The organism is Mesoflavibacter zeaxanthinifaciens subsp. sabulilitoris (assembly GCF_014191595.1).
GTDB classification, from domain to species: domain Bacteria; phylum Bacteroidota; class Bacteroidia; order Flavobacteriales; family Flavobacteriaceae; genus Mesoflavibacter; species Mesoflavibacter zeaxanthinifaciens.
Genome location: NZ_JACHWV010000002.1, coordinates 1 through 115343 on the forward strand (window position 1 = coordinate 1; position 115343 = coordinate 115343).

The window sequence follows — 115343 nt, forward strand, 5'->3', positions numbered from 1 at the left end:
GACGAAAAAACTGGAGACGTATTAGCAGGAGCTACAACAAGCTTAGCCGATGCTAATGGAAACATTTTAGCTACAAAAACAACTAATGCAGAAGGTGTTGTAGAATACATTGTAGAATGTGAAACAGATACAGAGTTACAAGTAACTATGGAAGGTTACGAAAGTAACAAAGTAAGTGTAGATGGTACTAACGAAGAAGAAGTAGCAGTAAGCGTAGCATTAACACCAATAGAAGAGATTGTGACGCCTGTAGAAGTGATATTAAACCCAATTTACTTTGAGTTTGACAAATCAAACATTACTGCAAAAGCAGCGTTTGAATTAGACAATTTAGTACAAGTGATGAATAAATACCCAGATATGGTTATAGAAGCGACGTCTCATACAGACTTTAGAGGTTCTGATAGCTACAACCAAGGTTTATCAGAAAGACGTGCGCAAACTACAAGACAGTACATTATCTCTAAAGGTATTGATGCTAGCAGAATATCTGCATCTGGTAAAGGTGAAACTGAGCCTGCTGTAGATTGTAACCCTTGTAGTAAAGACCAACACCAACTTAACAGAAGAAGTCAGTTCTTAATTGTGAAGCAGTAATCTAAATTTTATGCTGAGATAATCAGTTTAAGTAATACTAAAAAAGCGGTAATTTGAACCAATCAAATTACCGCTTTTTTGCGTTAAGGATGGTAGTGACATCCTTTTTTTTCTTCAATATAAGGCAAAAAAAGATATAACGAACAGCCTGTTAAAACGCCCAAATCTTTACAATAAAAAAAGCCTCACTAATTAATTAGCAAGGCTTTGGGTTATCGTAATTTAAAACCTTTTGCTGCCCACCATGGATGAATTTCGACCTGAAGTCTACCTGCTTTAACCATAGGGTCTGAATTAGCTAAACTGTCTGCTAACTGTTGGTTAGGTACATTGTAAATTGTGATGCCTCTAATATCTCCATCATCACCAAATGGGCCAGATATGTCTGCAAAACCCATTTCGTACATTTTTCCTAAATGAGCTAAATGCTGATCTTGGAGTTGTTTAGCTTCTTCTTCGTTTTGACTTCTTATAGGTCCTGCTTTTAAAAAAGCTATGTAATATTCTTGCATTAAAAAGGTGTCTTTAGTTTTTTCTTCTACATAATAGAAAGTTTTAAATCCTTTTGCTTTTAATAAAGAATCTTGCTCTTTAATAGATAGTTTATTGGACTCTTTTACTACCTGCTTGTCTTGTATATCTACATTCTTATTTTCTGTTTTACATGCTAAAACTGATAAAGAAGCTAAAATTAAAAGTCGTTTCATTATTTCCATGTTTTAAAAGGTTGATTACTTAACTGAGAGTTATAATATTTAATATCTCCTGTTACTTCTTCTCCTAACCAATTAGGTTTTTCAAATATTTCGTTTTCATTATTAAGCTCTACTTCTGCTAAAACTAAACCCTTATTGTCTCCAAAAAATTCATCAATTTCAAAAATATGATTTCCAAGTTTTACTTCGTAACGCATCTTATCAATAATTCCTTTTTTACATAGCTTAAAAAGCTGTTCTGCATCTTCTTTTTTAATTTCTTTTTCCCACTCAAACCTTGATAATCCATCATTTGAAGAAGCTCCTTTTATTGTTAAAAAACCCTTATTTCCTTTAAGCCTAACTCTAACGGTTCTTTCTTTATCTGTACTTAAAAACCCTTGTTTGATATGTGTTTTATTAAAAGCTTGGTGTTTAAATACCTGAGATTTAACTAAAAATTTTCTTTCTATTTCTATTGTAGATGACATATTATTTATTGATTGGTATATATAATGCGGACAGTGCTATAAAACATATTGCAGCCCAATAAGTAGATAATATAATTATTTCTGAAAAAGAAAACTTAATAACAAACATATTATAAGCTAAAACGGCATCAGAAATTAAAAATAAAATAGCTCCTACGGCAATTAGTCTATAAACTTTATTTTTGTTTAAAAAATATAAATTTAATGCTTGCCAAGCCATAATAACAATACAAATTATATACAAAATAACTGGTATTAATAATTGCCCTAAATTATCTTTTAATACAAAAAACATTGCTATTGCAAAGAGTATTAAAAACACTAATGGTTTAAAATTATATAAAAATCCATTTACAGTTGTAAAGGCATAAGTAAACAATATATGACCTAATAAAAATGAAGCTAAACCGTATATAAATAAATGCTCAAACATTAATAAAACATCGCCTATTAAACAGAAACACAAACCAAGAATTATTATTAAAGCGTATTTACTTAATTTAACTTTAATGAAAATTACAGGTAAAAGTAAAATCAAAACCGTTGTCAAAGGTTTTAAAATATAAAACCAATTAATAAACTTAAAAAATGAGGTGAAAATAGCGGTTAATGCAACAATAAAAGTTATTAAAAGGTAGGTGGATTTTTTCATAATTATACATTGTAATTTATAAATTTACATCATGTCAAGTGATTTACCAATAAGAAAAATTATTCATGTAGATATGGATGCATTTTACGCATCTGTAGCACAAATGGATAATCCAGATCTAAAAGGTAAACCAATTGCTGTTGGTGGTGGCGGCACACGCGGTGTTATAAGCGCTGCCAGTTATGAAGCTAGAAAATTTGGTGTTAAAAGTGCTATGTCTGGCCAATTAGCAAAAAAGCTATGTCCTGAACTAATTTTTGTAAAGTCAGATTTTGGACGTTATAAAGAAATCTCTAATAAAATTAGAGCTATTTTTTTTGATTATACCGACTTAGTTGAACCTTTATCTCTAGATGAAGCCTACTTAGATGTAACACAAAACAAAAAAGGAAATCCTAGCGCATCTTTAATTGCTGAAGAAATTAGAAATCGAATTTACAATGAGGTTGGCTTAACAGCATCTGCAGGAATTAGTATTAATAAATTTGTTGCTAAAGTTGCTAGCGATTACAACAAACCTAACGGACAAAAAACAGTTAATCCTGAAGAGGTTTTAGGTTTTTTAGAAGCTTTAGATATAAGGAAGTTTTATGGTATCGGTAAAGTTACTGCCGAAAAAATGTACCAAAAAGGCATCTTTACTGGTAAAGATTTAAAGTCAAAAACTATTGAATACCTAGAGCAACATTTTGGTAAATCTGGCGCCTATTATTATCATATTGTAAGAGGTGTACATAACAGTCAAGTTAAACCAAATAGAATTAGAAAAAGCCTTGCTGCAGAGCGTACATTTAGTAAAAATTTATCTTCTGAAATATTTATGCTGGAAAAATTAGAGCATATTGCCGAAGAAGTATCTAAAAGGTTAGGAAAAAACAGTGTTGCAGGAAAAACAGTAACATTAAAAATTAAATACAGCGATTTTACTTTGCAAACTAGAAGTAAGACTCTAGCCTATTTTTTTGCAGATAAGTCTGTAATTTTAGAAACTGCTAAAGATTTATTATATCAAGAAAAATTAAATAATTCTGTACGATTATTGGGTATTTCTTTATCAAACTTAAATACAGAACAAAACACTAAAAAGACAGAAGAAAAGAAAAGCGTTAGCGTACAATTAAAATTTAAATTTTAATAAAAAACCAGCTTCTTAGTAAGAAACTGGTTTTTAATATTTATACTATTGTTAGCTGCTCTTTAATAGCAACTACAAAAAGCGTGATTTGATAGGGTAATGCCCTAAAACTTAAAAATTACAACTTTCTATTTCTGTTACTCTTAATGTATTTACCATTCCTTTATCTTGTATTGGCATGGCAGCAAGACTTATTAACATGTCTCCTTCTTCTAAAAAGCCTTTTTTACAAGCTATTGCATTAACATCTTCAATAGTCTCATCTGTACTTACATATTTATCATAATAAAATGCAGTTACGCCCCAAAGTAAACTTAATTGAGTTAAGATACGACGGTTAGATGTAAATACTAAGATATGTGCGCTTGGTCGCCAAGCTGAAATTTGAAACGCTGTGTAACCACTATTAGTTAATGTTGAAATTGCTTTTGCATCGATCTCATTAGCCATATTTGCAGCATGATAACATATAGATTTTGTTATGTATCGTTTAGTACGGATATGTGGTGGCGATTGTGGTACTTTAATTAAGTCTGAATCTTCAACACTTTTAATAATGTTAGACATTTGACGAATTACCTGAATAGGATATTGTCCTACACTAGTTTCTCCTGATAACATTACTGCATCTGCACCATCCATTACCGAGTTACCTACGTCATTTACTTCTGCACGAGTTGGCGTTAAACTATTAATCATAGTTTCCATCATTTGTGTGGCTATGATTACTGGTATTCTAGCTTTTTTAGCACGTAATACTAATTGCTTTTGTACTAATGGTACTTCTTCTGCAGGAATTTCTACACCTAAATCTCCACGCGCTACCATTAAACCATCACAGTAAGCAACAATTTTATCTATGTTTGCTACACCTTCTGGTTTTTCTATTTTAGCAATAATTGGTATTTTATGGTCACTATTTTTCTTAATCAACTCTTCTAGCTCCATTAAATCTTCTGCATGTCTAACAAAAGAAAGTGCTATCCAATCTACACCAAGCTTACATGCAAAAATTGCGTCTTCTACGTCTTTTTCTGTTAAAGCTGGTTGAGATATATTAGTATTAGGTAAGTTAACTCCTTTTTTAGATTTTAATGGTCCGCCTTGTATTACTTTAGCAATAACTTCTTTTTTCTTGTCTGTAGAAACAACTTCAAAAATTAATTTTCCATCATCTAATAGAATACGTTCTCCTGGTTTTGTATCTTGAGGAAAATTATCATAAGTCATGTAGACACGTTCTTTTGTACCTTCAAATCTTTCTCCTGTTGCAAAAATAATTTCGTCACCTGGATTTACAATAACTTCTTCTTTCATTACACCAACGCGTAATTTTGGTCCTTGTAAATCTGCTAAAATAGAAGCATTGTAACCATACTCTTCATTTAGTTCTCTAATCATTTTAACTCGCTCTTCTACATCTTTATAATCTGCATGAGAGAAGTTAATTCTAAATACGTTAGCGCCTTCGTCTAACATTCCTTTTAATACCTCTTTACTACTTGTTGCTGGTCCTAAAGTTGCAACTATTTTGGTTTTTTTTCTTTTTGGCATTAGTCGAATATTAAGTTGTTTTTAGTTTTTAAAGTATCTACATCTATACTATAAGCTGTAACTACTTGTGGTATTTTTAACAGTTTATTTAGTATCTGTTTTTCTTTGTTAATAGTAATGTCTGTTTCTATCTTAAGCAGATAATTAACCTTTTTATATTCTGGAAGCAAGTAATGTGTGGTCGAACCAAAATTTTCGTTTCCAAAAAGTGAGTTAAGTGACTGGTTTTGTTCTTGTTTTACTTTACAAATATTAGAGACTAGATGATAAGTTACATGTTGCTGTTTTTCATCAAAATCAAATAGTGCAAATCTTGAATTGTCTTTTGTAAAACAAACGTCATCTTTATTTCTTTTTAGTTGTAAATCTAAAACTTGATTAATTAAATAGGCTAATCTAAAATCTTCTATGGTACAATGTATACCTATCAGGCTAAACTGTTCTTCTTCAAAAAAATCGTCTAACAATAATTTTTTTACAGCCATTTTATTTACTTAACTAAATGTAAATATAATGTTTAAACGCTTATTTTAAGCATGTTTTACGTATTCTTAACATGAAAAAATACGAAAACGTTGTAGTGTTGTGTTCCTTTTTTAAGATGAAATATTTACAAAATAGCAGCTTTTGTTATCTGTTTTTGAAATGCAAAAAAGGCTCTTTTGGATGCTTTTTCTTCTGCCTTTTTTTTGGAAGTTGCTCTAGCTTTTGATACAATTTTATGATCAATAGATAATTTTACAGCAAAATGTTTTACACTACTATTGCCTGTGTCTTCATAAACATTATAATCAAAATGTTTTTTTTCTTTTTGACACCATTCTATCAACAAACTTTTATAGCTAATTACCTTACCTTCAAGCTTTTCTATATCTACATAAGGTTCGATAATTCTATCTTCTATAAATTTTTCGCAAGCTTTATAACCTTTATCTAAATAAATGGCTCCTACTAATGCTTCAAAAAGATTACCATGAATGTTATCTCCAAATTGTCCTTTAGGTATTTTACTTTCAACAAGTTTAATTAAACCTAAGTCTTTCCCTAACTCATTTAAATGTTCTCTACTTACAACTTTAGATCGCATTTTTGTTAGATAGCCTTCATCGCCACTAGGCACTTCTGTATACAAGTAGTGTGCTATTACAGCACTTAGCATAGCATCTCCTAAAAACTCTAAACGCTCATAGTTTACTATGTGCCCTTTACTATCTCTAATGTTCATAGAGCGATGCGTAAAGGCTGTTTTATAGTATTTAAGATTTTTAGGTTTAAAGTTTACAATCTTAGATATTGACATAAAAAATTCCCCTTTGTCCTTAGACTGGGAATTAAATATGTTTTTAATACGTTTCATGTAAATCTATGAACTAATCTATTTTCTTAAACAATACGCAAGCGTTATGTCCTCCAAAGCCAAAAGTATTGCTCATAGCTACTTTAATATCTCTTTTTTGAGGTTTGTTTAATGTTAAGTTTAGTTCTGGATCAATATTTTCGTCTACAGTTGTATGGTTAATTGTAGGAGGAACAGTACCGTTTTCCATAGCCAAAATAGATGCAATCGCTTCTATAGCTCCTGCTGCACCTAACAAATGACCAGTCATAGATTTTGTTGAGTTGATATTAATGTTTTTAGCATGATCACCAAAAACTGCTTTAATAGCTTTTAATTCAGCAACATCACCTAATGGTGTAGATGTTCCGTGTGTATTAATATGATCTACTTCTTCAGGTTTTAAACCTGCATTTTCTAGACAGTTTTTCATAACAGCTATTACTCCTATTCCATCTGGATGTGGTGCTGTCATGTGATATGCATCAGAAGATAATCCTCCACCAACAACTTCGGCGTAAATTTTTGCACCTCTAGCTTTAGCGTGTTCATATTCTTCTAATATTAATGCACCAGCTCCTTCACCTAAAACAAATCCATCTCGTGTAGCATCAAACGGTCTTGATGCTGTTTCTGGACTTTCGTTTCTTGTAGACAAAGCATGCATAGAATTAAATCCGCCCATTCCTGCTATAGTCACTGCTGCTTCACTACCACCAGTAACGATAACATCACAGTGTCCTAAACGTATATAGTTTAAGGCATCAATTAATGCATTTGCTGAAGATGCACATGCAGATACAGTTGTGTAGTTAGGACCCATAAATCCATTTTTAATAGATATGTTTCCTGGTGCGATATCTGCAATCATTTTTGGGATAAAGAAAGGATTAAATCTTGGTGTACCGTCTCCTGCTGCGTAGTTTAAAACTTCGTTCTGAAACGTTTCTAGTCCACCAATTCCTGCTCCCCAAACAACGCCAACTCTAAGTTTGTTGACCTTGTCTAAATCAAGGTTTGAGTCCGCAATAGCCTCGTCTGACGCGACCATTGCGTACTGTGTAAACCTATCCATTTTTCGGGCTTCTTTTCTATCAAGAAAATCTGTTGCCACGAAGTTTTTTAACTCGCAAGCAAAGTTAGTTTTGAATTTTTCGGTATCAAAATATGTTATAGGCGCTGCACCACTTTTTCCATTAACAAGCCCATTCCAGTACTCGTCTTTAGTGTTTCCTATTGGTGTTAGCGCACCTAAACCTGTAACTACTACTCGCTTAAGTTCCATAAATATTGTGCTTATTTTGCAGCTTCAATATAAGATACAGCTTGACCTACTGTTGCAATATTTTCTGCTTGGTCATCTGGAATTTGAATATCAAATTCTTTTTCGAATTCCATAATTAATTCTACAGTGTCTAAAGAATCTGCTCCTAAATCGTTTGTGAAGCTTGCTTCGTTTACTACTTCGTTCTCATCAACACCTAATTTGTCTACGATAATCGCTTTTACTCTTGATGCAATGTCTGACATAATTTTAATTTTTTAGTTTTAATTAAGTGGCAAAAATAAAAAACTTTAATTTAAAACACACTTTTAGTTGAAAAATGTGCTACTAAATTAAATAATTAAATCGGTTTTGCCCGTAATTGTTAATAATTATTACTTTTTTTGTTTGAAGAATTTAACACTGAAACTATATAAATGAAACGTGTAGTAATTTTTGCGTCCGGTAGCGGAAGTAATGCTGAAAATTTAATAAAGTTTTTTCACAATAGTGACAATGCTTCTGTTGTTCAGGTATTGACTAACAATCCTCATGCCAAAGTCTTAGATAGATGTAAAAGATTAAAAGTTAGCGCTTTATCATTTAACAGAATTGCTTTTACACAAACAGAAGATGTACTTAATATTTTAAAATCTTCTAATCCAGATTTAATTGTATTAGCTGGTTTTTTATGGAAGTTTCCAGAAAATATCTTAAAAAATTTCCCAAATAAAGTGATAAATATTCATCCTGCGTTATTACCAAAATTTGGTGGTAAAGGTATGTATGGTATGAATGTGCACAAAGCTGTAGTTGAAAATAAAGAAACAGAAACTGGTATTACAATACATTATGTAAACGAAAATTACGATGAAGGCGCTATCATATTTCAAGCAAAATGTAAGGTTGAATCTTCAGACAGCGCTGAAGATGTTGCAACAAAAATTCATAAATTAGAAATGGAACATTTTCCTAAAGTGGTTGATGATCTTTTGAAAAATTAATTGTCATTCAGAGCAAAGCGATGAATCTTTATTAATTTTGTATATAAAGATTCTTAAGTCGTTTCTCCTTATGAATGACAAAATTTGATAAAATAGTGTCAAAAAAAAAGAAAAAATATTATACCGTTTGGAAAGGTCATAAAACTGGAGTTTTTGAAAAGTGGGACGATTGTAAGGCTCAAATTAAAGATTTTGAAGGCGCGCAATACAAATCTTTCACAACATTTGATGCTGCAAAAAAAGCTTTAAAAGGAAACTATTATGACTACGTTGGAAAAAATAAAACGTTTAAAAGCGATCTTACAGAAGAACAGCTAAAAAAAATAGGTCAACCTAATTACAATTCTATTTCGGTTGATGCTGCATCTTCTGGTAATCCAGGTAAAATGGAATATCGTGGAGTAGACACCAAAACCAAAAAACAATTATTTATTCAAGGTCCTTTTGAAGAAGGCACAAACAATATTGGTGAATTTTTAGCTATTGTCCACGGATTAGCATTTTTAAAACAACATAATAGTAACCGTATTATTTATACCGACTCTAAAACCGCAATAAGTTGGGTTAAAAAGAAAAACTGCAACAGTAAATTAAAACGCAACGATAAAAACAAACCTGTTTTTGATTTGGTAGATCGCGCTGTAAAATGGCTAAAAGAAAATACATATACTACTACTATTGTTAAGTGGGAAACTAAAGCTTGGGGCGAAATTCCTGCAGATTTTGGTAGAAAATAAGTTAAATCTTCTTTCATTTAAATACTCAGTAAAAATCGTATATTTGCGCCTTAATTTAAATCGCCCTTATGAGCAAATTAGTAATAGTAGGTACTGTAGCTTTTGATGCTATTGAAACACCTTTTGGAAAAACAGACAAAATACTTGGCGGAGCAGCAACTTACATAGGTTTATCTGCTTCAAATTTTCAGTTAGATGCAGCTGCAGTTTCTGTAGTTGGTGGAGATTTTCCTCAAGAATATCTAGACCTTTTAAAAGATAGAAATATTAATATTGAAGGAATAGAAATAGTTAAAGAAGGTAAAACCTTTTTCTGGAGCGGTATATACCATAACGACATGAACTCTCGTGATACTTTAGCAACAGAGCTGAACGTATTAGCAGATTTTAATCCTATCGTACCAGACAATTACAAAGATTCTGATGTTGTAATGCTAGGTAACTTACATCCTATCGTACAAATTGGTGTTTTAAACCAAATGACTAAAAAACCAAAACTAGTAGTTTTAGATACTATGAATTTTTGGATGGATACAGCTTTAGACCAATTACATGAAGTTATTAAACGTGTAGACGTCATTACAATTAATGATGAAGAAGCAAGACAATTAACCGGAGAATACAGCTTGGTTGTTGCAGCAAGAAAAATACATGAAATGGGTCCAAAATACGTAGTGATTAAAAAAGGAGAACATGGTGCGTTACTATTTCATGATGACAATGTATTTTATGCACCAGCATTACCTTTAGAAGAAGTTTTTGACCCAACAGGAGCAGGAGATACTTTTGCTGGCGGATTTGCAGGTTATTTAGCAAGTACAGGCGATGTATCTTTCGAGAATATGAAAAACGCAGTCATTTACGGTTCTACTTTAGCCTCATTTTGTGTAGAAAAATTTGGAACCGAGCGTATGCTTACACTAACACAAGACGAAGTAAACAAACGACTGCAACAGTTTAAAAACTTAACACAATTTGAAATCGAATTATAAAACCTATGCGCTCTAATTTTTTTGAGCGCATTTTTTATTAACTTGTTTTAAATTAAGGACATAAAAATTTATCATTCTTAAAAAACAACACACAACACAACTAAGATGAGTGATGCTTTAAAACACGAATGCGGAATAGCGCATATTAGATTATTAAAACCATTAGAATACTATAAAGAAAAATACGGTAGTGCCTTTTATGGTGTTAATAAAATGTATTTAATGATGGAAAAACAGCACAATCGCGGTCAAGATGGTGCTGGATTTGCGAGTATAAAATTAGATACAAATCCTGGAGAGCGATACATAAGTCGTGTAAGATCAATACAACAACAACCTATTCAAGATATTTTTGGTCAAATTAATAGTCGTATTAATCAAGTACTAACAGAACATCCAGAATATCAAGATGATGTTGCTCTACAAAAAAAACACGTCCCTTACATTGGCGAAGTACTTTTAGGACATGTACGTTACGGTACATTTGGTAAAAACAGTGTAGAAAGTGTACATCCATTTTTAAGACAAAATAATTGGATGCACCGTAACCTGATTCTTGCAGGAAACTTTAACATGACCAATGTTAAAGAGTTATTTCAAAACCTAGTAGATTTAGGACAACATCCAAAAGAATATACAGACACCATTACTATAATGGAAAAAATAGGTCATTTTTTAGATGATGCAGTAAGCAAAGTCTATAAAGACCTAAAAAAAGAAGGATACAGCAAACATGAGTGTTCACCATTAATTGCAGAACGTTTAAAAGTACACAAAATATTAAAACGCGCTGCTAAAAATTGGGATGGAGGATATGCTATGGCTGGACTTTTAGGTCATGGAGATTCTTTTGTATTACGTGATCCTGCTGGTATTAGACCAGCTTTTTATTATAAGGATGACGAAGTTGTTGTTGTAGCATCAGAGCGACCTGTAATACAAACCGTTTTTAACGTAGAATTTGATGATGTAAAAGAACTAGAGCCAGGTCACGCTATAATTACAAAAACTTCTGGAGATGTATCTATAAAACAAATTTTACAACCTTTAGAGCGTAAATCTTGTAGTTTTGAACGCATCTATTTTTCTAGAGGAAGTGATGCCGAAATCTACCAAGAACGTAAAACATTAGGTAAATTATTGATGCCTCAGGTACTAAAAGCAATAGATAACGACACAAAAAACACTGTTTTTTCTTACATACCTAATACAGCAGAAACATCTTTTTACGGATTAATTGATACTGTAGAAGAACATCTAAACGAAAGAAAAACACAAGACATTTTAAAAGGTAATGGTAATTTATCTAAAGAGCAAGTTATATCTATCTTAGAAGAAACACCTCGTATAGAAAAAATAGCCATTAAAGACGTTAAACTAAGAACGTTTATTACCGAAGACAGTAGTCGTGACGATTTAGTGGCACACGTTTACGATGTAACTTACGGCGTTATAAAACCAACCGATAACTTAGTAATCATTGACGATAGTATTGTACGTGGTACAACTTTAAAGAAAAGTATTATTAAAATGATGGATAGATTACATCCTAAAAAAATAATTGTTGTTTCTTCTGCACCACAAATACGCTATCCTGATTGCTATGGTATAGACATGGCTAACTTAGAATCTTTAGTTGCTTTTAATGCTGCTTTAGAGCTATTAAAAGAAAATAACAATTATAATTTAGTTGAAGAGGTTTACAAAAAATGTAAAGCACAAGTAGATCTTGCAGATAAAGACGTACAAAATTTTGTAAAAGAAATTTATGATCAATTTACTCCAGAACAAATTTCTGCTAAAATATCAGAGTTATTAACAGACAGTTCTGTTAATGCTGATGTAGAAATTATTTTTCAATCTGTAGACAATTTACACCAAGCTTGTCCTGAACATTTAGGCGACTGGTATTTTACAGGTAATTACCCAACAGCTGGAGGTAATCGTGTGGTTAACAGAGCTTTTATTAATTTTTATGAAGGCAACAAAGAAAGAGCTTATTAACTAATTTGAAGGGTTTTCTTACCTAAAAGTCAGTTAAGCGATTTTTTTTACGTTTTGACTATTAATTACAATTATTGAAATTAATCTTCGTTATATTTGAGCTTACCATAACATAAGTAGGTTAAGTTCATGGTAGATTTGGGGCAAAAAAGCTGGACTCTCGTCCGGCTTTTTTATTGAAACAAACAAATGATTATCAATGTTTTAAAAAATAAAAAGGCAGACTAATTAGTCTGCCTTTTTATTTATATTTCTATAGATAACTACTTAGCTTCAGCGTATCTTCTTTCTACTTCATTCCAGTTAATTACATTAAAAAACGCTTCAATATAATCTGGACGTCTATTTTGATAGTTTAAATAATAAGCGTGCTCCCAAACATCTAATCCTAAGATTGGAGTACCTTCACAAGAAACACCTGGCATTAAAGGATTATCTTGGTTTGGTGTAGAACAAACTTCTACTTTACCACCTTTGTGCACACAAAGCCAAGCCCAACCAGATCCAAACTGTGTTGCTGCTGCTTTACTAAATGCATCTTTAAAATCTTCAAAAGAACCAAATTCTGCTTCGATAGCATCTTTTAATTCTCCAGACAAACGTCCTTTTCCTTCAGGATTCATTACCGTCCAAAATAAAGAGTGATTATAAAATCCACCTCCATTATTTCTAACAGCACTATTAGACATATCTAGATTAGTTAAAATGTCTTCAATAGATTTTCCTTCTAAGTCAGTACCTTCAATAGCACCATTTAATTTTGTTGTGTATCCGTTGTGATGTTTACTATGGTGTATTTCCATAGTTCTTGCATCTATATGTGGTTCTAATGCATCATATGCATAACCTAATTCTGGTAATTCAAAAGCCATAATATATTTTTTTGTGGTTATTAATTTTTGTTTGTATCAAACTTAAAAATAATTTAGCTTTTTTCTCCAATAATGCTAATAATTTATAACTATTTTAAGATTGATTGTCCTTATCTTGTAACAAATTAGTTTTTTGATGAATAATATTGCTCCTTTTAAAGTATTTAACGCTTCTGCTGGAAGCGGAAAAACCTTTAACCTTGTAAAATCTTACTTAAAATTACTTTTTGAAACCGAAAATATTTTTGGGTTTAGAAACATTTTAGCAATGACATTTACCAACAAAGCTGTTGGTGAAATGAAAGAGCGTATTCTTAAAAAATTAAAAGATTTTTCTGAAGAAACCGTTTTAGATGGTAATGACGCTATGTTTAATGCTCTTTGTTTAGAACTAAATTTACAACCAGAATACGTTAACAAAAAAGCAAAAACATTATTAAGTACCATAATGCATAATTATGCTGCTTTTGATATTAGTACGATAGATGGTTTTAATCATAGATTAATCAGAACATTTGCTTATGATTTAAAATTACCCATCAATTTTGAAGTCGAGTTAGATACCGAAGCCCTATTAAATGAAGCTGTAGATAGCCTTATAGCAAAAGCAGGAACCGATAAAAAACTTACTAAAATTTTAATTGATTTTGCTATTGAAAAAGCTGACGACGATAAAAGCTGGGACATCTCCAACGACTTAAATAAAATTGCAAAAAAACTTACCAACGAAAACGACATACCACATTTAAAAGAAGCTTTAAAGGACAAAACTTTGGACGATTTTGAAAGCTTAAAATCTAGCTTAAAATCTAAAATTTCAAAAATAGAAAAAGAGTCAAAAAGGATAGCTCAAGAGGCTTTTGCTTTAATTGAGGAAAATAATATTCCTAAAAATCATTTTTCCTACACCGATTTACCTAATCATTTTCAAAAACTATTAACTCTCAACATAAAAGATTTAAAATTTGAAGGAAGGTTAGCTAATAATCTAGAGGAAGAAAAATATTTTGGTTCCAAAGCTACATCAGAAACAAAAAATTCAATACTATCAATTATCGAGTCTCTTAAATATCTTTTTTTTAAGTCCCAAAAAGTAACTGAAGAATATTTATTTTTCAAAGCCATATATAAAAACGTTACGCCGCTTTCTGTATTAAATGCTATTAATACCGAACTTCAACTTATAAAAGACAATGAGAATAAACTATTAATTTCAGAATTTAATACACTAATTTCAAATCAATTAAAAGACCAACCAACACCTTTTATTTACGAGCGTATTGGCGAAAAATTTAGACACTATTTTATTGATGAATTTCAGGATACTTCCGAAATGCAATGGAATAATTTAATCCCATTAATAGAAAACTCGCTTACCGCAGAAAATTTAAAAGGCGAAAAAGGAAGTACTATGATTGTTGGTGATGCTAAACAAGCCATTTACCGTTGGCGCGGCGGAAAGGCTGAACAATTTATTGACTTAACCGAAGATAAAAACCCTTTTCCTGTAAACAAAAAGATAATTGAGCTTGAAGAAAATTACCGTAGTCACAAAAATATTGTCAACTTTAATAATTCGTTTTTTAAATACATTTCAAACACAAGTTTTAGAAATGAGCATTATGCTAATTTGTATAAAAAAGCTAATCAAAATCCTACTATAAAAGAAGAAGGTTATGTAAGCTTTCAATTTTTAGATTTAAAGGAAAGCGAAGACGACAAAGAAACCCTTTACGCTAAAGAAACATACAATACCTTAAAAAAATGCTTAGATAATGGTTATGAATTAAAAGATATCTGTGTTTTAGTACGCAAGAAAAAAGAAGGAATTGCTGTAGCAAATTATTTAAGTGAAAACAATATTAAAATAATGTCTTCTGAAACAATGCTGATCGATAATTCCGAATCCGTACAGCTAATCAATAACATCTTAAGATTATTAGTCAATCCAAATAATTTTGAAGTTAGAATTAATGTACTTCATTATTTAGCAAGTACTTTCAACGTTGAAGATAAACACACATTTTTTAATCAAAATCTAAAATTAAATATTGATACTTTTTTTGGAAGTTTTAAACAATTTGGCATCGATTTTAATACTACAGAAATTGCACAACTTTCGCTATACGATAGTGTAGAAGATATTGCAAGACAATTTAATTTACTACAAACTTCAGATGCATTTGTACAGTTTTATTTAGACTTAGTTTTAGAGTTTTCTCAAAAACATATAACTGGTATTTCTGGGTTTTTAGAATACTACGACAATAAAAAAGACAGTTTAAGTATTGTGTCTCCTAACAACCAAAATGCGGTACAAATAATGACCATACATAAATCAAAAGGATTAGAGTTTCCTGTGGTTATTTTTCCTTTTGCCGATTTAGATATTTATCGAGAGATAGACCCTCAAGAATGGTTTCCTATAGATAAAACCCTTTTTAACGGTTTTTCAAAAACACTTATAAACTTTAACAGTGATGTCGAAAATTTTGGAGAAATTGGTCAAGACATTTACACCAAACATAAAGCAGAACAAGAACTAGACAATATAAATTTACTTTATGTTGCCTTAACAAGACCTGTAGAGCAATTACATGTTATTAGTAAAATAGATAATAATTTAAATGAATTAAATAGCTACTCTAAACTATACCAATCTTATTTACAAACAGAAGAATTATGGAGTGACAATCAAACCTTTTACGAATTTGGTAATTCACAAAGAGAAATTATTCCAGTAGAAAAATCTTTAGAAACTTCATCTAACAAAAACATTATAAGTGTTAACAAAAAGGAACACAACATTAAAATAATTACTAAGTCTGGATATTTATGGGACACTAATCAACAGGATGCTATAGAAAAAGGAAACATTATACACGATATAATGTCAAAAATCTATACAAAAGACGATGTCGATTTTGCAATAAATTTAGCTTTAGACAATGGATTTATCAATGATAACCAAGTAGAAGGCATCACAAAAAACATAAATGATATTGTAAGTCAAAAAGACCTTAAAGAGTTTTTTACAGATCAATATACAATTTACAACGAGCGTGATATTTTAACCAGCACAGGACAAATGATTAGACCTGACCGTTTAGTTATAAGGGACAATCAAGCTACAATTATTGATTACAAAACAGGATTACCAAATCCAAAACACGAACAGCAATTAGAAATCTATGCTACGCATTTAAAAGAAATGGGATATCAAATTTCAAATAAAATTTTAGTTTTTATCAACGAGAACATTCAAACTAAAAATTACAATTAAGGCGTTACCCTTTTTCGTATAGACTACAAAGGGTCGTGCTATCCACTATATCTTTTTTGTTTTTAAAACAAAAAAGGATGTCGTTTCTATCACTAACGCAAAAACATTGCTAAATTTGTAAAAAAACAACCCTTAAATTATGTACACTAAAATTAAAGATCATTTAAATAAAGAATTACAAGACATAAAAGACAGTGGACTTTTTAAAGAAGAGCGTATAATAACTTCTGCTCAAGGTGCAGAGATTACATTAAATACAGGAGAAAAGGTTTTAAACTTTTGTGCAAATAATTACCTAGGTTTATCATCTCACCCAGAAGTTATCCAAGCGGCAAAAGACACAATGGATACTCATGGTTTTGGAATGTCTTCTGTTAGATTTATTTGTGGTACACAAGACATACACAAAACCTTAGAACAAAAAATAGCAAACTTTTATGGCACAGAAGACACCATACTATATGCGGCAGCATTTGATGCAAACGGAGGTGTTTTTGAGCCATTATTAGGTCCAGAAGACGCAATTATATCAGACTCATTAAATCATGCATCAATTATAGATGGTGTTAGATTATGTAAAGCAGCAAGATATAGATACCAAAATAATAACATGGAAGATTTAGAAAAACAACTTATAGCAGCTAACGAAGCTGGAAGTCGTTTTAAAATTATTGTTACAGATGGTGTCTTTTCTATGGATGGTTTAGTAGCTCCATTAGATAAAATTTGTGACTTAGCAGATAAATATGATGCTTTAGTTATGATAGATGAGTGTCATGCTACTGGCTTTATTGGCGAAACCGGTCGTGGTACTTTAGAAGAAAAAGGCGTAATGGACAGAATAGATATCATTACAGGAACCTTAGGAAAAGCATTAGGCGGAGCAATGGGTGGATACACCACAGGAAAAAAAGAAATCATAGAAATGCTACGTCAAAGATCAAGACCATATTTGTTTTCTAACTCTCTAGCACCAGCAATTGTAGGAGCATCAATAAAAGTCTTTGATATGCTAGCTAATGACCACTCTTTAAGAGATCAACTAGAAGAAAACACAAAGTATTTCAAAAAAGAAATGAAGGCAGCAGGATTTGATATAGTAGATGGTGATTCTGCAATAGTTCCGGTTATGCTATATGATGCTAAGCTATCTCAAATAATGGCAAATAGATTGTTAGAAGAAGGTATATATGTAATAGGGTTTTTCTATCCTGTTGTTCCAAAAGAAAAAGCAAGAATAAGAGTTCAGCTTTCAGCTGCGCATACAAAAGAGCATTTAGACAAAGCTATTAACGCCTTTAAAAAGGTTGGCAAAACTTTAGAAATCATTTAATAAACAACTGTTTAAACCTTAATAAAAACCTTAAATAATCAATATTTTTATATATTTGTCTTTGTTAATAATATTTAACAGCTTATTTTTGCTTCTAATTAACACTTAAAAATTAAATTTTTGAATATGAAAAATCTTAGCAGATTAATGTTCACAATGTTACTTGTAACTACTATGGGTAATGTTATGGCACAAGACCAAAACAATCCTTGGGCTATCAACTTCGGTGTTAACGCAGTTGATGTGTTTCCTGTAGGTGAAGACGCTCCACAAGGAGGTTATTTTGACGAATTTTTTAATGTTGGTGACCACTGGAGTATTTTACCATCATTATCAACAATCTCTGTATCTAAATATGTAGGAGATAACTTCTCTGTTCAAGTTGGAGGTTCTGTAAACCAAATTAAAAAGTGGGGATCAGATGCTACTTCTCCTAGTTTAGAAGTAGACGATTTAGCATACTATGCTGTAGATGGTAACGTAAGATATCACTTTGCTAATTTAATTAATTCAAAGAAAATTGACCCAGCAATTGGTATTGGTGGTGGTTACACTTGGATTGAAGAAGGTCCATACAACACTTTCTCTACAGCTGCTGGTACTAACAATACAGTAGGTGCTGGTACAGTTAATGCTTCTTTAGGCTTAACTTACTGGTTCTCAGAAAACATCGGTTTATTTGTAGAGTCTAAATACAAGCACTCATTTGAAGACTATTTAACTAAGCACTTCCAACACTCTGCTGGTGTTGCTGTAAGATTTGGTGGAACTGATACTGATGGTGACGGTGTATACGACAAAGATGATGCTTGTCCAGAAGTATTTGGCTTAGAAGCATTCAATGGTTGTCCAGATGCTGATGGTGACGGAATCGAAGATTCTAAAGACGCGTGTCCTAACGAAGCTGGTTTAGCTGAGTTTAATGGATGTCCTGATACTGACGGTGATGGTATTGCTGACAATAAAGATAACTGTCCAGAAGTAGCAGGTTTAAAATCTTTAGCTGGTTGTCCAGATGCAGATGGTGACGGTGTAACAGATGCAGATGATAAATGTCCTAATGAAGCTGGTCCTAAAGCTAACAACGGATGTCCTTGGCCTGATACTGACGGTGACGGTGTAACAGATAACGTAGACAAATGTCCTAACGAAGCTGGTACTGTTGCTAACGATGGTTGTCCAGAAATAGTTGAGCCAACTCAAGAAGTTATGGAGCAATTAAACAGCTACGCTAAAACTATCTTATTTGATACTGGTAAGTCTAGTTTCAAAAAACAATCTTACTCTGTGTTACAGTCTATTACTGCTATTTTAAAAGAGTACCCAGAGTCTAACTTTACAATTGAAGGTCATACTGATAGTGTTGGTAGCAAAACTTTAAACCAAAAGTTATCTGATGCTAGAGCTAACGCTGTAATGGCTTACTTAATTGAAAACGGAATTGATTCTGAAAGATTAAGAGCTTTTGGATTTGGTGAAGATTACCCAATCGACACTAACGCAACTGCTGCTGGTAGAAGAAACAACAGACGTGTTGAAGTAAAACTTAAAAAAGACTAAGTTTTAATCAACAAATAATATAATTTATTAGAAAACGCTTCGGATAACCGAAGCGTTTTTTATTTTTATGTTATGATAAGTTTTATAACCAAAGTACTACTTGATTTACAAAAACAAAACGTAAATTTTAGTGATATAACATTTGTCCTTCCTAGTAGGAGAGCAGGTGTTTTTTTGAGGAAAGAATTAAGTAATATTATTAATAAAACATCTTTCTCTCCAACCATAATTAGTATAGAGTCTTTTGTTGAAGAGCTATCTCAACTTAAAGCCTTAACAAATACAGAACTTCTATTTCAGCTTTATAATAGCTATATAGAATTAACACCAAAAGAAGAGCAAGAACCTTTTGATGTCTTTTCAAAATGGGGACAAATCTTACTTCAAGATTTTAATGAAATAGATAGACATCTAATACCTCAAAAAAATATATTTGAGTATTTATCTGCTATAAAAGATTTAGATCATTGGTCTTTAAATCCAAACCCTACAGATGTAGTAAACAACTATATAAAATTTTGGAATAAACTCTATCCGTTTTACAAACACTTTAGTAAAAGCTTAATAAATCAAAAAAAAGGATATCAAGGTTTGATTTATAGAGAAGCAGTAGAAAACCTTGAAACTTATATTCAAAGCTGTTCTAAAAGACATGTTTTTGCTGGTTTTAATGCACTAAACACAGCAGAGGAAACCATTATCCAAGAATTATTACAAAATGATCTAGCTGCTATATATTGGGATATAGATAAAATATTTATGGATAGCTCATATCATGATGCAGGTTTATTTACAAGAAAACATAAAGAAAACTGGAAGTATTTTCAGAAAAACTCGTTTAACTGGAAAGAGAGTAATTATTCAACTTTAAAAAATATAAACATTTTTGGTGTACCTAAAGCAATAGGTCAAGCTAAAACTATAGGAAATATACTAAATAGTTTATCAGAAAAAGACATAAAAAATACAGCTGTTGTTTTAGGTGACGAAAACTTATTATTACCAACGTTAAATTCTATACCAAAACATATTAATGCAATAAATGTAACAATGGGATTTCCTTTAAACTCAATCCCATTAGCAGCATTATTTGAGAAAGTTTTTAGCGTACAAATAAATAATACAAATAACTATTACCATAAAGATGTTATTGACATACTAAAAGATCAATACTTAAGCACTGTTTTTAATAACAATTACACTCAAAAGATAGTTGATATTATAAACACAAATAATATAATATATCTAAGCAAAGAAAAACTGCTATCCTTATCACTTAATAGTGAACAGAATGACATTATTAATATCATTTTTAGTAATTGGAATAATAATCCAACACTAGCTATTCAAAATAGTTTTAAGATAATCCAGCTGATAAAAAATAAACTTATTGAAGACAGAAAATCTAACCAACTTAGTTTAGAGTATTTATATAGATTTAATGTGCTTTTTAATGAGATTGATAGACTAAATAAAAAGTATAACACACTAACAAACATTAGAAGCCTGTATAATATTTACAAAGAACTATTAAGTAGTGAGACTTTAGATTTTCAAGGAGAACCATTACAAGGCTTACAAATAATGGGAATGTTAGAATCTAGGGTTTTAGATTTTGAAACCGTAATAATAACAAACGTTAATGAAGGCGTTTTACCATCAGGAAAAACAAATAACTCTTTTATCCCTTTTGATGTAAAAGTTGAAAAAAACCTACCGACATATAAAGAAAAAGACGCAGTCTATACCTATCATTTTTACCATTTACTACAACGTGCAAAAAATGTATACATACTTTATAATACAGAAATAGACACGCTTTTAGGTGGAGAAAAAAGTAGGTTTATTAGCCAATTAGAGCTAGAAGGTATTCATCAAATTAATCATCAAATTATTTCACCAGAAGTACCAAATTATCAACCTCAACTATTAGAAGTTAAAAAATCCGAAGCATTGGTAAATCAGATAAAAAGGTTAGCAAATAGCGGCTTTTCACCTTCATCTTTAACCAGCTACATTCGTAATCCGATAGATTTTTATAACCAAAAAATACTAGGCGTAAAAGATGTTGAAGAAGCCGAAGAAAATGTTGCTGCAAACACATTAGGGACAGTTGTTCACAATACATTAGAAGCTTTGTATTTACCATTAATGGGAAGAATATTAACAGTAGATGATATTAAAAATCTTATCCCAAAAATTGAAAAATACATCACTAAATTTTTTAAAGACGAATACAAAGAAGGCGATATAACCAAAGGAAAAAACCTAATTGTTTTTGAAATTGCTAAACGATACGTTTTAAACTTTTTAAACTTTGAAATTGATGCTATAAAATCTGGTAACGAGATAAAAATCATAGCTTTAGAAGAAAAAATTGAAGGCATAAAAATCAACATAGAAGGTTTAAATTTTGACATAGACTTAAAAGGAACAGTTGATAGAATTGACACCTGCAATGGTATGACAAGAATCATAGACTATAAGACGGGAAAAGTAGAGCAAACCAACGTAACAGTTGTAAATTGGGAAGATTTGCCAACAGACTACAAAAAATACAGCAAGTCATTTCAAGTATTGATGTATGCATATATGCTGTCTAAAAAAACAGCTCTTAAATTTCCTGTGGAAGCTGGAATTATTTCATTTAAAAATTTAAGTGAAGGGTTTATAAAATTTGCAAAAAAAGAAAAACCAGGTAACAGTAAAAAGGACACCAATATTACCGAAGACACTTTATCTGATTTTGAAGTCGAGCTAAAAAAATTAATCACAGAAATCTGCAATCCAAACATACCGTTTACCGAAAAAGAAGTCTAAAAATGATCAATAAAAATCTAGTTCTAAAAAGAGAAAATAACAAACCAATTGTTTGGGATGCCTTTTTTAACAATAATGACAACAAAAAACCACTAGTTATTTTTTGTCATGGATACAAAGGTTTTAAAGATTGGGGCGCATGGGATTTGGTTGCAGAAGCCTTCATGAAAGCCAATTTATTTTTTGTAAAGTTTAATTTTTCACATAACGGAGGAACGGTTGAACAACCTATAGATTTTCCGGATTTAGAAGCATTTGCAGAAAATAACTACTCTAAAGAACTTGACGATTTGGATGATATAATTACGTTTTTAACTTCTGAAGAAAATGAATTTTTAGATCAAATTGATATTAATAATATTTCTGTTATTGGACATTCTCGTGGTGGCGGAATTTCGATTTTAAAAACAAATGAAGACCAACGTATTAAAAAGCTAATTACTTGGGCTAGTGTAAGCAGCTTTGGCAAACGCACATCTACTACAGGTAATTTAGAACAATGGAAAAAGGATGGAGTTAAATACGTTTTAAACGGAAGAACAAACCAAAAAATGCCTCATAATTTTCAATTTTATCTGGATTTTAAAGCTAATGAGCAACGCTTTAATATTGAAAATGCTGTAAAAAATATTACTGTGCCTCACTTAATCATTCATGCAAAAGATGATGCCTCGGTTTTATACCAAGAAGCAATAAACTTAAACAATTGGAATCCAAAAAGTGAACTGTTTACAATAGATAACAGTAATCATGTTTTTGATGCAAAACATCCTTGGAAAGAAAAGGATATGCCTAATAATTTAGAAAAAGTAATTAATAAAACAATAGCTTTTATTAAGCGTTAAGCTATCTTAAGTTTTGGCTTTATACTAAATTGGTTTATTTTATCAAACAACTCGTTTTTGTCAATTGGTTTAGTCATATAATCATTCATCCCAATTTCTAACACACGGTCTTTAGTTTTAGGCATAGCATCTGCAGTTACTGCAATTATTGCAATATCTTTATTTAATGTACTTATTTTTCCTTCTCTAATGGCTTTTGTGGCTTCATAACCATCCATAATTGGCATTTGTAAATCCATTAAAACTAGATCATATGTATTATTATTTAATTCGTCTAAAGCTTCTTTACCGTTTTCAACAATAGTAAAATTAAAACTTAGGTTAGCGCTTAATAGCTTTTTCATTACCATTTGGTTTAGTCGGTTATCTTCTACAACTAAGATTTGTATACTTTTTTCTTGACTAGGCTGTTGTTCTTTTTGTACTTGTGCTTCTTCTTGAACAACTTGTAACGGTATATCTATATAAACATTTGTACCCTTATTTAACTTACTTTCTATAGAAATAGTACCTTCAAACAAGTTTACTAGATTTTCTACTATATTTAAACCTAAACCAATACCTCCAAATTGACGTTTATGATTATTGCGCATTTGGTTAAAACTGTTAAACACATTGTTTTTAACTTCTTCTGTCATACCAATTCCTGTGTCAGAAATCTGTATAGAAAATCGGTTAAAACCATTGGGTTGGCTTGAACATTTTAATTTAAAAACTATGGTGCCTTCTAAAGTAAATTTTACTGCATTACTTAATACATTATTTATAATTTGAATAAATCGCTCTGCATCTCCTTCTACAGTTTCTGGTATTTCAGAATCAATTTCAAATATATAGTTTAGTCCTTTTTTATTTGCTTCTACTTTCCAGTTATCACTTATATCTGTAATTAACTGTTTTGGTTTAAACTTATTAGTGTTTAATCTAAGTTGGTTAGACTCTATCTTCTCAAAATCTAAAATATCGTTTACATTGCTTAAAAGACTTAAGGATGCGTTTTTAATAGTTTGATATTGTTCTTTTACTTCTGGATCATTAGTGTCTAAATTTGATTGTACAATACCTAAAATAGCATTAATTGGTGTCCTAAGCTCATGACTCATATTAGACATAAAATAGGACTTTAACTCACTTATTTCTTTTGTTCTTATAAGCGCTAACTCTTGAGAAGATTCGTTTTCTAATCTTAATTTTTTAATCAAATTTGTCATAGAAAGCGATAAGAAAATAACCTCTAATCCTGATCCAAACTTTGCGCTATTTAAAGTATAAAAATTATTAGGCAGCAAGCTTAAGTTATTCATTACAAAACCTAAAAGACCTATTACTAAAAAGAATATCCCTACTGAAAAGAAAGGATCAATTTTTACCTTTTTAACTTTTAAAATAGTTAAAGATGTTAATATTAACAATAAACTTATTAGGCCATTTAAATTACTTAAAGGATAAACAGCTTCCATAGTTATAGGCGAAATTACTGTCATTATAAAAAGTACAGCAATAGCAATATAAATACCATTAAAAATGTTTTTTAGAACTTTTAAACGTTTATCAATTTTTAAAAAATGTTCGCAATACTTTAAAAGAAAAAAGTTAGATAGTAATGCTGAAACTAAAACTGCCTTGCTGTTAAAAAAACCTGCATTAGTAAAGATATATTGATAAATAAATCCATCTAAAGCTCCTTGCATAAGTGCAATAGATAATACATAGCAACTATAATATAAGAAGGTTTTGTTAGATAAACTGCTATAAAAAAACAAATAAACAATACCTGCTAAAAACAAAATACCGTAAAACAAACCTAAAAACAATTGCTGTTTGTAATTTGCTATTAAAAATTCGCTTTCGGTATAAAGGTTTAAAGGTACATTTATAGTTTCGCCATCACTACTTAATTCTAAATAAAAATCTTTTACAGTATTTGGCTCTAATTGAAGTTTAAAAACTGTTGATCTATGTGCTACTTGACGCTTATTAAACGGAATTTGATCTCCGCTTTGATATTTTGTAACACTACCTTTATTTAGTATGTACAAATTAGCTAAATCTGTTACTGGTCTTGCTGTTTCTAAATAATAGGTGTTTTTACTAGATGATGTGTTTTCTAAACTAAATGATACCCAATAATTTGAAGACGTAAAACCTAAACTTAGATTGTCTGATGGTATAGGTTTAAAACCAAGATTTTTAGAAGCAACAACATCTTCAATTGACAACGTGTTATCTTCTACATTTACAAAACTAGCGTATTGGTAAAGTTTTCCTTTAGAGGTTTTTGGGTTGAATACAATTTTATCTTGCGCAAAAGTTACCGCACAAAACAAAGCTAATAACAGCCAGGTTAGTTTTTTCATATTAGGTTAAGTTTAGGTTACTTACGAAAATGGGGCTTTGTAAGTTTTATAAATAAACCTATAAAACGTTTAACTGTTTAAAAAAATAGTTTAAGACTAAATATATTCGTTAAAAAGCAAAAGTCGAGCAACTTAGCTCGACCTTTTAAATAAAAATTTTATATAAAATTTTAAATTATTTTATTCCGCTTAATACTAAAACAGGTAATGTTGAAGAGTGAAAATCTTTCTTTAAAATCGAATTTTTCTCCCACAGTTTAGCAAAAAAACCACGCTTACGTCTAACCACACATAACAAATCAGGATCATTATCCTTATAATGCTCTAGCACACCTTGAAACGTTGTGGCATTTTCAGATTTTGTAGTTTTTGTAATCATGTTACTCAGTTCTTCATTTACATCAAAATCTCCTTCGTTATAAAAAGGTGTTTTTACTAAAAGTAGATTTACAATAGATTTATATTGTGCTTTAATATCTTGTAATGGTTTTAAAACGCCTTCTTTTTTGATAGTAGCAGATTTTAAAGCCATTAAAATATAAATGATTGGTCTGTATTTATAACCTTCAGGTACAATTAAAGCTGGTATATTGGTTTGCTTGATTATTTTTCCAGAGGTTTTCCCTAAGTAAACTTCATCTTTAATAGAATTGGTTCTTGGCTCTAATAAAATTAAATCGATATCTAAAGACTTACAAACTAACTCTAATGTATCAATTAGTTTTCCTTTAAACGTTTTAATAACAACTTCAACGTTTTTTGTATTCACTTTAGATACATGATTTTCTAAAAACTCCATGCTTTCTCTTTCTAAAATATGATCTACTTTAATCATTGTACCTGATTTTGTGTAGACATTATAAATTTGTACTACATATAATTTTGCACCAAAAGCTTGTGCAAAATCTACCGCATATTGTAAATGACTTTGTGCATTTTTTGAAGAACCAACAGGTACTAAAATAGATTTCATAAATAAATGGTTTAGGTTACAAAAGTACAGATTTTTTATTCACTTAAATTTAAATAAAGTTTTACGACCTTTGGCATTAACTTTTATCAAAGTGAAAACTAAAATTAGCTTAAAGCATATCAACAAATTAGCAATTCCTGCATTAATTGCTGGCATATCAGAGCCTATATTATCACTTACAGACGCAGCTGTAGTTGGTAATGTAGACCTAAATGCTACCGAATCTTTAGCTGCTATTGGTATTGTTACAACGTTTATCTCTATGCTTATTTGGGTTTTAGGACAAACACGTAGTGCTATATCCTCAATAATTTCTCAACATCTTGGTGCAAATGCTTTAGACCAAGTAAGACAATTACCTGCTCAAGCAATTTTTTTGATTACATCTTTAAGTATATTTATTATTGCCATAACCTATCCTCTAGCTGCACCAATTTTTAAACTATATAATGCCGAAAACTTAATTTTAGATTACAGTGTAGAGTATTATAGAATACGCGTATTAGGATTTCCGTTTACACTTTTTGTTATTGCTGTTTTTGGAACATTTAGAGGATTACAAAATACGTACTACCCAATGGTTATAGCTATTTCTGGAGCTGCATTAAACGTAATTTTAGATTTCATTTTAGTATATGGAATAGATGGTGTAATTACTGGTCAACACATTAAAGGTGCTGCTTATGCAAGTTTAATTGCTCAAGTTTTTATGGCTTTATTTTCGGCATATTTACTGCTTACAAAAACAAGTATTCCTTTGCGATTTAGCTTTCCTTTAAATCCGCAGATTAAAAATTTTGCACTTATGATTTTAAATCTGTTTATACGCACATTAGCACTAAACATTACGCTTTACCTTGCTACAAAATATGCTACAGGATATGGCAAAAACTATATTGCCGCTTATACTATAGCAATTAATTTATGGTTTTTAGGTGCTTTTATTATTGACGGTTATGCTAGCGCTGGTAATATTTTATCAGGAAAATTATTTGGTCAAAAAAATTACAATCAACTAATCAAACTAAGTAACAAATTAATTAAGTATGGTATTTATCTTGGAATAACTGTTGCCATAATTTGTAGTATCTTATACTATCCTATTGGAAGAATTTTTACAGACGAAAGTAATGTTTTAAACCAGTTTTACAGCGTATTTTGGATTGTTCTAGCAATGCAACCTTTATGTGCTTTAGCATTTATTTTTGATGGAATATTTAAAGGTTTAGGTAAGATGAAGGTTTTACGTAATGTATTACTTCTGTCAACATTTTTAGTCTTTATTCCTATACTTTTTATTGTAGATTATTTTGACTTAAAATTGCACGGTATCTTTATTGCGTTTACCTTTTGGATTATTGCTCGTGGTTTACCATTAATAATAATTTTCAGAAAACAATTTTTACCGCTAACACAAAACAACTAACTTTACAACACAATTAGTTTTAGATTATGCTTATAGGTTTATTACAACAAGTTGATATTGAAGAAAAAATTAAAAATGCTCCAAATAACAGTTATGAAATTGGTGTCTTTATTGGTTCTTTCTTACCGCTAATTGTTTTAGTATTATTAGCATACTTTCTTTACAGATACAACAAAAACAGAAACAACAATTAGTTATGAATAGAATATTTTTACTACTAGCTATCGTACTTATAATCGTTTATTTTTACAATAAACGCAGACGCTACTAACGGGTCTTAAGCCAACCTGTAATACTTAAACGTTTTGTGTTTACAGGTTTAACTTCGTGCTCTATAATTTGGCTTTCAAAAATAACAACTCGTCCTGGTAAAGGGTAAATTATTTTATCATTTTCAGGATTGTTTTCATCTAGATATAACACCAATTCGCCACCATTTTCTGGTTGACAATCTTCGTGATTTAGATAACAGACAAAAGATAACTTACGCCTATCGTCGTTTTTAAAAGTATCTAAATGACGCTTATAAAACGTACCTGTTGGATAAATAGCGTAATGAAATTCTTTATGCAAAATACCCATAAAACAAGTCTTATTTAAATAATTAACCAAGTGATTAATCTTATTAAAAAATAAGCTTTCAGAAGGATTAGCTCTTGCTTCGTCCATCCATAAAATTACATCACCTCTAATAGATTTAGCAATTACCTCATCAAACTTATTTCCAATAGCAGCTTTTTTAAACGCATCTTCTTGGTATTTTTCTAATAAAGATGTTCTTAAAATATCTACTTCAGTGTCATCAAAAAAATGGTCAATTACACAATATTTTTGATGTGCAATATCGTCTATAATCCTTTCATATAAAGGAACTTCGACAAAATCGATAGCTTCAAAAAGCTGACTCATTAGCCAATTATTTTAAAAAAAGTGCGCAAATGTAAACTAAAAACTAATTGGTTTTACAAAATCAATATCTTTGTAGCATAAAATTAATGTATGTCAAACATCAGAATAACAAAACAATTCTCTTTTGAAACTGGTCATGCGCTTTATGGCTACGACGGTAAATGCAAAAATGTTCATGGTCACAGCTACAAACTAGACGTAACCGTGATAGGACAACCTATTACAGATACTAAAAATGTAAAGTTTGGTATGGTCATAGATTTTGGTGACCTTAAAAAAATTGTAAAAGAAGAAATTGTAGACGTTTTTGACCATGCGACTGTATTTAATAAAAATACACCTCATGTAGAATTAGCAAAAGAACTTCAAGATAGAGGTCATGATGTTTTACTAGTAGATTATCAACCAACAAGCGAAATGATGGTTATTGATTTTGCTAAAAAAATTAAAGACAGACTACCAAATACTATCAAATTACATTCTTTAAAACTTTCTGAAACTGCAACCAGTTACGCACAATGGTATGCAAGTGATAATGAATAAGCCTATTAACATACACGTTCCTAAGGGAAAGAAAATATACTTTGCATCAGACAATCATCTTGGTGCGCCAACCAAAGCAGCATCTTTACCTAGAGAGAAAAAATTTGTGGCTTGGTTAGATGAAGTAAAACAAGATGCAGCTGCTATTTTTTTATTAGGCGATTTGTTTGATTTTTGGATGGAATATCGCAATGTCGTCCCAAAAGGCTTTACAAGAACATTGGGCAAATTAGCCGAGATTACAGATTCTGGAATACCTGTTTATTTTTTTGTTGGTAATCATGATTTATGGATGAATGGTTATTTTGAAGAAGAATTAAATATACCTGTTTACCATAAACCACAAGAATTTACCTTTAATAACACATCTTTTTTTATAGGTCATGGCGACGGATTAGGACCTGGTGATAAAGGGTATAAGCGCATGAAGAAGTTGTTTACCAATCCTATTTCTAAATGGATGTTTAAAAGATTGTTACATCCGGATTTTGCAATGCGTTTAGGTAATTATTTATCAGTAAAAAACAAGCTTATTTCTGGTGATGATGACGCTAAGTTTTTAGGCGAAGACAATGAATGGCTGGTACAATATTGCAAAAGAAAACTGGAAGACAAACACCGCGATTATTTTGTGTTTGGTCACAGACATTTACCTTTAAATATTGACCTGACCCAAAACTCTAAATACATCAATCTTGGCGATTGGATACAATATTATACTTATGGTGTTTTTGATGGTGAAAAAATGGAGCTTAAAACGTTTAAGTCATAATAAAATTAAAAAACAGAGCTAAAAGGAATATTATAGCTATAAAAACAAAAGCTATAATTAAGTATAGTTTTACCATCTTACTTTGATCATTGAAATCTGAAACCAAATTTGATTCTACAGTGGCAACAATTTCATTGTTTATGATAATATTATCAACTTTTTTATGATCAGAATCAAGAAATACAAATCTTACTTTATCACCAAAATAATCATTTTCAACATAATAGTTTATTTCTTTTTTATCTAATTCAGATTCAAATAATATCTTATCCTTAAAAGAAATCATTAACTTATAATGATTTTCAATATTATCTTCTGTCTTCATCTTAAACTAAAAAACTAATCCAATAATGCGTCTAAAGTCAATACATCTAGATTACCATCTGGAAAAAGATTGCGTTTCTTTTCAAATTCTATTATGGCATTTCTGGTAATTGTATGATAAACACCATCTAATTCTAAATCAAATCCTTTTTTAACTAACAGCTTTTGCACTTCGTAAATAAAAGCACTTTTTTCGCCTAATCTAACTTTAGGATTTGCTGCATACATGCTTTTTATTTTAGATTTAAAAATAGCGTTACTATCAGGTTTTGTGTTATTTCCTTCAAGTTTTAACTTAATTAAATCGTTAGTTAATCCTTCATCTTTTAATTGTTTAGAGGCTTCTAACTTAGCTTCGTAATACTTGACTTTTGCTAACTTTTTTCGATATTCGTTAACTACAAATGTTGTAGATTCATCGTCATCTTCTGGAGATTTTACGTTAATTTCATTTACATTCCATTGCATGTTAGCAAAACCATTTAAAGCTTGTACTGCTTCAAAATAACTATAAACTACATCTTGATTATAATACTCTAAATCAATATTTTCACTTGATTTATAGTTAAAGTTATCTGGATGAAAACGTTGATATTCTTTGTACTGATTATAAGCAAAAATTAATACGATAATGGCAATTAAAGCGATGATTAGTTTTTTCATAAGTCAAAAAGATTAGCTTGCGAATTTCAAATATAAAAGAAATTTAAATTGAATTACACGTTGTGATCTTCAATATCTTCAGTAAGATCTAATTCTCTTAGCGTTTTATTTTTAGCTCCAATAGCAACAACAGTAACTAATGTCATTATTCCGCCAAAAATAACAGCGACAGAAGGACCTAAAATTTTTGCAGCCAAACCGCTTTCAAAAGCACCAAGCTCGTTAGACGATCCAACAAACATACTATTTACAGACGCAACACGACCACGCATATGATCTGGCGTTTTTAACTGCAAAATGGTTTGTCTAATTACCATAGAAACGCCATCTGTTACTCCAGAAAAGAATAGTGCTAACACACTTAACCAAAATAATTTTGAAGCTCCAAATACGATAATACAAATACCAAAACCAAAAATTGAAATTAATAATTTTTTACCTGCATCTTTATTAACTGGTAAATAGGTAGTAATAAACATAGTTAAAATACTTCCGATAGAAATAGAAGCATTAAGCACACCAAATCCTTTAGAACCAACTTCTAAAATATCTTGCGCAAACACCGATAAAAGTGCTACTGTACCTCCAAATAAAACGGCAATCATGTCTAATGTTAGTGCGCCTAAAATGGCTTTATTACTAAACACAAATTGTAAACCAACTTTTAAACTTTTCCCTACAGACTCGCCAATATTTGGGTTTAAAATAGGTTTCTTTTTAATCTTGAACGTAATTAGCAATGCAAAGGTAACTAGAGCAAAAACAATACAAAGTGTTTTATCAACACCTATCCAATCTATTGAAAATCCTGCAAATAATGCTCCGGTTACGGTAGCTGCTTTCCATGTACTACTACTCCAAGTTGCTGCATTTGGGTAGATTTTTTTGGGAACAATAAGCGCAATTAATGAAAAGATAGTTGGTCCAAAAAACGAGCGTAAAAATCCGCCAAAAAACACCAAAGCATAAATACAGTATAAAATGTTTTGTGTTTCCCAATCGCCAACCACTTTATCCCAAGTCAATAAAAACAAGCCTAAACTAATTAATGAAAATGCAGCAATACAAATAGCTAGCAAGTTTCGTTTTTCTTTTTGGTCTACAATATGTCCTGCAAATAATGCCATAGTAAAGGCTGGAATAATCTCCATAAACCCTATTAAACCTAAGTATAACGGGTCTTTAGTTAAAGAATACACTTCCCATTCTATCACAATAAATTGCATAGACCAACCAAAAACTAAGGCAAATCTTAACAATAAAAAGATGTTGAATTCTTTAATACGAAGTGCTGCGTACGGATCGTTTTTTTGCATGCTATCCTTTTATATCTCTAATTTTAAGTTGAAGCGATACGTTACCTTGCCAATGGTTTTCGTCTACAGAATATACAGCACTAAACAGTTGCTTGTTTTTTATAAGATGTAACTTTTCACCTAAATTAAAACCAATACATACAAATTGTTTACCCGATTGCGTTGCTGTAAATCTTAAGTGCGTTTTATCTTCGCCAACACATTTCCCATAACCTGTATCTTTTAGGTTATCGGTCATAAAAATTGGTGTCATATTTCCTGGTCCAAATGGTGCAAACTGGCGGATAATCCGCATTAGTTTATCATCTATTTGGTTTAAATTTATTGCTAAATCTACTTTTATTTCTGGCGTTAGTAGGTTTTTATCTATGGTTTTAGAAACCTCATCTTCAAAAGCTTGTTTAAACGCTTCGTAGTTTTCTTCTTTAAGGGTTAATCCTGCTGCGTATTTATGTCCGCCAAATTGCTCGATATGTTCGGCGCAACCTTGTAACGCATTATACACATCAAATCCAGAAACCGATCTAGCAGAAGCAGCTAACTTATCGCCACTTTTTGTAAATACTAAGGTTGGTCTGTAATAGGTTTCGATTAACCGAGATGCCACAATACCAATCACACCTTTGTGCCAATGTTCTTGATACACTACGGTTGTTAAACGGTTTTCTTCATTTTCAGACTTTATTAACTCTAATGCTTCTTGGGTTATGCTTTGGTCGGCTTCTCTCCTATCGGTATTAAATGCTTCTATTTCTTCAGCATATTGTATGGCTGTTTGTAAATTATTTTCGGTTAAAAGATCTACAGCGTATTGCCCATGTTTCATCCTTCCGGCAGCATTAATACGTGGCGCGATGATAAAAACAACGTCGGTAATGGTTAGCTCATCTTTTTTTATCTGATTAATTATGGCTTTAAAACCTGCACGAGGTTGCGCATTTATAACCTGTAAACCAAAGTAAGCTAACACTCTGTTTTCGCCTGTAATTGGGACAATATCTGCACCAATTGCTGTGGCAACTAAATCTAAATATGGGATTAAATCGTTTAAAGTTTCGTCAAATTTGTTAGCTATAGCTTGTATTAATTTAAAACCTACGCCACAACCACAAAGTTCTTTGTAAGGATATGTACAATCTTCTTGTTTTGGGTCTAAAACCGCTACAGCATTTGGTACTTGATTACCTGGTCTATGGTGATCGCAAATAATAAAATCGATACCTTTTTCTTTAGCATAGTCTATTTTATCTAGTGCTTTAATACCGCAGTCTAATGCGACGATTAAACTGAAATCATTATCGTCTGCAAAATCAATTCCTTTGTAAGAGACGCCATAACCTTCATCATACCTATCCGGAATATAAGTTGCGACATTTGCAGTTTTGGTCTTTAAATAGGAAGACATTAACGCTACTGATGTTGTTCCGTCAACATCATAATCGCCATATACCAATATGTTTTCGCCGTCTTTAATTGCTTGCAAAATTCTAATCACTGCTTTGTCCATATCTTTCATTAAATATGGGTCGTGAAGATGCTCTAAACTAGGTCTAAAAAAGTGCTTGGCGTCTTCAAACGTTTCTATACCGCGTTGTACTAAAAGCGTTGCAATTGCTTCATCTACATTTAAAGATTGTTGCAGTTGTTTGACAATTTCTGGGTTTGGTTTTGGCTTTAATGTCCAGCGCATAGTGGAAGTGAAAAGTGTCTTAAATATTTAAAGTGACTAAAGTGGAAAATGATTATTTGTTATGAAATTTAATGTCTGTTTTTACGTCGGCAAATTGTCTAAACATTTCCATAACGCCGCAATATTTTTCGACAGATAATTGTACTGCTCTGTTAATTCTTTCTTCGTTTAAATCGCTTCCTGTAAAGTGATAGGTTACCCAAACAGTTTTATAGTATTTTGGATGTTCTTCGGTAAGCTCGCCTTCAACTTCCATTTTAAAATCGTCAACCTCAACTTTCATTTTTTCTAAAATAGAAACAACATCTAAGCCTGAACAACCTGCTAAAGAAGAAAGCATCATTGCTTTTGGTGATAGACCTTGACGCTTCTGTCCTTCTACATCGGTATCCATTAAAACATGATGATTACTTGGGTTATCAGAATCGAATAGCATTCCGCCTTTCCAACTAGTTGTGATTTTATGTGTCATTTTTAAGAATTTTTTCGTTTATTGAATGTATCAAAAATACATCATAAAATTTAGAAAACCCATGCCTTTAGTAAACCCTTTACACGCAGATCACGATTTAGAAACCAAAGCACTTGCAGACTTTTTTAATGAGACACTTGGCTTTTGCCCAAACTCGGTTTTAACCATGCAACACAGACCTGCAATAAGTAAAGCGTTTATTAATTTGAACAAAGCAGTTATGGCTAATGAAGGTAAAGTGACTTCTGCTTTAAAACGAATGATTGCTTGGGTTAGCAGTAACGCAACAGGTTGTAGATATTGTCAAGCTCATGCCATTAGAGCTGCAGAACGTTATGGTGCAGAACAAGAACAATTAGATAATATTTGGGATTATAAAACGCATCCTGCGTTTAGTGCTGCCGAACGTGCTGCGTTAGATTTTAGTTTAGCCGCAAGTCAAATACCAAATGCGGTTGATGAGACTATTAAAACAGAATTATACAAATATTGGAATGAAGGTGAAATTGTAGAAATGCTTGGAGTAATTAGCCTTTTTGGTTATTTAAACCGTTGGAATGACAGCATGGCAACAACCTTAGAGCATGATGCTATTGATAGCGGAAAACAACATTTAGGTAAACATGGTTTTGAGGTTGGGAAGCATGTTTAACTAGTTGACAGTTTTCAGTAGTAGTAAGTATAATTAATAAGGTTTTACTTTTTCCCTCCAACACAAATTACAATTTCTCCTTTTGGTGGCTTATTGGTGTAGTATTCTAAAACTTCTTTGGCTGAACCGCGTATGGTTTCTTCATACAATTTGGTAAGTTCTCTAGAAACTGAAACTGGTCTGTCTTCTCCAAAATACTCGCAAAAATTGGTTAATGTTTTTATTAATTTATGCGGACTTTCATAAAATATGATGGTTCTGGTTTCTTCAGCTAAAAATAAAAGTCGGGTTTGTCTTCCTTTTTTTACTGGTAAAAACCCTTCAAAAACAAACTTGTCGTTTGGTAAACCACTATTAACTAATGCTGGGACAAATGCTGTTGCGCCTGGTAAACATTCTACTTCAATATTATTTTCAATACACGCTCTAGTTAGTAAAAATCCTGGGTCTGAAATTGCTGGTGTACCTGCATCACTAATCAATGCAATGGTTGTTCCTGCTTTTAATTTTTGCACCAAACTTTCAACCGTTTTATGCTCGTTATGCATATGGTGACTTTGCATTGGTGTACTAATTTCAAAATGCTTTAATAATTTACCTGATGTACGAGTATCTTCAGCTAAAATTATATCAACTTCTTTTAAAACTTCAATCGCTCTAAAAGTGATGTCTTTTAAATTTCCTATTGGTGTTGGTACAATGTAGAGTTTACCCATTTTATTTTGAAATATTATTCAAATTTACAATCTTTTAATATATTATGAAGCAACCTTTTGCTATTTTAGTCATCTATTAATAAACCAACCTTTAATGAAAAAATCACTATTTATCTTCTTATTTTCTGTTGTGTCTTACATTTTAAATGCTCAAACAACAGACTTATCTATTGTTGTTGAAGCTCAAGATTTATCAGGAAATCCTATTTCTCAAATAGGAATTAATCAAGAATTTAAATACATAGTTACCATTTTAAATGGAGGAAATGCTGTAAATAATGCTTCGTTTTCTCAAACTTTAAATACTAATTTAATCATTTTAAGCGCTCAAAGTCAAAACCAAACTGGTGGCGCTAGCAGTATAGACCCAATAAATATAACCGGTAGTATTATAACTGGTACTATTGCTAATATGCCGTCAAATGCAAGTGTAGCGTTAGAGGTATTAGTAAAAGCGCCTTTAAGCCTTGGTGGTATTGCTAGTAGTGCAACTGTATCTGCTCCGGATACGGTCACAGATACTAATACATCCAATAATCAATCTGTAATATCAATTGATGTTTTTGATATCCCAATAGATTTTACAGTAGATTATACCCAAACAAACCCTAGTTTAGGGACAGGTATAAGTGCTTGGAATGAGGTCGTGACTTATCAAGTTACAATAACTAATAATAGTACTATCGAGTTTCCGCTTGAAAGCTTTTCTCAAAAATTTGATCTTGAGTCTGGTATATTAAATGGTAGACCAAGAATTGAGTTAGAATCTATAAATTGTATTGGTGGTACAAACGGTATAAATTGTCCTAGCTCTTTAAATGTACAAGATAATAGTATTCAAACTATATCCTCTATATCTACAATTTTAACCGTTGATCAAACTATTAATTTTCCTGCTGGCGCTTCTTTAACTTTTGAAATTAATATAAGATTTTTGGATCCATTATGTGGTATAGACATACAGCAAATGTCTGTGTCTAGCTTCGCACAAATCCTTATTGAACATACAAATGAATCTTCTGATAACTCTAATAATGTTATTACGCCATTATTACTTGCAGAAGCATGTCCAGAAGCAGATTTATGCGTACAAACCACTCAAATAAATCCTGATGCTTCCCAAGATGTTGCTTGGGGAGAACAAGTTACCTTTCAAACCACCGTTTGTAATAGTGGTCCTGATGCTACTCTAATGCGTTTCTTTTTACAGAATTTAACAGTAGGTGTAGACTGGGATATTATTTCTATAACTTGCGATTTTACGACAGGTCCAGTAGATTGTAGCGACTTTACACTTACAGATTTAGATCAATATTGGCAAAGTAATAATTTTGTACTACAACCTAATACAACTATCCAAGTAACTACTGTTGTTGTCTTTTTAGAATCTGACGATTGTGCTGCCGAACAAGAAGATAACACGCTTGGACATGTAAGAAGTGGTGTAAACAACTTAGACTCTTTTATTTTAGATCCTAACATTAATAATAATGCAGAAAGTGATTTTGTTTTATTACCACCTTTACCTGTTTGTGAGCCAGAAGACTATGTAGACGTAAGTGTTACAAAAACACAAATTGATCCAGTATTACCAACAGGAAACTCTCCTACTAACACTACAACTTGGGGAGCAGTAACCTATGAAATTGTTATATCTAATAATAGTGATCAAGATGCTACTGTAGCTGTACAAGACTATATGCCTTTAGGAGAAAACACTAATACAGATGCAAGCTTAATATCTGTAAACTGTGTTGGTACAACAGGAACAGCAACGTGCTTTGATGTTACAAATCAAAATGTAGGCATTGTCTACGATGGTTTACCACAAGATGGACAACCAGATGTTTTATGGGAAATTTTACCAGAAGACAACTTAATACTTCCAGCTCAAAGCTCTATAACTTATGAGGTTATTGTAGATTGGTTTCCTGGTTGTGATGCTAATTTTGTTAGAGCTACAAATAATGTCTCTATCGAAAATTTAGATGGTGTTTTAGATAATAACGAAAGTAACAATACAGCATCTTCTATTATTTATTTTGCTCCTTGTGTAGATTTAGTTGTACAAACTTATCCAGAATTTACCTCTGTAGGTGTAAATAATAACTTCAATTGGATTGTAGATATTACCAATAGTAATACTAGCTCAAATGCTATAAATATTGATTTTACAGACACGTTAGGTGCTCAGTTTACAATAAACGGGACACCAACTTGTAATGTTGTTTCAGGAAATGCCACTTGTATTTCAAGTTTCAATGTAAACGGTAATACTATTACAGGAAATATATCAAATATGGATCCTGCTGCAAATATTCAAATTATAATACCCGTTACAGCACCTAGCTATGGCGGTGCATTTACAAATACAGCAGAAGCCATACCTAACGGAGAGGGCAATGAAGAGTTAACTCCAGAAACAAATATATCAATTAGCAACGCTCAAGTTATTGCTCCTTTAGTAGAAAAAGTCTTTTCTCCAGATCAAATTATGCAAGGTCAAACTAGTACGTTACTATTTACACTTCAAAATTTATCAGGAAATCCTGCTCAAAACAACATATCATTTACAGACAATTTACCAACGGGTTTAACAATAGCTGGTCCAATTGTTTGGGAAGATGCTAATAACTGTACAGCCACATTTTCTGGTGAAATAGGAGATACAGCAATTTCGGTTACTGATTTAACCTTTCCTGAAGGTGTAGGTACTTGTAGCTTTTCTGTAATAGTAACTTCAAATACACCAGGCGAATATGTTAACAACAGCTCTAATTTTAGCAATTTAAATAATATAGATAGTTCTCAGGCAAGTGCAACATTATTAGTTACAGAAGACACAACTAATGTCGACATTGAAGTTTTAAAAACAGTAAACCCTGAAGAAACAGCAATTGGTACCGAAGTTGTTTTTACAATAACCGCAACTAATATTGGAACAACTGAAGCAACTAATATTAAAATTATAGAAAATTTACCAGAAGGATATTTATTTATAAATGCCTTAACTAGTTTTGGAACTTATGATGAAAGTTCTTTTACATGGAATATGCCTAACCTTACTCCTAACCAATCAGAGAATCTGTTATTAACTGTTCAGGTAATTTCAGCACAAAATTTATTAAATGTTGCTACCTTAAGTAACGTAAACGAAGTTGATAGAGATTTGACTAATAACGAAGATTTTGCTGAAGTATTAGTAAATAACTGTTTACAAATACCTGAAGGTTTTTCGCCAAATGAAGATACTTTAAATGATACTTTCGTAATTCCTTGCGTAGAAGATTATCCAATTAACAGTTTAGATATTTATAACCGTTATGGTACCTTAATTTATCATAAAGATAATTACATAAACCAATGGGACGGAAAACCTAACACAGGACCACTTAACCAAAATAAAGTGTTACCTGTTGGCACGTATTTTTACACTTTTAAGATAGAAGGAATATCTAAAATTTTTACTGGTTACGTATATTTAAATTATTAATTAAATCTAGCTTCAATAATTTGCATAAATCTAGTTTCATAGTCTTCTTTCCCTTCCCAATTATTGTAGTCTGGTTTTACAACATTGCGTATTAGATGTGTAGCTTCTGTAAGGTCTGAAGTAGTATTTAATTGAGAAAGCACACGGTTATAATCTTCTGCACTACCATCAAAAAGATGTTTTATAAAAGCCAGCTTGTCGTTTAAACCAATGTTTAAACTAGATTTAAATCTATCGTTAAGGCTTTTCTTTTCTGGGTTAGTTTGGTTAGTTACAGGTTCAAAAACTGGCATTTCTTCAAAACCAGCAGTAATATCTTCAAAATCATTTTTATGGTAGTTCTTCTTTGGGATAACCTCTTCTAATAACTCATCAACTTTTTGAGTTTCTTCAGGCATTTGCGCTACCATGTCTTTAATTTTTTCCATTAAAGGCTCTGTGATTTCTTCATTTTCAGTATCATCTAAATTGATATATGTTTTATTATCAACTTCAATATTATCACTTATTCTATTGTTAAATGCGGTATCTAGCATCCCAAAAAAAGAAGAATCATCACCTATAGTAGGTTTATCGTCCTCAAAATTTTCATTAGCAAATTTTAAAACTGTTAACTTCTCATAAAGCGCAGCAACTTCTGCATGCATTTTATTAACATCTTCTTTACCACCTAACTTTAGAATCCTGTGCGCAATGCTTATTAATTCTGACTCTAATTTCTTCTTCATGATTTGTCTTTTTTATAATTTTTAAAATTTAATACAAGATAGCCTTTTGTTTTTTAATAAATTTGGGCCACCTTTATAGAAAACAAGTACCATTCTTATTCTAGTGTTAAAATTACAAAATGTTTCTTGAAAATACAGTAAATCAAAAAGAACAATTTGGATGGATTGAAGTCATCTGTGGATCAATGTTTTCCGGTAAAACCGAAGAGCTAATAAGAAGACTAAAACGCGCCCAATTTGCAAAGCAAAAAGTCGAAATTTTTAAACCGGCTATAGACATAAGATATGACGAAGAAGAAGTTGTATCTCACGACTCAAACTCTATTCGATCAACTCCTGTACCGGCTGCTGCAAATATTCCTATTTTAGCAGATAATTGTGATGTTGTAGGTATTGACGAAGCTCAATTTTTTGATGACGAAATTGTAAAAGTATGTAATGACCTAGCAAATAAAGGTATTAGAGTTATTGTTGCTGGTTTAGATATGGACTTTAAAGGTAATCCTTTTGGACCAATGCCTTTTTTAATGGCAACTGCAGAGTATGTTACTAAAGTACACGCTGTATGCACAAGAACAGGTAACCTAGCACAATACAGTTACCGTAAATCTCAAAACGACAACTTAGTACTTTTAGGAGAAACTGAAGAGTATGAACCTTTAAGTCGCGCAGCATATTACAAGGCAACCATGCGAGAAAAAATTAAAAACATAAAAGTAACCGACGCTAAACCATTAGATACTAATCCAGAAGCAAAAAATGGATAAGGCACAAGAAACTATTCTTGAAATTGATTTAAAAACACTAAAACAAAATTTTACGTTTTTAAAATCAAAAACCACTGCAAACACCAAATTTTTAGCAGTAGTAAAAGCATTTGCATATGGTAGTGATGCTGTAGAAATTGCCAAATATTTACAAGACTTAGATGTAGATTACTTTGCTGTTGCGTATAGCTACGAAGGTGTTGCATTACGCGATGCTGGTGTTACAAAACCCATATTGGTACTGCATCCTCAACCGGTAAATTTTGATACTATAATCAAACGCTGTTTAGAACCCAGCATGTACTCTAAACGAATTCTAGAAACATTTATCGCTTGCGCGGAAAAACATAAACAAACCAATTATCCTGTTCATATAAAATTTAATACAGGATTAAACCGAATTGGCTTTTCAGAACATGATATTCAAACTGTTTTAAGTTGTTTAAAAACAACTAAAAGTATCAAAGTGCGATCTCTATTTTCACACTTAGCTGCAAGCGAAGATTTAAATGAAAGAGAATTTACTTTAAATCAAATTGAAAGTTTTAAAAACATTGCAAAAACTTTTAATACCGGTTTAGGTTACAAAACTTTCTTACATATGTGCAATACATCAGGAATATTAAATTATCCCGAAGCACATTTTGATATGGTAAGAAGTGGTATAGGATTATATGGCTTTGGTAACGATGCTAAATACAAAAAAGATTTAAAGCCAATAGCTAATTTAAAAAGTATTATCTCTCAAATTCATCATCTTAAAAAAGGAGACAGTTTAGGTTACAACAGAGGATATATTGCTAAACAAGATACAACAACCGCAACAATTCCTATTGGACATGCAGATGGTATAAAAAGACAGTATGGTAAAGGCAAAGGTTTTATAACAATACACAACCAAAAAGCACCAATTTTAGGTAATGTTTGTATGGATATGATTATGGTAGACGTTACTAATATAAACTGTAAAGAAGGAGACGAAGTCATAATTTTTAATGCGCATAACACTGCAGAAGATTTAGCAGAAACTGTGCAATCTATTTCTTACGAATTAATCACAGCTATCTCTCAACGTATAAAACGTGTCTTTAATCGATAAAAACTCTTTTTTTATGCTACTTAAAATCGGTTTGTGTTAAAATTTTAAGTAATTTGAATCTCATATTAAAAATTAACTAACGTAAAATTTTAAGATTATGCTTAAAGAATTTAAGAATTTTATCATGACAGGAAATGTCATAGATTTAGCAGTAGCTGTAATTCTTGCTGGTGCAGTAGGAATGGTTGTAAATGGATTTGTATCTGACATTATGATGCCAATTGTTGGTCATTTTGCTGGTGGAATGAACTTTGAAGACCTTAAAGTAGTATTATCTCCAGCTGTAGTAGATGCAGAAGGAACCGTAACAACACCAGAAAATGCAATTTTATATGGTAAATGGATTAATGCAATCATTAATTTAGTTACTGTAGGATTTGTATTATTTATAATTGTAAAAGCATACAACAAAACTAAAAAGCCAAAAGAAGAAGCTCCAGCAGCTCCTGCAGGACCATCAGAGATTGACTTATTAAAAGAAATTAGAGACGCTTTAAAAAAGTAATCTAGATAACATATTTTATACTAAATCAGGAATTATTAATAGTTCCTGATTTTTTTTGGTCTTTTTTTAAGAAATTATTAGCGTTCTAATACTATAAATACTCTAATTTTACGTGCAAATTTTTTAAATCAAAAAAGATGAAATTAGCAATTGTTGGTGCCACAGGAATGGTTGGCGAAGTCATGTTAAAAGTATTAGCAGAACGTAATTTTCCAATAACAGAATTAATACCTGTAGCTTCAGAAAGATCTGTTGGAAAAACAATAACTTACAACAATAAAGACTATAAAGTTGTAGGTTTAGAGACAGCAGTTTCTATGCGTCCAGACATTGCTTTATTTTCTGCTGGAGGAAGCACTTCTTTAGAATGGGCTCCAAAATTTGCAGATGCTGGCACAACAGTAGTAGATAACTCTTCTGCTTGGCGTATGGATGAGACTAAAAAGTTAGTAGTGCCAGAAATTAACGCATCACAATTAACTAAAGAAGATAAAATTATAGCCAACCCAAACTGCTCTACAATACAGTTGGTAATGTGCTTGGCACCACTTCATCAAAAATATAAAATGAAACGTGTTGTTGTTTCTACCTATCAATCTGTTTCTGGTACTGGTGTAAAAGCAGTTAGACAATTAGAAAATGAAATTGCTGGTATTGAAGGCGAAATGGCTTACCCATATCCAATAGGCAAAAACGCATTACCACATTGTGACGTTTTTGAAGCTAACGGTTACACTAAAGAAGAAATGAAATTAGCACGCGAACCTCAAAAAATTCTTGACGATCGTACATTCTCTGTTTCTGCAACAGCGGTAAGAATACCAACTGCAGGTGGACATAGCGAGTCTGTAAATGTAGAGTTTGAAAACGACTTTAACCTTGACGAGGTTAGGTCTTTATTAAGTCAAACACCTGGTGTTACTGTGCAAGACAATACAGATACAAACACTTATCCAATGCCAATTTATGCGCATGATAAAGACGATGTTTTTGTTGGACGCATAAGACGTGACGAGACTCAACCAAACACATTAAATATGTGGATTGTTGCAGACAATTTACGTAAAGGAGCAGCAACAAATACTGTTCAAATTGCAGAATACCTAATAGAAAACAAACTTATATAAGTTTTTTATCTATTTAAAAAAATCTTAAAAAAGCGTTTGTAACAAGTTTACAAACGCTTTTTTGCGTATTTTTAAAGCTATAAAATACAAATTCACTTAAAAATGAAAAAACTAGCTATTGGTCTATTTTCCCTAATCACCATAATGTCTTGTAAAGAAGAAATGAAGCAAAAAGAAACAATCAAACTTACCTACCCAGAAACAAAACAAGTAGATACTGTAGACACTTATTTTGGTGAAACAGTAAAAGACCCTTACAGATGGTTAGAAGATGATAGAAGTGAAGAAACTGAAGCTTGGGTTAAAGCAGAAAATAAAGTAACACAAGGTTACTTAGCAAACATACCTTACAGAGAGCAATTAAAAGAACGTCTATCTAAATTATGGAATTACGAAAAAATAGGATCTCCTTTTAAAGAAGGTGACTATACTTATTTCTATAAAAATGATGGTCTACAAAACCAATACGTTATTTACCGTTACAAAACAGGTGAAGACCCAAAAACAGCCGAAGTTTTTTTAGATCCAAATACATTTAAAGAAGACGGAACAATATCTCTTGGAGGAACTAGTTTTTCTAAAAACGGAAAGATTTTAGCCTATGCCATTTCTGAAGGAGGAAGCGATTGGCGTAAAATTTTAATTATGGATGTAGAAACTAAAGAAATTATAGAAGATACTTTAGTCGATATTAAATTTAGTGGGATGTCTTGGTACAAAAACGAAGGTTTTTATTACTCAAGCTATGATAAACCTAAAGGAAGCGAGTTATCTGCAAAAACAGACCAACACAAAGTCTACTATCATAAATTAGGAACACCACAAAGCGAAGACCTGTTAATTTATGGTGGTACAGAAGCCGAAAAACACCGTTATATCTATGGAAATGTTACTAGAGACTATAGATTTTTAATTCTTTCTCCTCGTGTATCAACCTCAGGTAATAAATTATTAATTAAAGATTTAACAAAACCAAACAGTGATTTTGTAACCATTTTAGATCACACAGATAGTGATACATACATTTTAGAAAATGAAGGCGATCAGCTATTTATAGTAACCAATCTTAATGCGCCTAACCAGAGATTAGTAACTGTTAATGCCTCAAATCCAGCTCCAGAAAACTGGAAAGATATCATTCCTGAAACTAAAAATGTACTAAGCGCGTCAAAAGCTGGTGGATACTTTTTTGCAGAATATATGGTAGATGCTGTATCAAAAGTATTACAATATGATTATTCTGGTAAACTAGTGCGCGAGGTAGAATTACCTGGTGTTGGAAGTGCTGGCGGATTTGGTGCTAAAAAAGAAGAAAAAGAGCTTTACTACTCGTTTACAAACTATGTAACACCAGGAAGCATCTATAAGTACGATATCGAAAACGGAACTTCAGAATTATACCGTAAACCAGATATCGATTTTAATCCTGAAAATTACGAAAGTAAACAAGTATTTTATACCTCAAAAGACGGTACAAAAGTACCTATGATAATTACACATAAAAAAGGTATCGAACTTAACGGAAAAAACCCAACAATACTTTACGGATATGGTGGTTTCAATATTAGTTTAACACCAAGTTTTAGTATAGCAAATGCTGTTTGGATGGAGCAAGGAGGTATTTATGCTGTACCAAATTTACGTGGTGGCGGAGAATACGGAAAAGCTTGGCATGATGCCGGAACACAACTAAAAAAACAAAATGTTTTTGACGATTTTATTGCTGCTGCAGAATATCTTATAGAGAACAAATATACCTCGTCAGATTACTTAGCAATTAGAGGTGGATCAAACGGAGGATTATTAGTTGGCGCAACCATGACACAACGACCAGATTTAATGAAGGTTGCTTTACCTGCTGTTGGTGTTTTAGATATGTTACGCTACCATACATTTACTGCTGGTGCTGGTTGGGCATACGATTACGGTACGGCTGAAGATAACAAGGAAATGTTTGAATACTTAAAAGGATACTCGCCTGTACACAATGTAAAAGAAGGTGTACAATATCCTGCAACAATGGTTACCACTGGTGATCATGATGATAGAGTTGTACCTGCACATAGCTTTAAATTTGCGGCAGAACTACAAGCAAAACAAAAAGGAGATAATCCTGTTTTAATTAGAATTGAAACCGATGCAGGTCACGGTGCTGGTACACCGGTAAGTAAAACCATAGAACAATATGCAGATATTTACGGGTTTACATTATTCAATATGGGTTTTGATGTACTACCAGAAAAAATTGAAGATTTTAAAAATTAAGAATAAAGATAAAAATACATCAAACCGCTTAAAAATTATTTTGAGCGGTTTTTTTTACACTATTTTTGCAACTATGCTAAACGTACAAAACCTAACATTTTCATATAAAAATACACCTGTTTTAAAAGATATTTCTTTTAAAGTTGAAACTGGTGAAAACCTTGCTATTATTGGCGAAAGTGGCTCAGGAAAAAGTACGTTATTAAATCTTATTTATGGCGAATTTGATTTAAATCAAGGACACATTTTTTGGAAAGACACCGAAATTTTAGGTCCAAAATACAACTTAGTGATTGGCTATGAGTTTATGAAATATGTGCATCAAGAATTCGATTTAATGCCATACATAACCGTTGCCGAAAATATTGCAAAACATCTGTCAAGATTTTATCCAGAAGAACGAGAAGAGCGTACCGGAGAACTACTAAACGTTGTAGAACTTAAAGCATTTGCTAATGTAAAAGTAAAAACACTATCTGGCGGGCAAAAACAACGTGTGGCACTAGCAAGAGCTTTAGCAAAGCAACCAGAAATTATCTTGTTGGATGAACCTTTTAGCCACATTGATAATTTTAAAAAACAAAGTTTAAGACGTAATGTGTTTAAGTATTTAAAAGATAAAAATATTACTTGTATTGTAGCAACACATGACAAAGAAGATGTATTAGGGTTTGCCGATAATATGATTGTTTTGGAGGATAAAAAAATCTTAGAACAGGGTAAACCAGAACAATTATATAACAATCCTAAAACACCATTAATTGCTTCTTTTTTTGGCGAATTTAATGTGATTGATGACAGAATTATTTACGCAAATGAGTTAAAAGTCGTTGAAAAATCTAACTTAAAAGTAACTGTTATTACCAGTTATTTTAAAGGCAGTCACTACTTAATTGAAGCTAATTTAAATGGTGATAAAGTGTTTTTTGAACATAATACTTTGATAGAAAAAAACTCTAATCTTTATTTATCAATTACAAAACCTTAGTGATTTTAAACTCTAGATTTCTAAAATTAATAACATCATCAACCGATTTTCCAAGAAGTAATTGACCTATTGGTGTGTTTGCAGAAATAGCGTAAAACATATCATCTTCAACTATAAGTTCACCAGCGCTTATACTAATAAAATAATTGGATGTTGTAGTATAAACGACACTGCCTAAACCAATTTTTTTATAGGTTGATTCGGTATTAATTTTAGACAGAATTTGTTTCGTTTTTTCAATTTCAGCTAATTGGTGTCCTGCTTTTTCGCGTTCTAATTGCAACATGGCGCGTCCTGTTTCGTGCTTATCGCCTGCACTACTTTTGGTTTCGCTTTGCAAACTTTGTTTTATATCTTCAATAACCGCCAAAACACTTTGTAAACGTGTCTCTAAACTTTGGTTACAAAGCTGTAATAATTGGGTTTTAATGTTTTGAGTTTTCATCGTCTTTCTTAGGAAATTTTAATGGTCCGTAAAAACCCATTTGTTTTATAATCCATTGTTTTCTTGCCGAAATATAACTGGTTGCAGGTTGTGCTTTATAACGTCTTGGGTTTGGCAAAATTGCAGCTATTGCAGCCGATTGATTAATGTTTAATCCTTTTGCCGAAGTCCCAAACCAATGTTGTGACGCTGCTTCTGCGCCGTAAACACCATTACCCATTTCGATGCTGTTAAGATACACTTCCAAAATGCGCTCTTTAGACCACAATTTTTCGATTAAAAAGGTAAAATAAGTTTCTAAACCTTTGCGTAACCAACTTCTGTTTGGCCATAAAAATACATTTTTTGCAGTTTGTTGGCTTATGGTACTTGCGCCTTTAATACGTTTTGATTTTTTATTGTTTTCGTAAGCTTTTTCAATCGCTTCTATATCAAAACCATTATGGTTTATAAATTTTTGATCTTCACTACAAATTACGGCTTTTTGTAGGTGAATTGAAATATCTTCAATATCGACCCAATTATGTTTAAATGTTGAAGATTTCTCTGTGTTTTCAAAAGAACGAATAGCCATTAACGGTGTATAATATATTGGTATATAACGATAAATCACAACCCATAATACAGTTAAAATTACAAACCAAACACAACATTTTAGTAAAAACCGAAAAATTCTTTTCATTGCTTAATTTTGGGTTAAATCTGCTAATTCTTTACCAATTAAACTACCAATTGCTACGCCCATTCCGCCAAGTCTAACACCACAAAACACATTGTTAGACAGTTGTTTTGCTATAGCTTTTTTTTGTTTACCAACACCCATAATTCCTGACCAACGGTGATCAATATTAAAGTTAGTTTCGGGTAAAATTGTTGTTTTTAAAAGTGTTTCTAATTTATTTTGAATAAGCTTGGTTTGAGCAAACTCGGTAGTTTCTTCGGTTTTAAAATCTAGGTTACGTCCACCTCCAAAAAGGATGCGATTATTAATATTTCTAAAGTAATAATAGCCTTGATCTAAATGAAACGTACCTTTTATATGTAAATCTTTTATCGGTTTTGTAATTAATACTTGCGCTCGTGCTGGTTTTACATTTTGAATGTTTAATTGTGAAGCAAAACCGTTGGTAGCTATCAATAATTTTGAGGTTAAAAACTCGAATTGATTTGTCTTTACTTTAACTGATTCTTGATTTTCTGAAAAGCTTTGAACTGTTATATTATTTAAAATTTTTATGCCTTTAGATTGTACTTTTTGAAGAAGTGCTTCCATCATTTTCCCGGTGTCTATTTGACCTTCAAAAGCATTAAATATGTATTGCTTTTTTATGTTCTTAAAATTGAATATATTGTCTTTTAAGCTAAACACTTCTGCTTTAAACATTGGCTTTAGCAGCTTATTGATATAATCTTTTTTTGATAGGCAATTTTCAAATAGATTGTCATTTTCTGTAAACAGCTCGTAACCACCAAAAGCTTGATAATTTATGGTATGGTCTCCTAAGGTTTGTCGTAATAGTTTTAAGCCTTTTATGCGTTTGTTTATTAATCTTAGAACTTCTGCTTCAGTATGTGTATTTAAATCGTCTAAAATTTCGCTTAAGCTACCAAAGCATGCAAATCCTGCATTTTTAGTACTAGCACCATTTGGTAATACTCCTTTTTCAAGGATTAAAATATTTGCTTTAGGATATGTTTTTTTTAATTGTAATGCACAATTTAAACCTACAATACCACTGCCAATAATAGTAAAGTCTATGTTTGTTAACCATGATTTTATTTCCCAATAGCTAAAGTTCACAAAAAAATAAGTAAAAGATTAAGTGATGTAAATGTACTTAATTTTTAGTACTGTTGTTGGCTTTGTGTTAAGGATAGTAGTGGCATCCTTTTTTGAAGTATGAAAAAAAGATATAACGAATAGCCTGACCGTTTGTTGACTTAACAACAAAGGGTAACACCATAAAAAAACTCCGAAATTACTTTCGGAGTTTTATTTTTTTAATCTTCTTTTGGTTTTTCCATTTTGAAATCTTCCATAAATTTAGTGGTATAGTTACCTGATAGGTAATCTGGATGGTCCATTAATTGTCTATGGAATGGAATTGTGGTTTTGATACCTTCTATTACAAACTCGTCTAATGCACGTTTCATTTTATTAATTGCCTCTTCACGTGTTTGTGCAGTGGTAATTAATTTTGCAATCATAGAATCGTAGTTTGGAGGTATACTATAACCTGCATAAACGTGTGTATCTAAACGCACACCATGTCCTCCTGGCGCATGAAGTGTTGTGATTTTTCCTGGTGAAGGTCTAAAATCATTGTATGGATCTTCTGCGTTTATACGACACTCTATTGAGTGTAAATTAGGCGTATAGTTTTTACCTGAAATTGGTACTCCTGCAGCAACTAATATTTGCTCTCGGATTAAATCAAAATCTATTACTTGTTCTGTTATTGGATGCTCTACTTGTATACGCGTATTCATCTCCATAAAGTAGAAGTTTCTGTGCTTGTCTACAAGAAACTCTACAGTTCCTGCACCTTCGTAGCTAATGTATTCTGCAGCTTTTACGGCTGCTTTACCCATTTTATCTCTTAACTCGTCGGTCATGAATGGCGAAGGTACTTCTTCTGTTAACTTTTGGTGACGACGTTGTACAGAACAGTCTCTTTCTGATAAGTGACATGCTTTACCTGTACTATCTCCTACTACTTGGATTTCGATATGTCTTGGTTCTTCGATAAGTTTTTCCATATACATATCGTCGTTTCCAAATGCAGCTTTAGATTCTTGTCTAGCCGAATCCCAAGCGTCTTTTAGGTCTTCTTCTTTCCAAACGGCACGCATACCTTTTCCTCCTCCACCTGCAGAAGCTTTAAGCATAACAGGATAACCTGTTTCTTTTGCTATTTTTTTACAGTCTTCAAAAGTTTCGATAACACCATCACTACCTGGTACACAAGGTACTCCTGCTGCTTTCATTGTTGCTTTTGCAGAAGCTTTGTCTCCCATTTTATTAATCATCTCTTCTGAAGCACCGATAAATTTAATATCGTGTTCTTCACAGATTTTAGAGAATTTTGCGTTTTCTGAAAGGAAACCGTATCCTGGATGTATAGCGTCTGCGTTTGTAATTTCTGCAGCTGCAATAATGTTTGACATTTTTAGATAAGACTCGCTACTTGGTGCTGGACCAATACAAACAGCCTCATCAGCAAATTTTACATGTAAACTGTCTTCGTCTGCTTTAGAGTATACAGCTACTGTTTTTATGCCCATTTCTTTACAGGTTCTAATAACACGCAGTGCTATTTCACCTCTATTGGCAACTAATATTTTTTTAAACATCTTTATTGAATTAGATAATTAGACAATAGGATTATTGATAGTTCAAATTTTTAAGATGAAATTTGAACGGATCTAATAATCTAAATTAAGATGGGTCTACTAAGAAAAGTGGTTGATCAAACTCTACAGGAGAAGCATCATCTACTAATATTTTAACGATTTTACCTGACACTTCAGATTCTATTTCGTTAAATAACTTCATAGCTTCGATAATACATAATACATCTCCTTCTGCTATAGATTGACCTACTTCTACAAATAATGGTTTATCTGGAGATGGTTTTCTATAGAATGTACCTATTATTGGAGATTTTATAGTTATATATTTAGAGTCTTCTGCTGGTGCAGCTGGTGCTTCTGTAGCAACCGGTGCAGGTGCTGCAGCTGGTGCTGGTTGCATTGGCTGTACAGGCATTTGTGCTTGCATTGGCACTTGTTGTACAATTGTAGTTTCTGTATCTGATCCAGTTTTGATAGTTATTTTAACATCATCTGTTTCTAATTTAACCTCACTTGCGCCAGATTTTGCTACAAATTTAATTAAGTTTTGAATGTCTTTTAAATCCATAATTATTAAGTTATTAATTTAAGTTTTAGTTAGTTTAAGAGTTATAAGCCCATTTTAAATAAATTGAGCCCCATGTAAATCCGCCTCCAAAAGCAGCAAAAATTAAGTTATCTCCTTTTTTTAACTTTTTTTCAAAGTCGTATAGTAATAATGGTAATGTTGCTGATGTAGTGTTACCGTATCTGTAGATATTTTTTAGCACTTTGCTTTCATCAAGATTCATTCTATTTGCTGTTGCATCAATAATTCTTAAATTAGCTTGATGTGGTACTAACCATGAAACATCTTCATGAGATAGATTATTACGCTGCATTATTTTTTCGCAAACGTCTGCCATATTTGCTACAGCAAATTTAAATACTGTACGTCCTTCTTGGTGTACAAAATGTTGTTTGTTATCTACTGTTTCTTGAGAGGTAGGTAATATAGATCCTCCTGCTTCAATTTTCAAGAATTCTCTACCTGTACCATCACTTCTTAGGTATTCATCTTGAAATCCTAGACCTTCTTCGTTTGGTTCTAATAGAACAGCTCCTGCTCCATCTCCAAAAATGATACATGTAGCACGATCTGTATAATCTATTATAGAAGACATTTTATCTGCTCCTATTAATAATACTTTTTTATATCGTCCTGACTCTATGTAACTTGTTGCTGTAGATAAACCATAAAGAAAACTAGAGCATGCTGCTTGCAAATCGTATGCAAAAGCATTTGTTGCGCCTATCTGTGTGGCAGTATATACTGCTGTAGATGCAACTGGCATATCTGGCGTAGCTGTTGCTACGATAACTAAGTCTATTTCTTTTGGGTCTAGGTTTCTTTTTTCTAGTAAGTCTTGTGCAGCTTTTATTGCAAGGTAAGAGGTACCTTTGCCTTCTTTTTTAAGAATTCTACGTTCTTTAATTCCTGTTCTTGTGGTAATCCATTCGTCGTTTGTATCCACCATAGTCTCTAAGACTTTATTTGATAATACAAACTCTGGTACATAAGCACCAACAGCAGTTATTGCAGCAGTAATCTTGCTCATATTTTTATATAATTTGGTCATTAAAAGACCCAAAACGGGACAAAAATGACATAAATTAAGCTAAATTAGTCATTTTTGAACTAATTTTACGCAAAGTAAAACGTTTTTAACGTAAAGAAAAGCGTTTCATAAAAAAAACGCTCACAAGTGAGCGTTTCTTATATGCGTGCATAATAAATTATGCTACGTTTTCTTCTACTGAGTTGTCTATTAATACTTGACCTCTGTAATATAATTTTCCTTCACTCCAGTGAGCTCTGTGATATAAGTGAGCTTCACCTGTTGTTGGGCAAGTTGCAATTTGTGGCGCAGTTGCTTTGTAATGCGTTCTTCTCTTATCTCTTCTAGTTTTCGAGATTTTTCTCTTAGGATGTGCCATTTTATATTATTATTTATCCGTTAATAGTTTTTTTAATGTATTCCAACGAGGATCAATCTCGTCTTCTTTTTCTTTTTTATCTTTTAATTTTGGACTTAATTCTTCTAACTTTTTGAGTATTTCTGAGTCTAATGTTCCATCTTCTACTCCTGGATGTACTAGTTTACTTGGTATTGCTAGCACAATAGTTTCATAAATGTATTGTTGTATGTTTACTTCATACTCACCGTGTGGCACTATTAATATATCAATGTTTTCATCGTTATATTCTTCTCCAAATTTTACAACTAAATCAAAGGTGTTTGATATTTGTTGGTCATAAGGTTCGTTAGTTACATCACAGTTAACGTTTACATCTCCTGAAACTTCAAAATGAAATTCTAATAAAGTAGATTTTTTATTTAAAGTAACATCTACATTTATATTACTAGAGTTAAACTCTTCATAGTCAAAATGATCAAAGAACGTTTGGTCTATTTTATAATCAAAATGATGTTTTCCTTCTTTTAAACCTACAAACTGTATTGTAAATTCTTTTAATTGCTTCATTCTCACATCTATTTTGAGCCTGCAAATATACAAAAATCTTCTTATTTATAAAGACTTATAAACATTTTTTTGTTTATATCTTTTTTTTAGAGAAAAGTAGAGGATTTTTACTTATTTCTGCGTACTCATTTCTGTTATTAAAAATTTTTATTGCCGTAAAAATAGCTTCTTTAAAAGACCCTATATCTGCTTGTCCTTTTCCTGCTATTTCAAAAGCAGTTCCATGATCTGGAGATGTCCTTACCTTGTTTAATCCTGCTGTGTAATTAACACCTTGACCAAACGAGAGTGTTTTAAATGGTATCAAACCTTGATCATGATATGATGCTATTATTGCATCAAAATTTTGGTAATTATTGGAACCAAAAAAGCTATCTGCAGCATATGGTCCAAAGACTAATTTACCTTTTTCTTTAATTTTCTTTAATGCTGGTCGTAAAATTTTATCATCTTCATTACCTATAACTCCATTATCTCCTGTATGTGGATTAATACCTAATACGGCAATTTTTGGTTTATTAATTTTAAAATCCTTAATTAAAGAATCGTGTACTGTATTTATTTTATCTTCAATTAGTTTTGTTGTTATATGTTTAGATACATCTTTAACAGGTACATGATCTGTTAACAATCCTACTCTTAATCCTCCATTGACCATAAACATTAGGCTGTTACCTTCTAACTCTTGATTAAGATAGTCTGTGTGTCCAGGAAATTTAAAAGTATCTGATTGTATACTACTTTTATTTATTGGTGCTGTTACAAGCACATCTATTTCGTCACTTTTTAAAGCTTTAGTAGCTTTTTGTAAAGATTTTATAGCATATTCTCCTATAGTTTTATCTTCTTTTCCAAATGATATGTTAACATTTTCTTTCCAACAATTAAGCACATTAACTTTACCTATCACTGCTTGATTAATATGATTAATGCCATTAAGATTGATATCTATTTTGTAATGTTTTTTTACAAAACTCATTGTTTTAATTGAAGCAAAAATTACTGGAGTACAAAAATCTAACATTCTTGCGTCTTCAAAAATCTTTAGAACAATTTCTGAGCCGATCCCGTTTAAATCTCCAATTGAAATTCCTACTTTAATATTTTCTTCTTTCTTCATTAATAAAACTAACTATTGTTTGTAATTTTACCTGCAACAAATTTAACCAAATAATAACGATTACGTTTATGTTTACAGGAATTATTGAAACACTTGGTAAAGTAACCAATCTTGTTACTGAAAAAGATAATTTACATATTACTATTGAAAGCGAAATTACTCATGAGCTAAAAATAGATCAAAGTGTTGCCCATAATGGCGTTTGCTTGACTGTAGTTGCAATTGATAATAACCAGTATACTGTAACAGCCATAAAAGAAACACTTGATAAAACAAATATCGGTAATTTAATTATTGATAGTACCGTAAACCTTGAGCGCGCAATGAAATTAGGTGAAAGACTTGATGGACATATCGTGCAAGGTCATGTAGACCAAACAGCAACTTGTATTGATGTAAAGGAAACTGAAGGCAGTTGGTTATTTACTTTTGAATATGACCCAAAATTAAATAATGTAACTATTGAAAAAGGGTCTATAACTGTAAATGGTGTAAGTCTAACAGTTGTAAACTCTCAAAAAAACAGCTTTAGTGTAGCAATTATACCTTACACTTTTGAACATACAAATTTTAAAACTTTTAAAGTTGGAACTGTAGTAAACTTAGAATTTGATGTTATAGGAAAATATGTAAAACGTTTAACCGAACTAAGCGCTTAAGCTTTGTTTGTGTTTTATAACCTTATATATCCCGTAAAAAAGAGCAGCAGCAATTAAAAACACAATACCACTATCTATGGGTAAACCAGGTGGTGGTGTTGGTGGTGGTGGCGGTGGCGGAACATTACCTCCATCTACTATATTAATTAGGTTAAAAAACATAAATAACATTTGGGCTATTATTTTTTTATTGAACTTGAGAGAAATTCGGTTGTAAATGTATGAAAAAAAGACTGCTAACAAAATTTTTTGAACAATTTTTACTTAAATTATATCTTTTAAGCGCAAATTTTATCGTTGAAATACATATTTAACGATATGATAACGTCCCTTTTATTTAAATACTTTTATCAAAAACGTTTAAAATGAAAATAAAAAAAGCTTCACAAAACTGTGAAGCTTTTCAATTTCTAGAAGTGGTCCCACCTGGGCTCGAACCAGGGACTTTCTGATTATGAGTCAGATACTCTAACCAACTGAGTTATAGGACCCGAAATTGGAGTGCAATATTACTACTATTTTTAAAATACTGCAAACCTTTTTTAAATTACTTGATATCTTGACAAAGTTCTATCAAAACTCCATTAGTTGTTTTTGGGTGTAAAAATGCTACTAACTTATTGTCTGCGCCTTTTTTAGGTGTTTCGTTTAAAACCGTAAAACCTTCTTCTTTTAAACGCTTAATTTCATTTTCAATATCATTAACCGCAAAAGCAATATGATGTATTCCTTCACCTTTTTTTTCTATAAACTTTGCAATTGGGCTATCTGGTTTTGTTGCTTCTAAAAGTTCTATTTTGTTTGGTCCAACTTCAAAAAAAGATGTGCTAACGCCTTCACTTTCTACAGCTTCAACTTTATAATGTGGTTTACCAAATAGTTTAGCAAAAAGTTTGTTAGAATCCTCTAAACTCTTAACTGCTATACCAATATGTTCAATTTTTTCCATTTTTTAACGTATTTTAGATCTAATATTTGCTTAAATATGTCTTAAAAGTAATATATTCTTGTAATAACAACTATTTTTGTAGCATGGAAGAAAGTCAAAGACAAAAAAAAATAGCTTCGGTACTTCAACGAGATTTGGTAGATGTACTACAAGGTGCTGCTACTAAAGGCGGGTTAAGAGGTGTAATTATATCGGTATCTAAAGTAAAAGTAACTGCAGATTTAACAGATGCTAAGGTATATTTAAGCATTTTCCCTAACGATAAAGGTAAAGAGTTGCTTGAAGGTATTAAAGCAAACACACCTTTTATAAGACACGAAATTGCGCAACGTACTAAAAATCAATTACGTCGTATGCCTCAATTAATGTTTTATATAGACGACTCTTTAGAATATATTGACAAAATTGAAAAGTCTTTAAAAGGAGAGGATAATCCTATTGAAAACCCAGATTTATTAGGCAAACGAAAAAAATCTTAGTTGAATTTTCCACTGTACATAGTTAAACGTTATTTACGTTCTAAAAGCAGTAATAATGCTATAAACTTTATAACCATTATTGCAATGGTTGGTATCGTATTAGGATCTGCTTCTTTATTTATTGTACTTTCTGGTTTTGCTGGTTTACGCGAATTTACTTTAGAATTTACTTCTATAATCGATCCAGATTTAAAAGCAGAAACAACTATTGGTAAATCGTTTACATTGTCTCAACAACAAGCTGAAGATTTAAAGAATATTGAAGGTGTTACTAGTTTTTCAAAAATTATTGAAGAACGTGTTATCGCTACTTTTGATGGCAATAATCATCCTGCTTACATAAAAGGTGTTGATCAAAATTTTAGTGAAGTTACTAAAATAGAATCGGTAATTCCTATTGGTGGTTGGATTTATCCAGAAACACCACAATCTGTTGTTGGTTGGACCATTTCTACACATTTAAATGTTGGCGCTAACGACTACGGAAAAAGTATGACGCTTTCTGTACCAAAACCAGGAAAAGGTCAAATCACATCTCAAAATCAAGCTATAAACCAAGTAAAAGTAGTTAATGTTGGTATTTATGATATTAATGAAGAAATAAATAATAAATACATTTTTACATCTTTAGAAACAGCAAAGCAGTTATTAAACTACAACGATAACCAAATTACAAGCATTGAGTTTAAACTGAACGAAAATGCAGATGAAGACACTGTAAAAAATAAAATAGCTTCTGTTTTAGGACCAACTATATTGGTGAAAAATAAAGATCAATTAAACGATGCTATTTATAAGATGTTAAATACCGAAAATCTGGCGGTTTACCTTATATTCACTTTAGTTTTAATTATTGCGCTTTTCAATATTATTGGCACTATTATAATGGCTATTTTAGATAAGAAAAAGACGCTAAATACATTATATAACTTAGGTGCAAGCGTAAAAGATATTAGAAAAATATTTTTATATCAAGGTATTTTAATGACATTAATAGGCGGTATTATTGGACTAATTATTGGTTACACATTAGTGCAATTACAATTATCCTTTAAGCTAATTATGATAACACCTGTTTTACCTTATCCTGTTGCATTACAATTTAAAAACTTTGTAATTGTAATGCTAACATTAATGGTTTTAGGCGTCATAGCTTCTAAGATTGCTGCATCTAGAATAAATAGAAATTTAGTAAAAACAGCTTAGTTTTACTCTGTAAACACATAATCACTAAACTGTTCTTCTACTTCATCAAAAGCTGCAAAAACATCAACAGAATGATCACTAGTTACCATTTTTGTTCTGTATTCTTTAAAGTGCGGAATACCTTTAAAGTAATTGGTGTAATGACGTCTGGTTTCTAAAACACCTAAAGTTTCGCCTTTCCAATCTATAGCCATTTGCAAGTGTCTTCTTGCCGCATCAACACGCTCTTGCATAGTTATTGGTCGGTAATGCTCTCCTGTTTCAAAAAAGTGTTTTACTTGTTTAAAAAACCACGGATTACCAATTGTAGCACGACCAATCATACAACCGTCTAAACCGTATTGGTCACGCATTTCCATTGCGCGTTCTGGTGTGTTTACATCTCCATTTCCAAAAACAGGAATATGCATACGTGGATTATTTTTTACCTCAGCAATTGGTTTCCAATCTGCGTTACCTTTATACATTTGCGCACGTGTACGACCATGTATCGCTATTGCTTTACAACCAACGTCTTGTAAGCGTTCTGCAACTTCAACAATCCTAATAGAATCATGATCCCAACCTAATCTTGTTTTTACGGTAATAGGTATATTGGTACGCTTAACCATTTCAGCAGTTAATTGTTCCATTAAACAAATATCTTTTAAGATACCTGCGCCAGCACCTTTACTAACCACCTTTTTTACTGGACAACCAAAGTTAATATCGATGATATCTGGTTTAGACTCAGAAACAATATCTATGGTTTGTAACATACTATCCATATTAGCTCCAAAAATTTGAATACCAACAGGACGTTCTTTTTCGTAAATATCTAACTTAATAACGCTTTTTGCAGCGTTACGTATTAAACCTTCGCTAGACACAAACTCTGTATACACCACATCTGCACCTTGCTCTTTACATAATTTTCTAAAAGGCGGATCGCTTACGTCTTCCATTGGAGCTAACAACAACGGAAATTCTGGAAGTTCTATATTACCTATTTTTACCACGTTACAATTTTTTGGCAAAATTACATCTTTTTAAATAATTGCAATACAAAGTGGTTTAAACTATATTTATACAAATTAGTTTCTAAATGAAAAAACTCATCATTATTTTTTGCATTGTCTTTTTTAGCTGTGGCACACAGAATAGCCAGATAAAATTAAATACTATAAGACACAGTCATTTTAAGATACAATATCCTAATACGTGGGTTAGGTTTGGAGGTGTTGGTCACATTTATTTGACTCCAAAAAAATTAAAAGATTTAAATCCCGAAGATGAATTAAATAATATCTCTGTAAATAAAAACCCTTTCTATATTGAAAAATTTAATGGTGTAGAAAACACTTTAAACGAACATGGCAGAACGTTAAGACGAGGAGAAATTAATAAAGAATATGTACTAACTAAATTACCTGAAGGTTCTAAATATATTTATAAAATTGAATCGACTATTGAGCGACAATCTTTTAAAGAAAAATTTAAACGATTAGAGTTTTTTTATGTTAGAGACTCTAAATTAGACTATATCGAATTTCATATGGAAGAAAAATTATTTGATAAATATTTTGATGATGCCATGTTAATTATAAACTCTTTTGAGCCTAAATAAAAAAGACCATATAACTTTATGTTACACGGTCTTTTTATGTTAAAAACGTTTTATTAGTTAATAAGATTGTTTTCTTACTCTAATCGGTCTCTTTCTTTCTTATCTTTGGTACGTTCGTTAGTTTGTAAACTTGTATTACCAAATTTATAACTAAAACCTAACTTAACATATCTGTTATCTTGGTTATGGAAGTTATAATTGTCTTGTCTACCATATTTAGTGCGTACAGTAAAATCTTGCTTATTAAATAAATCTGCAAAAGCTAAAGACAATGTTGCTTTATCCTTAAATAGCTTTTTACTAATAGACAAATCTGATATTAAACGTCCATCTACCGTTTGAAACCCTTGTAAATTTTTACTTGTGTAAATAACTGTAAAATTAGCAGATAGGCTTTTGTCTTTTAAAAATGAAAAATCATTACTAAGCACAGAGTAGTTGCTCCATTGATCTTGTTTAACTATTTGATTGTCTAAAAAAGCTTCTTCTTGTATGTTATAAAAAGATGTTACAAAATAAACAGACCAGCTATTTGAAACATCAAAATATGTTATAAAATCTAAACCAAAATCTGTTGCTTTACCAATATTGGTTGGTTGATAGATTAAAATGTTGTTAGTATTGTCTTGAATTGGAATTTCATGTATTTGATCTGATATGTCTTTGTAGTAAAATTCAAAAGTATATCTGCTTTTTATAGATGTTCCTAAAACAAATTTGTTGGTAAATGTTGGTTGTAAAAAAGGGTTACCTGTAGCTATCGTATTATCATTTAAAAAGAAATTAAACGGATTTAAATCTTGATAATCTGGTCTGTTAATACTACGTTTATAATTAGTGTATAGATTTATATTTTCTGAAGTTTGCCAACTCAAATTAAGTGTAGGAAACCATTCTAAATAATCTTGGTCATTTAATCCGTTTGTGCTTATAGATTGACCTTCAATATCTGTTTGCTCTACTCTTAATCCTCCTGAAAAACTCCATTTTTCCCAATCTATTTGATAGTCTAAATATGCAGCAAAAATAGACTCATCATAATGATAAGTATCAGAGTTTTGATTGTTAAATGATGTATTTCCTGTATTTGGATCTATATCAAACTGACTAATATCACTGTCTGTATTAATTACAGACGTTTTTATTCCTGTAGACAAAGAAAAGTTATCACTTAATGCCGTATTGTAATCTATTTGTGATGTTATAATATCTGTTGTTTGATTATTATCTGTTGTAAAAGCAGTGTCAAAATTAGAGTTACTATTAACAAAATAATACTGAGATTCTACTTGCTGGTGTCTCTCATAATCATATTTAGTCATATGTACATTAATAGCTAAAGAACTTTCATTTTTAAACTTTTGCACAAAATCTAAATCTACTCCAAGATTATATTTATCATCACTAGAATTATTATTTACATTAAAATTATAATTATTAGTTCCTTGTAAATCATTTACTGTTGTATTTCCTCTTGTTAAATAATCAAAATAAGGTAAATACAAAAAGTTAGATGTTAGACTAAGCGTATTTCTTTCACTTAAAAAGTAATCAAAGTTTAAATTTGCATTGTGTGTTTTTGAAGTTGTATTTCTATTTAAAGTAGAATACCAATTCTCTGAAATAGAGTTGTTATTATCTAAATAGTTTATTTCGTTAATATTATCTCTGTTAATTTTACTTTGATTATAATTGTAGTTAAGGTTAATATTAACTTTATTGGTTTTGTAAAACTGATTGATTCCTGCATTATACCTAGGAAAAACACCTTGCGTGTAATTAGAAAACACATTACCACGATAGCCCGTAATTAAGTTTTTAGTCATTACTATATCTAAAACAACTCCGCTTTCTGCATCATACCTAGCAGAAGGATTGGTAATAACCTCTACTTTTTGAATGCTATTTGCAGAAGAGTTTTCTAACAACTGTGTTACTTCTGATGCAGATAGTTGCACTTTTCTGCCATTAATAAATACTGTAGGAGTACTGTTTTTAACAGAAATATTTCCGCCTAAAACCAAAACACCTGGTGTGCTTCGTAACACGTCTAACATTGTCCCTTCTACTAAAGAAGTATTTGCAACATTAAAAACTAATCTATCTACTTCCTTTTTAAGGGTTGGTTTATTAGCTGTAACAACAACTTCTTCTAAATTTTCTGTGCTATCTTTTAAAATAATATTTTTAACAGATGTCGTGTTAGCAATAGTTATATTTTCAGAATAACTTTCAAAACCTAAAAATGTAGCTTGTAAAATATAAGTTTTAAAGTTTAATCCAGTAATAATATACTTTCCAGATTCATCTGTACTTGCTCCTTTTACTATAGAATTATCTGATGCATCTGTAACTATAACGTTAACAAAAGATAGTGGTTGGTTATTTTGATCTACTACTTGACCAGTAATGGTCGCCTCTTGCCCAATAGCATAAAAAGACAGTAAATAGAATAAAATATTGGCTAAGTATTTCATTTAAAAATTAATAGGTCGTGCAAGATAATAATTGTTAATTACTTTTCCTTGTGGGAAAAACCGCAATTTTCAATCATTTACCTTATTAATAAATATATTTAAATCCTTAATAATTACATTATATTTGCAACATCTTTTTTAATGAAGATATTTGGACTATGAAGAACATTAGAAACTTTTGCATTATTGCACATATTGATCACGGTAAAAGTACACTTGCAGATAGGTTACTTGATTACACTGGTTCTGTTACCGAACGCGAAAAACAAGATCAGCTTTTGGATAGCATGGATTTAGAACGTGAACGTGGTATTACAATAAAATCTCACGCCATTCAAATGGATTTTATTCATGAAGGTGAACATTATGTACTTAACCTTATTGATACTCCTGGTCACGTAGATTTTTCTTATGAAGTTTCTCGTTCTATCGCTGCTTGCGAAGGTGCTTTACTAATCGTAGACGCAGCACAAAGTATACAAGCACAAACTATTTCTAACCTATACTTAGCGTTAGAAAATGACTTAGAAATTATTCCTGTTTTAAATAAAGTAGATCTACCAAGTGCTAATCCAGAAGAGGTTACCGATGATATTGTAGATTTATTAGGTTGTGACCCAGAAGAAGTAATTCACGCTAGCGGAAAAACAGGTTTTGGTGTAGACAATATTTTAAAAGCAATTATAGAGCGTATTCCTGCACCAAAAGGTAACGAAGATGAACCTTTACAAGCCTTAATTTTTGACTCGGTTTACAACCCTTTTAGAGGTGTAGAAACTTACTTTAGAGTTATTAATGGTTCTATTAAAAAGAACCAACAAATTAAGTTTATCGCTACAGGAAAAACTTATGGTGCTGATGAGGTTGGTACATTAAAGCTAAAACAATTACCAAAAAAAGAAATAAAAGCTGGAGATGTTGGTTACGTCATTACCGGTATTAAAGAAGCTAAAGAAGTAAAAGTAGGAGATACCATTACCGATGCTGCTAACCCAACTAAAAATGCAATTGGCGGTTTTGAGGACGTAAAACCAATGGTATTTGCAGGTATTTATCCTGTAGATACTGAAGATTATGAAGAGCTTCGTGCCTCTATGGAAAAACTGCAGCTTAACGATGCATCATTAGTATTTCAACCAGAAAGCTCGGCTGCATTAGGGTTTGGTTTCCGTTGTGGATTTTTAGGAATGTTACACATGGAAATTATCCAAGAACGTCTGGAACGTGAGTTTAACATGACTGTTATTACAACCGTACCAAACGTTAGTTATCATGCGTTTACAAATAAAAATCCAGATGAAATTATTATTGTTAATAACCCATCAGATTTACCAGAACCTTCAACTTTAAATCGTGTTGAAGAACCATACATTAAAGCTACAATTATTACAAAAGCAGACTTTGTTGGTAATGTAATGAGTTTATGTATTGAAAAACGTGGACAAATTACCAATCAAACTTACTTAACTACCGAGCGTGTTGAGCTTAGTTTTGATATGCCATTAGCCGAAATTGTTTTTGACTTCTACGATCGTTTAAAAACCGTTTCTAAGGGTTATGCCTCATTTGATTACCATCCAATTGGTATGCGTGCTTCAAAATTAGTACGTGTAGATATATTACTTAACGCACAAAATGTAGATGCGCTTTCGGCTTTAATACATGCAGATAATGCTTATCATATTGGTAAAAAGATGTGTGAAAAGCTAAAAGAATTAATACCACGTCAACAGTTTGATATTCCAATTCAGGCTGCTATTGGAGCAAAAATTATTGCTAGAGAAACTATTAAAGCGTTACGTAAAGATGTAACAGCGAAATGTTACGGTGGAGATATTTCGCGTAAGCGAAAACTTTTAGAAAAGCAGAAAAAAGGTAAAAAACGTATGCGTCAAGTCGGTAATGTAGAAATACCTCAACAAGCATTTATGGCGGTTTTAAAACTAAATGATTAAACTTAAACCTTATACATATAAAAAACCTTCAGTATTAACTGAAGGTTTTTTGTTTTTAAGAGCTTTGTACTGTTTCTACTTTTTCGACATCTAAAGGTTTTCCTAGATAGACTAAATGATAGCCTTTTTCGACATCTGTAATTTCGGTATTGTAAGATGAAATAATATGTAGCTCGCCTTCATTATCTTTAATAAATAAAGGAATAATGTCCTTATCATTATTAGTTGTCTTAATTAAGTCGTCTAAATGTTCTTTATCTATTATTTCAATTTCTTGAATGCTAGGGTATTTTCTGGTCACTTCAGATAAAGAATTAAAATCATCAGTATGAGAAAATAAACCTTCTTTTGGGTTATTATTTTTATCTACCATTTCAGAAGAAGACACTAATCTAAAGGCGCCGTTTTCTCCAAATTGCTTTCCAAATTTGTTAATGGCGTATTTATTTATGTCGCTATTTCCTGTTAAAGCCATTAAATATCCAACGTCATTTAATTCGATATTATCAATTAAAGTTTGAGAATAAATATCGGTATTGATAGCTTCTAAGCCTAACTCTTTAGCTTTATTTATGTTGTTTTGATTACTATCAATAAGTACAACATGTCTTCCGTTAGATTCTAAATAATGTCCGATTAATCTAGATACTTTTGAGGCACCAACGATTAAAATTCCACCAGATTTTGTTAAAAACACTCCAACCAACTTAGCAAATAAACGCGCTGTTGTTGCGTTTAAAAGTACTGTTCCTAATACAATTACAAAGACCAGTGGTGTAATATATTCTGCTCCTGCAACACCATTTCGGGCTAATTTTAAACCAAAAAGAGATGCAATACCTGCAGCTACAATACCACGTGGACCAACCCAACTGATAAATAGTTTTTCATTAAGTTTTAATTTAGAACCTTGAGTACTTAAAAATACACCTATAGGCCTTACTGCAAACACAACAATTGCAAATAATATTACGGTTTTCCAGTTATAGATTAAAAGTAAATCGCTGTAATTAATATTAGCAGCTAAAAGAATAAATAATATTGAAATCAATAAAACACTTAAAGATTCTTTAAAATATAATAAGTCTTTTAAATATGGTGATTTAGAGTTACCTAAAACCATACCCATAACCACAACAGCTAATAATCCAGACTCGTGTGCAAATGCATCTGATAGTACAAAAACACCCAAAACTGCTGCTAAAGCAAATACATTAAGTAAATAATGTGGTACCCATTTTTTATTAATAATAAAGTTCAAAGCATGTGCAAAAGTAAACCCAAATGTAGCACCAAAAAGTACAATTTTACCAAACTCTATTAAAGCTGTTTTGGTAAACTCGCCTCCAGCATCTACACTAATAAATTCAAACACTAATACGGCAACTAAAGCGCCTATTGGGTCTATTAAAATACCCTCCCATTTTAAGACAGCAGATACATCTTTTTTTAGAGGAATATTCCTTAAAATAGGTGTAATTACAGTTGGACCAGTAACTATGATTAATCCAGAAAATAGAAAAGAAATTTCCCAACTTAATTCAAAAATATAATGTGCTGCAATACCTGCACCAAAAAATGTTACAATAGACCCTATAGAAATTAATTTAGTAATTACAGGACCCACATTTTTTATTTCAGCCATTTTTAAGGTTAATCCACCTTCAAATAAAATAATACTAATAGCTAAGGACACAAAGTAGAATAAACTTTCTCCAGGAAATAAGCCTTCTCTTTCATTCCAAATAGGTTCTATCCATTTAGAACCATCGTCTGTTATAAATTCGGCAGCAATTGGACCAACCAGTAATCCAATTAAAATTAAGGGTAAAATCGCTGGGATTTTAAACTTCCATGCTACCCATTGTGCTAATATTCCTAAAATGATTATTCCTGCTAATTCTAACATTTAAACTTGTTTTGCGTGAAAATAGTAATTCTAAAATTTATGCTATAAATTTTAACCCAAATTTAGTCAAATACATAAAAAATTACATTTTCTAATTCTAAGTCAATTTAACAAATAATTTAATTATTCTATTTTTCTTAATAATTCCCTAATAAGACTTAAGCTTTCTTCTATAATTATTAATTTGCAGCAACTTATTAAATCATCTTTCTTTTATGAAATTATATCCAATACAAGCTGGAAATTTTAAATTAGATGGCGGTGCTATGTTTGGTGTAGTCCCAAAATCTTTATGGACCAGAACCAATCCTGCAGATAGTAATAATATGATTGATATTGCTGCGCGTTGTTTATTAATTGAAGACGGTAATCGATTAATTTTAATCGACACAGGAATGGGTAACAAACAAAGTGAAAAGTTTTATGGCTATTACCATCTTTGGGGCGATGATAGTTTAGAAAAATCTTTAAAAACAGCAGGTTTTTCTACAGATGATGTCACAGATGTATTTATGACACATCTTCATTTTGACCATTGTGGCGGAAGCATAAATTACAATAAAGACCGTACTAAATTAGAACCAGCCTTTAAAAATGCACACTTTTGGAGCAATAAAGACCATTGGAAATGGGCAACACAACCTAACCGTCGTGAAGTTGCTTCATTTTTAAAAGAAAATATTTTGCCAATGGAAGAAAGCGGTCACTTAAAATTTACAAGTATTCCGCAAGATGATATTTTAAAAAATTCAGAACTTGGCTTTGACATCTTTTTTGCAGATGGACACACAGACAAGCAAATGATACCAATGATCAATTACAAAGGAAAAACTATTTGTTTTATGGCAGATCTACTGCCTACCGTAGGACATCTACCTTTACCTTTTGTAATGGGTTATGATACAAGACCATTACTGACGTTAGACGAAAAAGAAAAATTCTTAAACCTAGCAGCAGATAATAATTATTACTTATTTTTGGAACACGATGCACACAACGAAATTATAACCGTACAACATACCGAAAAAGGCGTACGATTAAAAGACACTTACACGTGCAACGATATATTTAATTAACAAAACAAAGACAAAGCAATGACAATTAATTACAAGCCATTAATGCTGTCTGCATTTGCAGCAGTTGTGCTTTCAAGCTGTGGTGGTAATGCACCAATCCTTTCAACTCCAATTGAAAATATTGACAATACGCCAATTAAAGAAACACCTTTAACAGAAGCAGAAGCACATAATTGGGGACATTTAGATTTAGTTAAAGACACCATTCCTGGGATGAGTGTGGATAAGGCTTACGCCGAAATTATTAAAGGAAAAAAAGGACAACAAATTATTGTTGCTGTAATCGATTCTGGAATTGACATCGAACACGAAGATTTAGATGGAGTAATCTGGACAAACACAGACGAAATACCAGAAAACGGCATTGACGATGATAAAAACGGCTATGTAGACGATATCCATGGATGGAATTTCTTAGGTGATGCTTATAACGAAAGATTAGAAATGACGCGTATCGCAGCTAGTGGTAATGCTAGCATACCAAGATATGCTGAAGCTGTTGCAGAACTAGACAAAAAATATCAAGAAGCTCTTTCTGGTAAGCAACGTTATGACCAAATTTACGCTCAAGTTTCTGGAGCACACGATGTGTTAACAAAGCATTTTGGTAAAGAAGATTACACAGCAGAAGAAGTTAAAGCAATCAATACAGAAGACCAAGCATTAAAAGATGCTGTTGGTGTTGCTAATTTTATTTACGGAAATGGTTTAACGTCTATGAAAGAAGCTAAAGAACAAATAAAAGGTGGTGTAGAGTATTTTACCGACCAAGTAAACTACAACTTAAATAAAGACTTTAACGGTCGTACAACAGGAGATAATCCAGATGATTTTGATGACAAACCAGGTTACGGAAACAACAACGTAATGCCTTCTGTTAAATCTGAAAGTCACGGTACACACGTTGCTGGTATTATCGCTGCAGAACGTAATAATGGGTTAGGCGCTAACGGTGTTGCAAACAATGTAAAAATCATGTCTTTACGTGCAGTACCAAATGGTGACGAGTATGATAAAGATATTGCTAAAGCTATTAGATATGCTGTAGATAACGGTGCAAAAATTATTAACGGTAGCTTTGGTAAAAGCTATTCTACTCATTCTGATTGGGTAAGAGATGCTATTAAATACGCTAGTGATAAAAACGTAATTTTTGTTCATGCGGCAGGTAACGATAGTAAAGATGTTGATGTAGAACCAAACTTCCCAGATGATAATGTAGATTTTGTAGAGATTTCAGATACTTACATTCGCGTTGGTGCTTTAGCGCCTAGTTATGGTACAAAAATGATTGCTAGTTTTTCTAACTACGGTCTTAAAAATGTAGATGTATTTGCTCCAGGAGCAAAAGTATACTCTACAACTCCAGAGAATGAATATGATACTAAAGGAGGAACAAGTATGGCTGCTCCAGCAGTTGCTGGTGTTGCAGCTTTAATCTGGTCTCAATATCCTGACTTAAAAGCTTCTCAAGTAAAACAAATTATCATGAATTCTGGTTTACCAGTAAAATCTCAGGTAATTGTTGGTGGAGATGCTAATAACGTTAAAACGCTATCAGATATTAGTAAATCTGCAAAAATAGTTAACGCATACAATGCTTTAATTATGGCATCTCAAGTTGCTAATTAATACATAAAAAGATACAAAAAGCCTCAACCCAAAACTGTTGAGGCTTTTTTATTTCAACTAAATTTTTAAAGAATGAAAAAATTACTACTTCTTACCATTGCTTTCGGTTTTTTAACTGCTTGTAGTTCGACAAAACAAGCGGTTTCAACTTCTGAAAGTTCAACTGAAAAAAACTCTACATATTGGCAACAACATGTAGATTATAAAATGGATATTGATATGGATGTAAACAACTATCAATACCAAGGAAAACAAACGTTAGTGTATACAAATAATTCGCCAGACGTTTTAGATAAAGTGTTTTATCATTTATACTTTAATGCGTTTCAACCAGGTAGCGAAATGGATGTGCGTTCTCGCACAATTGAAGATCCAGATTCTAGAGTTGGTGATCGTATAAGTAAATTAAAACCTAACGAGATTGGTTATATAAACGTAAATAGCCTAAAGCAAGACGGTAAAAAAATTAATTATGAAACGGTTGGTACTGTTTTAGAAGTAGAGTTAGCTCAACCTATTCAACCAGGACAAAGTGTAACATTTACAATGGATTTTGATGCGCAAGTACCAGTTCAAATTCGTCGTTCTGGACGCGATAACGCCGAAGGTGTTGCGCTTTCTATGACACAATGGTATCCTAAGTTAGCCGAATATGATTTTGAAGGTTGGCATGCAGATCCTTACATAGGACGCGAGTTTCATGGTGTTTGGGGAGATTTTGAAGTTAACTTAACCATAGATAAAGATTACGTTGTTGGTGGTACTGGTTACTTACAAGGCGAACCTGAAATTAAAGGCAACAAAAAAACTATGCAATTTTTAGCGCCTAATGTGCATGACTTTACTTGGGCTGCAGATCCGGATTATATTCATGATTCTATGCAAGTTCCAAACGGTCCAATGCTTCATTTTTATTACAAAAAAGATTTACCAGCAGATAACTTAAAATATTGGAAAGATTTACAACCTAAAACCGTTGAGTTAATGCAATATTTTTCTGAAAACGTAGGTAAATATCCTTACGATCAATATTCTGTTATTCAAGGTGGTGATGGCGGTATGGAATACGCTATGTGTACTTTAATTACAGGTAAACGTAGCTTTGGTAGTTTAGTTGGTGTAACAGCGCATGAGTTAGCACATACTTGGTTTCAATTTTTATTAGCGACAAACGAGGCTAGACACGAGTGGATGGACGAAGGTTTTACAAGTTACATTAGTGATCATGCGATGAATAAAGTAATGAACGAAGGGAAAGAAATTCCTAATGCAAATGCTTATAGAGGTTACTTTTATTTAGCAAAATCTGGTAAAGAAAAACCACAAACTACACATGCAGATCGTTACGAAACTAATATGGCTTATGGTATAACAGCTTACAATAAAGGTTCTGTATTTTTATCTCAATTAGGTTACATTATAGGTGAAGACAATCTTAAAAAAACACTTAAAAAGTACTTTGACGATTTTGCTTTTAAACATCCAACACCTATTGATATTATTAGAACTGCCGAAAAAGTGTCTGGTTTAGAATTAGATTGGTACTTAATAGATTGGACACAAACTACTAATACTATTGATTATGCGGTAACTTCTACAGAAGAAAATAATAGCATAACAACAGTAAATTTAGAGCGTAAAGGCTTAATGCCAATGCCTTTAGATATTGAAGTAGAATATACAGACGGAACGTCTGAATGGTATAATATTCCTTTAAGAATTATGAGAGGCGAAAAACCTTTAGCTTCAAACGTAAAAATATTAAACGATTGGGCTTGGGCATATCCAACCTATAGTTTTAGTATAAACAAGCCAAAAAGCGCCATAAAAAGCATTACAATAGATCCAAAACAACTAATGGCAGATGTTGATAAAACCAACAATACATTAGAATAATACTATCTATTTAAATGAAATTAAAAGCTTCAACAATTGTTGAAGCTTTTTTTATTCTTAAAACTCTATATTTGAAAAGCTATCAAAAAAACTGAAAAAAGATGAAACATTTAGCCTACGTATTAATTCTAGTATTAGCTTTTAGTTGTAAAGACAACCAAAAAGAAAAAGTAGATACCACAGTAGAAACCACAACACATACAGAAACTACTACACAAAACACTAAAAAAAATACTGAAACTAACGCAGATTTACCTTTTCTAAAAGATATTAAAAGCTTAGAAAAAGACACGTCTGCTAATCCAATTGAAGCGTTTAAAATAAAAGCAACAAACCTTGCAACCGAAGTTGTTAAAATAAACAAAGACAATATTAAAGATGCTTTAACTAAAGCTAAAGACTTTAAAAATGTAGTCATCACTGTAGATAATCATACTATTGTAAAATTAGATGTTAACGACTGCAAACCTTCTGGTGCTTGGAGCGCTTGCATGCCAAAAGCTGAAGGTTATATTAAAAAAGGAGACTTAGCATATCAAAACGATTATGCTAACAATATTATTGGCTTACCTGACGATCAAGAACGTTTACTGTTTTTGTTTGATTAGATAAACTACAATATCTACAAATGTTTGAATTTTCATATCTTAGCTTAAATTATAAGTCTTCAAGACCTTTCTTTTAAGAAACATGCAGCAAATAGATCAAAAAATAACCGCTATAATCAATCATTTTCAGCTTAATAATTATGCATTTTCAAAACGTATTGGTGTTACCGGAACAACTATAGATAGCATTGTTAATGGTAGACCTCAACCAGATGGAACTCGTAAAAAAACCAAACCTGGTTATGATGTGTTAAGTGCGATTATAGATCAATTTAACATCAATCCAGACTATCTTTTTGGTAAAAGTGATGTGATGTTAAAGCAAGATGTGGCTAAAATTCAAACATATTCTGGAATACCAAAAGTAGTTACTGTTAATCAAAATGATGAAGAAAACGTAGTCTACGTTCCTGTAAAAGCTAGAGCTGGATATTTAGATGGTTACGGAGATAGCGAGTATATCGAAACTTTACCAACGTTTCATATGCCACAACTTACTAATGGAACATACAGGTGTTTTGAAGTAGAAGGCAACTCTATGTTTAGCACATTTGCAGATGGCGATTTGGTTTTTGGTCAATATGTAGAAGATTTAAAAGATATTAAAAATGGTCGTGTTTACGTTATTGTCAGTAAAAATGATGGTATTGTTTTAAAACGAATTATCAATAATATTGAAGAAAAAGGACAACTTATTTTAAAAAGTGATAACACAAACGGAAATTATCCAACATACACCATAAATGCAGAAGACATTATGGAAGTTTGGCACGTCACAATGTTTGCATCAAAACAAATACCAGAACCAATGGATGTTTATGACCGTTTACACGATCTTGAAAGTAAATTGCTACAACTTCAAGAAGCATTAAAAAACTAAATTAATGCGCTACACTTACAACAAAGACGAAAAACTTAAAAGCCAAAAAGCAATTGAGCAATTATTTGCTGAAGGAAAATCTGTTTCGGCATATCCTTTGCGTATGGTCTATTTAGATAACCAAACCCAATTAAAAGTTGGTGTATCTGTAAGTAAACGAAATTTTAAATTAGCGGTACATCGTAACCGAGTAAAACGTTTGCTACGTGAAGGCTACAGACTTAATAAAAATCTGTTAATAGACAATAAGTTAGACCATTACACGCTAATGATTTTATATATTAGTAAAGAAATGCCGGATTTTAAGATTATTGACAAAAAAATGAAGGCATTACTAACTAAATTTAATGACCAAGTTTCTAATATAGAGAAGAATGAAAAAGATACTTAAAAAACGCATTTTAATTCCTGTTTTTGCGTTAACTATTTTTATAACCGGAAGCGCCTTTAAAAGTGATTTTTTCGAAATAGCTAAACAAATCGAAATTTTCACCACACTTTTTAAAGAGCTTAATATGAATTACGTAGACGAGACTAATCCTGCAGATTTAATGGATAATGCCATTAAAAATATGCTAAATGATTTAGATCCGTATACCAAATTTTATAACGAACAAGATGTAGAAGCAGAGCGTATACGTCGTACAGGAGATTATACAGGCGTTGGTGCAAAAATTAGAACTTTAAAAGATAAATTAGTAGTTATAGAGCCTTATAAAGATTATCCTGCAGATAAAGCAGGTCTTAAAGCAGGTGACGAAATTATAGAAGTAGACGGCATAAAAGTAGATGGTTATGAAGATGATGCTTCTAACTTATTAAAAGGTGCACCAAATTCAACATTAAAAGTAACTTATAAACGTCAAGGAAAAACCAATACAACCACCTTAACACGTTCTGAAATAGAAATTAATGCTGTACCTCATTTTTCTATGATTAATGAAACTACAGGCTACATTGTGCTTCAAAAATTTAATGCAAAAGCGTCTATGCAAACCGAGTATGCCTTAAAAGATTTAAAGGCACAAGGCGCAAAAAGCATCATATTAGATTTACGTAATAATCCTGGTGGATTACTTCGCGAAGCCATAAATATTGTTAACCTATTTGTACCAAAAGGACAATTGGTAGTAACGACAAAATCTAAGGTTAAAAAATACAATAAAACCTATTATACAAAAAACGAACCTGTAGATACAGAAATACCTGTTGTAGTATTAATTAACGGTCGTAGTGCTTCTGCTTCCGAGATTGTTTCTGGTGCATTACAAGACTTAGATAGAGCTGTAATTGTTGGTGCACGTAGTTTTGGTAAAGGCTTAGTACAGCGACCAAAAAAGCTAACTTATGGTACACAACTTAAAGTTACAATTTCTAGATACTACACGCCTTCAGGACGTTGTATACAATCTTTAGATTATTGGAACCGTGATGAAAACGGTAACGCAGTACGTATAAAACAAGAAAATTATCATGAGTTTAAAACTAAAAACGGACGTAAAGTCTATGATGGTGGCGGTGTTTTTCCTGATGAAGCTTTAGAAACAACAAAAAATTCTGCAATTACAGATGCTATATTAAACAGTCAAGCCATTTTTGATTTTGCTACACAGTATTATTACAATCATCAAATTGAAGATATCAATAGTTTTAAATTATCTGATACAGATTTTAATGCATTTAAAACGCATTTAAAAAACTCTAGCTTTGAGTTTGAAACCGAAACAGAAAAAGCACTTAAAAAAGCTTTTGAAGTCTCTAAAACAGAAAATTTAAATGATGATATTCAAAAAGAATACAATGCTTTATTACAACATTTAGACAAAACTAAAACACAAACTGTAGACCAAAATAAAACACAATTAGTTAATCTATTAACTGACGAGATTGTAAAACGTTACGTATACAGAGAAGGACTGTATGACTACTACAAAGTAAATAATCAAGAGATTAAAACAGCAACACAAATATTGGCTAACCCAAGTAAATACAATAGATATTTAAATTAAAATCTAGTAAAAATTTATTATATTTAGTGGTTAAGCAATTTAAAATGAAGTACTTTTTAATCATCTTTTTGTTAATAAACACGTCTATTTTTTCGCAAAGCGAATTAAAACATGATGTGTATTTTAATACTGACGAATATGATGTTCCTTTAACAGAAGAAAACAGACTTCTGCTTTTTATTTCTACACTAGACACCATTACAATTGATAAAATTTCAATTTATGGATTTTGTGACGATCGTGGTACCAATGATTATAACTTAGAGCTTTCTCAAAACCGAGCAGATGCTATAAAAATGATGTTTGCTGATTATGGTATTGATCAAAACTTAATAACTAATGTAAATGGTAAAGGCGAAATTTTATTAAAAGTTTTAAAAGAAGACGAAGTAAATAAAATAAGAGGTTTAAATCGTAAAGTAGAAATTATAGTTGAACCAAAAAAGTTAGCTACAAAAGAGCAAAACATAGAAGAAACAGTTATTGATAAAACTTCTAATAAAGACAAAAAAATAACACCTGAAGATATAGCTAATGGCAACATTAAAACAGGTGATAAAATACGATTAGATAAAATTTATTTTAAAACTAATTACAGTTATGTTACTTCAGATTCTAAAAAAACTTTAGAAAAATTAGCTAAAATTTTAGTTGCAAAGAAAAACGTCTATTTTACTATACAAGGTCATGTGTGTTGTACACAAAATAGTCGTGATGCTGTAGATAAAAGAACACAAAAACGTAATTTATCTGTAGCTAGAGCAAAATATATTTATGATTATTTAGCACGTAAAGGTGTAGATAAAAAACGCATGAAATATGTCGGTTTACGTCGTAAATTTCCTCTTGGTGGTGATCCTAAATACGATAGACGTGTAGAAATCTTGATTACCTATATTGCAGATAAAAAATAATTATTATTTATCTTCATAAATCATAGCAATATGTGGTATACCATCTTCTAAATATTGCTCTCCTACTTCAAAAAACTGCAAATTATTATAAAAACGTTTTAAATAACACTGTGCAGAAATTTTAATATCTGTCGTGTTAAATACATCTTTAATAGTTTTTATAGATGCATCCATTATATCATAACCATACTTGTGCTTACGTTCATTTTCTTTAACTACAACTCTACCAATACTAGCTAATTCAAAATAATCTCCAGGTTTAAAAATTCTTGTATAACCAACTAAAACTTCATCTTTAAAACCTAAAACATGTAGTGCTTTTTGATCTTTTCCATCTATATCTTGATATACACAATCTTGCTCTACTACAAAAACTTCACTACGTAATTGTAGTAAATCATACAGTTCTTTTGTAGTTAATTCACTAAATGTTTTTACTTTAATATTTAGCATAAATTTAATCTTGTACAATTATATCTTTAGGATCTTCTTTTTTGTATTCTGGTTGGATATTAACGTGATTAATATCAAATTCGTCATGTAATAACTGCTCTATTTGCTGTAAAATAGCATCAAATTGCGTGATTGTAATATCTTTATCTAAATCTAAATGTGCTTCTAAATGAAGCTCGTCATCATTTAAATTCCATATATGTACATGATGTAGTTTTTTAATATGATTTATACTATTAACACGTTTTACAACATCTTCTACATTTATATGCGAAGGCGTAAATAACATTAGCATTTTTGTTGAGGTTTTTAACAAAGCGTAACCAACCCAAATTAGGTATAAACCTATTAAAAATGTTAATACGCTATCTATCCAAAATATTTGGTAGTACTTCATTAATAAACCACCAATTAACACTGCAACACTTGCTAACATATCTGTTAATAAGTGTAAGTATGCAGATTTTATATTGATATTGGTTTGAGAATCTTTTCTTAATAATAAGACACTTAATCCATTAAAAATGATAGCTAAAAGAGATAACCAAATAACAAGATTAGACTCTATAGTTTCAGGATTCTGAAAGCGTTTTACAGCTTCAATAATTAATAATATAGCAATTACTATTAATGTTGAAGCGTTTATAAATGCGGCTAAAATTTCGGCACGTTTATAACCAAAAGTTTTATTATTAGACGCTTTTTTCTTTGATAATTTTGCAGCAAAATAGCTTACAATTAAAGAAATAACATCTGTAAAATTGTGTAAAGCATCACTAAGTAATGATAAACTACCAGAAACAAAACCACCAATAATCTGTGCTACGGTAATACCAATATTTAAAAGGATAGATATTAATAGTTTTTTTCCTCTTAAATCATGTGCGTGATTGTGATTATGTGTATGATGCTGACCCATCTTATTAACACATAGGTATTTTTTCTACTCTATTTTGGTGTCTTCCGCCTTCAAATTTAGTCTCTAAAAATGTATCTACCATAGCAATAGCTTGTTGTAAAGCGGTGTAACGTGCAGGTATACAAATAATATTTGCATTATTATGCAAACGGGTAAGTTCTGTAATTTCTTTAGTCCAACATACGCCAGCTCTTACTTTTTGGTGTTTATTAGCTGTCATAGCTACACCGTTAGCACTTCCACAAATTAAAATACCAAAATCTGCAGCTTCATCTGTAACATCTTTAGCTACAGGATGTACAAAATCTGGATAATCTACACTATCTGATGCATCTGTACCATAATTAATAACTGTAATACCTTTGTCCTCTAAATGCTTTTTTATAGCAAATTTATATTCTGTACCAGCGTGATCGTTACCTATTGAAATTTTCATAATAATTGATGTTGTGTTGTTTATAGTGCCTCAAAGTTACTAATTGCTTAGCATTATTAATAATCTTTATATGGTTACTTATGTTTAAATAACTAAAAAAGTTAATAACTCTATTAATTGTTAATTTCTTTACTTTAAGTATTGATTAGTTGTTAATATCTTCTTATTCTTTTTTAAAACTTTTATTTGGATTATTAAGTAAAATTTACAATCCGTAACGTTTAGTTAACAACCAAAATAGTTAACCTTAATTTTTTGTAAACTTATTAGCACTAAAATGTCAATTTTCAACGTCAATTTTAAAAATATTTATTAAAAGTTAATTGTCAATTTACGTTACAAACAGTTGTTAATAACATATTAATTAGACTTTAAAATCAGATAGTTAATACTCTAATAAGTTGTTAATAGAACAAGTTTAACTTAATTTCAAATAAAAACTTTAAAAAGTTATACCGCTATTAACAAGCAATAATCATTACAATTATTTTTTTAAAATTTTAAAAGAAAAGAAATGATATATAATATAAATGTGAATAACGTTTGAAGTCTTTAATTTAACGCTTCCTTAATTCTATTTTAATTTTAAAAATGTAGCTTTGTATAAACTTAATGACTTTCTCTTCCCACTAATTAAGTTAATTATAAACCGAATTTCACTTAACTTTAGAAATTCAATACATTAAAAAATATAAATGTCAAAAAAGAAAAAGAAAAGAAAACCTAGTCATAACAAGATTTCTAATCTAACCAATACTATTCTAAATATTCTTAGAAAAGAACGTAATAAAACCTTTAACTACAAGCAGATTGCTGCCAAATTAGGCGTTAATGATGCTAGTAGTCGTAACCAAATTATAAAAAAACTTGCGCAGCTTAAAGCTAAGCAAGAGATAGAAGAAGTAGAACGTGGTAAGTTTAAAGCAGTTGTAAATACCGAGTATCATACTGGTATTTTTGATGCCTCTTCACGTGGATCTGGCTATGTAATTTGTTATGCTTTTGAAGAAGATATCTTTATTGCCTCTAACAATGTTAACAAAGCGTTAGATGGTGACGAAGTAGAACTTTATGTATTTAAACGTCGTAAACGCGGTAAATTAGAAGGCGAAATAACACAAATTATTAAGCGTGCAAAAACGCAGTATGTTGGTGTTATACAAATACACGAAAAGAACAATTTTGCATTTGTAGTCCCAGATTCTAACAAAATGACTACAGATATTTTTGTGCCTATTAACAAAATTAATAAAGCTGAAGATGGTGATAAAGTCTTAGTAGAGTTAGTAGATTGGCCAGAAAAAGCAGACTCACCAAATGGTCGTGTAAAAGAAGTTCTTGGTAAACCAGGAGAACACAATACAGAAATCCATGCTATTTTAGCCGAATATGGTTTACCGTACGAATTCCCAAAAGAAGTCGAAGATTTTGCAAATCAAATAGATACCTCTATTAAGCCAGAAGAAATTAAAAAACGTCGCGATATGCGTAAAGATTTAACCTTTACCATAGATCCTAAAGACGCAAAAGATTTTGATGATGCATTATCCTTTAAAGTTTTAGAAAATGGTTTATTCGAGATAGGAATACACATTGCAGACGTTTCTCATTATTTAGAAGAAGGTACCATTTTAGATGATGAAGCTTACGAGCGTGCAACATCTGTTTATTTAGTAGATAGAGTAGTGCCAATGCTTCCTGAAATATTAAGTAATGGCGCATGTTCTTTACGTCCACATGAAGAAAAATATACCTTTTCAGCAGTATTTAAATTAAATGAAAAAGCCGAAATAAAAGACCAATGGTTTGGAAGAACCGTAACCTATAGTGATGCAAGATTTGCTTATGAAGAAGCGCAAGCTGTTATAGAAAATAACACAGATTTCACGATCACTGAACGCAGTCTGAGTCATATTAAAACCGAAATTCCAGAAGACGTTTCACTTACCGGTAAAACATACAATACACAACCAGATATAGCCGAAGCTATTTTAGTTTTAGACCGATTAGCTAAGAAAATGCGTAGTAAACGTATGCGTTCTGGAGCAATTAGTTTTGATAAAGTTGAAGTAAGATTTACTTTAGATGAACAAGCAAATCCAACAGGCGTTCATTTTAAAACCAGTAAAGATGCTAACAAGTTAATAGAAGAATTTATGCTATTAGCCAACCGTAAAGTATCAGAGTTTGTTTCTAAAATGAAACCTTCAAAAACCTTTGTATATCGTGTTCATGATGAGCCAGACGAAAGTAAATTAGCTGCTTTACAAGGCGTAGTTGCTAGGTTTGGTCATAAACTTAACTTTAAAAGTCGTGATAGTATTTCGTCTTCATTAAATAAATTATTAGAAGATGTTCAAGGTCAAAAAGAGCAAAATTTAGTAGATACTTTAGCAATTCGTACTATGGCTAAAGCCGAATATACCACGCATAACATAGGACATTACGGTTTAGCTTTTGATTATTACAGCCATTTTACATCGCCAATTAGACGTTATCCAGACGTTATGGCGCATCGTTTATTACAACGTTATTTAGATGGCGAAAAAAGTGCAAACGAAGAGATTTATGAAGAAAAATGTATGCACTCAAGTAACATGGAAAATTTAGCGACAAAAGCCGAACGTGATAGCATAAAATACATGCAAATTAAGTTTATGCAAGATCATAAAGACGAAGAATTTGTTGGTGTAATTTCTGGTGTAACCGATTGGGGAATTTATGTCGAAATTATTTCCAATAAATGCGAAGGAATGGTGCGTATTAGAGATATAAAAGACGATTATTACGAGTTTGATCAAGACCAATTTGCATTAGTTGGACGCGACACAAAAAACATGTACCAATTAGGAGACGAAGTTGTTGTAAAAGTAAAACAAGCAGACTTAGTAAAACGTCATTTAGATTTTGATTTAATTGGTAAACACGAAGCGTAGATCTTTATTATTTATCTTTAATTAAAAATTTATTAGCAACACAAACCTGTAACATTTCTTAAATTTTACTGACTAATCAATAAAATATAAACCATGATTTTAACCACAACAAATACTATAGAAGGCTTTAAAATAATAGAATATAAAGGCATTGTAACTGGTACTTCTTTTGAAATGAAAACAAAGTTTTCTTTTAAAGTCGAAAAAAGTAAAGACATCACAAAAGCGGTAATTAACGAAGCAAAAGAACATGCGTTTCAAGAGTTACAAGACAATGCTAAAAATTTAAATGCTAATGCTGTAGTTGGAATTAGTTTTGATATAGAAACTGTAAATGGCTCTTATTTTTTTGTTTCAGTAGTTGGTACAGCAGTAAATGTTGCATAAATAATCATCGGTTCGAGTGATTTTTTAATATTTAAAAAATCATATCAAGAACAAAATATTTATAAAACTGTAACACTAATCAAAAAATAGACTCTTAATACAAACAAAACCTTCAAAATTATGAAATATTTACTGTCTATTTTAGCTTTAGTTTTTAGCTTAAATACCTTTGCACAAAACCCAAAAAGTCAGCATGTAGGTGACTTTACAACGGTTAAAGTTTTCGATTTAATAAAAGTAAGTCTAGTAAAATCTGACGAAAATAAAGTGATTATTACTGGTGAAGATGTAGACGATGTGGAAGTAGTAATTAAAAACGATATGTTAAAAATACGCATGGACATAGACCGTATTTTTGATGGTACAAAAACCTTTGTTGCAGTACATTATAAAGACATAAAAGTTATAGATGCTAATGAAGGATCTAAAATTGTAGGTAACGAGCTTATCACGCAAGACACGATCGAATTACGTGCCCAAGAAGGTGCAACAATTATTGCAGGATTAGATGTAAACACTGTAAATGTTAGAGCTGTAACTGGCGGAATTATAGAAACTAGAGGTAAAGCTAACACTCAAAATATTACATTAAATACAGGTGGAATTTACGAAGGACGAGATTTTCAAACTAAAAATACAAACATAAAAGTACGTGCTGCTGGAGAAGCAGAAGTGACCGCAAGCGATACTGTAGATGCACGTATTACTGCTGGTGGAGATATTGATATCTATGGTAATCCTAGAACCGTTACTAAAAAGAATACCTTTGGCGGATCAATTACAGTTAAAGATTAATAACTTAATTATAGAACAGTTAGGTTGAGTGTAGTCTAAACCTAAAAAATATAAAGCTTCAGTTTTAAATTGAAGCTTTTTTTATTTCTGTTAATAAGCATTCTATAATCAATAAATAATTTCTTTACTTTGTAAGACAATCCAGCTATACAACATGTTTGACGATATTCTTACTGCAATTCCTTTTGGTATCATACTTTCTTTTACTATTGGACCAGTATTTTTTGTTTTGTTAGAAACTGCTGCAACCAAAGGGTTTAAAAGTGCTTTAATATTTGATGCAGGAGTAATTCTAGCAGATATTTTATTTATTGTAGTTGCATTTTTTAGTACCGAAAAATTGGTAGGTAAAATTGAAAAAGATCCTAATTTTTTAATTTTTGGAGGTGTTTTATTAGCTATTTATGGCTTTATTTCATTTATAAAAACATCAAAATCGTTTAGAGAAATAGTAAGAGAGTATCATAAAGTAGAAATTAAAAAAGGTTACGGTAAATTATTTTTAAAAGGCTTTTTGCTTAACTTTATTAACATTGGTGTACTGTTAGGTTGGGTAGCTTTTATTGTAATTGCTAATTCTATAACCACGTCTAAAAATGGTGTAATAGTATTTATTAGTACCATGTTAATAACTTACTTTTTAGCAGATTTAGTAAAAATTACAGCTGCAAAAGCTTTAAAAAATAAGCTTACGCCAAGACTTATTTACAAGACTAAAAAGATTGTAGCTTTAGTAATATTAGGCTTTGGCGTGCTATTACTAGTCCAAGGTTTCTTCCCAAAAGAAAAAGAATTACTTAAAGAAAAAATAGAACAGATTAATCCTTTGGATTAGAATTTTAAAAAAAGCAACGTCACTTCGAGTGATTTGAGAGGTACGAACAAATTGTATCGAGACGTAGTTGCATTAAAAGTTCTCGATACAACACTCCTTTGTCGTGTCACTCGAACCGACGAAATTAATTATAAAAAAAAGAGCTACTTAAAAAGTAACTCTTTTTAGAGGCGTCTAGCGGATTCGAACCGCTGTACAAGGTTTTGCAGACCTCTGCCTAGCCACTCGGCCAAGACGCCAATTGTAATTGGACAGCAAATGTAAAAAAAATAAACTTTTTACACTATTTCTTGAAGTTTTTTCTTTTGTCACTCATAACAATTGTTACTTGCTCTACATCGCCACCAATTGGCGGATTTATTTTACTTACACTAACTGTTGCTTTTTTAATCATTTGATCTTCAGTAAAAATTCGGTTTAAAATACGTCGTGCAACATGCTCTAAAAGTGCGCTTGGTACTTTCATTTCTTCAAAAATAATTCTATTTAAAAACACGTAATCTACCGTATCTTTCAGTTGATCTGTCTTTGCACTGTGTTGTAAATTGGCTGTAATTTCCAAATCTACACGATAATCACTACCAATAGCAGTTTCTTCTTTTAAACAACCGTGATGCGCAAATACTCTAATATTTTCAACTTTAATTTTTCCCATTTCAATAAAATTTCAACAAAAATACCTAAAAATTATACGTGCTCTATTTTTAAAGGAAAGAACAATTCATTTCAACTAAAAAATAACTAATTTTACACTTTATTATTAAAGTAGATTAATAGCAGTAATCACTTAAAAATAAACCTAATTACATGTCTGAAGAAACAAAATCACTCAATTTTATTGAGCATATTATAGAAGAAGATTTAGCTAATGGATTAGCTAAGGATAAATTACGTTTTCGTTTTCCGCCAGAACCTAATGGCTATTTGCACATTGGTCATACCAAAGCTATTGGTATTAGTTTTGGTTTAGGATTAAAGTACAATGCGCCTGTTAATCTTAGATTTGACGATACTAACCCAGCAAAAGAAGAGCAAGAGTATGTAGATGCGATTAAAAAAGATGTGGCTTGGTTAGGCTACCAATGGGAAAATGAGCTGTATTCTTCAGATTATTTTCAACAATTATACGATTGGGCTGTACAATTAATAAAAGACGGAAAGGCGTATGTAGATAGTCAATCTTCTGAAGCGATGGCAGAACAAAAAGGAACACCAACACAACCTGGTGTAGATGGTCCTTATCGTAACCGATCTGTAGAAGAAAATTTAGACCTTTTTGAACGCATGAAAAATGGCGAATTCAACGAAGGTGAACATATTTTACGTGCAAAAATAGACATGCAACATCCTAATATGTTAATGCGTGATCCTATTATGTATCGTATTTTAAAGAAGCATCATCATCGTACTGGTAACGATTGGTGCATTTATCCAATGTACGATTGGACGCATGGCGAAAGCGATTATATAGAGCAAATTTCACACAGTTTATGTTCTTTAGAATTTAAACCGCATAGAGAGCTTTACGATTGGTTTAAAGAGCAAGTTTATGACTATGCTAAGGAAACCTATCCAATGCAGCCAAAACAGCGCGAATTTGCGCGTTTGAATCTGTCTTACACTATTATGAGTAAACGTAAGTTGCTTAAATTGGTAGAAGAGAAGGTAGTTTCGGGTTGGGACGATCCGCGTATGCCAACCATTTCTGGTTTACGACGTAGAGGTTATACACCAAATTCAATAAGACAATTTATAGAAAAAGTAGGTGTTGCAAAGCGTGAAAACGTGATTGATGTGGCGCTTTTAGAATTTTGTGTTCGTGAGGATTTAAACAAAACTGCACCACGTGTTATGGCGGTTTTAGATCCTTTAAAAGTGGTCATTACTAATTATCCAGACGATAAAGAAGAATGGTTAGAAGCCGAAAATAACCCAGAAGACGATAGTGCTGGATTTAGAAAAGTACCTTTTTCAAAAGAAATATATATTGAAAAAGAAGATTTTAAAGAAGAAGCAGGAAGTAAGTTTTTTAGATTAAAATTAGGTGGTGAAGTGCGTTTAAAAAATGCGTACATCATCAAAGCTGAAAGAGTTGTAAAAGATGCTGAAGGTAATATTACGGAAGTACATTGTACTTACGATACAGATACCTCTAAAAAAGTAAAAGGAACGTTACATTGGGTTTCTATTAAACATGCTGTAAAAGCTGAAGTTAGAGAATATGATAGACTGTTTATGGACGAAGCGCCAGACAGTCATGAAGGTAAAGATTTTATGGAATTTTTAAATCCAAATTCTTTAAACATCATCAATGCATTTGTTGAGCCAAGTTTAACAGAAGCTAAAGTAGGAGAGCAGTTTCAGTTTCAACGTTTAGGGTATTTTAATGTGGATGACGATTCTAAATCTGACGCTTTAGTATTTAATAAAACCGTTGGTTTACGTGATAGTTGGGCAAAACAAGCACCAAAACAAAACCAGAATCAGCCTCAAAAGCAAACTAATAATCGTCCTGCAATAGAGCAAATAAAGTCTTTTGGTAAAAAGTATGATAGACTACCAGATGATGCTAGAGCAAAAGCAAAAGCAGAAATCTTAGAATTAGCCAAAGACGTATCTTATGAAGATGTAGAGCCACTTTTTAATACTTCTAAAAAGAAAAGTGGTACGCGTATTATTACAATGATCACACTTGGTGTTTTACTTAAAAATGGCTTAGAAAAAAACGAAGCTATTAATGAGTTTATAAATACAGCATTAGAAGACAAAAACAAGTTGTTAGTAGAAGAAGCGCAACAGTTAGCTTAATATAAAACACAAACTAAAACCCGCTAAGTTTTACTTAGCGGGTTTTTATATATATAAATTTTAACAACCATTTAGTATATAATCTTTTGATTTATAAGTGATTTGAATTATTTTGAATGGATAACTTAAATCAAAAATAAAATGGACGCAATACAAGAATTATTAAGTAAAATTACAGCTAAGACAAGAGAAATAGAAGAAGATTATCCAGAGCTACAAAAGTATTTAGACGAGCAACGTATTACATTACCAAAGGATAATAACGAAACACATATTGATAAACAATCTTTAGAAGATTATCTAAATTCTTTACAAAGTTTGATAGATAATTATGAAAAAGAAAATAAATAAAAAAAGCCTCTTAATAGAGGCTTTTTTTGTGTTTACTATTTTAGATTTTATTCTTCTTCTTTTTTGCGTTTAGCTTCTTTCATAGCTTCACCAATTTGGTTACTTGCGGTAAAACTTGCAACCATTTCGTTTAGCATATTACTTCCAGCTTGTGGCGCATTTGGTAATAAGATTAAGTTACTATTAGTTTCTTCACCTAATGATTGTAGCGTATCGTAATGCTGCGTTACAACTATTAAAGCAGATGCTTCTTGACTATTAATACCAACACGGTTTAAAACTTCCACAGACTCTTCTAATCCACGTGCAATCTCGCGTCTTTGATCTGCAATACCTTGACCTTGTAAACGTTTACTTTCAGCTTCAGCTTTAGCTTTTTCAACAATTAAAATACGTTGTGCATCACCTTCATATTGTGCAGCAGTTTTTTCACGTTCTGCAGCATTAATACGGTTCATTGCAGCTTTTACTTGTGCATCAGGATCTATATCTGTTACAAGAGTTTTAATAATGTCAAATCCATAGTCTAACATCGCGTCGTTTAGCTCAGCTTTCACCGCTAATGCAATATCATCTTTTTTAACAAAAACGTCATCTAATTTCATCTTAGGTACTTCTGCACGTACCACATCAAATACATAACTTGTAATTTGCTCATGCGGATAATCTAACTTATAAAAGGCATCGTACACTTTTTGACTTAACACACGGTATTGTACAGAAACTTTAAGTCTAACAAATACATCGTCTAATGTTTTAGTTTCTACAATGACATCTAATTGCTGAATTTTTAAGCTTAATCGACCAGCAATTTTATCTATTAAAGGAATTTTTAAGTGAAGACCAGATTGTCTTATACTATGAAATTTACCAAAGCGTTCTATAATTACTGCAGTTTGTTGTTTAACAACAAAAAATGCTGAAATTAAAATGATTAGTCCTAAGACTACAATAGGAATTAAAAAAGGCATAATTAATGGTTTTTGGTTTTACTTTATTGATTACTAATTTAAGTTATATTTGTTCACTAATCTATATTATTAGTAATGAAAAAATTTAAACTTTATCTATTAGTAGCAATTTGTAGTCTATTTGTTACATTTTCTTTTGCACAAAGAAGTTCTTACAACATAAAAAACGGATTTGCTCTTGGTGGTGGATTGACTCAGTTTGATATTATTACTGATAATTTTGAAACTAAAAGTAATACAGGTTGGTTAGCACATATGTCTGCAACGGTAGATATTCCTCATAAATGGTACAATGTAAGTTATGGTATGCAATTATCTGAAAATAAGATGAGTGTAAACGGATTTGCATCTGCTTTAAGCAGCAATTTTGAGCCTATAGATTACAAGATTTTAACCGCTCAAGTTGCTTTTTTAGTACATGCAAAATTAGCAGGACCATATTTAACTTTAGATTTTGGACCAGTTTTACAGTACAATAGTGATTTAGAATTTGATGACGAAGGTCAAGAAGAATGGTTTGTTGCAGAGTTTGATAGTTTATTGGCTAAAGATTTTGTAGATATTACTAATTTTAATGTGAATGGTGCTGTTGGATTAACCGCAGGTTTTGAAAACTTTAAAATAAGAGGACAATATATCTATGGTTTTACTAATATACTTGGTGATTTAAATGATTCTAATGCTGCTAATTTTACTAATAAAAAATTTAAAGGAAATCAAAGCATGTTAACCATAGCTTTATTGATAACGTTTTAAAATTTATACCAAATAAATTAATAAAAAAAGCCTCTAAATATTAGAGGCTTTTTTGTTTATGTATTATTCTATTGTGTATCATAAAAAAATTCGTCAATTCGAGTGGATTTTACGATTGAAAATGAGTAAAATCAGTATCGAGAATAGAATTTTTTAATCCAAACAAGTTCTCGATACAATTTTTCGTTCCTCAAAATCACTCGAACTGACGTTTTATTATAAAATTGAAATCAAAATGTACAAAGGGTTTGATTAATATTTTAACCTATATTTTCAATTAAACTATCAATACGTTTAACAGTTTCGTTTTTACCAATCATGTACATGATGTCAAAAACATCTGGTCCTTGTAATGCACCAACTAAGGCTAAACGTAGTGGCATCATCACTTTACCAAAACCAATGTCGTTAGACGTAATCCAACCTTTTACATCGTTTTGAAGTGTTTCTACTTCAAAATTTTCAATGTTATTTATGATAGATTTTACTTCGGTCATTATAGATTTTGTATCGTCTTTAATGGCTTTTTTAAAAGCTTTTTCGTCATATTCTGTTGGAGCCACAAAGAAGAAATTACTTAAATCCCAAAAGTCGTTTACAAATGTTGCACGTTCTTTAATTAATCCAACAACCATTGATATGTAATTAACATCTATGTCCTTTAATGCTTCATGGTTTTGTTTAAACGCTTCAGCTAAATCATCATTATTTTGTTCTTGCATGTAATGGTGATTAAACCATTTAATTTTATCTGGATCAAAACGTGCTCCGGCTTTATTCACCTTAGATAAATCAAACGCTTCTATAAGTTCTTCTAAACTAAATATTTCTTGTTCTGTTCCAGGGTTCCATCCTAAAAAGGCTAAAAAGTTAACAACAGCTTCAGCAAAATATCCATCTTCTTTATAACCTTTTGAAACATCACCTTCTGGAGATATATATTCTAAAGGAAATACAGGAAATCCTAATTTATCGCCATCACGTTTACTTAATTTTCCTTTTCCTGTTGGTTTTAGGATTAACGGTAAATGAGCAAATTCTGGTGCTTCCCAACCAAAAGCATCGTATAATTGGTAATGTAAAGCAAGACTTGGTAGCCATTCTTCACCTCTAATAACGTGCGTAATTTCCATTAAATGGTCATCAACAATATTAGCTAGGTGATAGGTTGGCATTCCGTCTGCTTTAAACAAAACTTTATCATCTAAAATGTTGGTATCAATTTTAATATCACCACGAATAATATCTTTAAGATGAAGTGTTTGATCCTGCGGACTTTTAAATCGAATTACATAATCTTCACCAGCATCTAATTTAGCTTGCACGTCTTCCGCTCTAAGCGATAAAGAGTTGCTTAATTTTTCTCTGTTATGCCAATTGTAGATAAACGTTTTTCCTTTAGCTTCATGGTCTTTTCTGTGTGCATCAAGTGCTTCTGCAGTATCAAATGCGTAATAGGCATGACCACTTTTAATTAATTGATCGGCATATTGTTTGTATAAGTCTTTACGTTCACTTTGTCTGTATGGACCAAATTTTTCATTTTTATTTGGACCTTCATCAAACGGAATATTACACCAATTTAAACTATCTATAATGTATTGTTCTGCACCTTCTACATAACGGTTTTGGTCTGTATCTTCTATACGTAGCACAAAAGTACCGTTGTATTTTTTTGCAAATAAATAATTAAATAATGCGGTACGTACGCCGCCAATATGTAAAGGTCCTGTAGGACTTGGTGCAAAACGCACTCTAACTTGTTTTGACATTTCTTTTGGTTTGAAAGTGCAAAGATAGAATAGAGTAGAAGAAACACAAAGAACTATTTAAAAACAAGTTTTAAGCGCCTTTAACAGACATAAAAAAATAAAAACTGTATTTTAGTAAGTTAATTAAAACGATGGCTTTGAATAACTTCAATATCATACAAACCAAATTAGAACAATTTATTAGAAAATATTACACTAATGAGTTGATTAAAGGCGCTATCCTGTTTTTTAGTATTGGCTTGTTATATCTTATTATTACGTTACTAATTGAATATTTTCTGTGGTTAAATTCTGGTTTACGTACAGTTTTATTTTGGTTGTTTATTGCAGTTGAGGTTGGCTTGTTTATCAAATTTATTGCATTGCCTTTAGCCAAGTTATTTAAACTTCAAAAAGGTATTAACTATAAACAAGCATCGGCGATTATTGGTAATCATTTTCCTGAAGTTAATGATAAGTTACTTAATGTACTTCAACTAAAAGAAACTAACGATAACAGCGAATTACTTCTAGCCAGCATCGATCAAAAAGCTGAAGAATTAAGCCCAATTCCTTTCAATTTTGCGATTAATTTTAAACAAAACACTAAATATTTAAAATACGCCGTTATTCCTATTGCTATTTTATTATTTAGCTTTGTGTTAGGAAAAACTAATTGGTTTACAGATAGTTATAAAAGAGTAGTAAATTATCAAACTGCATATGAGCCGCCAGCACCTTTCAGTTTTTTTGTTATAAATGAAAGTTTGCAAACTGAAGAAAACAAAACCTTCAGGTTATTTGTACAAACCGAAGGAGATGTTGTTCCGGAAGATGCACAAATCAATTTTAACGATCAGTCTTATTTTTTGCAACAGCGTCAACCAAGTACTTTTGAGTATGTTTTTGAGCAACCAAAACAAGACATTACTTTTAATTTATCTGCTAATGGTGTTAACTCAAAACCATATACATTACATGTTGTAGAAGTCCCAACATTGTTAAATTTTCAGATGGTTTTAAATTATCCAAACTATACCAACAAACGTAACGAAGTTTTAAAAGGTATTGGTAATGCAGTTGTACCACAAGGCACACAAATTACTTGGCAACTTAACACCAAAGCAACCGATCAAGTCGATTTAATTAGTATAGATACTTTAGCGTTTACTACAGAAGAAAATGGTGTTTTTAAAGCCTCTAAACGCGTTTATAATAATTTAGACTATAACATTAGCACAAGTAATAAAAACCTTAAAAATTACGAGAATTTAGCGTATAGTATTTCGGTTATTAAAGATCAATATCCAGAACTTAAAATTGAATCTAAAACAGATAGCTTAGACCAACAAACCTTGTATTTTAAAGGTCAAATTAGTGACGATTATGGCTTATCTAAATTACAATTAGTTTATTATCCATCAGAAAATGAAACCAATAAAATTGTAAAAAACATACCTATTTCATCTTCTAATTTTGATGAGTTTTTAACTGCTTTCCCAAATAATTTAGATATAGAAGCCGGTATACCTTACGAGTTGTATTTTGAAGTTTTTGATAACGATGCGGTAAATAAAAACAAAAGCACAAAAAGTTCTGTGTTTACATACAGAAAGCGTACTAAAGACGAAGAAGAACAAAAGCAACTTAACGAGCAAAACGAAACTATAAAAAATCTTAACAAATCTCTTGAAAATTTTCAAAAACAAGAACAACAACTTAAAGAGATTTCAAAAACGCAAAAAGAGAAAGCTCAACTTAATTATAACGATAAGAAGAAACTTCAAAATTTCTTGAAGCGTCAAAAGCAACAAGAAGACATGATGAAGCAATTCAACAAAAAGCTTCAAAATAATTTAGAAGAATTTCAAAAGGATAATCCAAAAGAAGATTTATTTAAAGAAAAGTTACAAGAGCGATTAAAAGATAACGAAGAGCAATTAAAAAAAGATGAAAAGCTACTTGAAGAATTAGAGAAACTTAAAGAAAAGTTTCAAAAAGAAGAGTTTACTGAGAAATTAGATAATCTTGCTAAACAAGCTAAAAACCAAAAGCGTAGTATGGAGCAATTATTAGAATTGACCAAACGCTACTACGTGTCCAAAAAGATGGAAAAAATTAGTGATGAGCTTGATAAATTAGCCAAAGAACAAGATAAATTAGCTAATCAAGATTCAGAAAAAAATACCAAAGAGAAGCAAGACGAACTAAATAAAAAGTTTGAAGACATCCAGAAACAACTTGAAGATTTAGAAAAAGAAAATGACGATTTAAAATCGCCTATGGATATACCTCGTAATAAAAATACAGAGGAAAACATTAAAGAAGATCAACAACAGGCAAGTGAAGATTTAGAAAAAAAAGAACAATCTACTGACCCAAAACAAAAGCAGGATAAACAAAATTCTGCAAAACAAAATCAAAAAAATGCAGCTCAAAAAATGAAACAGATGAGTATGAGTATGCAAATGCAAATGTCTTCAGGTAGTAAAAAACAATTGCAAGAAGATATAGAAATGCTTAGACAAATCATTGATAATTTAGTCGTATTTTCTTTTGATGAAGAAGACTTAATGAACAAGTTTAAAAGTATAGAAGTCAACCATAATGAATATGCTAAGTACTTAAAAAAGCAATACGATTTACGTACACATTTTGAGCATGTAGACGATAGTTTATTTGCAATTTCTTTAAGACAACCACAATTCTCAGAACAAATCAATAAAGAAATTAATGATGTGTATTTTAATATTGATAAAGCATTAGATCAGTTATCAGAAAATCAATTATATCAAGGTGTATCTTCACAACAATATGCGTTAACGTCTGCTAATAATCTAGCTAATTTTTTAAGTGCTGCTTTAGATAATATGCAAAACCAAATGGGTATGCCATCTCCAGGTCAAGGAGAAGGCGATATGCCACTTCCAGATATTATAATAAGTCAAGAAGAATTGGCTAAAAAAATGGAAGAAGCAATGAAAAAAGGCGAAAAAGGTAAAGACGGACAACAAGGTCAGCAAGGCGAACAAAAGTCTGGCAAAGATGGAAAAAATGAAGGTGATCAGAAAGGAGAGAATGAAGGTAATCAAGGTAAAGAAGGAGATAAAGGAAACAAAGGAGAAAAAGGTAAAAACGGTAAAGAAGGCGGTAAAGATGGTGACGGACAAGGACAAGGCGGAAGTCTACAAGGAGAAGGAGACTTTAATGAACAGATGAATGCCGAATTATTCAAAATTTATCAAGAACAACAATTATTACGTCAACAACTAGAACAACGTTTAGAGAAAGATGGTTTAAGAGGAAATGGTGATGCTAAAAAACTTTTAAACGATATGGAAGATGTAGAATTAAAATTAATCAATGAAGGCTTTACTAATGAAACTTTAACTAAAATGATGGAATTAAAACATCAATTACTAAAGTTAGAAAACGCAACTTTTCAACAAGGACAAGATTCAAAACGTGAATCTGAAACCAATACCAAAACATTTTCTAATACAACTAACAATCAGATAGACAAAGCAAAACAATATTTTAATACTACCGAAATATTGAATAAACAAAGCTTACCTTTGCAGCAAATTTATAAGCAAAAAGTACAAGAATATTTCAAACAAAAAAATGATTAGTTTTAATTACGAAACCGATTTTAAGCTATTAGATGAAGCTAAAACTTCAAGTTGGATATCAAAAATTATAGAGCATCATAATTGCAAAAAAGAAGAAATAAGTTATGTGTTTTGTGATGACGAATATTTACATCGATTAAATGTTCAGTATTTAAATCACGATACCCTAACAGATATTATTAGTTTTGACTATTCAATAGGAAAAACTATATCTGGAGATATTTTTATTTCTGTTGAAAGGGTAGAAGATAACGCTAAATATTTTGATGTAGATTTTAATATAGAACTACATCGTGTAATCATACACGGTATTTTGCACTATTGTGGTTTTAAAGATAAGACCGAAGATGATGCCAAACTAATGCGCGCTAAAGAAGACGAAGCACTTTTCATGTTAAAAGAAATGTCATAGTTTGTTGTATATTTGCACGCCAAATTTAAGTCGAATTTTAAAAACGTTCCACGTGGAACAATCAAAATAATATGTTTAACGAAGTTTACGATGTAATAGTTGTTGGAGCAGGACATGCTGGTAGCGAAGCTGCAGCTGCAGCTGCTAATATGGGTAGTAAAACCTTATTAGTAACTATGAATTTACAAAACATTGCTCAAATGTCTTGTAATCCTGCTATGGGAGGAATTGCAAAAGGACAAATTGTAAGAGAGATAGATGCGCTTGGTGGCTATTCTGGTATTGTTAGTGACACATCTGCAATTCAATTTAAAATGTTGAACAAATCTAAAGGACCTGCAATGTGGAGTCCAAGGGTACAAAGCGATCGTATGCGCTTTGCAGAAGACTGGAGATTGATGTTAGAAAACACACCTAACTTAGATTTTTATCAAGAAATGGTTAGAGGTCTTTTAGTCAATAATGGTAAGGTTGAAGGTGTAGTTACGTCGCTTGGAATTGAAATAAAAGCAAAGTCTGTTGTACTAACTAACGGAACATTTTTAAATGGCTTAATTCATATTGGAGATAAAAATTTTGGTGGTGGTAGAGCAGGAGAAAAAGCAGCAACAGGTATTACAGAACAACTAGTTGATTTAGGTTTTGAATCCGGTAGAATGAAAACCGGAACGCCTCCAAGAGTTGATGGAAGATCTTTAGACTTTTCTAAAATGATTGAACAACCTGGTGATGAAAATCCTGATAAATTTTCTTATTTAGATATCACAAAACCGTTAACTCAACAACGTAGTTGTCATCTTGCTTATACAAGTGAAAAAGTACATGATTTATTAAGAGGTGGTTTTGATCGTTCACCAATGTTCAATGGTCGTATAAAAAGTTTAGGACCTAGATATTGTCCTTCTATTGAAGATAAAATTAACCGTTTTGCAGATAAAGATAGACATCAATTATTTGTAGAACCTGAAGGTTGGAATACTGTCGAATATTATATAAATGGCTTTTCAACTTCATTACCAGAAGATGTACAATTTAAAGCTCTACGCTCTGTAGAAGGGTTTGAAAATGTCAAATTCTTTAGACCTGGTTATGCTATAGAGTATGATTATTTTCCGCCTACACAATTAAAGCATACTTTAGAAACTAAGTTAGTAGAAGGATTATATTTTGCCGGTCAAATTAACGGAACAACGGGTTACGAAGAAGCAGCTTCTCAAGGTTTAATGGCGGGTATCAATGCAGCGTTAAAAGTTCAAGAAAGAGATGAATTTATCTTAAAAAGAGACGAAGCTTACATAGGTGTTTTAATTGACGATTTAATTACTAAAGGAACAAAAGAACCGTATCGTATGTTTACCTCTCGCGCAGAATACAGGACGTTATTACGTCAAGATAATGCCGATTTAAGATTAACACCAAAAGGATATGAGCTTGGTTTAGCATCTGAAAAACGTTTGAAACGTATGGAAGAAAAACATGAACAAGCAGAAAAGTTTGTAGAGTTTTTTCAAAATACTAGTGTGACTACAGGAGAAATAAATCCGATTTTAGAGTCTAAAAATTCTTCATTAATGAAACAGCAAGATAAGATGTTTAAGATTTTTGCTAGACCAAATATTGATATTGAAGATATGAAAAAAATCGAGTCTGTTTCAAATTACATCGAAGAACATAATCTAGATAATGAGATTATAGAACAGACCGAAATACAAGTAAAATATTCAGGATATATAGCTAAAGAAAAAAATAACGCAGATAAACTAACGCGTCTAGAAAATATCAGAATACCAGATAATTTTGATTACTCAAAACTTAAATCGATGAGTATGGAAGCACGTGAAAAATTAAATAAAATTCAACCTGTAACCATATCTCAAGCATCAAGAGTAAGTGGTGTTTCTCCTGCAGATATTTCTGTTTTATTGGTGTATTTGGGACGATAAATTTTAAACGTTCCACGTGGAACGTTTATTTTTTTTAGTTTCAATTCTTCCCTTTTTTTTGATTAGATTTTAATTTATGAGTAAAGAAAAAACACAATTATATATAAAAGATCATTCCGTTTCTGGTGAAATGTTTCAATTAAAGGAGAATGAAAAATATGGTTTTTTAGAGACTTTTCCTCAACCAAAAACTAATCAACTTTCAGAATATTATAAAACGGAAGATTACATTTCTCACACAGATGCAAAACGAAATTGGTTTGAAAAAGCATATCATTTAGTTAGACGTTTTTCTTTAAAACAAAAACTAAAACTAATCAATGGTTTTAAAACCGAAACAAAAACACTTTTAGATGTAGGTTGCGGTACAGGAGATTTTTTAAAAACAGCTAAAGACAATAATTGGATAGTTTCTGGAATCGAACCAAATGCAGAAGCAAGAACAATAGCAAATCAAAAAACAGAAAACGCAGTTTTTGATATCGAACAGTTAAATAATTTTGAATCTAATAGTTTTGATGTAATTACACTTTGGCATGTTTTAGAACATCTTCCAGATTTAGAATATCAAATTTCAATATTAAAAAAACTTTTAAAACCTAAAGGTAGGTTAGTGGTAGCTGTACCAAATTATAAAAGTTTTGATGCAAACTATTATAATCAGTTTTGGGCAGCTTATGATGTGCCAAGACATTTATGGCATTTTGATCAAAATTCAATATCAAAATTATTTGCTTCTATTGATATGGAAATAGAACAACTTAAACCAATGCTATTTGATGCATTTTATGTTAGCTTACTTTCTGAACAATATAAATCTGGACGTAAAAATATTTTTAAAGGTTTTTATAACGGATTACGATCTAATTTAAATGCAAGTCGTACTAGTGAGTATTCTTCGCTAATTTATGTGCTTAAAAACAGTTAAAACTTATTTTAAAAAAGCATAAGGTTAATTTTTAGTCTTAAACAACAGATAACCTTACCTTTTTTAGAAAGTGTCTTAAATCGCTTTATTTGAAGTTGTTTTTCATAGCTAATAATTATTTTAAAATTAAATTAAAATAGATTTTGCTTATTAGTACAATATTTACATAAAATGTGTTTATCACTTTTTAATTTTTATACATTTGCGAAAATTCATTAAAACAAAAATTAAGATGAAAAAAATATTAGCGGTTTTATCTATTGCAATTTTTATTACTTCTTGTCAAAAACAGAAAATAGGATATGTTGACAACGGAAAAGTAATTAACGAAATGCAAGAGAAAGTTGATTTAGAAAAAAAATACGAAACAAAGCTTAATGCTTTTAATGCTAAAAAGGATAGTATAGGAAGAGCTTTTCAAATGGAAGCTCAAAAATTCCAGATGGAAGCTCAAAAAATGAGTCAATCTAAAGCTCAAGCTAAATATGAAGAGCTTGGTCAAAAACAGCAAATGTTGCAGCAACAATTTCAAATGGAGCAACAACAAATATCTAAACCTTATCAAGAAGAAATGGATTCTTTAATTACTAAGGTTAAGGATTATGTTAAAAAATACGGTAAAACAAATGGTTTTGATGTTATTTTAGGTACTGTAGAGTCTTCTCCAAGCGTTATGTATGCAAAAGATGAATATGACCTTACAGAAACAATTATAAAAGACTTAGATAATAATTACAAAAAGTAATTAAATATTTACTTATAAAAAAAGCGTTAGACTTCGGTTTAACGCTTTTTTTTATTTATAAACTGTTATTTATCAGTTGTTTTCATAGTTTTAATTATATTTATCGTGCTATTAATCATTTATAAAAGACTATGAGAAAATTGCTAACGCATTTAATCATTTTCTTTACTTTTTTTTATCAACTTAACGCTCAAGTTGCAACTTCATTTAAAACGGAAAAATCGTTTTATGTATATGGAGATGCAATGGTTATTGGTAATAATAGTTTAAGTAAAGAAAAAACCACACCATTTAATGAATCATCAATTGCTAACGATGATATACCAATGACATTTGTAGATGTTGATAATGATGATTCTACATTTAATTCTAGTTCTTCTTATATTCAACTTCCTGAAAATCAAAACAATATAGTTTATGCGGCACTTTATTGGACAGCAACGTATAGTTATATTAAAGGAGAAAGACGCTCTCAAAACGGGCAACATTTCTTCTCAGGAAAAAGACAGAAAAACCGTTCTTTAATAAGAAATATTAAATTAAAACTACCAAACCAATCTTATCAAACAATTACAGGAACAGTTATATTTGATGGCTATAAAAAAAGTGGTTTTCATCTAAATTCTCCTTACGCTTGTTATGCAGATGTAACTAGTTTATTACAAAATGCCGAAGAAAAAAATGGCGAAATTACAGTTGCAAACATACACGCTACAGAAGGTTTTGTTGCTGGTGGAAGCTCAGCAGGTTGGATGCTTTATATTGTTTATGAAGCACCAACCGAACAACCAAAATACATCACAACATTTAATGGTTTTGCTCATGTTGGTACAGAGCCTGTTGTTATAAATTTGAAAGATTTTAAATCTCCAGAACAAGGAGAAATAAATACAAATCTAACTTTAGCAACGTTAGAAGGTGATGCAGATATTACTGAAGACGAGTGTATAATAGCAAATCCTAATCTTAAAACAGCAATACGATTAAGTACAATAAACAGACAAGAAAAAAACTTTTTTAATAGCAGTATAGATAGTAATATTAAGCGTTTTCCGGATAGTAAAAACACCTTAGGCTTTGATATTGCACGTCTAGAAGTACCAAAAAATAAAGAAATAGTTATAGATAATAATACGGATAATGTAGAGCTACTTTTTAACACAAAAGAAGACCGGTTTTACTTGTTTTTTACTGCTTTTGAAACTGAAATCAGTAAATCTTTTTTCAATGAAATAGAAGTAAATTTACCCGAAAAAGCTATGGTTATAAAATCTACAACAAGAGAAGAAGAACAGCCAAAAGTAGTTGAGGAAAAAATAGAAATTAAAGCAGAAACAAAGATTAAATCAACAGTTGTAAATAATGAAGTTAAAGCAGAAAATGTTGTGCTTAAAAAACCAGAAGTTATCCAAGAACAAGAGGATAAAAATTCTTTAAGCCCAAAAGTAGCTACATCTGGTTACCAGCAACAACAAATAAAGCAAAGCAATGTTATTATTAGTTCTTCTACTTATGTTGAAGCTTTAAAGATTAAAGAAAAGCCTTTAGAAACTCAACAATTTAAACTTGTCTTAGAAAAAAATGCAGCAGAGATTGAAGGTGCTAAAAAAGGATATTACGTTATTACAAAGTTTTTTTCTTCACCTCAAAATGCTTTTAATTGGCAAAAAGACTTAAAAGAAAAAGGATATAATAGCGATTTTTTAATAGATGAAAAAAATAAACTTTACTATGTTTATATCTTTCATACAGAAAACTTTTATGATGCTTACATGCAACATAAATCGTATTTAGAACAAAATCTTTTTAAAGACAACTGGGTATTTAAGGTAAATATGACAGACTTTTAATCTATTGCATTAAATACAAAGCAAAAAGAGTAGGAATTAAATAGATAACAATAGTTCTTGCACCGTCATAATCTTTAGCTACACGCTGCCCAAACAATAATAAAAGTAATGTAATAGCGCTTAAAATAGCAGCATAAAACCCTAAAGTAGAGTTATCATTAACTATAAGTTGGTATATACCTAAAACTGCCAAAATACCAGCAATAACTTCTATTATTAAGATAATGGCAACGTTAATTTCTACTATCTTTCCCATAAAAGTTTTAGAAAAATGTTCTTTTAACCAACCAATATTTCCTTTCCAATCTAAAATTTTATCTAATCCAGATTGTAAAAAAGTGATGGCTAAAAAAAGTAATAAAATTATTTCGGTAATGTGGTCTAAAATAGAAATCATAGTTAATTAGTTTATATTTAAAGATATTAAAATTATAAAGGAAATTTTAGCTTAAAACTACTCTTGCTTAGCGTGTAAAAGTCTAGTTAATTTTATAGATAAATCAGTTAAAATTATTTTAGAGTTACCGTTACGTTCTATATGATAAATTGCATCTTGTAACTCGTTAGAAATATCTAAAATATTGTTATTGTGCACAAAAGGAGCAAATTTTGACAAGTCAAATTTTTCAGCTTTAGCTTCAAAAAACACCAAATCCTCAGCACCGTAATTAAGCAGTAAGGCTTGTCTAAAAAAGTCTAAACAGAAGTTTAAAAATTGCTTTTGTGTCTCTCTACCTGTTTTTGCAATTTCTTCGCTCCAACCAATTAAATCGTGTATTGCAGCTTTGTTTCCTTTAGCTTTAAAAGCAGATCTAATCCAAAATATAAACCATTTTTCAAACTGAGTGTCTTCGCTATCATGATAGACTAAATCGCATGCTTTGTTATAATTACCTTCGGCTTGATGTGCAATTTTAGTAGCATCAGCTTCATTAATATCAAACTGTTTTATCAATCCGTTTTTTATATCTTCTTCTGCTAATGGCGGAAAATGTATAATTTGGCAACGTGATCTAATGGTATTTATAATTTGCTCTTCGTCTTCGGCAATTAATAAAAAAATAGTCTTATTTGGCGGTTCTTCAATTAACTTAAGAAGCTTATTAGCTGCTTGCGTGTTAAGCTTTTCTGCCATCCAAATTAGCATAATTTTATAGCCACCTTCATAAGCTTTAAGGCTAAGAGATTTAACTATATCTTGGGCTTCATCTACACCAATTTGTCCTTGTTTATTATCTACACCTAAAAGTCTGTACCAGTCAAATAAATTTCCGTAAGGTTGTTGGGTTAGTAATTGCCTCCATTCTTCTAAAAAAGCACTGCTAACTGGATGTTTTTTTACCTTATCTGTTGTAGTTACCGGGAAGGCAAAATGTAAATCTGGATGCGAATAATTATTAAACTTTAAGTTGCAAGCTTGATTATTACCATCGTTTTCTGCATTGCTGTTACCACACAAAATGTATTGTGCATAGGCAATAGCCATAGGTAATGTACCAGACCCTTCTGGTCCTATAAATAACTGTGCATGTGGTATACGACCATGGTCAGCACTAGTTGTAAGGTGTTTTTTTATATGTTGAAGTCCTAAAATATCACTAAAAAGCATAAAGCAAATATAGTTTTCTTCTAAAATAAAAGCGAATATCTTACCGCTTGATTTTAATAATTACACTGTTTTGTATCACTCTAAATGTCTATATTTGAAAATTACTTAATCATTAAAATTAAATGAAATATCTATCTGTATTTTTTATTGCTTTTTTAAGTATAAATATATCAGTAGCTCAAGAAGTAAAAGTAGCTATAGATAGCACGCTTTCTGATGGTGTTTCTTTTAAGCCGGTTAACGAGTTTTATATCTTTGGAGATGCTGCTGTTATTGGTAATAATCTTTTAAGTGAAGACAGTAAAAAACCATACAACAATAGACAAGAAGACAACGACAATATTAAAATGAAATATGTTGATATTGATGATAACCCAGAAACGTTTTCTTCTAGTCAAGCAAAATTAACATTACCTGATGATTTTAAAAAAATTGTTTATGCAGGTTTATATTGGACAGCAACTTACGCGTACGAAAAAGGCACAAGAAAAGCTAAAAAGGATAATTATATCTTTAGAGGTAATGGAGAGCGATCACCAGTAATAAATCAAATAAAAATTAAGCTTCCAAATCAAGATTATCAAGACATTACAGGAGATATTATTTATGACGGATCAACTAATGTAACGCATGCAATAAACTCGCCATATGTTTGTTATGCAGATGTTACAAAATTACTTCAAAACACAGAAGATAAAGCAGGTAACTACACTGTTGCAAATGTTAAAGCAACAGAAGGTTATTTGTCTGGTGGTAGTGCAGCAGGTTGGATGTTGTATGTTATTTATCAATCACCTACAGATAATCCAAAGTACATTTCAACTTACAATGGTTTTGCATTAATAAATAGTAGACCAGTAGATATAAACTTTAAAAATTTTAAATCTATTAATCAAGGTAAAGTAAACACTTCTTTAGTTGTATCTGCTTTAGAAGGAGATAATAATTTAGATTTAGACGAGTGTGCCATTTTAAAAGCAAATAGCAATCAATTTCAATCCTTAAGTAATGGTGCAAGATACCAGCAAAACTTTTTTAATAGCACAATAACCAACAACTCTATGGTCAATAGAGACCGATACCCTAATAGCGAAAACACTTTAGGTTTTGATATTGCTCAATTAAAAATCCCTAATTATAATAACACAATAATTAGTAATGATATAAGTGAAACAACGATGAGATTAAAAACAAAATCAGATCGTTTTTACTTATACTTTACCGCATTTCAAACCGAGATTGCACAAACATTTTTTGAAGATGTAGTACAAGAAACAACGCCAGTAAGCAAAAAAGCCGAAGTAGAACCAGAAGTAGTAAGATCTAACGCTTCTACTATAGCAAGTAAAGATCCTAAAGATACAAAAAGAGCACCTTACGTATATTACAAAAAAGGGTTAAACTCTAATGCTTTTAGATATTTAAAACGAAAAAAATCTACATCTGTTATAGGTATAGAAGGAGGTTATTATGTAATTACTAATGTGTTTTCAGAAGCACAAAGAGCAGGAAAATGGACAGCATCATTAATAAAAAAAGGATTTGATGCAGACGTATTTGTAAACCCAAAAAATAATTGGAACTACGTTTACGTACTTAGAAGCGATACCGCAGAAGAAGCTTTTAAGCTTATGGAAGAATTAAGAACAAATTATAGATATAGAGATGCTTGGATTTTTAAAGCCAATCTCGATTAACAACAAAATTAAAAACTAATGAAAACGCTTAACGATTTCAATTTTAAAAACAAAAAAGCTTTAATCAGAGTAGATTTTAATGTGCCTTTAGATGCTAATTTTAAGGTTACAGATGCCACTCGTATACAAGCAGCTAAACCAACAATAATCAAAATACTTGAAGATGGTGGTAGTTGTGTTTTAATGTCTCATTTAGGTCGTCCTAAAGGTGTGCAAGAAGAATTTTCTCTTAAGCATATTGTATCTAAAGTAGAAGATATTATTGGTGTAGAAACTCAGTTTGTAAACAATTGTGTTGGAGAAGATGTAGAGCAAGCAGTAGCAAATCTAGAACCTGGAAAAATCTTAATTTTAGAAAATTTACGTTTTCATGAAGAAGAAACTAAAGGCGATAAAGGTTTTGCAGAACAATTATCAAAATTAGGTGACATTTATGTAAATGATGCTTTTGGTACTGCGCATCGTGCACACGCATCTACAACTGTAGTTGCACAATTTTTTACAGAAAACAAATGCTTCGGATACCTTTTAGAACAAGAAATTAAAAGTATAGAAAAAGTCATGAAAACTGGCGAAAAACCAGTTTTAGCAGTACTTGGTGGTGCAAAAGTGTCTTCTAAAATTACAATTATAGAAAACATTTTAGATAAAGTAGACCATTTAATTATTGGTGGCGGTATGTCTTTTACATTCGCCAAAGCTAATGGAGGTAAAGTAGGAGATTCTATTTGCGAAGACGATAAAATACCCTTAGCATTAGATATATTAAAACAAGCAAAAGAGAAAAATGTACAAATACATTTACCTGTAGATGTTAAAGCAGCAGATAAGTTTGATAATAATGCAAATACTCAAATCTGTGATATAAATAATATACCAGATGGCTGGCAAGGTTTAGACGCTGGACCAAAATCTTTAGAGCAATTTAAGGATGTTGTTTTAGAATCTAAAACCATTTTATGGAACGGTCCTTTAGGTGTTTTTGAAATGGAAAACTTTGCTAATGGTACTGTAGAATTAGGTAATTTTATTGCAGAAGCAACTAAAAACGGTGCATTTTCACTTGTTGGTGGTGGCGATTCTGTTGCTGCAGTAAAACAATTTGGTTTTGAAGATAAAGTAAGCTACGTAAGTACTGGCGGTGGCGCAATGTTAGAAAGTTTAGAAGGAAAAACTTTACCAGGTATCGCTGCTATCTTAGAATAAAATATAAATAATTAACGTTAAGCAATAAACGCTTTATATGTCTTTAAAAAAATCATTTTTAATAGTTTTAATTTTATCACTTTGTTGTAGCTGGTTATTGGCGCAAGATTCCTTGCAAACCAATTCAACTAGGCTAAAACAAGACCAATTAATTTCTGGAGAAAGTTATGAGATAGATACAATTATTGATGGTCAGACGTATTATAAAAAGTCAATTAAAGCAATTTCTACAGAAATTCCGGAAGCACTTTTAGATGATGAATACGCTGCAGAAATTGATAAAAAATGGTTAGAAGAGTTATATAGTACAACACTTTTTGATACCATTTACAGAGATGTTAAAGGGCTTAACTATAAAGCAGTTTACTATCCAGAATTAACCACAGACACACTAAAAGCAAGGCTTAAAAGATTAAATGCAAAAACACCTTTTAATGTAGAATATAATCCTGCGTTAGAAAGTGTGATAAAAATGTTCTTAAAGAACAGACATCAATCTTTTGAGCGTTTAATGGGATTAAGTAATTACTACTTCCCAATGTTTGAACGCGAATTTGACAACTACGATATTCCTCTAGAGATGAAATATCTAGCAATTGTAGAGTCTGCTTTAAAACCACGAGCTAGATCTCGTGTTGGTGCTACAGGATTATGGCAGTTTATGTTTGCAACAGGTAAACAATACGGTTTGGACGTAAGCAGTTATGTAGACGAACGTAGTGACCCAATAAAATCTACAGAATCTGCTGCAAAATACTTAGCAAAACTTTACGAATTATTTGGCGATTGGGACTTGGCGCTAGCAGCATATAATTCTGGACCAGGTAATGTAAGTAAAGCCATTAGACGTTCTGGAGGTTATCAAAACTATTGGAATATCCGTCCACATCTTCCACGTGAAACAGCAGGATACGTTCCAGCATTTCTAGCCACTATGTATATTTTTGAATATGCAGAAGAGCATGGTTTCATTCAGCATAAACCAGAATTTAATTATATAGATACAGACACGATTCGCGTTAAGCAAATGATTACTTTGGATCAAGTATCAGAGTTTACAGGTGTTAAGATAGAAACGCTTCAGTTTTTAAATCCATCGTACAAACTAGATATTATTCCTCACATCGAAGGAAAAAATTACACTTTAAGATTACCAAGAAATATTATTGGCGCTTTTGTAAATAACGAAGACCAAATGTATGCTTATGCTAAAGCAGAATTTGATAAACGCGAAAAACCGTTACCTCAATTTTTTAATACAGATACAAAAACTAGATACCGTGTTAAACAAGGTGATTATTTAGGAAAAATTGCACGAAAATTTGGAGTAAGAGTTAGTCAAATAAAACGTTGGAATGGTTTAAGAAGTAATAATTTAAGAATTGGTCAACGCTTAACTATTTACCCACGTAATGGTGCAGCAATAAGGCAATCAACAGCTTCAAATTCAAATAGTTCAAATCTAAAAAACTATAAAGGAAAAACCTATACCGTTCAAAAAGGAGACAGCTTGTGGAGTATTTCTCAAAAATTTTCAGGAATTTCTGTTGAAAATATTAAAGAATGGAATAGTATTAGTGGTACTAATTTAAAGCCTGGTATGACATTAAAACTGTCTAAAGGCTAAACTTCAAATTAAAACATCGTTATAAAATGAAAAAAATAATTTTATTGGTCTTAGCAGCTACACTTACTATTGCGTGTAATGATAAGAATAAAAAAGAACAAAGATACGTACAAGACTCATCAGGAGTTTTAAATAACCTTTCTGTCGTTATTGATAGTGATTTATGGAAAGGTAGTGTAGGAGATGCAGTAAGAGATGTAGTAACTACAAATGTACCTGGCTTACCACAAAACGAGCCTATGTTTGATGTAAATCAAATTCCACCTCAAGTTTTTAAAGATTTTGCTACAAAAAACAGAACAGTTTTAAGAGTTAGCAAAGGAAAAGAAGCGGGTTTAAAAATAGCAAATAATGTCTATGCTAAACCACAGAAAGTAGTATTTGTAACAGGACAAAACAACGATCAAATTATCGAAATTTTAAAAACCAATAAGGATAAAATAATTAGTGCTTTTAAAGCGCAAGAAGTTAAATGGCGCCAAGATCAAATAAAAAAATCTGTATTAAACACAGATCAAGTAGAGAAAGAACTAGGCATTACAATTAGTTTTCCTTCTATTTACAGATTTGCTAAAAAGGACGATAACTTTTTCTGGATAAGAAAAAACCTAAGCACAGGAACAAACAACGTTATGCTATATACCATTCCTTATGACTCTATCAATAAAGAAGGAGATATTATAGAGCAAGTTATAAAACACAGAGATAGTTTGGGTAAAAAGTATATACCAGGACCTTTAGACGGTAGTTATATGAAGACAGAAGAGGCTTACTCGCCATTTTTATTCAATACAACAATTGACAATAAACCAACTTACGAGGTAAGAAGTACTTGGGATATAGAAGGTACTTTTAATGCTGGTCCTTTTGTAAATTATATGATAGAGGATAAACCAAACAATAGGTACATAGTTGCAGAAGGGTTTACCTTTGCTCCATCCGTAAATAAAAGAGACTTTGTTTTAGAGCTTGAAGCAATTATAAAGTCGCTTAAAGTTAAATAACAGTTAGGCATAAAGCATAAAAAAACCCAACGCATTTGCATTGGGTTTTTTTTATAAGAATGAGAAAAATTATTTATTTTCCTCTTTATTATCTTCTTTACTTGCGTCTTTAAACTCTTTAATTCCACTTCCTAGACCACGCATTAATTCTGGTATTTTTTTACCTCCAAATAAAAGTAAAACCAAAATAACAATTATGGCAATTTGCCAAGGTCCTACTACACCTAAAAATATACTATTAGAAATCATAACTTTTTAATTTAGGCTACAAAGTTAATAATTAAACTTAAATAATAACGTTTAAACACTAACTTTAGCATTTGCTTAAAGTGCTTAACATAATATTTTAATTACTTTTGTTTTTTACTATGGCAAAAAGCGAAAAAAAATCAAAAAAAATAAAGAAGAAACTACTACACAAGTACCGTTTAGTTATTTTAAATGAAGATACTTTTGAAGAGCGTTTATCTTTAAACTTAAACCGATTAAATGTATTTGTAATAGGTACATTATCGGCCATATTTTTAATTGCATTTACAACACTATTAATTGCATTTACGCCTTTAAAAGAATACATACCTGGTTATTCTTCAACATCTTTAAAAAAGAAAGCTATAGCGTTAAGTTATAAGACAGATTCCTTACAACGCGTTATAGATTTTAACGAAAAATATTTTGCGTCAATAAAGCAAGTTTTACAAGGAGAAGTTAGTGTAGCCGACTTTGATAAAGATTCAATAATCCAAGCAGTAAAGCAAGAGGTTAGTGAGGTAGATTTATCACCAATAAAAGAAGACTCTTTGTTAAGAGAAAAAGTAGATAAAGAAGATAAATATAGCTTATTCGAAACTGCTACAGCAAAAACAAACTTTGTACTTTTCCCACCGGTAAATGGTACCATTAGTGAGCCTTATGATGTAAAAAGTAAACATTATGCTGTAGATATTGTTGTAGAAGAAAACACGCCCATAAAAGCAACCGCAGACGGAACGGTTATTTTTGCAGAATGGACAGCGCAAACAGGTTATGTAATTTTAATAGAACATAGCTCAGGATTAATTTCTGTATACAAACACAATGCATCATTGACCAAATCTCAAGGAGATTTAGTTAAAGCAGGAGAAGTTATTGCTACAGCCGGAAATACTGGCGAATTAACCACAGGACCACATCTTCATTTTGAACTTTGGAGCGATGGTTACCCAGTAAACCCAACTAATTTTATAGATTTTAAGTAATGCCTTCATTTAAATCCATATTAGCAAAACCATTTGCAAAACGCATCTACAAGAAAGTTCAAAAATGGGCAAATAATCCCATTGAAACTCAAGAAAAAGTTTTTAAAAACCTTATCTCAGAAGCTACAGAAACCGCATTTGGTAAAGACCACGATTTTATAAGTATCAATACTTACGAAGACTTTGTAAAACGTGTACCAATAAGAGATTACGAAGATTTAAAACCATATGTAGACCGTGTTGTTAATGGTGAAGAAAATGTACTTTGGAAAGGTAAGCCTCTATACTTTGCAAAAACATCTGGTACAACATCTGGCGCAAAATACATTCCGCTTACCAAAGATAGTATGCCAACACATGTAAATGCAGCTAGAAACGCTATTTTAATGTACATACACGAAACAGGTAATGCAGATTTTGTTAACGGAAAAATGATTTTCTTACAAGGTAGTCCAGTGCTTCAAGAAAAAAACGGAGTACAATTAGGAAGATTATCGGGTATTGTAGCACATTATGTTCCAAAATACCTTCAAAAAAATCGTATGCCATCTTGGGAAACTAACTGTATTGAAGACTGGGAAACCAAAGTAGACGCTATTGTAGAAGAAACATTGCCAGAAAACATGACAGTAATATCAGGTATTCCGTCATGGGTACAAATGTATTTTGAAAAACTGCAGCAAAAAACAGGAAAAAAGGTAGGAGATATCTTTAAAAATTTCAATTTATTCATTTTTGGTGGTGTTAATTACGAACCGTATCGCGCTAAATTTGAAAATCTAATAGGAAGAAAAGTAGATAGTATAGAACTGTATCCTGCAAGCGAAGGTTTTTTTGCTTTTCAAGACAAGCAAGATGAAAAAGGAATGCTTTTACAACTAGACTCAGGTATGTTTTATGAGTTTGTAAAAGCAGAAGATTTTTTCAACGAAAACCCTAAACGAATCACATTAAAGGATGTTGAGGTTGGTGTAAATTATGTTATGATTATATCAACAACAGCAGGACTTTGGGCTTATAACATTGGTGATACCATTCAGTTTACAAACACAAAGCCTTACAGAGTTATTGTTTCTGGAAGGATTAAACACTTCATATCTGCATTTGGAGAGCATGTTATTGGTAAAGAAGTAGAGCAAGCAATGAAAGATGCAACAACAAATACTTCAATTAGAATAAATGAATTTACTGTAGCACCGCAAATCAATCCAGATTCAGGATTACCGTATCACGAATGGTTTATAGAATTTGAAAATGAACCAGAAAACCTTTCCGCTTTAGCGAAAAAATTAGATGCTTCCTTGCAAAAGCAAAACAGTTATTATTTTGATTTAATTGAAGGAAAAGTACTTCAACCATTAAAAATCACAAAAATTGAAAAAAATGGATTTCAAAACTACATGAAATCTATAGGTAAATTAGGTGGACAAAATAAAATGCCAAGACTGTCTAATGATAGAAAGATAGCTGAAGCCCTAAAAGCATTCTTATTGGTTAAATAATATTATATTTGCCTCAACAAAACTAGATAATGAGTATAAAAAAACCACATGAAAGAACTAGAGCTCAAGAAAGCTCAAATGCAATTGAACGCATGTATATTACCATGCGACACTTGTTTAATCGTGGGTTTTATAAGCCAATGGGTGTTTCTGGAGAAACATTAAGAGAAGCATTATTGGTTTTACGACCAGAAATTTATGGTTCTATATCAGAAGAAAAAGCAGAATTAGAAGGCTTGCTTTATGTTATAGACCGTTTACCATACGGGATAGAACAATGCCGATTTATCAATTTAACAAGTGACGAAGGTTATAAAGATTCACATTTTGAGGTTATAATACCTCCTAAAAGACGTCGTAACTGTTATCGTATTGATGATGAGCAAATGAATATTGAAATAACAAGAGGTAGATCAGAAATATACGATATCTTAACCCATCTAACCTTTTTGTTTGTAGAGTCTCATAAAATAAGTAAGCGTGTTCTTATTGATGAAAACGGAGCAACAACAAGAGATTGGCAAAAGTTAGAACAAGCAGTTTTAAAGACAAAAAAGCTTACTCAAAAAGAACGAGAAATAGCAATAACACACACTGCTAATATACTAGGAAGAACGTTTAAAGAACTTACTAAAGTTTACAACGCTTTTGCTTTACCAAATAAGCCAGAACGTCTATTAGAAATAGTCTATTGGCTAGGTAATCTTGCAATAGAAGAAGTTGTTCATAACAATAAAAGAACAGTTACTTTTAGTCCTGTATTAAGAGAACGATTAGGGCACCATTTACATGGAGAAATTTGGGCAAATAGAATTAAAGAAACACTTCAAAAGCATAAGCTTTTAGAAAGACCAATCCATATAATTAGTGCAAATTTACACAGTGTTATGAATACACTTTTTGCACCAATCGCATTAAAATCAGAAACTTCTAAAAACGATATATTTAAAGTTTACGAAAGTTTAAGTCAAAGTAACAATACATCGCTTCGCAATAAAGTAAAGCAAAAGGCGTTACAGCAAGGAATGATTTTTATAGAAGATGAATCGGGAACAAACATAGACGTTCAGATTTTTGATACATCTAAAATAGATCTTTCTAAAACAGATTTAAATTTGCCTAAACCATCTAAAGACAAAGAAGCACCAGTTTTATTTGTAATGGATTATGCGTTTGGTGAACAAGCATACGAAACCATTGACGAGTTTTTAAAACCATATACTAACGAAGGAGATAAAGTATTTTTAAATATTGAATCTGTATCAATTATGGGTAAAGCAGGAATATTAGAAGGAGGAAAAGGAGATATTATGATACCTTCTGCTCATATTTTTGAAGGTACAGCAGATAACTATCCTTTCACAAATGAATTATCTAAAGCAGATTTAGAAGGTCAAGGTGTAGATGTTTATGAAGGGTCTATGATAACTGTTTTAGGGACATCACTTCAAAATAAAGACATACTTAAATTCTTTTTTAATTCAACATGGAATGTTATTGGATTAGAAATGGAAGGTGCGCATTATCAAAAAGCTATACAAGCAGCATCTAAAGTAAGACGAAGTATTAATCCAGATGTAAAAGTAAGATACGCTTATTACGCAAGTGATAATCCGTTAGAAACAGGAAGTACATTAGCATCAGGAGGTTTAGGTACTTCTGGAGTAAAACCAACATATTTAATAACACGTAAGATATTACAACAAATATTTGCTTAAAAGCTATGAGTAAAGAATTACCAAATAATCAAAAACAAAACGAAGAAGTAGACTTAATTGTTTTTTTTAATCTTATTGGAAATGCAATAAACAAAGTTTTAGATTTCTTTAAAGGCATTCTTAAAACAATTTTCTCTTCAATTATTTATGCCTTAAAAACACTATTCAAAAGCTGGAAAATAGTTTTAGGAGTTTTGCTTATAGCAGCTATAGTAGGTTATGCTTTAGAAAAATCAAGACCAACAATTTATACTACAGAAATGTTGGTAGAGCCATATTTCAATTCAAAATATCAATTAGTAACTAACATTAATTATTTTAACGCATTAATTTCTAATAACGAGAAAGAAACCTTAAAAGACATATTTAAAGTTGGGGATGATGTTATAAACGAAGTTAAAAGTTTTGAGATAGAACCAGGACCAGAAACAGAGAATGATAAGTTATTGCAGTATGAAGAGTTTATTAGCAAGCTAGATTCTGTTAGAGCTCAAGAGTATTCTTATGAAGAGTTTTTAGAAAACAGGAGCGTGTATGCTGGTAAATATTTTCTAATAAAAGCTAATGCATATAAGTCTGATATTTTTAAAGATTTAGAAGGAGGTATTTTAAACTCTTTTACCAATGACTATACTAGTAAGGAGATGAAAAGAAGAGACACTTTAATTGAAATTCAGAAGCAAAATCTTTATGATCAATTAAAGCAAGTAGATTCTTTAAAACAATTTTATATTGATGTTGTTAGATCCGAAGCCGATAACAAAAAACAAAATGTTAGACTAGGCGAGTTTTCAATTACTTCAAATGAAAGCTCTAAAACTAGAGAATTTGACTTATTAAAAGAAGAACAAAAGATAAGAAACGAAATAAAAAAATTAGAAGAAGAAAAAATAGAGCAAGATGTTATCTTTGAAGTTATATCAAGTTTTCAAAGAGTAGGAAATACGTCTTCTAGTTGGTTAGAAAAATATTCTATTATATTCCCAGTTTTAGCATTTATACTGCTAATCATTTTCTTTATAGCTAAAAAAGTTATAATATTTACTTTAAATTATGAAGATTAAAACAATACTTGTTACAGGAGGCGCAGGATTTATAGGGTCTAATTTTATTCTACATTATCTTAGCAACAATCCAGGTACAAATGTTGTTAATTTAGATAAGCTCACCTATGCAGGAGAGCTTTCTAATTTAAAAGAAGTAGAGAGTAATCCAAATTATACTTTTATTAAAGGAGATATTTGTGACCGAAACTTAATAGAATCTTTATTTAATAAATATCAATTTGATGGTGTTATTCATTTTGCAGCAGAGTCTCATGTAGACAATTCTATTAACAGTCCTAGCGCTTTTATAGACACAAATATTACTGGGACATTCAATTTAATAGATGTAGCAAAATCCAATTGGATGGAAGCACCATTTAAACACAAAGACGGTTGCGAAAACAACAGGTTTCATCATATATCTACAGATGAGGTTTATGGTACCTTAGGAGAAACAGGATTGTTTACAGAAAATACGCCTTATGCACCAAATAGTCCGTATAGTGCATCAAAAGCATCTTCAGATTTTATAATTAGAAGCTATTTTCATACGTATGGAATGAATGTTGTTACCACAAATTGTTCTAATAATTATGGACCAAAACAGCATGATGAGAAGCTTATACCAACAATTATAAGAAAAGCTATTTCAGGAGAAAACATTCCTATTTATGGCGATGGAACAAACGTTAGAGATTGGTTATATGTATTAGATCACTGTAAAGGTATAGACCTAGTTTTTAAAACAGGAAAAGCAGGAGAAACTTACAATATTGGAGGTAGAAATGAAAGAAATAATCTGTACATTGTAAACACTATCTGTTCAATTTTAGATGAAATTAAGCCTGCAGACAAATCATATAAAGATCAAATAACTTTTGTAACAGATAGACCAGGACATGATTTTAGATATGCAATTGATGCTTCTAAAGTTGAAAACGAATTAGGCTGGAAAGCAGACGAAAACTTTGAAACAGGCATAAAAAAAACCATAGATTGGTACCTAAAAAAATATACTGATTAATGAAAGGAATAATTTTAGCAGGCGGATCAGGAACAAGACTTCACCCATTGACAAAAGTATTAAGTAAGCAGTTAATGCCTATTTATGACAAGCCAATGATATATTATCCGCTTTCTACATTAATGCAAGCTGGTATCAATGAAATTCTAATAATTTCTACACCAGAACACGTTCCTTTTTTTAAACAGCTTTTAGGAGATGGATCAAGCTTAGGCTGTACTTTTCAATATGCAGTACAAGACGCACCAAACGGTTTAGCAGAAGCATTTATTATAGGAGAAGAATTTATAGGAGAAGATAAAGTAGCCTTAATATTAGGAGATAATATTTTTTACGGAACAGGACTTGCAGACCTGTTAAAAGCAAATAATAATCCTGATGGAGGTATTGTGTATGCTTATCACGTTACAGATCCAGAACGTTATGGCGTAGTTAATTTTGATAAAGAAGGCAAAGCACTTTCTATTGAAGAAAAGCCCGAAAAACCTAAATCAAATTACGCAGTTCCTGGTATATATTTTTATGATAATGAAGTAGTAAATATTGCTAAAAATATAAAACCAAGTCATAGAGGCGAATTAGAAATTACAGATGTAAACAAAGCTTATTTAGAGCAAGGTAAGCTACAAGTAAGTATTTTAGATAAAGGTACGGCTTGGTTAGATACAGGTACATTTAAATCTTTAATGCAAGCCTCTCAATTTGTTCAAGTTATAGAAGAACGTCAAGGATTAAAAATAGGAGCTATAGAAGAAGCTGCTTATACAAGTGGTTTTATAACTAAACAACAGTTAATAGACCTTGCTACGCCACTTTTAAAAAGTGGTTATGGTAAACATTTAATAAGCTTAGTAAAAGAAGACTAATGATTGCTAAAGAAACTAAGCTGAAAGGTTGTTATATTCTAGAACCAACTGTTTTTGGTGATTCAAGAGGCTATTTTTTTGAAAGCTACAACAAACAAACGTTTGATAAACTCATAAACCAAAATATAAATTTTGTACAAGACAATGAGTCTTTTTCTTCTCGTGGAGTTTTAAGAGGATTACATGGTCAAAAAGATGAGTTTGCTCAAGCTAAATTAGTAAGAGTAACACAAGGCGAAGTACTAGACGTAGCTGTAGATTTTAGAAAAGATTCACCTACGTATTTGCAACACGTTTCTGTAAAATTATCTTCAGAAAATAAGAAGCAGTTATTTGTTCCTAGAGGATTTTTACACGGTTTTGTAGTGTTGAGTGAAACAGCAGTTTTTAACTATAAATGTGATAATTTATATAACAAAGATGCAGAAATTGGAATTATGTATAATGATTCCGATTTAAGCATAGATTGGTTGCTAAATGAAGATGAGTTGTTAGTATCTGAAAAAGATAAAAACTTACCAACCTTAAAGCAGTTTTTTCAATGACAAAAATATTAGTAACAGGAGGAAAAGGGCAATTAGGACAATGTTTGCAATCTATATCTAACGACTTTAAGACGTTAGATTTTGTGTTTTTAGGCAGCAACGATTTAGATATTTCCAATAATATAGAAGTAGAAGCTTATTTTAAAAATAATACTTTTGACTATTGTATTAACTGTGCTGCTTACACAGCAGTAGATAAAGCTGAAGAAGAGCAAGAAAAAGCCAAACAAATTAATGAAATTGGAGCTAAAAACTTAGCGCATGCTTGTTTTAAAAATAGCGTGACTTTGATACATATTTCAACAGATTTTGTTTTTGATGGAACAGCAAAATTACCTTATACCGAAGAAGATAGGACAAATCCAATATCTGTATACGGAAAAACAAAACGAGATGGAGAATTAGCAATAATATCTAACCTACCAGAACACTTTATTATTCGTACATCTTGGTTATATTCAGAATTTGGGAGTAATTTTGTGAAAACTATGTTGAGGTTATCAGAAGAAAAAAAAGAATTAAGTGTTGTAGATGATCAAACAGGTTGCCCTACCTATGCAAAAGATTTAGCTGAAGTCATTTTAAAAATCATAGACAGTCAATCTAAAAAGTTTGGGATATATCATTATTCAAACCAAGGACAAATCACTTGGTATGATTTTGCAAAAGAAATTTTTAAGCAATCAAAAGCAGATATTAACCTTTACAAAACCGACTCAAAAACATTTAAAACACTTGCAACACGACCAAAGCATAGTGTATTAAATACTAGTAAAATACATTCTCTTCTAAAATTAGAACCAATACAATGGAAGAAAAGTTTAGAAACATGTTTAACACAAATAAATAAATAATTAATAAAATTATGTACACAACCAACTTTCATAATAAAGAATTAAACAATCTCACCTTTTTAATCACAGGTGGCGCAGGTTTTATTGGCTCAAATTTAGTAGAATATTTACTTAAAAATAACGCTAAAAAAGTTGTTGTCTTAGATAATCTTGCAACAGGAAAAATTGAAAATATTAGTGCCTTTATCAAACACTCTAACTGCGAGTTTATAGAAGGCGATATTAGAGATTTGGACACTTGTAAAAAGGCAATGCAAGATGTAGATTACGTCTTACATCAAGCAGCTTTAGGTTCTGTACCACGATCAATTAATGATCCAATAACTTCTAACGAAGTCAACATCTCTGGTTTTTTAAACATGTTAGTTGCTGCTAAAGACTCTTCAACAGTTAAAAGAATGGTGTACGCCGCTTCGTCTAGCACTTACGGAGATAGTAAACAATTACCAAAGGTAGAAGACAATATAGGCAAACCATTATCACCTTATGCAGTTACTAAATACGTTAATGAACTGTATGCAGATGTTTTTTACAAAACTTATGGATTAGAAACTATTGGCTTAAGATATTTCAATGTTTTTGGGCAAAGACAAGATCCAAACGGAGCTTACGCTGCAGTAATCCCAAAATTTATCGGTCGTTTTTTAAATAATGAAGAGGTTATTATCAATGGAGACGGAAAACACTCAAGAGATTTTACATACATAGAAAATGTAGTACAAGCCAATATAAAAGCAGCTTTAACAGATAACCCAAAAGCAGTTAATCAAGTATATAACGTTGCTTTTGGAGATAACACTAATTTAAATGAATTAGTTGAAGCCATTAAAAACGGACTTTCTGCCTTAAATATTTCAACGTCCTCCAAAGTAACTAACGGACCGGAAAGACAAGGCGATGTAAAACACTCTTTGGCAGATATATCTAAAGCCAAAGCTAATTTTGATTACAATCCTGAGTTCTCATTTTCTGAAGGAATAGAACACACGATAAAATATTATATAGATAATAATGAAAGCATTTAGCATTTCAAAAAACTTAGAAACAGCAATAAAAGCTTCATTACATGCCGGAAAGGAAATAATGAAGGTTTATAATTCTGAAATTGAAGTAGAATACAAAGACGATAAATCGCCGTTAACTGAAGCAGATAAAAGAGCAAACGATATTATCAATTCGTTTTTAATTCCCACAGAAATTCCAATTATTTCAGAAGAAAATAAACAGACAGATTATAACGAAAGAAAACACTGGAATCAATGCTGGATTGTAGATCCTGTAGATGGTACCAAAGAGTTTATAAAACGTAATGGAGAGTTTACTGTAAACATAGCATTAGCCGAAGATGGTATTCCAAAATTAGGAGTCATTTATGTACCTTCAATTAAAACCATTTATGTTGCAGATGTAGAAAGCAAACAAGCTTTTAAAGCAGAATTAAATATTCATGATGTTTCAATAGATGTAGTTTTAAATTCAGCAACTCAACTGATACCAAAACAAGAAGATTCAATATTAGTAGAAGTTGTTGGAAGTCGTTCTCATATGAGTCAAGAAACACTTGATTATGTAGAAGATTTAAAACAACAAGGTAAAGAGGTACACATAGTATCAAAAGGAAGTTCTTTAAAATTCTGTTTAGTCGCAGAAGGTAAAGCAGACGTATATCCACGATTTGCACCAACTATGGAATGGGACACTGCTGCAGGACAAGCTATCTGTAATGCTGTTGGTATTTCTGTAATTTCTAAAGAAACCAATAAACCACTACTTTATAACAAAGAAGATTTATTAAACCCTTGGTTTTTAGTGTCTAAATAAAATGAAAGACAGTTCATAT

The 115343-nt window shown here is 31.2% G+C and carries 106 protein-coding genes and 2 tRNA genes (1 of these 108 running past the window's edge); 64 read left to right on the top strand and 44 right to left on the bottom strand.

Annotation, left to right across the window (positions count from 1 at the left end):
- A partial coding sequence (locus FHS04_RS02765; RefSeq protein ID WP_183408360.1) for an OmpA family protein occupies nucleotides 1-597 on the top strand: 597 nt, incomplete at its 5' end.
- A gap of 212 nt (nucleotides 598-809) precedes the next feature.
- On the opposite strand, the gene FHS04_RS02770 is transcribed toward FHS04_RS02765, so the two are convergent.
- The 3 genes from FHS04_RS02770 to FHS04_RS02780 are packed head-to-tail and all read right to left on the bottom strand — an operon-like array spanning nucleotide 810 to nucleotide 2435.
- On the bottom strand, nucleotides 810-1304 hold the full coding sequence (locus tag FHS04_RS02770; protein WP_106680971.1) for a YciI family protein: 495 nt from the start codon (nucleotides 1302-1304) through the stop codon (nucleotides 810-812).
- Nucleotides 1304-1783 (bottom strand): CYTH domain-containing protein, encoded by a 480-nt coding sequence (locus FHS04_RS02775; protein ID WP_106680942.1) that lies wholly within the window; start codon nucleotides 1781-1783, stop codon nucleotides 1304-1306. Before FHS04_RS02775 ends, FHS04_RS02770 begins: the two co-directional genes overlap by 1 nt.
- Nucleotide 1784: 1 nt before the next feature.
- Complete coding sequence (locus tag FHS04_RS02780) at nucleotides 1785-2435, bottom strand: lysoplasmalogenase (protein WP_106680940.1); 651 nt, start codon at nucleotides 2433-2435, stop codon at nucleotides 1785-1787.
- Between the two features lie 31 nt (nucleotides 2436-2466).
- On the opposite strand from FHS04_RS02780, the gene dinB reads away from it, so the two are divergent.
- Entirely contained in the window at nucleotides 2467-3570 is a 1104-nt protein-coding gene (dinB, locus tag FHS04_RS02785; protein WP_106680938.1) for a DNA polymerase IV, read from the top strand.
- 111 nt (nucleotides 3571-3681) lie between these two features.
- Here the strand turns inward: dinB and pyk are convergent, their stop codons facing one another.
- From pyk to FHS04_RS02810, 5 genes are all read right to left on the bottom strand, one after another.
- Nucleotides 3682-5124: a pyruvate kinase gene (gene pyk / locus FHS04_RS02790; protein ID WP_106680936.1), complete on the bottom strand. Its 1443-nt coding sequence runs from the start codon at nucleotides 5122-5124 to the stop codon at nucleotides 3682-3684.
- A complete protein-coding gene (locus FHS04_RS02795; RefSeq protein ID WP_106680934.1) occupies nucleotides 5124-5609 on the bottom strand; it encodes an IPExxxVDY family protein in 486 nt (161 codons plus the stop codon). Before FHS04_RS02795 ends, pyk begins: the two co-directional genes overlap by 1 nt.
- Before the next feature lie 125 nt (nucleotides 5610-5734).
- Nucleotides 5735-6481 carry a ribonuclease III gene (rnc, locus tag FHS04_RS02800; RefSeq protein ID WP_106680933.1) on the bottom strand — a complete coding sequence of 249 codons (747 nt, stop codon included), beginning with the start codon at nucleotides 6479-6481 and terminating at the stop codon, nucleotides 5735-5737.
- A gap of 13 nt (nucleotides 6482-6494) precedes the next feature.
- A complete protein-coding gene (fabF, locus tag FHS04_RS02805; protein ID WP_106680931.1) occupies nucleotides 6495-7745 on the bottom strand; it encodes a beta-ketoacyl-ACP synthase II in 1251 nt (416 codons plus the stop codon).
- Nucleotides 7746-7756: 11 nt separating this feature from the next.
- A complete protein-coding gene (locus FHS04_RS02810) occupies nucleotides 7757-7990 on the bottom strand; it encodes an acyl carrier protein (RefSeq protein WP_027879414.1) in 234 nt (77 codons plus the stop codon).
- A 171-nt stretch (nucleotides 7991-8161) separates the two neighbouring features.
- On the opposite strand from FHS04_RS02810, the gene purN reads away from it, so the two are divergent.
- The 4 genes from purN (at nucleotide 8162) to FHS04_RS02830 (ending at nucleotide 12461) form a co-directional block, all read left to right on the top strand.
- On the top strand, nucleotides 8162-8728 hold the full coding sequence (gene purN, locus FHS04_RS02815) for a phosphoribosylglycinamide formyltransferase (RefSeq protein WP_106680929.1): 567 nt from the start codon (nucleotides 8162-8164) through the stop codon (nucleotides 8726-8728).
- Between the two features lie 95 nt (nucleotides 8729-8823).
- Nucleotides 8824-9465, top strand: coding sequence for a ribonuclease H1 domain-containing protein (locus tag FHS04_RS02820; protein WP_106680967.1), 642 nt, complete (start codon nucleotides 8824-8826; stop codon nucleotides 9463-9465).
- Nucleotides 9466-9533: 68 nt separating this feature from the next.
- Complete coding sequence (locus tag FHS04_RS02825; RefSeq protein ID WP_106680927.1) at nucleotides 9534-10457, top strand: PfkB family carbohydrate kinase; 924 nt, start codon at nucleotides 9534-9536, stop codon at nucleotides 10455-10457.
- Between the two features lie 105 nt (nucleotides 10458-10562).
- Complete coding sequence (locus tag FHS04_RS02830; protein ID WP_106680925.1) at nucleotides 10563-12461, top strand: amidophosphoribosyltransferase; 1899 nt, start codon at nucleotides 10563-10565, stop codon at nucleotides 12459-12461.
- Nucleotides 12462-12724: 263 nt separating this feature from the next.
- Here FHS04_RS02830 and FHS04_RS02835 read toward each other — a convergent pair whose 3' ends face one another.
- On the bottom strand, nucleotides 12725-13333 hold the full coding sequence (locus FHS04_RS02835; protein WP_027879409.1) for a superoxide dismutase: 609 nt from the start codon (nucleotides 13331-13333) through the stop codon (nucleotides 12725-12727).
- 136 nt (nucleotides 13334-13469) lie between these two features.
- On the opposite strand from FHS04_RS02835, the gene FHS04_RS02840 reads away from it, so the two are divergent.
- The 5 genes from FHS04_RS02840 (at nucleotide 13470) to FHS04_RS02860 (ending at nucleotide 23174) form a co-directional block, all read left to right on the top strand.
- Complete coding sequence (locus FHS04_RS02840; RefSeq protein WP_106680923.1) at nucleotides 13470-16616, top strand: UvrD-helicase domain-containing protein; 3147 nt, start codon at nucleotides 13470-13472, stop codon at nucleotides 16614-16616.
- A gap of 139 nt (nucleotides 16617-16755) precedes the next feature.
- Nucleotides 16756-17949: a glycine C-acetyltransferase gene (kbl, locus tag FHS04_RS02845; protein ID WP_106680921.1), complete on the top strand. Its 1194-nt coding sequence runs from the start codon at nucleotides 16756-16758 to the stop codon at nucleotides 17947-17949.
- Between the two features lie 126 nt (nucleotides 17950-18075).
- Nucleotides 18076-19509, top strand: a complete 1434-nt coding sequence (locus FHS04_RS02850; RefSeq protein ID WP_106680919.1) for an OmpA family protein — start codon at nucleotides 18076-18078, stop codon at nucleotides 19507-19509.
- A gap of 72 nt (nucleotides 19510-19581) precedes the next feature.
- A complete protein-coding gene (locus tag FHS04_RS02855; RefSeq protein WP_106680917.1) occupies nucleotides 19582-22329 on the top strand; it encodes a PD-(D/E)XK nuclease family protein in 2748 nt (915 codons plus the stop codon).
- Between the two features lie 2 nt (nucleotides 22330-22331).
- On the top strand, nucleotides 22332-23174 hold the full coding sequence (locus tag FHS04_RS02860) for an alpha/beta hydrolase family protein (RefSeq protein WP_106680915.1): 843 nt from the start codon (nucleotides 22332-22334) through the stop codon (nucleotides 23172-23174).
- Here FHS04_RS02860 and FHS04_RS02865 read toward each other — a convergent pair.
- Nucleotides 23171-25531, bottom strand: coding sequence for a hybrid sensor histidine kinase/response regulator (locus FHS04_RS02865; RefSeq protein ID WP_106680913.1), 2361 nt, complete (start codon nucleotides 25529-25531; stop codon nucleotides 23171-23173). The two genes, FHS04_RS02860 and FHS04_RS02865, sit on opposite strands and share 4 nt — an antisense overlap.
- 175 nt (nucleotides 25532-25706) lie before the next feature.
- The gene (locus FHS04_RS02870; RefSeq protein WP_106680911.1) at nucleotides 25707-26504 is read right to left on the bottom strand and encodes a universal stress protein; all 798 of its coding nucleotides are present in this window, start codon (nucleotides 26502-26504) and stop codon (nucleotides 25707-25709) included.
- Nucleotides 26505-26595: 91 nt separating this feature from the next.
- Between FHS04_RS02870 and FHS04_RS02875 the strand changes: the two genes are divergently transcribed.
- Both FHS04_RS02875 and FHS04_RS02880 read left to right on the top strand, forming a co-directional pair.
- Nucleotides 26596-27930, top strand: coding sequence for an MATE family efflux transporter (locus tag FHS04_RS02875; RefSeq protein ID WP_106680909.1), 1335 nt, complete (start codon nucleotides 26596-26598; stop codon nucleotides 27928-27930).
- 26 nt (nucleotides 27931-27956) lie between these two features.
- Nucleotides 27957-28124 carry a hypothetical protein gene (locus FHS04_RS02880; protein ID WP_181256147.1) on the top strand — a complete coding sequence of 56 codons (168 nt, stop codon included), beginning with the start codon at nucleotides 27957-27959 and terminating at the stop codon, nucleotides 28122-28124.
- A gap of 73 nt (nucleotides 28125-28197) precedes the next feature.
- Here the strand turns inward: FHS04_RS02880 and FHS04_RS02885 are convergent, their stop codons facing one another.
- On the bottom strand, nucleotides 28198-28839 hold the full coding sequence (locus tag FHS04_RS02885) for a 2OG-Fe(II) oxygenase (RefSeq protein WP_106680907.1): 642 nt from the start codon (nucleotides 28837-28839) through the stop codon (nucleotides 28198-28200).
- Between the two features lie 90 nt (nucleotides 28840-28929).
- On the opposite strand from FHS04_RS02885, the gene FHS04_RS02890 reads away from it, so the two are divergent.
- Nucleotides 28930-29382, top strand: coding sequence for a 6-pyruvoyl trahydropterin synthase family protein (locus tag FHS04_RS02890; RefSeq protein WP_106680905.1), 453 nt, complete (start codon nucleotides 28930-28932; stop codon nucleotides 29380-29382).
- Nucleotides 29383-29392: 10 nt separating this feature from the next.
- Nucleotides 29393-30154 (top strand): UDP-2,3-diacylglucosamine diphosphatase, encoded by a 762-nt coding sequence (locus tag FHS04_RS02895; RefSeq protein WP_106680965.1) that lies wholly within the window; start codon nucleotides 29393-29395, stop codon nucleotides 30152-30154.
- Here the strand turns inward: FHS04_RS02895 and FHS04_RS02900 are convergent.
- Genes FHS04_RS02900 through FHS04_RS02920 form a run of 5 tightly spaced genes read right to left on the bottom strand, consistent with a single transcriptional unit; the run spans nucleotide 30144 to nucleotide 34619 of the window.
- Nucleotides 30144-30479 carry a hypothetical protein gene (locus tag FHS04_RS02900; protein WP_106680903.1) on the bottom strand — a complete coding sequence of 112 codons (336 nt, stop codon included), beginning with the start codon at nucleotides 30477-30479 and terminating at the stop codon, nucleotides 30144-30146. The two genes, FHS04_RS02895 and FHS04_RS02900, sit on opposite strands and share 11 nt — an antisense overlap.
- Before the next feature lie 14 nt (nucleotides 30480-30493).
- Complete coding sequence (locus FHS04_RS02905; RefSeq protein ID WP_106680901.1) at nucleotides 30494-31141, bottom strand: peptidoglycan-binding domain-containing protein; 648 nt, start codon at nucleotides 31139-31141, stop codon at nucleotides 30494-30496.
- Nucleotides 31142-31194: 53 nt separating this feature from the next.
- Nucleotides 31195-32457 carry an MFS transporter gene (locus FHS04_RS02910; protein ID WP_106680898.1) on the bottom strand — a complete coding sequence of 421 codons (1263 nt, stop codon included), beginning with the start codon at nucleotides 32455-32457 and terminating at the stop codon, nucleotides 31195-31197.
- A 1-nt stretch (nucleotide 32458) separates the two neighbouring features.
- On the bottom strand, nucleotides 32459-34147 hold the full coding sequence (recJ, locus tag FHS04_RS02915; protein ID WP_106680895.1) for a single-stranded-DNA-specific exonuclease RecJ: 1689 nt from the start codon (nucleotides 34145-34147) through the stop codon (nucleotides 32459-32461).
- A gap of 52 nt (nucleotides 34148-34199) precedes the next feature.
- Entirely contained in the window at nucleotides 34200-34619 is a 420-nt protein-coding gene (locus FHS04_RS02920; RefSeq protein WP_106680893.1) for an OsmC family protein, read from the bottom strand.
- A gap of 61 nt (nucleotides 34620-34680) precedes the next feature.
- On the opposite strand from FHS04_RS02920, the gene FHS04_RS02925 reads away from it, so the two are divergent.
- Entirely contained in the window at nucleotides 34681-35271 is a 591-nt protein-coding gene (locus FHS04_RS02925; protein ID WP_106680963.1) for a carboxymuconolactone decarboxylase family protein, read from the top strand.
- Nucleotides 35272-35315: 44 nt separating this feature from the next.
- Here the strand turns inward: FHS04_RS02925 and rsmI are convergent, their stop codons facing one another.
- Nucleotides 35316-35987, bottom strand: coding sequence for a 16S rRNA (cytidine(1402)-2'-O)-methyltransferase (gene rsmI, locus FHS04_RS02930; protein WP_106680890.1), 672 nt, complete (start codon nucleotides 35985-35987; stop codon nucleotides 35316-35318).
- A 94-nt stretch (nucleotides 35988-36081) separates the two neighbouring features.
- Here rsmI and FHS04_RS02935 point away from each other — a divergent pair, with 94 nt between their 5' ends.
- Nucleotides 36082-39480, top strand: coding sequence for a DUF7933 domain-containing protein (locus FHS04_RS02935; RefSeq protein WP_106680888.1), 3399 nt, complete (start codon nucleotides 36082-36084; stop codon nucleotides 39478-39480).
- Here FHS04_RS02935 and FHS04_RS02940 read toward each other — a convergent pair.
- Nucleotides 39477-40208 (bottom strand): hypothetical protein, encoded by a 732-nt coding sequence (locus FHS04_RS02940; RefSeq protein ID WP_106680885.1) that lies wholly within the window; start codon nucleotides 40206-40208, stop codon nucleotides 39477-39479. The genes FHS04_RS02935 and FHS04_RS02940 overlap by 4 nt on opposite strands.
- A 119-nt stretch (nucleotides 40209-40327) precedes the next feature.
- Here FHS04_RS02940 and FHS04_RS02945 point away from each other — a divergent pair, with 119 nt between their 5' ends.
- The 6 genes from FHS04_RS02945 to FHS04_RS02970 all read left to right on the top strand — a co-directional run bounded on the left by FHS04_RS02945 (nucleotide 40328) and on the right by FHS04_RS02970 (nucleotide 46959).
- Nucleotides 40328-40975, top strand: a complete 648-nt coding sequence (locus FHS04_RS02945) for a thymidine kinase (protein WP_106680882.1) — start codon at nucleotides 40328-40330, stop codon at nucleotides 40973-40975.
- Entirely contained in the window at nucleotides 40968-42074 is a 1107-nt protein-coding gene (gene alr, locus FHS04_RS02950) for an alanine racemase (RefSeq protein WP_106680879.1), read from the top strand. The genes FHS04_RS02945 and alr overlap by 8 nt, the downstream gene beginning before the upstream one ends.
- Nucleotides 42075-42171: 97 nt before the next feature.
- Nucleotides 42172-42579: a large conductance mechanosensitive channel protein MscL gene (gene mscL / locus FHS04_RS02955; RefSeq protein ID WP_106680877.1), complete on the top strand. Its 408-nt coding sequence runs from the start codon at nucleotides 42172-42174 to the stop codon at nucleotides 42577-42579.
- A gap of 137 nt (nucleotides 42580-42716) precedes the next feature.
- Nucleotides 42717-43706 carry an aspartate-semialdehyde dehydrogenase gene (locus FHS04_RS02960; RefSeq protein WP_106680874.1) on the top strand — a complete coding sequence of 330 codons (990 nt, stop codon included), beginning with the start codon at nucleotides 42717-42719 and terminating at the stop codon, nucleotides 43704-43706.
- A gap of 102 nt (nucleotides 43707-43808) precedes the next feature.
- Complete coding sequence (locus tag FHS04_RS02965) at nucleotides 43809-45971, top strand: prolyl oligopeptidase family serine peptidase (protein ID WP_106680871.1); 2163 nt, start codon at nucleotides 43809-43811, stop codon at nucleotides 45969-45971.
- A 73-nt stretch (nucleotides 45972-46044) separates the two neighbouring features.
- Nucleotides 46045-46959 (top strand): ABC transporter ATP-binding protein, encoded by a 915-nt coding sequence (locus FHS04_RS02970; protein WP_106680961.1) that lies wholly within the window; start codon nucleotides 46045-46047, stop codon nucleotides 46957-46959.
- On the opposite strand, the gene FHS04_RS02975 is transcribed toward FHS04_RS02970, so the two are convergent.
- The 9 genes from FHS04_RS02975 to pdxA all read right to left on the bottom strand — a co-directional run bounded on the left by FHS04_RS02975 (nucleotide 46946) and on the right by pdxA (nucleotide 54404).
- Nucleotides 46946-47404 carry a GreA/GreB family elongation factor gene (locus FHS04_RS02975; RefSeq protein ID WP_106680869.1) on the bottom strand — a complete coding sequence of 153 codons (459 nt, stop codon included), beginning with the start codon at nucleotides 47402-47404 and terminating at the stop codon, nucleotides 46946-46948. The genes FHS04_RS02970 and FHS04_RS02975 overlap by 14 nt on opposite strands.
- Complete coding sequence (mtgA, locus tag FHS04_RS02980) at nucleotides 47385-48086, bottom strand: monofunctional biosynthetic peptidoglycan transglycosylase (RefSeq protein ID WP_106680867.1); 702 nt, start codon at nucleotides 48084-48086, stop codon at nucleotides 47385-47387. Before mtgA ends, FHS04_RS02975 begins: the two co-directional genes overlap by 20 nt.
- Before the next feature lie 3 nt (nucleotides 48087-48089).
- The gene (locus FHS04_RS02985) at nucleotides 48090-49205 is read right to left on the bottom strand and encodes an NAD(P)/FAD-dependent oxidoreductase (protein ID WP_106680865.1); all 1116 of its coding nucleotides are present in this window, start codon (nucleotides 49203-49205) and stop codon (nucleotides 48090-48092) included.
- 200 nt (nucleotides 49206-49405) lie between these two features.
- Nucleotides 49406-50758 (bottom strand): acetyl-CoA carboxylase biotin carboxylase subunit, encoded by a 1353-nt coding sequence (gene accC / locus FHS04_RS02990; RefSeq protein ID WP_106680863.1) that lies wholly within the window; start codon nucleotides 50756-50758, stop codon nucleotides 49406-49408.
- A gap of 85 nt (nucleotides 50759-50843) precedes the next feature.
- Nucleotides 50844-51326, bottom strand: coding sequence for an acetyl-CoA carboxylase biotin carboxyl carrier protein (accB, locus tag FHS04_RS02995; protein ID WP_027879376.1), 483 nt, complete (start codon nucleotides 51324-51326; stop codon nucleotides 50844-50846).
- A 34-nt stretch (nucleotides 51327-51360) separates the two neighbouring features.
- Nucleotides 51361-52356 carry a beta-ketoacyl-ACP synthase III gene (locus tag FHS04_RS03000; protein WP_106680959.1) on the bottom strand — a complete coding sequence of 332 codons (996 nt, stop codon included), beginning with the start codon at nucleotides 52354-52356 and terminating at the stop codon, nucleotides 51361-51363.
- 178 nt (nucleotides 52357-52534) lie between these two features.
- Nucleotides 52535-52735, bottom strand: coding sequence for a 50S ribosomal protein L32 (rpmF, locus tag FHS04_RS03005; RefSeq protein ID WP_027879374.1), 201 nt, complete (start codon nucleotides 52733-52735; stop codon nucleotides 52535-52537).
- Nucleotides 52736-52744: 9 nt separating this feature from the next.
- On the bottom strand, nucleotides 52745-53284 hold the full coding sequence (locus FHS04_RS03010; RefSeq protein ID WP_027879373.1) for a YceD family protein: 540 nt from the start codon (nucleotides 53282-53284) through the stop codon (nucleotides 52745-52747).
- A 73-nt stretch (nucleotides 53285-53357) separates the two neighbouring features.
- On the bottom strand, nucleotides 53358-54404 hold the full coding sequence (pdxA, locus tag FHS04_RS03015) for a 4-hydroxythreonine-4-phosphate dehydrogenase PdxA (protein ID WP_106680861.1): 1047 nt from the start codon (nucleotides 54402-54404) through the stop codon (nucleotides 53358-53360).
- Between the two features lie 68 nt (nucleotides 54405-54472).
- On the opposite strand from pdxA, the gene FHS04_RS03020 reads away from it, so the two are divergent.
- Nucleotides 54473-55063, top strand: coding sequence for a riboflavin synthase (locus FHS04_RS03020; RefSeq protein WP_106680859.1), 591 nt, complete (start codon nucleotides 54473-54475; stop codon nucleotides 55061-55063).
- On the opposite strand, the gene FHS04_RS03025 is transcribed toward FHS04_RS03020, so the two are convergent.
- The 3 genes from FHS04_RS03025 to mce all read right to left on the bottom strand — a co-directional run bounded on the left by FHS04_RS03025 (nucleotide 55052) and on the right by mce (nucleotide 56012).
- Nucleotides 55052-55225 carry a PID-CTERM protein-sorting domain-containing protein gene (locus FHS04_RS03025; protein WP_244906301.1) on the bottom strand — a complete coding sequence of 58 codons (174 nt, stop codon included), beginning with the start codon at nucleotides 55223-55225 and terminating at the stop codon, nucleotides 55052-55054. The two genes, FHS04_RS03020 and FHS04_RS03025, sit on opposite strands and share 12 nt — an antisense overlap.
- 255 nt (nucleotides 55226-55480) lie before the next feature.
- A tRNA-Ile gene (locus FHS04_RS03030) sits at nucleotides 55481-55554 on the bottom strand.
- Between the two features lie 56 nt (nucleotides 55555-55610).
- Entirely contained in the window at nucleotides 55611-56012 is a 402-nt protein-coding gene (mce, locus tag FHS04_RS03035) for a methylmalonyl-CoA epimerase (protein WP_106680854.1), read from the bottom strand.
- Nucleotides 56013-56095: 83 nt separating this feature from the next.
- On the opposite strand from mce, the gene rbfA reads away from it, so the two are divergent.
- Complete coding sequence (gene rbfA, locus FHS04_RS03040) at nucleotides 56096-56491, top strand: 30S ribosome-binding factor RbfA (protein ID WP_106680851.1); 396 nt, start codon at nucleotides 56096-56098, stop codon at nucleotides 56489-56491.
- On the top strand, nucleotides 56492-57697 hold the full coding sequence (locus tag FHS04_RS03045) for an FtsX-like permease family protein (protein WP_106680849.1): 1206 nt from the start codon (nucleotides 56492-56494) through the stop codon (nucleotides 57695-57697). It begins immediately after the preceding gene.
- Between the two features lie 2 nt (nucleotides 57698-57699).
- On the opposite strand, the gene dusB is transcribed toward FHS04_RS03045, so the two are convergent.
- A complete protein-coding gene (gene dusB, locus FHS04_RS03050; protein ID WP_106680957.1) occupies nucleotides 57700-58695 on the bottom strand; it encodes a tRNA dihydrouridine synthase DusB in 996 nt (331 codons plus the stop codon).
- 86 nt (nucleotides 58696-58781) lie between these two features.
- Here dusB and FHS04_RS03055 point away from each other — a divergent pair, with 86 nt between their 5' ends.
- The gene (locus tag FHS04_RS03055; RefSeq protein ID WP_146131325.1) at nucleotides 58782-59303 is read left to right on the top strand and encodes a hypothetical protein; all 522 of its coding nucleotides are present in this window, start codon (nucleotides 58782-58784) and stop codon (nucleotides 59301-59303) included.
- A gap of 74 nt (nucleotides 59304-59377) precedes the next feature.
- On the opposite strand, the gene FHS04_RS03060 is transcribed toward FHS04_RS03055, so the two are convergent.
- A complete protein-coding gene (locus tag FHS04_RS03060; protein WP_106680844.1) occupies nucleotides 59378-61780 on the bottom strand; it encodes a TonB-dependent receptor domain-containing protein in 2403 nt (800 codons plus the stop codon).
- A 158-nt stretch (nucleotides 61781-61938) separates the two neighbouring features.
- Between FHS04_RS03060 and lepA the strand changes: the two genes are divergently transcribed.
- On the top strand, nucleotides 61939-63735 hold the full coding sequence (gene lepA, locus FHS04_RS03065) for a translation elongation factor 4 (RefSeq protein WP_027879363.1): 1797 nt from the start codon (nucleotides 61939-61941) through the stop codon (nucleotides 63733-63735).
- A gap of 55 nt (nucleotides 63736-63790) precedes the next feature.
- Here lepA and FHS04_RS03070 read toward each other — a convergent pair whose 3' ends face one another.
- The gene (locus tag FHS04_RS03070; RefSeq protein ID WP_106680841.1) at nucleotides 63791-65644 is read right to left on the bottom strand and encodes a cation:proton antiporter; all 1854 of its coding nucleotides are present in this window, start codon (nucleotides 65642-65644) and stop codon (nucleotides 63791-63793) included.
- 215 nt (nucleotides 65645-65859) lie between these two features.
- Here FHS04_RS03070 and FHS04_RS03075 point away from each other — a divergent pair, with 215 nt between their 5' ends.
- From FHS04_RS03075 to FHS04_RS03110, 8 genes are all read left to right on the top strand, one after another.
- On the top strand, nucleotides 65860-66720 hold the full coding sequence (locus tag FHS04_RS03075; RefSeq protein WP_106680839.1) for an MBL fold metallo-hydrolase: 861 nt from the start codon (nucleotides 65860-65862) through the stop codon (nucleotides 66718-66720).
- An 18-nt stretch (nucleotides 66721-66738) separates the two neighbouring features.
- Nucleotides 66739-68352 carry a S8 family peptidase gene (locus FHS04_RS03080; protein ID WP_106680836.1) on the top strand — a complete coding sequence of 538 codons (1614 nt, stop codon included), beginning with the start codon at nucleotides 66739-66741 and terminating at the stop codon, nucleotides 68350-68352.
- A 72-nt stretch (nucleotides 68353-68424) separates the two neighbouring features.
- A complete protein-coding gene (locus FHS04_RS03085; protein ID WP_106680834.1) occupies nucleotides 68425-70248 on the top strand; it encodes a M1 family metallopeptidase in 1824 nt (607 codons plus the stop codon).
- Between the two features lie 101 nt (nucleotides 70249-70349).
- A complete protein-coding gene (locus FHS04_RS03090) occupies nucleotides 70350-70856 on the top strand; it encodes a hypothetical protein (protein WP_106680830.1) in 507 nt (168 codons plus the stop codon).
- Between the two features lie 82 nt (nucleotides 70857-70938).
- A complete protein-coding gene (locus FHS04_RS03095; protein ID WP_106680828.1) occupies nucleotides 70939-71736 on the top strand; it encodes a S24 family peptidase in 798 nt (265 codons plus the stop codon).
- A 4-nt stretch (nucleotides 71737-71740) separates the two neighbouring features.
- On the top strand, nucleotides 71741-72127 hold the full coding sequence (gene rnpA, locus FHS04_RS03100) for a ribonuclease P protein component (RefSeq protein ID WP_106680826.1): 387 nt from the start codon (nucleotides 71741-71743) through the stop codon (nucleotides 72125-72127).
- Complete coding sequence (locus FHS04_RS03105) at nucleotides 72111-73745, top strand: S41 family peptidase (RefSeq protein ID WP_106680824.1); 1635 nt, start codon at nucleotides 72111-72113, stop codon at nucleotides 73743-73745. The genes rnpA and FHS04_RS03105 overlap by 17 nt, the downstream gene beginning before the upstream one ends.
- 44 nt (nucleotides 73746-73789) lie before the next feature.
- Entirely contained in the window at nucleotides 73790-74659 is an 870-nt protein-coding gene (locus FHS04_RS03110) for an OmpA family protein (protein WP_106680822.1), read from the top strand.
- Between the two features lie 3 nt (nucleotides 74660-74662).
- Here the strand turns inward: FHS04_RS03110 and FHS04_RS03115 are convergent, their stop codons facing one another.
- From FHS04_RS03115 to rpiB, 3 genes are read right to left on the bottom strand one after another with little or no spacing between them, the layout of a single operon-like run.
- Entirely contained in the window at nucleotides 74663-75112 is a 450-nt protein-coding gene (locus FHS04_RS03115; RefSeq protein WP_106680820.1) for a GNAT family N-acetyltransferase, read from the bottom strand.
- 4 nt (nucleotides 75113-75116) lie between these two features.
- Nucleotides 75117-76031, bottom strand: coding sequence for a cation diffusion facilitator family transporter (locus FHS04_RS03120; protein ID WP_106680818.1), 915 nt, complete (start codon nucleotides 76029-76031; stop codon nucleotides 75117-75119).
- A gap of 4 nt (nucleotides 76032-76035) precedes the next feature.
- On the bottom strand, nucleotides 76036-76467 hold the full coding sequence (gene rpiB, locus FHS04_RS03125) for a ribose 5-phosphate isomerase B (protein WP_027879351.1): 432 nt from the start codon (nucleotides 76465-76467) through the stop codon (nucleotides 76036-76038).
- Between the two features lie 695 nt (nucleotides 76468-77162).
- On the opposite strand from rpiB, the gene FHS04_RS03130 reads away from it, so the two are divergent.
- From FHS04_RS03130 to FHS04_RS03145, 4 genes are all read left to right on the top strand, one after another.
- Nucleotides 77163-79403, top strand: coding sequence for a ribonuclease R family protein (locus tag FHS04_RS03130; protein WP_106680816.1), 2241 nt, complete (start codon nucleotides 77163-77165; stop codon nucleotides 79401-79403).
- Nucleotides 79404-79496: 93 nt separating this feature from the next.
- Nucleotides 79497-79790, top strand: a complete 294-nt coding sequence (locus tag FHS04_RS03135) for a heavy metal-binding domain-containing protein (protein ID WP_106680813.1) — start codon at nucleotides 79497-79499, stop codon at nucleotides 79788-79790.
- A gap of 120 nt (nucleotides 79791-79910) precedes the next feature.
- Nucleotides 79911-80585, top strand: coding sequence for a head GIN domain-containing protein (locus FHS04_RS03140; protein ID WP_106680811.1), 675 nt, complete (start codon nucleotides 79911-79913; stop codon nucleotides 80583-80585).
- A 154-nt stretch (nucleotides 80586-80739) separates the two neighbouring features.
- Nucleotides 80740-81420 carry a LysE family translocator gene (locus tag FHS04_RS03145; RefSeq protein ID WP_027879347.1) on the top strand — a complete coding sequence of 227 codons (681 nt, stop codon included), beginning with the start codon at nucleotides 80740-80742 and terminating at the stop codon, nucleotides 81418-81420.
- A 168-nt stretch (nucleotides 81421-81588) separates the two neighbouring features.
- On the opposite strand, the gene FHS04_RS03150 is transcribed toward FHS04_RS03145, so the two are convergent.
- Nucleotides 81589-81659: transfer RNA gene (locus tag FHS04_RS03150), tRNA-Cys, on the bottom strand.
- 44 nt (nucleotides 81660-81703) lie between these two features.
- Nucleotides 81704-82075: a dihydroneopterin aldolase gene (folB, locus tag FHS04_RS03155; protein ID WP_106680808.1), complete on the bottom strand. Its 372-nt coding sequence runs from the start codon at nucleotides 82073-82075 to the stop codon at nucleotides 81704-81706.
- A gap of 152 nt (nucleotides 82076-82227) precedes the next feature.
- Here folB and FHS04_RS03160 point away from each other — a divergent pair, with 152 nt between their 5' ends.
- Both FHS04_RS03160 and FHS04_RS03165 read left to right on the top strand, forming a co-directional pair.
- Complete coding sequence (locus tag FHS04_RS03160; RefSeq protein WP_106680806.1) at nucleotides 82228-84228, top strand: glutamine--tRNA ligase/YqeY domain fusion protein; 2001 nt, start codon at nucleotides 82228-82230, stop codon at nucleotides 84226-84228.
- 141 nt (nucleotides 84229-84369) lie between these two features.
- Nucleotides 84370-84579, top strand: coding sequence for a hypothetical protein (locus FHS04_RS03165; protein ID WP_027879344.1), 210 nt, complete (start codon nucleotides 84370-84372; stop codon nucleotides 84577-84579).
- A gap of 47 nt (nucleotides 84580-84626) precedes the next feature.
- Here FHS04_RS03165 and FHS04_RS03170 read toward each other — a convergent pair whose 3' ends face one another.
- Complete coding sequence (locus FHS04_RS03170) at nucleotides 84627-85550, bottom strand: SPFH domain-containing protein (RefSeq protein WP_027879343.1); 924 nt, start codon at nucleotides 85548-85550, stop codon at nucleotides 84627-84629.
- Nucleotides 85551-85625: 75 nt separating this feature from the next.
- Here FHS04_RS03170 and FHS04_RS03175 point away from each other — a divergent pair, with 75 nt between their 5' ends.
- Entirely contained in the window at nucleotides 85626-86306 is a 681-nt protein-coding gene (locus FHS04_RS03175; protein WP_106680803.1) for an outer membrane beta-barrel protein, read from the top strand.
- A gap of 260 nt (nucleotides 86307-86566) precedes the next feature.
- Here FHS04_RS03175 and gltX read toward each other — a convergent pair whose 3' ends face one another.
- Entirely contained in the window at nucleotides 86567-88078 is a 1512-nt protein-coding gene (gltX, locus tag FHS04_RS03180) for a glutamate--tRNA ligase (protein ID WP_106680800.1), read from the bottom strand.
- A gap of 131 nt (nucleotides 88079-88209) precedes the next feature.
- Between gltX and FHS04_RS03185 the strand changes: the two genes are divergently transcribed.
- From FHS04_RS03185 to FHS04_RS03210, 6 genes are all read left to right on the top strand, one after another.
- The gene (locus FHS04_RS03185) at nucleotides 88210-91689 is read left to right on the top strand and encodes a DUF4175 family protein (RefSeq protein ID WP_260155818.1); all 3480 of its coding nucleotides are present in this window, start codon (nucleotides 88210-88212) and stop codon (nucleotides 91687-91689) included.
- Complete coding sequence (gene ybeY, locus FHS04_RS03190; RefSeq protein WP_106680797.1) at nucleotides 91682-92101, top strand: rRNA maturation RNase YbeY; 420 nt, start codon at nucleotides 91682-91684, stop codon at nucleotides 92099-92101. The genes FHS04_RS03185 and ybeY overlap by 8 nt, the downstream gene beginning before the upstream one ends.
- 71 nt (nucleotides 92102-92172) lie before the next feature.
- Nucleotides 92173-94044 (top strand): tRNA uridine-5-carboxymethylaminomethyl(34) synthesis enzyme MnmG, encoded by a 1872-nt coding sequence (gene mnmG, locus FHS04_RS03195; protein ID WP_106680795.1) that lies wholly within the window; start codon nucleotides 92173-92175, stop codon nucleotides 94042-94044.
- Nucleotides 94045-94120: 76 nt separating this feature from the next.
- A complete protein-coding gene (locus FHS04_RS03200; protein ID WP_106680793.1) occupies nucleotides 94121-94972 on the top strand; it encodes a class I SAM-dependent methyltransferase in 852 nt (283 codons plus the stop codon).
- Nucleotides 94973-95204: 232 nt separating this feature from the next.
- Nucleotides 95205-95717, top strand: a complete 513-nt coding sequence (locus FHS04_RS03205; RefSeq protein WP_027879336.1) for an OmpH family outer membrane protein — start codon at nucleotides 95205-95207, stop codon at nucleotides 95715-95717.
- A 131-nt stretch (nucleotides 95718-95848) separates the two neighbouring features.
- A complete protein-coding gene (locus FHS04_RS03210) occupies nucleotides 95849-97567 on the top strand; it encodes a hypothetical protein (protein WP_106680791.1) in 1719 nt (572 codons plus the stop codon).
- Nucleotide 97568: 1 nt separating this feature from the next.
- Here FHS04_RS03210 and FHS04_RS03215 read toward each other — a convergent pair whose 3' ends face one another.
- On the bottom strand, nucleotides 97569-97964 hold the full coding sequence (locus FHS04_RS03215) for a DoxX family membrane protein (protein WP_027879334.1): 396 nt from the start codon (nucleotides 97962-97964) through the stop codon (nucleotides 97569-97571).
- Nucleotides 97965-98021: 57 nt separating this feature from the next.
- Nucleotides 98022-99176 (bottom strand): DNA polymerase III subunit, encoded by a 1155-nt coding sequence (locus tag FHS04_RS03220; protein ID WP_106680789.1) that lies wholly within the window; start codon nucleotides 99174-99176, stop codon nucleotides 98022-98024.
- A gap of 122 nt (nucleotides 99177-99298) precedes the next feature.
- Between FHS04_RS03220 and FHS04_RS03225 the strand changes: the two genes are divergently transcribed.
- The 4 genes from FHS04_RS03225 to FHS04_RS03240 are packed head-to-tail and all read left to right on the top strand — an operon-like array spanning nucleotide 99299 to nucleotide 104710.
- The gene (locus FHS04_RS03225) at nucleotides 99299-100873 is read left to right on the top strand and encodes an SPOR domain-containing protein (RefSeq protein WP_106680786.1); all 1575 of its coding nucleotides are present in this window, start codon (nucleotides 99299-99301) and stop codon (nucleotides 100871-100873) included.
- 18 nt (nucleotides 100874-100891) lie between these two features.
- The gene (locus FHS04_RS03230) at nucleotides 100892-102079 is read left to right on the top strand and encodes a phosphoglycerate kinase (protein ID WP_106680784.1); all 1188 of its coding nucleotides are present in this window, start codon (nucleotides 100892-100894) and stop codon (nucleotides 102077-102079) included.
- Nucleotides 102080-102116: 37 nt separating this feature from the next.
- On the top strand, nucleotides 102117-103706 hold the full coding sequence (locus FHS04_RS03235) for a lytic transglycosylase domain-containing protein (RefSeq protein ID WP_106680782.1): 1590 nt from the start codon (nucleotides 102117-102119) through the stop codon (nucleotides 103704-103706).
- Nucleotides 103707-103732: 26 nt separating this feature from the next.
- Complete coding sequence (locus FHS04_RS03240; protein ID WP_106680780.1) at nucleotides 103733-104710, top strand: DUF4837 family protein; 978 nt, start codon at nucleotides 103733-103735, stop codon at nucleotides 104708-104710.
- 69 nt (nucleotides 104711-104779) lie between these two features.
- Here the strand turns inward: FHS04_RS03240 and FHS04_RS03245 are convergent, their stop codons facing one another.
- Nucleotides 104780-104959, bottom strand: a complete 180-nt coding sequence (locus FHS04_RS03245) for a Sec-independent protein translocase subunit TatA/TatB (RefSeq protein ID WP_027879329.1) — start codon at nucleotides 104957-104959, stop codon at nucleotides 104780-104782.
- Nucleotides 104960-105078: 119 nt separating this feature from the next.
- On the opposite strand from FHS04_RS03245, the gene FHS04_RS03250 reads away from it, so the two are divergent.
- The 11 genes in view from FHS04_RS03250 to FHS04_RS03300 are tightly spaced (at most 29 nt apart) and all read left to right on the top strand, a layout consistent with a single transcriptional unit that may run on beyond the window.
- Nucleotides 105079-105948 carry a M23 family metallopeptidase gene (locus FHS04_RS03250; protein ID WP_106680778.1) on the top strand — a complete coding sequence of 290 codons (870 nt, stop codon included), beginning with the start codon at nucleotides 105079-105081 and terminating at the stop codon, nucleotides 105946-105948.
- A complete protein-coding gene (locus FHS04_RS03255; protein WP_106680776.1) occupies nucleotides 105948-107450 on the top strand; it encodes a GH3 auxin-responsive promoter family protein in 1503 nt (500 codons plus the stop codon). Before FHS04_RS03250 ends, FHS04_RS03255 begins: the two co-directional genes overlap by 1 nt.
- Nucleotides 107451-107479: 29 nt before the next feature.
- Nucleotides 107480-109168: a DUF6909 family protein gene (locus FHS04_RS03260; protein ID WP_106680774.1), complete on the top strand. Its 1689-nt coding sequence runs from the start codon at nucleotides 107480-107482 to the stop codon at nucleotides 109166-109168.
- 5 nt (nucleotides 109169-109173) lie between these two features.
- Entirely contained in the window at nucleotides 109174-110232 is a 1059-nt protein-coding gene (locus FHS04_RS03265) for a hypothetical protein (protein WP_106680772.1), read from the top strand.
- Complete coding sequence (gene rfbB / locus FHS04_RS03270) at nucleotides 110228-111238, top strand: dTDP-glucose 4,6-dehydratase (protein WP_106680953.1); 1011 nt, start codon at nucleotides 110228-110230, stop codon at nucleotides 111236-111238. The genes FHS04_RS03265 and rfbB overlap by 5 nt, the downstream gene beginning before the upstream one ends.
- Nucleotides 111238-112104, top strand: coding sequence for a glucose-1-phosphate thymidylyltransferase RfbA (gene rfbA, locus FHS04_RS03275; protein WP_106680770.1), 867 nt, complete (start codon nucleotides 111238-111240; stop codon nucleotides 112102-112104). The genes rfbB and rfbA overlap by 1 nt, the downstream gene beginning before the upstream one ends.
- Complete coding sequence (gene rfbC, locus FHS04_RS03280) at nucleotides 112104-112649, top strand: dTDP-4-dehydrorhamnose 3,5-epimerase (RefSeq protein ID WP_106680768.1); 546 nt, start codon at nucleotides 112104-112106, stop codon at nucleotides 112647-112649. The genes rfbA and rfbC overlap by 1 nt, the downstream gene beginning before the upstream one ends.
- Entirely contained in the window at nucleotides 112646-113503 is an 858-nt protein-coding gene (gene rfbD, locus FHS04_RS03285) for a dTDP-4-dehydrorhamnose reductase (protein ID WP_106680765.1), read from the top strand. Before rfbC ends, rfbD begins: the two co-directional genes overlap by 4 nt.
- An 11-nt stretch (nucleotides 113504-113514) precedes the next feature.
- Nucleotides 113515-114528 carry an SDR family oxidoreductase gene (locus FHS04_RS03290; RefSeq protein WP_106680763.1) on the top strand — a complete coding sequence of 338 codons (1014 nt, stop codon included), beginning with the start codon at nucleotides 113515-113517 and terminating at the stop codon, nucleotides 114526-114528.
- Nucleotides 114515-115324 (top strand): 3'(2'),5'-bisphosphate nucleotidase CysQ, encoded by an 810-nt coding sequence (cysQ, locus tag FHS04_RS03295; RefSeq protein WP_106680760.1) that lies wholly within the window; start codon nucleotides 114515-114517, stop codon nucleotides 115322-115324. Before FHS04_RS03290 ends, cysQ begins: the two co-directional genes overlap by 14 nt.
- A gap of 1 nt (nucleotide 115325) precedes the next feature.
- Nucleotides 115326-115343: the 5' portion of a DUF2061 domain-containing protein gene (locus tag FHS04_RS03300; RefSeq protein ID WP_106680757.1), read on the top strand. Its footprint extends 408 nt past the window's final position; only the first 18 of its 426 coding nucleotides appear in the window; its start codon is at nucleotides 115326-115328; the stop codon falls past the right edge of the window.

What these genes read in the sequence shown, in the direction of transcription:
- FHS04_RS02770 (WP_106680971.1), bottom strand. Translation starts at nt 1,304, where the DNA reads ATGAAACGACTTTTAATTTTAGCTTCTTTATCAGTTTTAGCATGTAAA.
- FHS04_RS02775 (WP_106680942.1), bottom strand. Translation starts at nt 1,783, where the DNA reads ATGTCATCTACAATAGAAATAGAAAGAAAATTTTTAGTTAAATCTCAG.
- FHS04_RS02780 (WP_106680940.1), bottom strand. Translation starts at nt 2,435, where the DNA reads ATGAAAAAATCCACCTACCTTTTAATAACTTTTATTGTTGCATTAACC.
- dinB (WP_106680938.1), top strand. Translation starts at nt 2,467, where the DNA reads ATGTCAAGTGATTTACCAATAAGAAAAATTATTCATGTAGATATGGAT.
- pyk (WP_106680936.1), bottom strand. Translation starts at nt 5,124, where the DNA reads ATGCCAAAAAGAAAAAAAACCAAAATAGTTGCAACTTTAGGACCAGCA.
- FHS04_RS02795 (WP_106680934.1), bottom strand. Translation starts at nt 5,609, where the DNA reads ATGGCTGTAAAAAAATTATTGTTAGACGATTTTTTTGAAGAAGAACAG.
- rnc (WP_106680933.1), bottom strand. Translation starts at nt 6,481, where the DNA reads ATGAAACGTATTAAAAACATATTTAATTCCCAGTCTAAGGACAAAGGG.
- fabF (WP_106680931.1), bottom strand. Translation starts at nt 7,745, where the DNA reads ATGGAACTTAAGCGAGTAGTAGTTACAGGTTTAGGTGCGCTAACACCA.
- FHS04_RS02810 (WP_027879414.1), bottom strand. Translation starts at nt 7,990, where the DNA reads ATGTCAGACATTGCATCAAGAGTAAAAGCGATTATCGTAGACAAATTA.
- purN (WP_106680929.1), top strand. Translation starts at nt 8,162, where the DNA reads ATGAAACGTGTAGTAATTTTTGCGTCCGGTAGCGGAAGTAATGCTGAA.
- FHS04_RS02825 (WP_106680927.1), top strand. Translation starts at nt 9,534, where the DNA reads ATGAGCAAATTAGTAATAGTAGGTACTGTAGCTTTTGATGCTATTGAA.
- FHS04_RS02830 (WP_106680925.1), top strand. Translation starts at nt 10,563, where the DNA reads ATGAGTGATGCTTTAAAACACGAATGCGGAATAGCGCATATTAGATTA.
- FHS04_RS02835 (WP_027879409.1), bottom strand. Translation starts at nt 13,333, where the DNA reads ATGGCTTTTGAATTACCAGAATTAGGTTATGCATATGATGCATTAGAA.
- FHS04_RS02840 (WP_106680923.1), top strand. Translation starts at nt 13,470, where the DNA reads ATGAATAATATTGCTCCTTTTAAAGTATTTAACGCTTCTGCTGGAAGC.
- kbl (WP_106680921.1), top strand. Translation starts at nt 16,756, where the DNA reads ATGTACACTAAAATTAAAGATCATTTAAATAAAGAATTACAAGACATA.
- FHS04_RS02850 (WP_106680919.1), top strand. Translation starts at nt 18,076, where the DNA reads ATGAAAAATCTTAGCAGATTAATGTTCACAATGTTACTTGTAACTACT.
- FHS04_RS02855 (WP_106680917.1), top strand. Translation starts at nt 19,582, where the DNA reads ATGATAAGTTTTATAACCAAAGTACTACTTGATTTACAAAAACAAAAC.
- FHS04_RS02860 (WP_106680915.1), top strand. Translation starts at nt 22,332, where the DNA reads ATGATCAATAAAAATCTAGTTCTAAAAAGAGAAAATAACAAACCAATT.
- FHS04_RS02865 (WP_106680913.1), bottom strand. Translation starts at nt 25,531, where the DNA reads ATGAAAAAACTAACCTGGCTGTTATTAGCTTTGTTTTGTGCGGTAACT.
- FHS04_RS02870 (WP_106680911.1), bottom strand. Translation starts at nt 26,504, where the DNA reads ATGAAATCTATTTTAGTACCTGTTGGTTCTTCAAAAAATGCACAAAGT.
- FHS04_RS02880 (WP_181256147.1), top strand. Translation starts at nt 27,957, where the DNA reads ATGCTTATAGGTTTATTACAACAAGTTGATATTGAAGAAAAAATTAAA.
- FHS04_RS02885 (WP_106680907.1), bottom strand. Translation starts at nt 28,839, where the DNA reads ATGAGTCAGCTTTTTGAAGCTATCGATTTTGTCGAAGTTCCTTTATAT.
- FHS04_RS02890 (WP_106680905.1), top strand. Translation starts at nt 28,930, where the DNA reads ATGTCAAACATCAGAATAACAAAACAATTCTCTTTTGAAACTGGTCAT.
- FHS04_RS02900 (WP_106680903.1), bottom strand. Translation starts at nt 30,479, where the DNA reads ATGAAGACAGAAGATAATATTGAAAATCATTATAAGTTAATGATTTCT.
- FHS04_RS02905 (WP_106680901.1), bottom strand. Translation starts at nt 31,141, where the DNA reads ATGAAAAAACTAATCATCGCTTTAATTGCCATTATCGTATTAATTTTT.
- FHS04_RS02910 (WP_106680898.1), bottom strand. Translation starts at nt 32,457, where the DNA reads ATGCAAAAAAACGATCCGTACGCAGCACTTCGTATTAAAGAATTCAAC.
- recJ (WP_106680895.1), bottom strand. Translation starts at nt 34,147, where the DNA reads ATGCGCTGGACATTAAAGCCAAAACCAAACCCAGAAATTGTCAAACAA.
- FHS04_RS02920 (WP_106680893.1), bottom strand. Translation starts at nt 34,619, where the DNA reads ATGACACATAAAATCACAACTAGTTGGAAAGGCGGAATGCTATTCGAT.
- FHS04_RS02925 (WP_106680963.1), top strand. Translation starts at nt 34,681, where the DNA reads ATGCCTTTAGTAAACCCTTTACACGCAGATCACGATTTAGAAACCAAA.
- rsmI (WP_106680890.1), bottom strand. Translation starts at nt 35,987, where the DNA reads ATGGGTAAACTCTACATTGTACCAACACCAATAGGAAATTTAAAAGAC.
- FHS04_RS02935 (WP_106680888.1), top strand. Translation starts at nt 36,082, where the DNA reads ATGAAAAAATCACTATTTATCTTCTTATTTTCTGTTGTGTCTTACATT.
- FHS04_RS02940 (WP_106680885.1), bottom strand. Translation starts at nt 40,208, where the DNA reads ATGAAGAAGAAATTAGAGTCAGAATTAATAAGCATTGCGCACAGGATT.
- FHS04_RS02945 (WP_106680882.1), top strand. Translation starts at nt 40,328, where the DNA reads ATGTTTCTTGAAAATACAGTAAATCAAAAAGAACAATTTGGATGGATT.
- alr (WP_106680879.1), top strand. Translation starts at nt 40,968, where the DNA reads ATGGATAAGGCACAAGAAACTATTCTTGAAATTGATTTAAAAACACTA.
- mscL (WP_106680877.1), top strand. Translation starts at nt 42,172, where the DNA reads ATGCTTAAAGAATTTAAGAATTTTATCATGACAGGAAATGTCATAGAT.
- FHS04_RS02960 (WP_106680874.1), top strand. Translation starts at nt 42,717, where the DNA reads ATGAAATTAGCAATTGTTGGTGCCACAGGAATGGTTGGCGAAGTCATG.
- FHS04_RS02965 (WP_106680871.1), top strand. Translation starts at nt 43,809, where the DNA reads ATGAAAAAACTAGCTATTGGTCTATTTTCCCTAATCACCATAATGTCT.
- FHS04_RS02970 (WP_106680961.1), top strand. Translation starts at nt 46,045, where the DNA reads ATGCTAAACGTACAAAACCTAACATTTTCATATAAAAATACACCTGTT.
- FHS04_RS02975 (WP_106680869.1), bottom strand. Translation starts at nt 47,404, where the DNA reads ATGAAAACTCAAAACATTAAAACCCAATTATTACAGCTTTGTAACCAA.
- mtgA (WP_106680867.1), bottom strand. Translation starts at nt 48,086, where the DNA reads ATGAAAAGAATTTTTCGGTTTTTACTAAAATGTTGTGTTTGGTTTGTA.
- accC (WP_106680863.1), bottom strand. Translation starts at nt 50,758, where the DNA reads ATGTTTAAAAAAATATTAGTTGCCAATAGAGGTGAAATAGCACTGCGT.
- accB (WP_027879376.1), bottom strand. Translation starts at nt 51,326, where the DNA reads ATGGATTTAAAAGACATTCAAAACTTAATTAAATTTGTAGCAAAATCT.
- FHS04_RS03000 (WP_106680959.1), bottom strand. Translation starts at nt 52,356, where the DNA reads ATGAGCAAGATTACTGCTGCAATAACTGCTGTTGGTGCTTATGTACCA.
- rpmF (WP_027879374.1), bottom strand. Translation starts at nt 52,735, where the DNA reads ATGGCACATCCTAAGAGAAAAATCTCGAAAACTAGAAGAGATAAGAGA.
- FHS04_RS03010 (WP_027879373.1), bottom strand. Translation starts at nt 53,284, where the DNA reads ATGAAGCAATTAAAAGAATTTACAATACAGTTTGTAGGTTTAAAAGAA.
- pdxA (WP_106680861.1), bottom strand. Translation starts at nt 54,404, where the DNA reads ATGAAGAAAGAAGAAAATATTAAAGTAGGAATTTCAATTGGAGATTTA.
- FHS04_RS03020 (WP_106680859.1), top strand. Translation starts at nt 54,473, where the DNA reads ATGTTTACAGGAATTATTGAAACACTTGGTAAAGTAACCAATCTTGTT.
- FHS04_RS03025 (WP_244906301.1), bottom strand. Translation starts at nt 55,225, where the DNA reads ATGTTTTTTAACCTAATTAATATAGTAGATGGAGGTAATGTTCCGCCA.
- mce (WP_106680854.1), bottom strand. Translation starts at nt 56,012, where the DNA reads ATGGAAAAAATTGAACATATTGGTATAGCAGTTAAGAGTTTAGAGGAT.
- rbfA (WP_106680851.1), top strand. Translation starts at nt 56,096, where the DNA reads ATGGAAGAAAGTCAAAGACAAAAAAAAATAGCTTCGGTACTTCAACGA.
- FHS04_RS03055 (WP_146131325.1), top strand. Translation starts at nt 58,782, where the DNA reads ATGAAAAAACTCATCATTATTTTTTGCATTGTCTTTTTTAGCTGTGGC.
- FHS04_RS03060 (WP_106680844.1), bottom strand. Translation starts at nt 61,780, where the DNA reads ATGAAATACTTAGCCAATATTTTATTCTATTTACTGTCTTTTTATGCT.
- lepA (WP_027879363.1), top strand. Translation starts at nt 61,939, where the DNA reads ATGAAGAACATTAGAAACTTTTGCATTATTGCACATATTGATCACGGT.
- FHS04_RS03070 (WP_106680841.1), bottom strand. Translation starts at nt 65,644, where the DNA reads ATGTTAGAATTAGCAGGAATAATCATTTTAGGAATATTAGCACAATGG.
- FHS04_RS03075 (WP_106680839.1), top strand. Translation starts at nt 65,860, where the DNA reads ATGAAATTATATCCAATACAAGCTGGAAATTTTAAATTAGATGGCGGT.
- FHS04_RS03080 (WP_106680836.1), top strand. Translation starts at nt 66,739, where the DNA reads ATGACAATTAATTACAAGCCATTAATGCTGTCTGCATTTGCAGCAGTT.
- FHS04_RS03085 (WP_106680834.1), top strand. Translation starts at nt 68,425, where the DNA reads ATGAAAAAATTACTACTTCTTACCATTGCTTTCGGTTTTTTAACTGCT.
- FHS04_RS03090 (WP_106680830.1), top strand. Translation starts at nt 70,350, where the DNA reads ATGAAACATTTAGCCTACGTATTAATTCTAGTATTAGCTTTTAGTTGT.
- FHS04_RS03095 (WP_106680828.1), top strand. Translation starts at nt 70,939, where the DNA reads ATGCAGCAAATAGATCAAAAAATAACCGCTATAATCAATCATTTTCAG.
- rnpA (WP_106680826.1), top strand. Translation starts at nt 71,741, where the DNA reads ATGCGCTACACTTACAACAAAGACGAAAAACTTAAAAGCCAAAAAGCA.
- FHS04_RS03105 (WP_106680824.1), top strand. Translation starts at nt 72,111, where the DNA reads ATGAAAAAGATACTTAAAAAACGCATTTTAATTCCTGTTTTTGCGTTA.
- FHS04_RS03110 (WP_106680822.1), top strand. Translation starts at nt 73,790, where the DNA reads ATGAAGTACTTTTTAATCATCTTTTTGTTAATAAACACGTCTATTTTT.
- FHS04_RS03115 (WP_106680820.1), bottom strand. Translation starts at nt 75,112, where the DNA reads ATGCTAAATATTAAAGTAAAAACATTTAGTGAATTAACTACAAAAGAA.
- FHS04_RS03120 (WP_106680818.1), bottom strand. Translation starts at nt 76,031, where the DNA reads ATGGGTCAGCATCATACACATAATCACAATCACGCACATGATTTAAGA.
- rpiB (WP_027879351.1), bottom strand. Translation starts at nt 76,467, where the DNA reads ATGAAAATTTCAATAGGTAACGATCACGCTGGTACAGAATATAAATTT.
- FHS04_RS03130 (WP_106680816.1), top strand. Translation starts at nt 77,163, where the DNA reads ATGTCAAAAAAGAAAAAGAAAAGAAAACCTAGTCATAACAAGATTTCT.
- FHS04_RS03135 (WP_106680813.1), top strand. Translation starts at nt 79,497, where the DNA reads ATGATTTTAACCACAACAAATACTATAGAAGGCTTTAAAATAATAGAA.
- FHS04_RS03140 (WP_106680811.1), top strand. Translation starts at nt 79,911, where the DNA reads ATGAAATATTTACTGTCTATTTTAGCTTTAGTTTTTAGCTTAAATACC.
- FHS04_RS03145 (WP_027879347.1), top strand. Translation starts at nt 80,740, where the DNA reads ATGTTTGACGATATTCTTACTGCAATTCCTTTTGGTATCATACTTTCT.
- folB (WP_106680808.1), bottom strand. Translation starts at nt 82,075, where the DNA reads ATGGGAAAAATTAAAGTTGAAAATATTAGAGTATTTGCGCATCACGGT.
- FHS04_RS03160 (WP_106680806.1), top strand. Translation starts at nt 82,228, where the DNA reads ATGTCTGAAGAAACAAAATCACTCAATTTTATTGAGCATATTATAGAA.
- FHS04_RS03165 (WP_027879344.1), top strand. Translation starts at nt 84,370, where the DNA reads ATGGACGCAATACAAGAATTATTAAGTAAAATTACAGCTAAGACAAGA.
- FHS04_RS03170 (WP_027879343.1), bottom strand. Translation starts at nt 85,550, where the DNA reads ATGCCTTTTTTAATTCCTATTGTAGTCTTAGGACTAATCATTTTAATT.
- FHS04_RS03175 (WP_106680803.1), top strand. Translation starts at nt 85,626, where the DNA reads ATGAAAAAATTTAAACTTTATCTATTAGTAGCAATTTGTAGTCTATTT.
- gltX (WP_106680800.1), bottom strand. Translation starts at nt 88,078, where the DNA reads ATGTCAAAACAAGTTAGAGTGCGTTTTGCACCAAGTCCTACAGGACCT.
- FHS04_RS03185 (WP_260155818.1), top strand. Translation starts at nt 88,210, where the DNA reads ATGGCTTTGAATAACTTCAATATCATACAAACCAAATTAGAACAATTT.
- ybeY (WP_106680797.1), top strand. Translation starts at nt 91,682, where the DNA reads ATGATTAGTTTTAATTACGAAACCGATTTTAAGCTATTAGATGAAGCT.
- mnmG (WP_106680795.1), top strand. Translation starts at nt 92,173, where the DNA reads ATGTTTAACGAAGTTTACGATGTAATAGTTGTTGGAGCAGGACATGCT.
- FHS04_RS03200 (WP_106680793.1), top strand. Translation starts at nt 94,121, where the DNA reads ATGAGTAAAGAAAAAACACAATTATATATAAAAGATCATTCCGTTTCT.
- FHS04_RS03205 (WP_027879336.1), top strand. Translation starts at nt 95,205, where the DNA reads ATGAAAAAAATATTAGCGGTTTTATCTATTGCAATTTTTATTACTTCT.
- FHS04_RS03210 (WP_106680791.1), top strand. Translation starts at nt 95,849, where the DNA reads ATGAGAAAATTGCTAACGCATTTAATCATTTTCTTTACTTTTTTTTAT.
- FHS04_RS03215 (WP_027879334.1), bottom strand. Translation starts at nt 97,964, where the DNA reads ATGATTTCTATTTTAGACCACATTACCGAAATAATTTTATTACTTTTT.
- FHS04_RS03220 (WP_106680789.1), bottom strand. Translation starts at nt 99,176, where the DNA reads ATGCTTTTTAGTGATATTTTAGGACTTCAACATATAAAAAAACACCTT.
- FHS04_RS03225 (WP_106680786.1), top strand. Translation starts at nt 99,299, where the DNA reads ATGAAATATCTATCTGTATTTTTTATTGCTTTTTTAAGTATAAATATA.
- FHS04_RS03230 (WP_106680784.1), top strand. Translation starts at nt 100,892, where the DNA reads ATGAAAACGCTTAACGATTTCAATTTTAAAAACAAAAAAGCTTTAATC.
- FHS04_RS03235 (WP_106680782.1), top strand. Translation starts at nt 102,117, where the DNA reads ATGTCTTTAAAAAAATCATTTTTAATAGTTTTAATTTTATCACTTTGT.
- FHS04_RS03240 (WP_106680780.1), top strand. Translation starts at nt 103,733, where the DNA reads ATGAAAAAAATAATTTTATTGGTCTTAGCAGCTACACTTACTATTGCG.
- FHS04_RS03245 (WP_027879329.1), bottom strand. Translation starts at nt 104,959, where the DNA reads ATGATTTCTAATAGTATATTTTTAGGTGTAGTAGGACCTTGGCAAATT.
- FHS04_RS03250 (WP_106680778.1), top strand. Translation starts at nt 105,079, where the DNA reads ATGGCAAAAAGCGAAAAAAAATCAAAAAAAATAAAGAAGAAACTACTA.
- FHS04_RS03255 (WP_106680776.1), top strand. Translation starts at nt 105,948, where the DNA reads ATGCCTTCATTTAAATCCATATTAGCAAAACCATTTGCAAAACGCATC.
- FHS04_RS03260 (WP_106680774.1), top strand. Translation starts at nt 107,480, where the DNA reads ATGAGTATAAAAAAACCACATGAAAGAACTAGAGCTCAAGAAAGCTCA.
- FHS04_RS03265 (WP_106680772.1), top strand. Translation starts at nt 109,174, where the DNA reads ATGAGTAAAGAATTACCAAATAATCAAAAACAAAACGAAGAAGTAGAC.
- rfbA (WP_106680770.1), top strand. Translation starts at nt 111,238, where the DNA reads ATGAAAGGAATAATTTTAGCAGGCGGATCAGGAACAAGACTTCACCCA.
- rfbC (WP_106680768.1), top strand. Translation starts at nt 112,104, where the DNA reads ATGATTGCTAAAGAAACTAAGCTGAAAGGTTGTTATATTCTAGAACCA.
- rfbD (WP_106680765.1), top strand. Translation starts at nt 112,646, where the DNA reads ATGACAAAAATATTAGTAACAGGAGGAAAAGGGCAATTAGGACAATGT.
- FHS04_RS03290 (WP_106680763.1), top strand. Translation starts at nt 113,515, where the DNA reads ATGTACACAACCAACTTTCATAATAAAGAATTAAACAATCTCACCTTT.
- cysQ (WP_106680760.1), top strand. Translation starts at nt 114,515, where the DNA reads ATGAAAGCATTTAGCATTTCAAAAAACTTAGAAACAGCAATAAAAGCT.